Origin of the sequence: Micromonospora sp. LOL_021, assembly GCF_048060215.1 — a bacterium.
Taxonomy (GTDB): domain Bacteria; phylum Actinomycetota; class Actinomycetes; order Mycobacteriales; family Micromonosporaceae; genus Micromonospora_E.
This window is the reverse complement of record NZ_JBHMIN010000009.1, coordinates 57,672-145,722: the sequence shown is the minus strand read 5'-3', so window position 1 is coordinate 145,722 and position 88,051 is coordinate 57,672. Positions and strand designations below refer to the sequence as shown.

The 88,051-nt window shown below is 71.2% G+C and carries 74 protein-coding genes (1 of these 74 running past the window's edge); 37 read left to right on the top strand and 37 right to left on the bottom strand.

Annotation, left to right across the window (positions count from 1 at the left end):
• The first annotated feature begins 179 nt into the window (after positions 1-179).
• Positions 180-1,406, top strand: a complete 1,227-nt coding sequence (locus ACFHWT_RS09180) for a PLP-dependent aminotransferase family protein (protein WP_416594167.1) — start codon at positions 180-182, stop codon at positions 1,404-1,406.
• A 62-nt stretch (positions 1,407-1,468) separates the two neighbouring features.
• Here the strand turns inward: ACFHWT_RS09180 and ACFHWT_RS09175 are convergent, their stop codons facing one another.
• The gene (locus ACFHWT_RS09175) at positions 1,469-1,930 is read right to left on the bottom strand and encodes a nuclear transport factor 2 family protein (RefSeq protein ID WP_416594166.1); all 462 of its coding nucleotides are present in this window, start codon (positions 1,928-1,930) and stop codon (positions 1,469-1,471) included.
• A gap of 68 nt (positions 1,931-1,998) precedes the next feature.
• Between ACFHWT_RS09175 and ACFHWT_RS09170 the strand changes: the two genes are divergently transcribed.
• Positions 1,999-2,466 carry a nuclear transport factor 2 family protein gene (locus ACFHWT_RS09170; protein WP_416594165.1) on the top strand — a complete coding sequence of 156 codons (468 nt, stop codon included), beginning with the start codon at positions 1,999-2,001 and terminating at the stop codon, positions 2,464-2,466.
• 8 nt (positions 2,467-2,474) lie between these two features.
• Here ACFHWT_RS09170 and ACFHWT_RS09165 read toward each other — a convergent pair whose 3' ends face one another.
• Positions 2,475-3,500 (bottom strand): ABC transporter ATP-binding protein, encoded by a 1,026-nt coding sequence (locus tag ACFHWT_RS09165; protein WP_416594164.1) that lies wholly within the window; start codon positions 3,498-3,500, stop codon positions 2,475-2,477.
• A complete protein-coding gene (locus tag ACFHWT_RS09160; RefSeq protein ID WP_416594163.1) occupies positions 3,500-4,597 on the bottom strand; it encodes an ABC transporter ATP-binding protein in 1,098 nt (365 codons plus the stop codon). Before ACFHWT_RS09160 ends, ACFHWT_RS09165 begins: the two co-directional genes overlap by 1 nt.
• Before the next feature lie 69 nt (positions 4,598-4,666).
• On the opposite strand from ACFHWT_RS09160, the gene ACFHWT_RS09155 reads away from it, so the two are divergent.
• The 3 genes from ACFHWT_RS09155 (at position 4,667) to ACFHWT_RS09145 (ending at position 8,318) form a co-directional block, all read left to right on the top strand.
• On the top strand, positions 4,667-5,230 hold the full coding sequence (locus ACFHWT_RS09155; RefSeq protein WP_289205857.1) for a nuclear transport factor 2 family protein: 564 nt from the start codon (positions 4,667-4,669) through the stop codon (positions 5,228-5,230).
• Between the two features lie 4 nt (positions 5,231-5,234).
• Positions 5,235-5,996, top strand: a complete 762-nt coding sequence (locus tag ACFHWT_RS09150; protein WP_416594162.1) for an SDR family NAD(P)-dependent oxidoreductase — start codon at positions 5,235-5,237, stop codon at positions 5,994-5,996.
• A gap of 120 nt (positions 5,997-6,116) precedes the next feature.
• Complete coding sequence (locus ACFHWT_RS09145) at positions 6,117-8,318, top strand: putative bifunctional diguanylate cyclase/phosphodiesterase (RefSeq protein ID WP_416594161.1); 2,202 nt, start codon at positions 6,117-6,119, stop codon at positions 8,316-8,318.
• Between the two features lie 52 nt (positions 8,319-8,370).
• Here ACFHWT_RS09145 and ACFHWT_RS09140 read toward each other — a convergent pair whose 3' ends face one another.
• Genes ACFHWT_RS09140 through ACFHWT_RS09120 form a run of 5 tightly spaced genes read right to left on the bottom strand, consistent with a single transcriptional unit; the run spans position 8,371 to position 14,520 of the window.
• Positions 8,371-9,372, bottom strand: coding sequence for an ABC transporter substrate-binding protein (locus ACFHWT_RS09140; RefSeq protein WP_416594160.1), 1,002 nt, complete (start codon positions 9,370-9,372; stop codon positions 8,371-8,373).
• Between the two features lie 35 nt (positions 9,373-9,407).
• Entirely contained in the window at positions 9,408-10,160 is a 753-nt protein-coding gene (locus ACFHWT_RS09135; RefSeq protein WP_416594159.1) for an SDR family NAD(P)-dependent oxidoreductase, read from the bottom strand.
• Entirely contained in the window at positions 10,153-11,781 is a 1,629-nt protein-coding gene (locus ACFHWT_RS09130) for a phytoene desaturase family protein (RefSeq protein ID WP_416594158.1), read from the bottom strand. The genes ACFHWT_RS09135 and ACFHWT_RS09130 overlap by 8 nt, the downstream gene beginning before the upstream one ends.
• Positions 11,768-13,255: an aldehyde dehydrogenase family protein gene (locus ACFHWT_RS09125; RefSeq protein ID WP_416594157.1), complete on the bottom strand. Its 1,488-nt coding sequence runs from the start codon at positions 13,253-13,255 to the stop codon at positions 11,768-11,770. Before ACFHWT_RS09125 ends, ACFHWT_RS09130 begins: the two co-directional genes overlap by 14 nt.
• Positions 13,252-14,520, bottom strand: a complete 1,269-nt coding sequence (locus ACFHWT_RS09120) for an FAD-dependent monooxygenase (protein ID WP_416594156.1) — start codon at positions 14,518-14,520, stop codon at positions 13,252-13,254. Before ACFHWT_RS09120 ends, ACFHWT_RS09125 begins: the two co-directional genes overlap by 4 nt.
• Positions 14,521-14,708: 188 nt before the next feature.
• On the opposite strand from ACFHWT_RS09120, the gene ACFHWT_RS09115 reads away from it, so the two are divergent.
• The 11 genes from ACFHWT_RS09115 to ACFHWT_RS09065 all read left to right on the top strand — a co-directional run bounded on the left by ACFHWT_RS09115 (position 14,709) and on the right by ACFHWT_RS09065 (position 26,108).
• Positions 14,709-15,959, top strand: coding sequence for an acetyl-CoA C-acetyltransferase (locus tag ACFHWT_RS09115; RefSeq protein WP_416594172.1), 1,251 nt, complete (start codon positions 14,709-14,711; stop codon positions 15,957-15,959).
• 97 nt (positions 15,960-16,056) lie between these two features.
• Positions 16,057-16,914, top strand: coding sequence for a CoA transferase subunit A (locus ACFHWT_RS09110; RefSeq protein WP_416594155.1), 858 nt, complete (start codon positions 16,057-16,059; stop codon positions 16,912-16,914).
• Complete coding sequence (locus tag ACFHWT_RS09105) at positions 16,911-17,675, top strand: CoA-transferase subunit beta (protein WP_416594154.1); 765 nt, start codon at positions 16,911-16,913, stop codon at positions 17,673-17,675. Before ACFHWT_RS09110 ends, ACFHWT_RS09105 begins: the two co-directional genes overlap by 4 nt.
• Positions 17,672-18,790 carry an NAD(P)H-dependent flavin oxidoreductase gene (locus ACFHWT_RS09100; protein WP_416594153.1) on the top strand — a complete coding sequence of 373 codons (1,119 nt, stop codon included), beginning with the start codon at positions 17,672-17,674 and terminating at the stop codon, positions 18,788-18,790. Before ACFHWT_RS09105 ends, ACFHWT_RS09100 begins: the two co-directional genes overlap by 4 nt.
• Complete coding sequence (locus ACFHWT_RS09095; RefSeq protein WP_416594152.1) at positions 18,777-19,598, top strand: SDR family oxidoreductase; 822 nt, start codon at positions 18,777-18,779, stop codon at positions 19,596-19,598. The genes ACFHWT_RS09100 and ACFHWT_RS09095 overlap by 14 nt, the downstream gene beginning before the upstream one ends.
• A gap of 10 nt (positions 19,599-19,608) precedes the next feature.
• Positions 19,609-20,436: an enoyl-CoA hydratase family protein gene (locus ACFHWT_RS09090; RefSeq protein ID WP_416594151.1), complete on the top strand. Its 828-nt coding sequence runs from the start codon at positions 19,609-19,611 to the stop codon at positions 20,434-20,436.
• A 3-nt stretch (positions 20,437-20,439) separates the two neighbouring features.
• The gene (locus ACFHWT_RS09085; RefSeq protein ID WP_416594150.1) at positions 20,440-21,579 is read left to right on the top strand and encodes an acyl-CoA dehydrogenase family protein; all 1,140 of its coding nucleotides are present in this window, start codon (positions 20,440-20,442) and stop codon (positions 21,577-21,579) included.
• Between the two features lie 11 nt (positions 21,580-21,590).
• Positions 21,591-22,628: an acyl-CoA dehydrogenase family protein gene (locus ACFHWT_RS09080; RefSeq protein ID WP_416594149.1), complete on the top strand. Its 1,038-nt coding sequence runs from the start codon at positions 21,591-21,593 to the stop codon at positions 22,626-22,628.
• 83 nt (positions 22,629-22,711) lie between these two features.
• Positions 22,712-23,548, top strand: coding sequence for an enoyl-CoA hydratase (locus ACFHWT_RS09075; RefSeq protein WP_416594171.1), 837 nt, complete (start codon positions 22,712-22,714; stop codon positions 23,546-23,548).
• The gene (locus ACFHWT_RS09070) at positions 23,548-24,456 is read left to right on the top strand and encodes a TIGR03619 family F420-dependent LLM class oxidoreductase (RefSeq protein ID WP_416594148.1); all 909 of its coding nucleotides are present in this window, start codon (positions 23,548-23,550) and stop codon (positions 24,454-24,456) included. The genes ACFHWT_RS09075 and ACFHWT_RS09070 overlap by 1 nt, the downstream gene beginning before the upstream one ends.
• Complete coding sequence (locus ACFHWT_RS09065; RefSeq protein WP_416594147.1) at positions 24,453-26,108, top strand: class I adenylate-forming enzyme family protein; 1,656 nt, start codon at positions 24,453-24,455, stop codon at positions 26,106-26,108. Before ACFHWT_RS09070 ends, ACFHWT_RS09065 begins: the two co-directional genes overlap by 4 nt.
• Positions 26,109-26,160: 52 nt before the next feature.
• On the opposite strand, the gene ACFHWT_RS09060 is transcribed toward ACFHWT_RS09065, so the two are convergent.
• The 3 genes from ACFHWT_RS09060 to ACFHWT_RS09050 form a co-directional block, all read right to left on the bottom strand.
• Positions 26,161-26,829, bottom strand: a complete 669-nt coding sequence (locus tag ACFHWT_RS09060; protein WP_416594146.1) for a cysteine hydrolase family protein — start codon at positions 26,827-26,829, stop codon at positions 26,161-26,163.
• Between the two features lie 187 nt (positions 26,830-27,016).
• On the bottom strand, positions 27,017-30,826 hold the full coding sequence (locus ACFHWT_RS09055; RefSeq protein ID WP_416594145.1) for an endo-1,4-beta-xylanase: 3,810 nt from the start codon (positions 30,824-30,826) through the stop codon (positions 27,017-27,019).
• 131 nt (positions 30,827-30,957) lie between these two features.
• Positions 30,958-31,599 (bottom strand): M23 family metallopeptidase, encoded by a 642-nt coding sequence (locus ACFHWT_RS09050; protein ID WP_416594144.1) that lies wholly within the window; start codon positions 31,597-31,599, stop codon positions 30,958-30,960.
• 87 nt (positions 31,600-31,686) lie between these two features.
• On the opposite strand from ACFHWT_RS09050, the gene ACFHWT_RS09045 reads away from it, so the two are divergent.
• Positions 31,687-31,896, top strand: a complete 210-nt coding sequence (locus ACFHWT_RS09045; RefSeq protein ID WP_416594143.1) for a hypothetical protein — start codon at positions 31,687-31,689, stop codon at positions 31,894-31,896.
• Positions 31,897-31,922: 26 nt separating this feature from the next.
• Here the strand turns inward: ACFHWT_RS09045 and ACFHWT_RS09040 are convergent, their stop codons facing one another.
• Entirely contained in the window at positions 31,923-33,059 is a 1,137-nt protein-coding gene (locus ACFHWT_RS09040; protein ID WP_416594142.1) for a hypothetical protein, read from the bottom strand.
• A 109-nt stretch (positions 33,060-33,168) separates the two neighbouring features.
• On the opposite strand from ACFHWT_RS09040, the gene ACFHWT_RS09035 reads away from it, so the two are divergent.
• The 4 genes from ACFHWT_RS09035 to ACFHWT_RS09020 are packed head-to-tail and all read left to right on the top strand — an operon-like array spanning position 33,169 to position 38,380.
• Positions 33,169-34,386 (top strand): glycosyl transferase family 1, encoded by a 1,218-nt coding sequence (locus ACFHWT_RS09035; protein WP_416594141.1) that lies wholly within the window; start codon positions 33,169-33,171, stop codon positions 34,384-34,386.
• 42 nt (positions 34,387-34,428) lie between these two features.
• Positions 34,429-35,883, top strand: a complete 1,455-nt coding sequence (locus ACFHWT_RS09030; RefSeq protein ID WP_416594140.1) for an O-antigen ligase family protein — start codon at positions 34,429-34,431, stop codon at positions 35,881-35,883.
• Positions 35,819-36,859 (top strand): glycosyltransferase, encoded by a 1,041-nt coding sequence (locus tag ACFHWT_RS09025; protein WP_416594139.1) that lies wholly within the window; start codon positions 35,819-35,821, stop codon positions 36,857-36,859. Before ACFHWT_RS09030 ends, ACFHWT_RS09025 begins: the two co-directional genes overlap by 65 nt.
• 18 nt (positions 36,860-36,877) lie before the next feature.
• A complete protein-coding gene (locus ACFHWT_RS09020) occupies positions 36,878-38,380 on the top strand; it encodes a lipid II flippase MurJ (protein WP_416594138.1) in 1,503 nt (500 codons plus the stop codon).
• A 44-nt stretch (positions 38,381-38,424) separates the two neighbouring features.
• Here ACFHWT_RS09020 and ACFHWT_RS09015 read toward each other — a convergent pair whose 3' ends face one another.
• The 6 genes from ACFHWT_RS09015 to ACFHWT_RS08990 all read right to left on the bottom strand — a co-directional run bounded on the left by ACFHWT_RS09015 (position 38,425) and on the right by ACFHWT_RS08990 (position 49,637).
• A complete protein-coding gene (locus tag ACFHWT_RS09015; protein WP_416594137.1) occupies positions 38,425-42,405 on the bottom strand; it encodes a ThuA domain-containing protein in 3,981 nt (1,326 codons plus the stop codon).
• 58 nt (positions 42,406-42,463) lie between these two features.
• Positions 42,464-43,693 (bottom strand): multicopper oxidase domain-containing protein, encoded by a 1,230-nt coding sequence (locus ACFHWT_RS09010; RefSeq protein ID WP_416594136.1) that lies wholly within the window; start codon positions 43,691-43,693, stop codon positions 42,464-42,466.
• A gap of 74 nt (positions 43,694-43,767) precedes the next feature.
• Positions 43,768-45,741 carry an OmpL47-type beta-barrel domain-containing protein gene (locus tag ACFHWT_RS09005; protein WP_416594135.1) on the bottom strand — a complete coding sequence of 658 codons (1,974 nt, stop codon included), beginning with the start codon at positions 45,739-45,741 and terminating at the stop codon, positions 43,768-43,770.
• A gap of 577 nt (positions 45,742-46,318) precedes the next feature.
• A complete protein-coding gene (locus tag ACFHWT_RS09000) occupies positions 46,319-47,131 on the bottom strand; it encodes an iron chelate uptake ABC transporter family permease subunit (protein WP_416594134.1) in 813 nt (270 codons plus the stop codon).
• Positions 47,132-47,267: 136 nt separating this feature from the next.
• Positions 47,268-47,456 (bottom strand): hypothetical protein, encoded by a 189-nt coding sequence (locus tag ACFHWT_RS08995; RefSeq protein ID WP_416594133.1) that lies wholly within the window; start codon positions 47,454-47,456, stop codon positions 47,268-47,270.
• Between the two features lie 213 nt (positions 47,457-47,669).
• Positions 47,670-49,637: a serine hydrolase gene (locus tag ACFHWT_RS08990; protein WP_416594132.1), complete on the bottom strand. Its 1,968-nt coding sequence runs from the start codon at positions 49,635-49,637 to the stop codon at positions 47,670-47,672.
• 244 nt (positions 49,638-49,881) lie between these two features.
• Between ACFHWT_RS08990 and wecB the strand changes: the two genes are divergently transcribed.
• The 3 genes from wecB (at position 49,882) to ACFHWT_RS08975 (ending at position 52,850) form a co-directional block, all read left to right on the top strand.
• The gene (wecB, locus tag ACFHWT_RS08985; protein ID WP_416594131.1) at positions 49,882-51,006 is read left to right on the top strand and encodes a non-hydrolyzing UDP-N-acetylglucosamine 2-epimerase; all 1,125 of its coding nucleotides are present in this window, start codon (positions 49,882-49,884) and stop codon (positions 51,004-51,006) included.
• 36 nt (positions 51,007-51,042) lie between these two features.
• Complete coding sequence (locus ACFHWT_RS08980; RefSeq protein WP_416594130.1) at positions 51,043-52,269, top strand: glycosyltransferase family 4 protein; 1,227 nt, start codon at positions 51,043-51,045, stop codon at positions 52,267-52,269.
• Positions 52,270-52,343: 74 nt separating this feature from the next.
• Positions 52,344-52,850 (top strand): acyltransferase, encoded by a 507-nt coding sequence (locus tag ACFHWT_RS08975; RefSeq protein WP_416594128.1) that lies wholly within the window; start codon positions 52,344-52,346, stop codon positions 52,848-52,850.
• On the opposite strand, the gene ACFHWT_RS08970 is transcribed toward ACFHWT_RS08975, so the two are convergent.
• Positions 52,851-54,878, bottom strand: a complete 2,028-nt coding sequence (locus tag ACFHWT_RS08970; protein ID WP_416594127.1) for a hypothetical protein — start codon at positions 54,876-54,878, stop codon at positions 52,851-52,853.
• A 257-nt stretch (positions 54,879-55,135) separates the two neighbouring features.
• Between ACFHWT_RS08970 and ACFHWT_RS08965 the strand changes: the two genes are divergently transcribed.
• Genes ACFHWT_RS08965 through ACFHWT_RS08950 form a run of 4 tightly spaced genes read left to right on the top strand, consistent with a single transcriptional unit; the run spans position 55,136 to position 60,039 of the window.
• Positions 55,136-56,092: an NAD-dependent epimerase/dehydratase family protein gene (locus ACFHWT_RS08965; RefSeq protein ID WP_416594126.1), complete on the top strand. Its 957-nt coding sequence runs from the start codon at positions 55,136-55,138 to the stop codon at positions 56,090-56,092.
• On the top strand, positions 56,089-57,552 hold the full coding sequence (locus tag ACFHWT_RS08960; RefSeq protein WP_416594125.1) for a lipopolysaccharide biosynthesis protein: 1,464 nt from the start codon (positions 56,089-56,091) through the stop codon (positions 57,550-57,552). Before ACFHWT_RS08965 ends, ACFHWT_RS08960 begins: the two co-directional genes overlap by 4 nt.
• Positions 57,533-58,786: a glycosyltransferase gene (locus ACFHWT_RS08955; RefSeq protein WP_416594124.1), complete on the top strand. Its 1,254-nt coding sequence runs from the start codon at positions 57,533-57,535 to the stop codon at positions 58,784-58,786. The genes ACFHWT_RS08960 and ACFHWT_RS08955 overlap by 20 nt, the downstream gene beginning before the upstream one ends.
• Positions 58,783-60,039: a glycosyltransferase family 4 protein gene (locus tag ACFHWT_RS08950; protein ID WP_416594123.1), complete on the top strand. Its 1,257-nt coding sequence runs from the start codon at positions 58,783-58,785 to the stop codon at positions 60,037-60,039. Before ACFHWT_RS08955 ends, ACFHWT_RS08950 begins: the two co-directional genes overlap by 4 nt.
• Positions 60,040-60,042: 3 nt before the next feature.
• Here ACFHWT_RS08950 and ACFHWT_RS08945 read toward each other — a convergent pair whose 3' ends face one another.
• The 3 genes from ACFHWT_RS08945 to ACFHWT_RS08935 all read right to left on the bottom strand — a co-directional run bounded on the left by ACFHWT_RS08945 (position 60,043) and on the right by ACFHWT_RS08935 (position 63,589).
• Entirely contained in the window at positions 60,043-61,497 is a 1,455-nt protein-coding gene (locus ACFHWT_RS08945) for an O-antigen ligase family protein (protein WP_416594122.1), read from the bottom strand.
• 65 nt (positions 61,498-61,562) lie between these two features.
• A complete protein-coding gene (locus ACFHWT_RS08940; RefSeq protein WP_416594120.1) occupies positions 61,563-62,549 on the bottom strand; it encodes a dTDP-4-dehydrorhamnose reductase family protein in 987 nt (328 codons plus the stop codon).
• Positions 62,546-63,589, bottom strand: coding sequence for a polysaccharide biosynthesis protein (locus ACFHWT_RS08935; protein WP_416594119.1), 1,044 nt, complete (start codon positions 63,587-63,589; stop codon positions 62,546-62,548). The genes ACFHWT_RS08940 and ACFHWT_RS08935 overlap by 4 nt, the downstream gene beginning before the upstream one ends.
• Before the next feature lie 209 nt (positions 63,590-63,798).
• Here ACFHWT_RS08935 and ACFHWT_RS08930 point away from each other — a divergent pair, with 209 nt between their 5' ends.
• The gene (locus tag ACFHWT_RS08930; protein WP_416594118.1) at positions 63,799-65,094 is read left to right on the top strand and encodes a glycosyltransferase family 4 protein; all 1,296 of its coding nucleotides are present in this window, start codon (positions 63,799-63,801) and stop codon (positions 65,092-65,094) included.
• 79 nt (positions 65,095-65,173) lie between these two features.
• Here ACFHWT_RS08930 and ACFHWT_RS08925 read toward each other — a convergent pair whose 3' ends face one another.
• The 4 genes from ACFHWT_RS08925 to ACFHWT_RS08910 all read right to left on the bottom strand — a co-directional run bounded on the left by ACFHWT_RS08925 (position 65,174) and on the right by ACFHWT_RS08910 (position 69,219).
• Positions 65,174-66,781 (bottom strand): peptide chain release factor 3, encoded by a 1,608-nt coding sequence (locus ACFHWT_RS08925; RefSeq protein WP_416594117.1) that lies wholly within the window; start codon positions 66,779-66,781, stop codon positions 65,174-65,176.
• Positions 66,782-66,869: 88 nt separating this feature from the next.
• Positions 66,870-67,304 carry a MerR family transcriptional regulator gene (locus ACFHWT_RS08920; protein WP_416594116.1) on the bottom strand — a complete coding sequence of 145 codons (435 nt, stop codon included), beginning with the start codon at positions 67,302-67,304 and terminating at the stop codon, positions 66,870-66,872.
• 165 nt (positions 67,305-67,469) lie between these two features.
• Positions 67,470-68,327 carry a transglycosylase SLT domain-containing protein gene (locus tag ACFHWT_RS08915; protein WP_416594115.1) on the bottom strand — a complete coding sequence of 286 codons (858 nt, stop codon included), beginning with the start codon at positions 68,325-68,327 and terminating at the stop codon, positions 67,470-67,472.
• A 73-nt stretch (positions 68,328-68,400) separates the two neighbouring features.
• The gene (locus ACFHWT_RS08910; protein ID WP_416594114.1) at positions 68,401-69,219 is read right to left on the bottom strand and encodes a hypothetical protein; all 819 of its coding nucleotides are present in this window, start codon (positions 69,217-69,219) and stop codon (positions 68,401-68,403) included.
• 260 nt (positions 69,220-69,479) lie between these two features.
• Here ACFHWT_RS08910 and ACFHWT_RS08905 point away from each other — a divergent pair, with 260 nt between their 5' ends.
• Positions 69,480-70,403, top strand: a complete 924-nt coding sequence (locus ACFHWT_RS08905) for a DUF2690 domain-containing protein (protein ID WP_416594113.1) — start codon at positions 69,480-69,482, stop codon at positions 70,401-70,403.
• Here ACFHWT_RS08905 and ACFHWT_RS08900 read toward each other — a convergent pair.
• Both ACFHWT_RS08900 and ACFHWT_RS08895 read right to left on the bottom strand, forming a co-directional pair.
• Entirely contained in the window at positions 70,385-71,137 is a 753-nt protein-coding gene (locus ACFHWT_RS08900) for a spermidine synthase (RefSeq protein ID WP_416594112.1), read from the bottom strand. The two genes, ACFHWT_RS08905 and ACFHWT_RS08900, sit on opposite strands and share 19 nt — an antisense overlap.
• 186 nt (positions 71,138-71,323) lie before the next feature.
• Positions 71,324-71,587 (bottom strand): GrpB family protein, encoded by a 264-nt coding sequence (locus tag ACFHWT_RS08895; protein ID WP_416594170.1) that lies wholly within the window; start codon positions 71,585-71,587, stop codon positions 71,324-71,326.
• Positions 71,588-71,857: 270 nt separating this feature from the next.
• On the opposite strand from ACFHWT_RS08895, the gene ACFHWT_RS08890 reads away from it, so the two are divergent.
• The 6 genes from ACFHWT_RS08890 (at position 71,858) to ACFHWT_RS08865 (ending at position 79,455) form a co-directional block, all read left to right on the top strand.
• Complete coding sequence (locus ACFHWT_RS08890) at positions 71,858-74,812, top strand: family 16 glycoside hydrolase (RefSeq protein ID WP_416594111.1); 2,955 nt, start codon at positions 71,858-71,860, stop codon at positions 74,810-74,812.
• A gap of 245 nt (positions 74,813-75,057) precedes the next feature.
• On the top strand, positions 75,058-76,032 hold the full coding sequence (locus ACFHWT_RS08885) for an ABC transporter substrate-binding protein (RefSeq protein WP_416594110.1): 975 nt from the start codon (positions 75,058-75,060) through the stop codon (positions 76,030-76,032).
• Positions 76,033-76,097: 65 nt separating this feature from the next.
• Positions 76,098-76,898: an ABC transporter permease gene (locus ACFHWT_RS08880; protein ID WP_416594109.1), complete on the top strand. Its 801-nt coding sequence runs from the start codon at positions 76,098-76,100 to the stop codon at positions 76,896-76,898.
• On the top strand, positions 76,895-77,743 hold the full coding sequence (locus tag ACFHWT_RS08875) for an ABC transporter permease (protein WP_416594108.1): 849 nt from the start codon (positions 76,895-76,897) through the stop codon (positions 77,741-77,743). Before ACFHWT_RS08880 ends, ACFHWT_RS08875 begins: the two co-directional genes overlap by 4 nt.
• Complete coding sequence (locus tag ACFHWT_RS08870; protein ID WP_416594107.1) at positions 77,736-78,536, top strand: ABC transporter ATP-binding protein; 801 nt, start codon at positions 77,736-77,738, stop codon at positions 78,534-78,536. Before ACFHWT_RS08875 ends, ACFHWT_RS08870 begins: the two co-directional genes overlap by 8 nt.
• A gap of 28 nt (positions 78,537-78,564) precedes the next feature.
• Positions 78,565-79,455, top strand: coding sequence for a PaaX family transcriptional regulator C-terminal domain-containing protein (locus ACFHWT_RS08865; RefSeq protein WP_416594106.1), 891 nt, complete (start codon positions 78,565-78,567; stop codon positions 79,453-79,455).
• Here ACFHWT_RS08865 and ACFHWT_RS08860 read toward each other — a convergent pair.
• The 4 genes from ACFHWT_RS08860 to ACFHWT_RS08845 are packed head-to-tail and all read right to left on the bottom strand — an operon-like array spanning position 79,379 to position 83,261.
• Positions 79,379-80,899, bottom strand: a complete 1,521-nt coding sequence (locus ACFHWT_RS08860; protein ID WP_416594105.1) for an acyl-CoA synthetase — start codon at positions 80,897-80,899, stop codon at positions 79,379-79,381. The two genes, ACFHWT_RS08865 and ACFHWT_RS08860, sit on opposite strands and share 77 nt — an antisense overlap.
• 54 nt (positions 80,900-80,953) lie before the next feature.
• Positions 80,954-81,406 (bottom strand): MaoC family dehydratase, encoded by a 453-nt coding sequence (locus ACFHWT_RS08855; protein ID WP_416594104.1) that lies wholly within the window; start codon positions 81,404-81,406, stop codon positions 80,954-80,956.
• 19 nt (positions 81,407-81,425) lie between these two features.
• The gene (locus ACFHWT_RS08850) at positions 81,426-82,307 is read right to left on the bottom strand and encodes an amidohydrolase family protein (protein WP_416594103.1); all 882 of its coding nucleotides are present in this window, start codon (positions 82,305-82,307) and stop codon (positions 81,426-81,428) included.
• A 27-nt stretch (positions 82,308-82,334) separates the two neighbouring features.
• On the bottom strand, positions 82,335-83,261 hold the full coding sequence (locus ACFHWT_RS08845; protein WP_416594102.1) for an SDR family oxidoreductase: 927 nt from the start codon (positions 83,259-83,261) through the stop codon (positions 82,335-82,337).
• Between the two features lie 84 nt (positions 83,262-83,345).
• Between ACFHWT_RS08845 and ACFHWT_RS08840 the strand changes: the two genes are divergently transcribed.
• A complete protein-coding gene (locus ACFHWT_RS08840; protein ID WP_416594101.1) occupies positions 83,346-83,813 on the top strand; it encodes a MarR family winged helix-turn-helix transcriptional regulator in 468 nt (155 codons plus the stop codon).
• A 21-nt stretch (positions 83,814-83,834) separates the two neighbouring features.
• Here ACFHWT_RS08840 and ACFHWT_RS08835 read toward each other — a convergent pair whose 3' ends face one another.
• From ACFHWT_RS08835 to ACFHWT_RS08815, 5 genes are all read right to left on the bottom strand, one after another.
• A complete protein-coding gene (locus ACFHWT_RS08835; protein WP_416594100.1) occupies positions 83,835-84,590 on the bottom strand; it encodes an IclR family transcriptional regulator in 756 nt (251 codons plus the stop codon).
• A 31-nt stretch (positions 84,591-84,621) separates the two neighbouring features.
• Positions 84,622-85,638, bottom strand: coding sequence for a PDR/VanB family oxidoreductase (locus ACFHWT_RS08830; protein WP_416594099.1), 1,017 nt, complete (start codon positions 85,636-85,638; stop codon positions 84,622-84,624).
• Positions 85,635-85,871 carry a hypothetical protein gene (locus tag ACFHWT_RS08825; RefSeq protein ID WP_416594098.1) on the bottom strand — a complete coding sequence of 79 codons (237 nt, stop codon included), beginning with the start codon at positions 85,869-85,871 and terminating at the stop codon, positions 85,635-85,637. The genes ACFHWT_RS08830 and ACFHWT_RS08825 overlap by 4 nt, the downstream gene beginning before the upstream one ends.
• Positions 85,868-86,908 (bottom strand): Rieske 2Fe-2S domain-containing protein, encoded by a 1,041-nt coding sequence (locus tag ACFHWT_RS08820; RefSeq protein WP_416594097.1) that lies wholly within the window; start codon positions 86,906-86,908, stop codon positions 85,868-85,870. Before ACFHWT_RS08820 ends, ACFHWT_RS08825 begins: the two co-directional genes overlap by 4 nt.
• Before the next feature lie 115 nt (positions 86,909-87,023).
• Positions 87,024-88,051 carry the 3' end of a glycoside hydrolase family 3 N-terminal domain-containing protein gene (locus ACFHWT_RS08815; RefSeq protein WP_416594096.1) on the bottom strand. 1,315 nt of this gene lie beyond the right edge of the window, so only the last 1,028 of its 2,343 coding nucleotides appear in the window; its start codon lies beyond the right edge, outside the window; the stop codon is at positions 87,024-87,026.

The following is an 88,051-nucleotide window of genomic DNA, read 5'->3' as shown; positions in this document are numbered from 1 at the left end:
ACGCCGCGACCGGGCGGGCACGACATCCCATCAGCGATCAACTCTCCACACCGACCGGCAGGGGCACGATCTTCCGTCAGGACTCGACGTCCGGGAACAACGAGTGCTCACCCGCCGGCGGCTACCTATCCATCAGGAGTCTGCCGGATGGCTCACTCCCGGAACTCATTAGGAACGCGATGACCACCCGCCCCGAGTTCGCCGCCCGTACCGCCGGGATGCGTCCGTCGAAGCTGCGGGAGCTGGTCGCGGCGGCGGCCCGGCCACCCGCTGGCGACGTACCCGGGCCGGCCCTGCTGTCGCTCGGCGGCGGGCTGCCGCCGGCCGAGGCGTTCCCGGCGCGGGCGGTCGCTGCAGCGGCCGAGCGGGCACTGGCCGGCGCGGGCGGCTCCGCCCTGCAGTACTCGGCCACCGAGGGCGACCCGGACCTGCTCGACCTGGTCGGTGCCGACCTGGCCGGCCGGCTGCGGCTGCCCGACCCGACCGGGCGGCTGCTGGTCACCACCGGATCGCAACAGGCGCTCGACCTGATCGGCAAGGTGCTGCTGGACCCCGGTGACGTGGCGGTGGTCGAGTCGCCGGCCTACGTTGGGGCGCTGCGGGCGTTGGCCGGCTACCAGCCGAGAATCGTCGAGGTGCCGGTCGACGACGACGGGATGGACACCGAGCTGCTGGCCGGGCGGCTGCAGGCCGGGTTGCGGCCGAAGCTGTGCTACCTCGTGCCGAACTTCTCCAACCCGAGCGGACGCACCCTCACCGCGCGACGGCGTACCCGACTGGCGCAGCTCGCGGCCCGGTACGGCTTTCTCATCGTCGAGGACGACCCGTACGGCCAGCTGCGGTTCGCCGGAGCGGACCTGCCGCCGGTCGCCGCCGACGCCGCCGAGCAGGTGGTCTACCTCGGTAGCTTCTCCAAGCTGGTGGCACCCGGGCTGCGGGTCGGCTACCTGTGCGCGCCCCGGTGGTTGCACCGGCAGCTGGCGGTGGCCAAGCAGGCCACCGACCTGAACTCCGCCGCGTTGAGTCAACGGCTGCTCGTCGAGCTGCTGGCCGATCCGGACTGGTTCGCCGGGCACCTGGCCGGGCTGCGGGACCTGTACCGGGCCCGGGCCGAAGCCCTGACCGGGGCGGTGGCCGACCGGCTGGCCGGTCGGCTGGCAACCCCGATGCCGCACGGCGGGATGTTCGTCTGGGCCGGCGTCCAGGCCCCGGGGATCGACGCGTTGGCCCTGGCCCGCGCTGCCATGCGCCGGGCCGTCTCGGTGGTCCCCGGTAACGAGTTTTCGCTGGCCGACGCCTACCCCCGGCACCTGCGCCTGTCGTTCAGCATGCTGGATCCGGCGGGCCTGGTGGCCGCGGTCGACCGCCTCGGGGACGCATTCGACGACCTGACGGGCTCCGGGTGAGCCCGGCAACGCCGGACCCACCCGGATCCGCCTGCAACCCCGGATCTGCCTGCAACGACGGGTCAGTCGGCCGGCTGGGCGGCGGTGGTGAACCGGGGCACCGGCCAGGTGGTCGGCAAGCTGGTGCTCCAGAGCACCTGGTGCACCCGTTCACTGATCCGCCAGCCGTCGCCGGTGCGGACCAGCCGGTCGGCGTAGTGCAGCCCCCGGTGCACCACCTCGTGTCCGTCCGGCACCGGTCGGACCAGGTGGGCCACCGTGTACGAGCTGGCGACCGCCGAGTCGCCGTCGACCTCGACGGTGGCCGAGCCGACCACGTGCTGGCTGGCGGCCAGTCGGGCCAGCGGCGCCATGTGCGCGACGATGTGGCGCACCCCGCGCGGCAACCGCTTACCGGAGTACTCAGCCTGGGCGTCGTCGGTGAAGCAGCCGCCGACCGCCTCGAACTCACGCCGGTCGCAGCACTGCGCGTACCGGTTCAACAACTCGACGATGGCCGCTCGGTCATCGGCGTATCCGGGCATCATGCACACCTTTCGATTGGGTGCCGCGGTTGCGCGGCACCGTCGACTCAAGAACGGGAGATCGGGTCATGGAAACGCTGACCGCCGACCGGCTGGCCATCGCCGACGTGGTGAACCGGTACTTCATGGCGATCGACAGCCGGGACTGGGACCGGCTGCGCAGCTGCTTCACCGACGACGTGGAGGGGATCTACGAAGGGGTACGGGTGGCCGGCGGGATCGACCGGATCATGGCGTTCTTCACCGGCCAGTCGCCGGTTCGGTTCCCTCTGGAGATCGTCGACCTGCGGGCGTCGATGCATTTCATCGGCAACCACTTCGCCGAGGTGACCGGCGACCGTGCGGTGGCGCAGACCTACGCCCAGGCCCACCTGATCGACCGCCCGGCCGCCGGTCCCCGGATGCGCACCCGGGGTCTGCGCTACCTCGACGAACTGGTCCGGGTCGACGGTCGCTGGCAGATCAGCCGTCGGGAACACGTGCTGGACTGGATGCGCCGCGACGAGTTGCTCGTCGCGCCGGCCGCCGCGGACTGACCCGGCCGTCACGGCCGCGACCGGCCGGCGGTGGGTCCGTCGGCCGGCGCGTCCTGTGGGAAGTGACAGGCGACGTACTGGTCCGGGCCGGTCCGGCGCAGCCGCGGCTCGGTACGGGCGCAGACATCCGCCGCGCGCGGGCACCGGGTGCGGAATCGGCAGCCGCTGGGTGGGTCGAGCGCCGACGGCAGTTCACCACTGGTGCGGGCCGGTGCCGGGGAGCCGTCGTCCAGCTCCGGGATCGAGCGCAGCAGCAGCGCCGTGTACGGGTGCGCGGGTCGGGCGAACAGCACGTCCGGCGCGGCGACCTCGCAGATCTTGCCCAGGTACATCACCACGATCCGGTCGCTGACCCGCTTCACCACCGCCAGGTCGTGGGCGACGAACAGCAGCGTCAGGCCGTACCGCTGTTTCATCTCCTCCAGCAGATTGAGGATCTGGGCCTGCACTGAGACGTCGAGCGCGCTGACTGGTTCGTCGCAGAGCACCACGGCCGGTTCCAGCACCAGGGCGCGGGCGATGCAGACCCGCTGGCACTGCCCGCCGGACAGTTCGTGCGGTCGCCGGTCACCGACCAGCCGGGGGTCCAGCCCGACGGCGTCGAGGACCTCGTCCACCCGCTGCCGGGCGGCGGGACCGCCCTCGCGGTGCCAGATCCGCAGCCCTTCGGCGACGATGTCCCGGACGGTACGGCGGGGGTTGAGCGACGAGATCGGGTCCTGGAAGATCATCTGGAGTCGGGTGCGGGTGCGGCGCAGCCGCTCGCCGCGCAGTGCCGTCAGCTCGGTGCCGTCGAACCGGACCGATCCGCTGGTCGGTGGCGGCAGCTGCAGGATTGCCCGGCCGGTGGTGGACTTTCCGCAGCCCGACTCACCGACCAGGCCGACGGTCTCCCGGACCCGGGCGTCGAGGCTGATCCCGGAGACCGCCTGTACGACGCGCCCCCGCCCGGCCGGGAATTGTACGGTCAGGTCCTCGACCCGCAGCACCACGTCGTCGGTGTCGCGCAGGTGCGCCTTGCCGGTGCCGGCCATCAGTTCACCGCCCCGTCGAGGGTGGACCGGTCGGTGGGAACCGGTGCGAGGTCCAGTCCAGCCCCGGTCCGGCCGTCGGCGAGGTTCTCGGCGAGCGCGCGGTCGCCGGCCTCGGTGCCGACCGGATAGAAGCAGGCGTACCGGTGCCCGGGTTCGTCGACCAGTGCCGGGTCCTCCTGCTGACACCGGGGCCGCGCCTGCCGGCAGCGGGGGGCGAAGCGGCAGCCGGGCGGAGGGTGCACCAGGTCGGGGGCGCCGCCGGCGATCACCTCCAGCGGGGTGTGGCTTGGCTGGTCGATCCGAGGGGTCGAGCGCAGCAGGGCCGCCGTGTACGGGTGCCGGGTGTGCCGGAACAGCTCGGCGGTCGGACCGATCTCGGCCACCCGTCCGGCGTACATCACCATGGTCCGGTCGGTACGGCCGGACACCACGGCCAGGTCGTGACTGATCAGGATCATCGCCATCCGCAGTTCGGTGCGCAGCCGGGCGAGCAGGTCGAGGATCTCCTTCTGTACGGTCACGTCCAGCGCGGTGGTCGGCTCGTCGGCGATGAGCAGCTTGGGCGAGCAGGACAGCGCGATGCCGATCATGACGCGTTGCCGCATGCCGCCGGACAGTTCGTGCGGGTACTGCCGCAGCCGTCGGACCGGCTCGCTGATGCCGACCTCGGCGAGCAGTTCGGCGGCGCGGGCATCGGCGGCCCGTCGGCTGAGCCCGAGGTGGTGACGCATCGGCTCGGTGAGTTGCCGCCCGATGGTGCGGACCGGGTTGAGTGACGTCATCGGGTCCTGGAACACCATGGCCACCTCGGCGCCCCAGAAGTGCCGGGCGGCGGCGCCTCGTCGGTCGCGTACCTCGTGGCCCTCGAACAGGATCCGACTTTCCGCCGCGACCTGCGCCTGCCGGGGCAGGATGTTCATGACGGTGCGGACCAGCACGGACTTGCCGGAGCCGGATTCGCCGACGACGCCGAGCGCCTCGCTGGGCGCGAGGGTGAAGGAGACCCCGTCGACGGCGCGCAGCACACCGCGCGGCGTCGAGAAGCTGGTGGCGAGGTTCTCGACGGCGAGCAACGGAGCCGGTTCAGCGGATCGCACGTTGCCACCCTAACAAGCGCTTGGTACTTTGAGCGAGACCCCGTTACCTGCCTGAAACGTGGAGACCCGATGACTGACGACGAACTCGACGAACTGATCGCCGTGGTCCAACTGCCCGAGCGGACCCCGGACACGGTCGAGCAGCGGGTGGCCCTCGCCGAGGACCACCGCCGGATCGCCGACCTGGTGATGCTCTACGGCTGGCTGTGCGACCGGCGCCGGTGGGACGACCTGCTGGAGTACTACACCGAGGACTTCGAGCGGCAGCTGCGCGGCACCCTGAACGAGACCGTCAAGGGCAAGGAGAAGCTCCGCGAGCTGTACTTTCGCCCGGTGCTGCCCCGCTCCGGCGACGCCGACGGGCCGCCGTCCGCCGACGTGATCAACACCTACGAACTGCGTCACCTCATCCACCCTCCGGTGATCCGGGTCGCCGACGACGGCCGGACCGCGTCGGTCGCCGCCGTGTACAGCCTCGTCGCGACCAGCGGCGACGGCCCGCAGTTTCGCCGGGGCGAGCACGAAGGTGCCTACCTGTTCGGTATGCGACGGGAGCCCGACGTCGGCTGGCGCTTCGCCACCATGGTCGTGATCAGCGAAAACGCCCGCAACCCCCTGTTCCAGAAGGGCTGACGCGATGCCCGGGAGGTTCACCGGAAAGGTCGCTCTGGTCACCGGTGCCGGCCGGGGGATCGGCCGGGCCACCGCGCTGCGGTTCGCCGCCGAGGGCGCGACGGTCGTCGTCAACGACATCAACCCCGACGGCATCGCCGAGACCCGGGCGGCCGCCGACGACCTGCCCGGCCGGGCGGTCGCCGGTCGGGCCGACGTCACCTCGGCCGACCAGGTGGCCGACCTGGTCGCCGAGGTGGCCGGTCGGCACGGCCCGGTCGACATCCTGGTCAACAACGCCGGTGGAGCGCTGCCCGGAGCCGCCTGGGCGGCGGTGGCCGACGCGAGCCTCGAGGACTGGAGCGGTTTCCTCGCCCTGAACCTCACCTCGGCGTTCCTCTGCGCCCGGGCCGTACTGCCCGGCATGCTGGCCGCCGGACGCGGGCACATCGTCGGCATCGGCTCGATCTCCGGCACCAACGGTCAGGTCAACGGTGCGGCCTACGCCGCCGCCAAAGCCGGAATGAGCGCCCTGGTCGCCTCGATCGCCAAGGAGTACGGGTCCCGGGGCGTCTCGTCGAACGGGATCGTCGTCGGCAACGCCCCGTTTCCCAACCGGACCCCGGACCGCCAGCAGCATCTGGACCGGGCGGTGCACCTGGGCCGGGTCGGCGGGTACGACGAGTTCGCCGCGGCCATCGCCTTTCTGTGTTCGGAGGACTCGTCGTACCTGTCCGGGGCGATGATCCCGGTAGATGGCGGGTTCCACCGGTCCAACTTGTTGTGACGAACTGGTCGATAACACCGGCGGCCTGGCTGCCGCTATCCACCAAACAGTCCACCAGGGACACCAAACGCTGGAGTGTCGGCACCCCGGGCCATGATCGTAGGCCGTAGTCTGGCGGACATGTCCGCTGGACGCCGCCGGCAGTGGTCGACCGCGCTGCGCTCCTGGGTGAAGGTCGGGGCGAACCAGCCGTTGCTGCCGGTGGTGCGCCGGGCCTTCCTGGCCTTTCTGCTGGCCTGCCTGGCCACCGTTATTCCACAGTGGCTGATCTCGCCGGTGGTCGAGCCGAGCCGGTCCTGGCCGGTGCTGCCGGCCGTCGCCGTCCTGGCGGTGCTCGCCGTGCGGCTGTACCGGCGGGAACGACCGACGATCGTCCACGATCTGGCGGCCGCCGCAGCTGTGGGCGTGGTGATCTGGGGGGTCGGGGCGCTACCGGCCGGCGGGGTGCTGTTCGTCGGCACCGCGCTGCGTGCGCTCTACGGTGGGCTGCCCGCGGCGTTGCTCTCGGTCGGGTTCACCCTCGCGGCGATGACCACCGGCGTGCTCGCCGCCGGCGGCACCCTGGCCGAGGTGCAGCTCGGCCAGTACGGCCCCGGCCTGCTGCTGTCGTCGTTGGCGCTGCGCCTGGTGCTGGTCGCGGTCCGCCGGTTCGAGGCGGGCACGGCTGCCCGGTTCGAGGCGGTCGTCCGGTCGTCGCGCGACGTGATCGTGTTGACCGACCGAGACACCACGGTCAGCTACCTGAGCCCGGCGGCAGCGGACGTGTTCCGGCTCGCCGGCGGGCTGCCCGGCGACCGGCTGCTGTCCTGGATCGTCCCGCCGGACCGGCCGGCGGCCGACGCCTGGCTCGCCCGGCTGCTCGGCGACGGCGGTGCGGCGGAGACGCTGCAGTGCCAGGTCCCGGCACCGGAGGCCGAGCAGCTGGCCACGGTCGAGATCAGCGGGCAGAACCTGCTGCACGATCCGAACGTCCGCGGGCTGTTGTTCGCCGTCCGTGACGTCACCGAGCGGGTACGGCTCACCGAGCGGCTGCGCCATCAGGCGTACCACGATCCGCTGACCGGCCTGGCCAACCGGGCCCTGCTGCGGGAACGGCTGGCCACGGCGCTCGGCAGCACCACCGACGTGGCGCTGCTGCTGCTCGACATCGATTCGTTCAAGGTGGTCAACGACGCCCTCGGCCACCAGGCCGGTGACGAGCTGCTGGTCGCGGTCGCCGGCCTGCTGCGGCACCAGCTGGCGGCCACCGACCTGCTGGCTGCCCTCGGCGGCGACGAGTTCGCCGTGCTGCTGACCGCCGAGCGGGCCGCCGCCCGTGACACCGAGCGGATCGCCGACGACCTGTTGGCGGTCTTCGACCGGCCGATCGAGGTGGCCGGCCACCTGCGGCTGGTCGCTGCCCGGGTCGGCATCGCGGTCAGCGACGGCGACGCCGACACCGATCGGCTGATGCGCGAGGCCGACATCGCGCTGCAGATCGCCAAGGCCGCGCCCCGGGCCCGCCGGGTGCGGTACCGCACCGAACTGCACCAGCCGGCGGTCGACCGGATGCGCCTGCAGGTGGAGGCCCAGGACGCGCTGCCGCGGCGCGAGTTCGTCCTGCACTACCAGCCGATCCACGCCCTGTCGGACGGTGCGGTACGCGGAGCGGAAGCGCTGGTCCGGTGGCGTCACCCGCAGCGCGGCATGGTCCGGCCGGACCAGTTCATCCCGCTGGTCGAGGGCAGTGGGCTGATCGTCCCACTCGGCCGCTGGATCCTCAGCGAGGCCTGTGTGACCGGTGCCGGATGGCAGCGGCTCAGTGGCCGACCGGTGCAGATCAACGTCAATGTCAGTGTGCGCCAGTTCATGCTGGGCGACGTGGTCGCGGACGTGCTCGCCGCATTGGAACGCTCCGGGCTGCCGCCGGCCACGCTGACCCTGGAGATGACCGAGAGCGTCCTGGCCACCGAGCACGACGCGGTCGAGTCGCAGCTGTCCGCGCTGCGTCGACTCGGCGTGCGGATCGCCTTGGACGACTTCGGCACCGGATTCAGCTCCCTCGGTCACCTGCACCGCTATCCGATCGACGAGTTGAAGATCGACAAGATGTTCGTGGCCCGAATAGGCGCCGACGACCCGGCCTGCCTGCCGATGGTCCGGGCGATCCTGGCGATGAGCCGGGGGTTGCGGCTCAGCACGGTCGCCGAGGGGATCGAGAACGACGAGCAGCGGGTCGAGCTGACCGAGATGGGCTGCGAGTTCGGTCAGGGATTCGGCCTGTCCCGGCCGGTGGAGGAGCCGGCCCTGCGGGCCCTGCTGCGCCGGTCCGCCGTGCCGTGACCGGTGCTGGGCCGCGGCGCAACGGACAGCTGCCGAATTGTGCCGGACCGGATCAGACCAGGGTGTCGGCGAGCGTCTCCGGGGCGAACAGCTCCGCCGGGTCCAGCCGTCGCCGGGCCAGGCCCTGCTCGTGCGAGTAGCGCAGGAACGTCTCCAGCACCGTCCGGTTGGGTTCGACGCCGTACGGCCAGAAGTCGTCGCCCAGCAGCGCCGCCGCTTCCTCGACGGCCGGCACCACCCACGGCAGGCTGACCTTCAACGCGGTCACCTCCCGCAGTTCGGCGTAGACCCGGTCCTTGGCCTCGGTGAACGCGTCCAGCAGCGCTCGGGCCAGCCACCGGTGCCGTTGGTAGACGTCGCGGCGTAGCACCACCGTGTGCATGATCGGGAAGATGCCGGTGGCCTGCAGGTACGCCCGTTCGGCGGCGGCTGGGTCGGCGAACAGCCGATGGACCCGGTCCGGGCCGGCGGCCGGCTCGAACGACCGGGGTGCCCGGGCGGTGTACAGGGCGTCGATCGCGCCGCCGCGCAGCAGCCCGTCGAGTGTCTCGCCCGCGCCGATCGGCCGTACGTCGAACCGGTCCGGCAGGTCCAGCCGCAGCTTCTCCTGCCGGCCGGCGTGGTGCAGACCGCCGGTGCGGTAGCTGACCCCGTCCACCGCCAGCCCGTGGTGTTCGGCCAGGATGCCGCGGATCCACACGGCGGCGGTCATCTGGTACTCGGGGATGCCGACGGTGCGGCCGGCCAGCTCGGCCGGTTCGCGGACCGTCGACGACGGCGCCAGGTAGATCGAGCTGTGCCGGAACACCCGCGACGGGAAGACCGGGATCGCCACGAACGGCGGCTCGTCGGCCAACAGCGACAGCACGTACGACGACAGGGACATCTCCGCGACGTCGAACTCCTGCCAGCGCAGCATCCGGAAGAAGGTCTCCTCGGGCGGCAGCGGCAGGTAGGTCAGGTCGACGCCGGTCGGCCGTACGGCGCCCTCCCGCAGCGCCCGGGTGCGGTCGTAGTCCCAGCAGGCCAGGCTGATCGGCAGCCGGTGCGCCATGGTGCCTCCAATCCTCGCAGCGGCCTGGATTCTCCTCAGTGGAACGCCGCGCCGCCGTCGACGTTGACCGTCTGTCCGGTGATGAAGTCGCTGTCCGGCCCGGCGAGGAAGGCGACCACGCCGACCAGGTCGGCCGGCACCTGCCGCCGTTTGATCGCCTGGCCGGCGACGATCGCCGCCTCCTGCTCCGGCGTGACGGTGGCCCGTGGGATCTCGGTCCGGGTGGCGCCCGGGGTGACCGCGTTGACCCGTACCCCGGCCGGGCCCAGCTCGGTGGCCAGTGCCCGGGTCATCCCGATCAGCGCCGCCTTGGAGGTGACGTAGTGCAGGTAGTGCGGCCGGCCGATCCACACCGTGGCCGACGAGATGTTGACCACCTTGCCGTAGCCGGCCCGCCGCATCACCGGTGCCACCGCCCGGGTGCACAGGAACGGTCCGCGGACGTTGACCGCCATTACCCGGTCCCACTCGGCCGGGTCGATCTGGTCGAACGGGCGCATCGCCAGGGTGGAGAAGATCGCCGCGTTGTTGACCAGGACGTCGATCCCGCCGTACGCGTCGGTGCCGCGCCGGACCATCGCCGCCACGCTGTCCGGGTCGGCGACGTCGACCTCGACGGCGAGCGCGCCGTCGCCGATCTCGGCGGCGACGGCACCGGCCGCCTCGGTGTTGCGGTCAGCGACCACCACCCGCGCCCCGTCGGCGGCCAGCCGGTGCGCGAAGGCCCGGCCGAGCCCTTGTCCGCCGCCGGTGACGATGGCCACCCGGCCGGCCAGCCGGTCAGCCATCGCCGAGCCGGGACAGTTCGGTACGGGCGTCCATCGGCTGCCACCACGGCTCGACGCCCAGATCGCGGGCGATCACCCCGGCGGCGATGTACCCGGCGCCGCCGCTGATCGCCCCGTTGGGATGGCAGGCCGAACCGGCCAGGTAGAGGTTAGGCAGCGGGGTGCGGTAGCCGAAATGGTTGTGCAGCACCTGGTCGGCGCTGAGCGCCCCCATGAAGATGTCGCCGTGCCGCATGTTGATCAGCTCCTGCGCGTACTCGTACGCGGTGTAGGTGTACGAGCCCAGCACGGTGGCGTCGGTCAGGTTGGGCGCGTACTCCCGCCACCTGTCCATGATCGACGCGGCCATGTCGCCCTGCATCCGGCGCAGGTTCTCGTGGTCGCCGTCGGGTGCCCAGGGCACCACGTGCCAGGCGTACGCGGTGTGTTTGCCCGGCGGCGCCTGGCTCGGGTCCAGCACGCTCAGCGCCCCGGCACCGAACTGGACGTTGCTCGGCACCCGACCGTTGTCCACGTCGTCGTGCGCGGCCATCAGACTGGCGATGGTCTCCGAGCCGATGTTGTACTTCAGCGCCCCGTTCACGTGCGGATCGAAGGCCGCCGAGGTGTACGCCGGGGCCTCGTCGAGCGCCAGGTGCAGGCCGAACAACGTCCAGCCGGTGTAGTGGAACTTGTCCAGCCGGGCCAGGTAGTCGGCGGGCAGCTGGTCGCGGCCGACCAGCGTCTCCAGGGTCTGGTGCAGGTCCAGGGTGCTGGCCACGAACTGCCGGGCCCGCATCGAGCGCCCGTCGGCGAGCTCGATGCCGGTGGCCCGGCCGCCCTCGACGACGATCCGCTCGACGTGCGCCTGGTTGACGAAGTGCCCGCCGGCGGCGATGAACTCCTCCATCAGCCCGCGGGCCAGGTTCCAGCTGCCGCCGGCGCACAGCTCGTAGCCGGTGGTCAGGTCGAAGGCGCGGATCAGCGAGCCGAGCGGGCTGTGCGTGCCGAGCGTCTCGTGCAGCACGGTGCCGAACAGCGACAGCTTGAACAGGAACAGCACCTTGACCCGCTCGTCGGTGAACAGTTCCTCGACCACCTCGCCGGGCTGCCGCCGGGTCAGCTCCAGGAAGTCGCGGCCCAGTGCGGTACGGCCGAGCAGCTCGTCGCGGTCGGCCGGGCTCAGCGGCTCACTGAACCGCTCCCGCAGGAAGATCCGCTGGGTCATCTCCTCCGCCTTGGCGTTCCACTCCCGGAACGTGTCGGCGTCGGCCTTGCTGAACCGGCCGATGCTGGCCAGCGTCTCGTCGAGGTCCCGGGAGAAGACCAGCGCGCTGCCGTCGCGGTGCGGCTGGGCGAACTCGTACCGTGGGGTCAGGTAGCGCACCCGGGCGGACAGCCCCAGGTCACGGAACCACGGCGTCGAGGTGACGCTGAAGTGGTTGATCGAGTGCAGGTTGTGCTGGAAGCCGGGCAGGGTGCGTTCCTCGGTGCTCAACCCGCCGCCGTGGCGCAGCCGCCGCTCGACCAGGAGCACCCGCAGGCCGGCCCGGGCCAGGTAGGTGCCGAGGATCAGGCCGTGCTGGCCGGCCCCGATGATGATGCCGTCATAGGTGTCGGCCGGGTGGTCAGTGGTCGCCACGGTCGCCTCCTCGTGGGTCGTTCGTCGGTCCCAGGTGGACGGTGACCGACTTGGGCTGGGTGAACGAGTGCAGTTCCTCGACGCTCTCCTCGCTGCCGAGGCCGGAGTCCTTGACCCCGCCGAACGGCAGGCCGGCGAAGTGCCGGGACGCGGTGTTGATCCACACGTAGCCGGCGTCGACCGCCCGGGCCCAGCGGTGCGCCCGACCGACGTCGCCGGTCCACACGCTGGCGGTCAAGCCGTACGGCGAGTCGTTGACCAGGCGCAGCGCCTCCCGCTCGTCGTCGAACGGGGTGACGCAGAGCACCGGCCCGAAGATCTCCTCGCGGGCCAGCGGGTTGTCCGGCGGCACGTCGACGAAGACGGTCGGCTCCACGTACGCGCCGGGCCCGTCCGGCAGGCCACCGCCGGTGGCCAGGGTCAGCCCGGTGTCGCGGCCCTGCCGCAGGAAGCCGGCGATCCGGTCCCGGTGGGCGGCCGACACCATGGTGCCCATCTCGGTGGCCGGGTCCAGCGGGTCTCCGACCCGGACGGCGCGGGTGCCGGCCACCACCCGCTCGACCACCTCGTCGACGAGCGAGCGGTGCACCAGCAGCCGGGAGGTGGAGCCGCAGGACTGCCCGCCGGTCCAGTGGAAGTTCATCCCGGCGACCGCGCCGGCGCTGGCGGCGGCCACGTCGGCGTCGGCCAGGATCACCATCGGGTTCTTGCCGCCGAGCTCCAGCGACACCTGTTTGACACCGTGCGCGGCGGCGGTACGCAGCACCGCCTGGCCGGTACCGGTGCTGCCGGTGAACGCGATCCGCCGGACCAGCGGGTGACCGACCAGCGCCGGCCCGACGGTGGCGCCGTCGCCGGCCAGCACCGCCAGCACCCCGGCCGGCAGCAGTTCGGCGACGAGTTCACCGAAGCGCAGCGCGGACAGCGGCGTCTGATCGGGGGCCTTGAGCACCACCGAGTTGCCGGCCAGCAGCGGTGCCGCGACCCGGGAGGCGGCGAACATGACCGGATGGTTGTACGGCACGATCCGGGCGACCACGCCGTACGGCCGTCGGGTGGTGTAGTGCAGATGGTCGTCGCCGCCGGGCAGGGTCCGGCCGCCCAACTGGTCGGCCCAGTCGGCGAACCGGTCCAGCAGTTCGGCGGCGAGGTCGACGTCGGCGGTCATCGCCGTCACCGGGTTGCCGCCGTCGGCCGCGTCGAGGTGACCGAGTTCGGCGCGGTGCGCGCGTAGCACGTCGGCCATCGCCCGCAGTACGGCGGCCCGTTGCCGGGGCGGGGTGGCCGCCCACTGCGGCTGCGCGGCGTGCCCGGCCCGTACGGCCCGGTCGACGTCGGCGACGGTGGCGGCGGGTGTCCGGCCGAGCACCGCACCGGTGGCCGGTGACCGGGTCGGGGCCACCGCGCCGTCGCCGGCCGGGACCAGCCGACCGTCGATCAGCAGTCGCCAGTCGCGTCCGGGGTCGGGGATCATGACGCCTCGTCTCGGCTCGTCGTCGGGCTGGGGCTGGCGGCGGGCGAGGAGTCCCGCTGCGCCCGGGTGTGGCCGAAGAGCCAGTCGGTGGACCGGTAGTCGGTGGGTCCACGGTGGGCCAGCGCGTCGTCGCGCAGCGCGGCGGCGACGCCGTCGAGGTGCCAGATGTCGCCCCAGGTACGGGCGTTGCGCTGCACCCGGGCGGTGCGGGGTGCCCGTTCGCGGACGAACTCCCGAAGTGCGAGGTGGACCGGGGCGTCGGCTCCGATCGGCCCGGCGGGCAGCCGCCGGGTGACGGCGGCGGCGAGCGCGGCGGCGTCCTCCAGCGCCTGGCAGGCGCCCTGGGCCAGGTACTGCAGCATCGGATGGGCGGCGTCGCCGAGCAGGGTGACCCGGCCGCCGATCACCCAGTCGTCGATCGGTGTCCGGTCGTACATCGGCCACCGCTGGTCGGTCCGGATCGCCTGGACGGCGGTCCGCACGTGCGGGCAGGCCCGGGAGAACGCCTTCTGTAGCTCGGCCGGGTCGCCCCAGTCCGGGTCGCCCTGCCGGTACCGTTCGCTGCGGAACACCGCGACCTGGTTGTAGTAGCTGCCGCCACGCAGGGCGTACTGCACGAAGTGCATCCCGGGGCCGATGAAGGCGATCACCTCGGACAGGTCGGCGGTCCGGCTGGCCTGCTCGATCGGGATGGCGCCCCGGTAGGCGACGTAGCCGCTGCACTCCGGCTCGTCGGCGCTGACCAGGGCGCGGAACCGGGAGTGCAGGCCGTCGGCGGCGACGACTGCTCGGGCCCGGTAGCGCTGCCCGCCGGCGCAGTCGATCTCGACGGCGTCCGGGCCGGGTCGGATCGCGGTCACCTCGCGGTCGGGTTCGAGTACCGCGCCGGCCTCGGCTGCCCCGGCGAGCAGCAGGTCGAGCAGGTCACGGCGGTGCGCGACGACGTACGGGGCCAGGTAACGCTCGGTGAACGGCCCGGTGAGGTCGAGTCGGTTCAGTTCCCGGCCGGTGCGGGCGTCGGCGAGGACCAGGTGCCGGGGTGCCAGCCCGGCGGCGATCAACCGGTCGAGCAGGCCCCATTCGCGCAGCAGCCGGGTGGCGTTGGGGGCGAGCTGGATGCCGGCACCGACCTCGCCGAAGGCGGCGGCCCGTTCCAGCACCCGGACCTGCCGCCCGGCGTGGGCCAGGGCGAGAGCGGTGCCGAGCCCGCCGATGCCGCCACCGACCACGATGAACTCGTCGGTCTGCCCGTCGCTGGCCGTCAACGTGCCTCCTGGTGGGTGTGGGCCGGGCCGGTCTGCGGACGCGGGGCCGGCCGAGGTCGCCCGACGCTAACCCCGCTTCTGTCCAGAAGAATCTGCGTCGACCGGCGTTTCTGGTGAGCAGAACGACCGCCGGTTGCCGGGCTGCCGGCCACGCCGACCGTGGCGTACCAAGCGCTTGTTAGGGTACGCTGCCCGCCATGTCGCCCCGAGACTCCGCCACCCCGCAGGCCGTGATCGTCGCCGCCGCCCGCTCGCCGATCGGCCGGGCGCGCAAGGGCTCACTCGCCACGCTGCGCCCCGACGACCTCGCCGTGGACATCACCCGGGCCGCGCTGGCGCAGGTGCCCGCCCTGGACCCGGCACAGGTGCAGGACGTTCTGCTCGGGTGCGCCCAGCCGGCCGGTGAACACGGCCACAACCTGGCCCGGATGGTCGCCGTAGGGCTGGGCCTGGACGGCACCCCCGGCACCACCGTGCAGCGCTACTGCGCCTCGTCGGTGCAGACCACCCGGATGGCCTTCCACGCGATCCGCGCCGGGGAGGGCGACGTCTTCATTTCCGCCGGGGTGGAGATGGTCTCCCGGTACGACGCCGGCAAGTCGGACAATCTGCCGGGCACCCGGAACGAGCGGTACGCGGCCGCCGGTGCCCGTAGCGCGGCGCGCGCCGCTGGCGACGGTGGGCGGTGGCAGGACCCCCGGGACACCGGGGCGTTGCCGGATCCGTACATCGCGATGGGGGAGACCGCCGAGAACGTCGCGCAGCTGTACGGCGTGAGCCGGGCCGACCAGGACGAGTTCGCGGTGCGCAGCCAGAACCTGGCCGAGCGGGCGATCGCCGACGGCTTCTACGCCCGCGACATCACCCCGGTGACGTTGCCGGACGGCATCGTCGTCGACCGCGACGACGGCCCCCGTCCCGGGGTGCGGTTGGCGTCGGTGGCCGCGCTCAATCCGGTGTTCCGCCCGGACGGCACGGTCACCGCCGGGAACTGCTGCCCGCTCAACGACGGTGCCGCCGCTCTGGTGGTGATGAGCGCCGCCCGGGCCGCCAAGTTGGATGTGACTCCGCTGGCCCGGATCGTGGCAACCGGTGTCTCCGCGCTCAGTCCGGAGATCATGGGCCTCGGCCCGGTGGAGGCGACCCGGCGGGCGTTGGGGCACGCCGGCCTGACCATCGGCGACATCGACCTGGTGGAGATCAACGAGGCCTTCGCCGCCCAGGTGCTGCCCTGCGTACGGCTGCTCGGCATCGATCCCGACCGGGTGAACGTCAACGGCGGGGCGATCGCGGTGGGGCACCCGTTCGGGATGACCGGTGCCCGGATCACCACCAGTCTGATCCGGGCGCTGCGCGAACGTGACCGACAGTTCGGTCTGGTCACCATGTGCGCGGCCGGTGGTCAGGGAATGGCGATGGTGATCGAGCGGGCGAGCTGAACCCGGGCTGGCTAACCAATCAAGCGCTTGATACATTGCGGGTGCGCCGGTTCCGGCGTACCCGCACCCGTGACCAGCCAGGATCGAGTAGGTGGCGATGACCGACAAACGGATGACCGCCGAGCAGGTGGTGAGCGAGCTGCGCTCCGGCATGACCATCGGCATCGGCGGCTGGGGCTCGCGCCGCAAGCCGATGTCCCTGGTCCGGGCGATCCTGCGGTCGGACCTCGCCGACCTGACCGTCGTCACCTACGGCGGCCCCGACGCCGGCCTGCTGCTCGCCGCCGGCAAGGTCCGCCGGCTGGTGTACGGCTTCGTCTCGCTCGACTCGATTCCGCTGGAGCCACACTTCCGGGCCGCCCGCCAGGCAGGCGCCGTCGAGGCCGTCGAGTACGACGAGGGCATGCTCTACCTCGGCCTGTACGCCGCCGCCTGCCGGCTGCCGTTCCTGCCCACCCGGGTCGGACTCGGCTCCGACCTGATGCGGATCAACCCGGACCTGCGGACCGTGCGTTCGCCGTACGACGACGAGGAACTGCTCGCCGTGCCGGCGCTGCGGCTGGACGCCGCACTGGTGCACCTGCACCGCGCCGACATCCACGGCAACGCACTCTGTCTCGGGCCCGACCCGTACTTCGACGACCTGTACTGCGCGGCCGCCGACCGCGCCTACGTCTCCTGCGAACAGGTCGTGCCGACCGAGCAGCTCACCCCGGCGTCGGCGGTGCTGGTCCGCCGCCACCAGGTCCGCGGTGTGGTCCCGGCCGCACGCGGTGCCCACTTCACCTCGTGCGACCCGGACTACCCGCGCGACGAACCCTTCCAGCGGGAGTACGCCGCGGCGGCCGGCACCGAGCGGTGGGCCACGTTCCGGGACCGCTACCTCGACACCGACGAGGCCGGCTACCAGCGGGCCGTCGCCGACCGCAACGAGTGGACGGAGGTGGCCCGGTGAGCACACCGGCCGAACCGACCCGCGCCGAGGTGTGCGTGGTCGCCTGCGCCGAGGCGTGGCGCGGCGACGGGGAGATCCTGGCCAGCCCGATCGGGCTGGTGCCGACGGTCGGTGCCCGGCTGGCCCGGGCCACCTTCTCCCCGGACCTGCTGCTCACCGACGGTGAGGCCGTGCTCGGCGTCGGCACCTGGCCGGTCGGCGGATCCCCGGCACAGACCGAGGGGGCCCTGCCGTTCCGGCAGATCTTCGAGCTGATCTGGTCCGGCCGCCGGCACGTGATGATGGGACCAGGTCAGATCGACCGGTACGGCAACGTCAACATCTCGGCGATCGGCGACTTCCACCGGCCCAAGGTGGCCCTGCTCGGAGTACGGGGCGCGCCGGGCAACACGGTCAGCCATCCGTGCAGCTACTGGGTGCCCCGGCACAGCCGCCGGACCTTCGTCGAACAGGTCGACCTGGTCTGCGGCATCGGCTACGACCGGGCAGCGGCGGCCGGGCCGTCCGCGGCCCGCTTCCACCAGCTGCGCCGGGTGGTGAGCGATCTCGGGGTCTTCGACTTCACCGGACCGGACCACCGGATGCGACTGGTGTCGACGCATCCCGGCGTCACCGTCGAACAGGTCCACGAGGCGACCGGGTTCGAGCTGTGGACCGGCGGGGAGGTGCCGCAGACCCGGCTGCCGACGGCGCAGGAGCTGACCCTCATCCGTACCGTCATCGACCCGGCCGGCCACCGCGACGCGGAGCTGCGGCGATGACCGACCGCCCGGAGCGGCCGGCCGCCGGCCCGGCCCGGACCCACCCGGCGCTGCGTACCCCCATCTGCGAGCTGTTCGGGGTGCGGTACCCGGTCGTGCAGACCGGCATGGGCTTCGTCTCCGGCCCCCGGCTGGTCGCCGCCACCGCCGAGGCCGGCGGACTGGGCATCCTCGCCGGCGCCACCCTCGATCTGCCCGAGCTGGCCGCCGCGATAGGCGAGATCCGGCGGAACACGGCGCAGCCGTTCGGGGTGAACGTGCGGGCCGACGCCGCCGACGCCGCACAGCGGATCGATCTACTGATTCGGGAGAACGTGCGGGTCGCCTCGTTCGCCCTGGCCCCGAAGCCGGAGCTGATCGCCCGGCTGCGCGACGCCGGGGTACGGGTGGTGCCCTCGGTCGGTGCCCGCCGGCACGCCGAGAAGGTGGCCGCCTGGGGCGCCGACGCGGTCATCGTGCAGGGCGCCGAGGGCGGCGGCCACACCGGAGCCGTCCCGACCAGTCTGCTGCTGCCGCAGGTGGCAGACGCCGTCGACATTCCGGTGATCGGCGCCGGCGGGTTCTTCGACGGCCGAGGCCTGGTCGCCGCCCTCGCCTACGGTGCCGCCGGCGTGGCGATGGGCACCCGGTTCCTGCTCACCCGCGACAGCGCGGTCGATCCGCGGGTACTGCGGCGCTACCTGGACGCCGGGCTGGACGGCACCGTGGTCACCCGGGCGCTCGACGGCGTACCGCAGCGGGTGCTGCGCACCGAACTCATCGACCGGCTGGAACGTGCCGGGCCGGCGCGCCGGCTGGTCCGGTCGGTACGCAGCGCCGCCCGGTTCCGGCGGCTCACCGGCACCCCGTGGCGGCACCTGCTGGCCGAAGGTCGGGCGATGCGCCGCAACCGGGAACTGACCTGGGGCCAGGTGCTGCTCGCCGCGAACACCCCGATGCTGCTGCGCGCCGCGATGATCGACGGGCGCGTCGACCTCGGCGTGATGGCGACCGGACAGGTGACCGGGCTGATCGACGACCTGCCCAGCTGCGCCGAGCTGATCGACCGGATCGTCGCCGAGGCGTCGGCGGTGCTGGACGGACTGCAGGAGGGACGAGCCGATGGCGACCGTTGAACCGCCGACCGGGCGCGGCACGCCCGCCGCGCCGCGCCCGCCCGCCCCGTCCGCCGGGCAAGGCCTGCTCGCCGGGCGGACCGTGCTGGTCACCGCCGCCGCCGGCACCGGCATCGGCGCGGCGACCGCCCGGCGCTGCGCCGAGGAGGGGGCCAGGGTGGCGATCAGCGACCGGCACGAAGCGCGGCTACGGGCGATCGCCGCCGAGCTCGCCGCCGCGACCGGTGTCGAACCCCTCGCCGTGGTCTGCGACGTGACCGTCGAGTCGCAGGTGCAGGCGATGATCGACCAGGTCGTCGCCGGCTACGGCCAGCTCGACGTGCTGGTCAACAACGCCGGCCTGGGCGGCACCGCCCGGATCACCGAGATGACCGACGACCAGTGGCACCGGGTGCTGGACGTCACCCTCACCGGAACCTTCCGGTGCACCCGTGCCGCGCTGCGGCACATGATGCCGCGCGGCAGCGGCGTGATCGTCAACAACGCCTCCGTGCTCGGTTGGCGGGCCCAGCAGGGCCAGGCGCACTACGCCGCCGCCAAGGCCGGGGTGATGGCGCTGACCCGGTGCAGCGCCGTCGAGGCCGCCGAGGCGGGGGTCCGGGTGAACGCCGTCGCGCCGAGCCTCGCCATGCACGCCAACCTGGCCAAGGTCACCGACGACGCCCTGCTGGCCGCGCTGGCCGACCGGGAGGCGTTCGGCCGGCCCGCCGAACCCTGGGAGGTAGCCAACGTGATCGTCTTCCTGGCCAGCGACTACGCCTCGTACCTGGTGGGCGAGGTGCTCTCGGTCAGCAGCCAACACCCGTGAGGACCCGACCATGACATCCACAGCGGACAGTACGATGGTCGTCGCGACCACCGGCGCCGACGGAGTGACCGAGATCGTGGTCGACCGGCCACCGGTCAACGCCCTGCCGGTCGCCGGCTGGTATCGCCTCGCCGAGGCGGTCACCGCCGCCGGTGCCGACCCGGCCACCCGGGCCGTGGTGCTGCGGGCGCAGGGCCGCGGCTTCAACGCCGGGGTCGACATCAAGCAGATCCAGGCGGATCCCGGCAACGACGCGCTGATCGGCGCCAACCGGGGCTGCTTCGCGGCGTTCGCCGCCGTCTACGACTGCCCGGTGCCGGTCGTCGCCGCCGTCCACGGTTTCTGCCTCGGCGGCGGCATCGGCCTGGTCGGCAACGCCGACATCATCGTGGCCAGCGACGACGCCACGTTCGGACTGCCCGAGGTTGACCGGGGCGCGCTCGGCGCCGCCACCCACCTGTCCCGGCTGGTGCCGCAGCACCGGGCCCGGGCGATGCTCTACACCTCCGCCACCGCCACCGCCGTCGAGCTGCACGCCTACGGCTCGGTGCTGCGTGTGGTCCCGGCCGCCGACCTGCGGTCCGCCGCGGTGGAGGTCGCCCGGCAGATCGCCGCCAAGGACCCGGCGGTGATCCGGGCGGCCAAGGAGTCGCTCAACGGCATCGACCCGTGGGACGTCAAACGCAGCTACCGCTACGAGCAGGGCTTCACCTTTGAGTTGAACCTGTCCGGTGTCGCCCACCGGGTCCGCGACGGCTTCGGCGACCGGCCCGACACCGGGCCGGCGCAGCAACATGGTGACCGGTCAGGGTCGGCCGAACCGGGCCGGGAGGGCTGACCGATGGACCTACGTCCGAATCCCGTCGACGAACAGTTCCGCGCCGAGGCCCGCGACTGGCTGCGCTCCCACCGGCCGGCCCGTCCACTGCCCTCCGGCGACACCCGCGCCGGCTTCGCCGCCCACCTGGAGTGGGAGCGCACGCTGCACGACGGGGGCTGGTCGGTGGTCTCCTGGCCCCGCCGCTACGGCGGCCGGGACGCCTCGCTCTGGCAGTGGCTGATCTTCGAGGAGGAGTACGCCGCCGCTGGCGCGCCGCAGCGGGTCACCCAGAACGGCATCTTCCTGCTCGCGCCGACGCTGTTCGAGTTCGGCACCGAGGAGCAGCGGGACCGGATCCTCCCGGCGATGGCCGCCGCCGAGCAGCTGTGGTGCCAGGGCTGGTCCGAGCCGGGCGCCGGCAGCGACCTGGCCGCGTTGACCAGCCGGGCGGTCCGCGACGACGCGGCCGGCGGGTGGCGGCTGACCGGGCACAAGACGTGGACCACCCGGGGCGCGTTCTGCACGCACCTGTTCGGCCTGTTCCGTACCGACCCGCGACAGCAGCGGCACCGGGGGTTGACCTACTTCCTGGTGCCGCTGGACGCCCCCGGGGTGACCGTGCGGGGATTCGGTCGGTTCGACGGCGACGAGGGGTTCGCCGACGTCTACCTCGACGACGTGTTCGTGCCCGAGATCGACGTGATCGGCGAGGTCGGGGCCGGCTGGCGGGTGGCGATGGCCACCACCGGCTCCGAACGGGGCCTCACCCTGCGCCCGCCGGGCCGGTTCACCGCGGCCGTCGCCCGGCTGATCGAGTTGGCCGGCGACCGGCCGGACCGGCTCACCGGCCGGCTGCGCGAGCAGGTGGTACGGGCCTGGCTCGGCGCCCGCGCCTACCACCTGTTCACCCTGGCCCAGGTGACCCGGATGCTCGACGACGACCCGCCGGGCGCGGCAGCCAGCCTCAACAAGATCCACTGGTCCGAGCTGGACATCGCGCTGCACCGTACCGCCCTCGAACTGCTCGGCCCGGACGCCGAGGTCGACGCCGACTGGACCCGCGGCTTCCAGTTCTCCCTGGCCGGCCCGATCTACGCCGGCACCAACGAGATCCAACGCGGCATCGTCGCCGAGCGACTGCTCGGCCTGCCCCGACGCTGAGGAGGAGACGGATGCGGTTCGCCCTCACCGACGAGCAGGCCACGCTGCGCGACGCGGTCGACGACCTGCTCACCGCCGAATGCCCACCGGCGGTGGTCCGCGCCGGCTGGCCCGGCGGTGACCCCGCCCCGCTGGACCGGCTCTGGACCGCGCTCGCCGAGATGGGCCTGCTCGCCGCAGCGGTGCCCGAGTCCGCTGGCGGGCTCGGACTGACCGAGGTGGACCTGGTGCCGCCGCTCACCGCCGCCGGGTACGCGGCGGTGCCGCTGCCGGTGGCCGAGACCGCCGCCGTCGCCGGCCCGCTGCTGGCCGCCGCCGGCGACCCCGGCGGGCAGCTGGCCGCGCTCACCGAGGGCCGCTGCCGGATCGCCGTCGCCGGGCCGGGCGGCCTGGTCCCGTACGGGCAGCGGGCCGACCTGCTGCTGCTCCTGACCCCGCCGGACGGACCTCGACTGGTCCGGCCGGACGAGATCGCGACCACGCCGGTGCCGACCATGGACGGCAGCCGGGCCGCGCTGCGGCTCACCGGCGTCGGGCCATCGGCCGGCACCCGGCTCGACGTGCCGGCCGACCTGCTGGCGCTGACCGCCGACCGGGCCACCCTGGCCGCCGCGGCCCAGCTCGTCGGACTCGGCCGCCGGATGCTCGACCTCACCGTCGCGCACGTCGGCACCCGCCGCCAGTTCGGCGCCCCGGTCGGCAGCTTCCAGGCGGTGCAGCATCAGCTCGCCGACGCCCTGCTCGGGCTGGAACTCGCCGCCCCGGCGGTGCTCGCCGCCGGCTGGGCGGCCGCCACCGGCGCCGACAGCCGCCCGGCCGACGTCTCGGCCGGCTACCTGCTCGCCGCCGACGCCGCCGAACGGACCGCCCGCGCCGCGCTGCAGTGCCACGGCGCGATCGGCTACACGACCGAGTACGACCTGCACCTGTACGCCAAGCGGGGGTGGGCGATCGTGGCCGCAGCCGGCGGCACCGACCACCACCTCGACCGGCTCGGCACCGCGATCGGACTGCCCGCCGCCACCGCCGAGCAAGGAGGACGACCGTGACCGCCGCCGCCGCCGCGAACCCGCCACCCGCCGACGACCGTGCGGCCTCCGTCGCCGACCGTCCGGCCCACGACGACGAGGCGGTGGTCCGGTACGCCACCGACGGGCCGGTGGCGGTGGTCACCATGAACCGCCCCCGGTACGCCAACGCGCAGAACTCCGCGATGACCTACGCCCTCGACGACGCCTTCTCCCGGGCCGCCGCCGACGACGACGTACGGGTGGTGGTGCTCGCCGGTGCCGGCAAGCACTTCTCGGCGGGGCACGACATCGGCACACCCGGGCGCGACGCCGACCGCAGCTTCCCGCGCCGGGCCGGGCTGTGGTGGGACCACGTCGGCAAGGCCGGCGCGGAGAGCCGGTTCGCCCGCGAGTCCGAGGTCTACCTCGGCATGTGCCGGCGCTGGCGGGAACTGCCCAAGCCGACCATCGCCATGGTGCAGGGCGCCTGCATCGCCGGCGGTCTGATGCTCGCCTGGTGCTGTGACCTGATCGTCGCCGCTGACGACGCCCGGTTCGCCGATCCGGTCGTACGGATGGGCATTCCCGGCGTCGAGTACTTCGCCCACCCGTGGGTGATGGGACCCCGGTTCGCCAAGGAGTTTCTCTTCCTCGGCGAGCGGGTCGACTCGGACCGGGCGCTGGCCCTCGGCATGGTCAACCGGGTGGTGCCCCGGGCCGAGCTGCAGCCGTACACGATGGAGCTCGCCGGCCGGATCGCCACCATGCCCCGGCTCGGCCTGGCGCTGACCAAGAAGGCGGTCAACCAGGCCGAGGACCTGATGGGTCTGCGCGCCGGGATGGACTCGGTGTTCGGCTTGCATCACGTGGCGCACGCGCACAACGCGGAGGTCGGTGACGATCCGCTGGCCGGCCACGACGCCCGCAGCATGCGCGAGCGGACGGACGGTGCCGGCTGATGCGTTTCGACCTGCAGCTGTTCGGTCTGCCGGCCACCGAGTACGCGCCGCTCGCTGTGCACGCCGAGCGGCTCGGCTTCCACACCGTCTGGCTCGCCGACCACGTGATCACCCCGGCACAGTACGCACCGACCTACCCGTACCGGTCCTCCGGTGACCCCGGCATCCGGCCGAGCACCCCGTTGGCCGACGTGACCGTGACGCTCGGCCACCTGGCCGCCCGGACCACCCGGATCCGGCTCGGTACCGGTGTGCTGATCGCCCCGCTGCGGGATCCGTTCCACATCGCCCGCGCCTGGACCAGCCTGCAGCAGCTGTCCGCTGGCCGGGCGGTGCTCGGCGTCGGGGTCGGCTGGATGGCCGAGGAGTTCGCCGCGCTCGGCGCCGACTTCGGCACCCGGGGCGCCCGCACCGACGAAATGCTGCGGGTGCTCGACCTGCTCTGGTCCGGCCGGCCGGTCGCCCACCACGGGCGGTTCTTCGACTTTCCGACCGTGCACTTCGGTGCCGCGCCGAGACCGCCGGTGCCGGTGGTGGTCGGCGGGCACAGCCGGGCCGCGCTGCGTCGGGCGGCCCGGCACGGCGCCGGCTGGTTCGGGCCGGACGTCGACCTGGCCACCTCCGCCCGGCTGTGCGGTCGGATAACCGCGCTGCGGGAGCAGCTCGGCCGGGGCGACGACGACTTCACCCACCACGTCCGGCTCTCCGGCGAGATCAGCGTCGCCGCCGTCGAGGCGTACCGCGACGCAGGACTCGATCACCTGGTCGTCGCGCCGTTCACCCGGCTGCCACCGGCGGCCACCCGGGCGGACCGGCTGGCCGCCCTCGACTCCGTCGCCGAGCGGCTGGCGCCGCTGTGGCCCGACCCGGCACCGACCGGCCACCACCCCGCAGGAGAGAGCGCATGATCTCAGCCACCGGCCCGGCCGTCTTCGACCGGGCGACCATCGACGAGTACACCCGGGCCGGGCACTGGGACGACGACACCATCGCGTCGATGGTCGCCCGGCATGCCGCCACCCGCCCCGACGACCCGGCCTTCTTCGCCACCGACGTCAACCTGACCTGGTCGGCGTACGACACGCTGAGCACCCGGCTGGCCGGCGGCTACGCGCTGGCCGGCCTGGGGCCGGGGGAGCGAATCGCCACCCTGCTCACCAACGGCGCGCTGGTGCACGTCGCCTACCTGGCGGCGCAGAAGGCCGGCCTGGTGACGGTCGGCATCGGCCCCCGGGCCGGCGCGGCCGAGGTACGGCACCTCATCCGGCGTACCCGGGCGACCGCGTTGCTGACCCGGCCGGTGCACCGGGGCCGCGCCGCCGCCGACCTGGCCGCCGAGCTGCGCGTCGGTGAACCCCCGGCGGACCGGCTGGCGCACCTGACCGTACGGCTCACCCCGGCCGGCGAGGTCAGCCTGCTGCGCGACGGCGAGCCGCTCGCGCTGCCCGACGTGGCCACGGCGGCCGCCGCCCTCGCCTGCCGCGGCCTCGGCGCCAACGACCTGTTCTTCCTCAACTCCACGTCGGGCACGACCGGGCTGCCCAAGTGCGTGATGCAGACGATGAACACCCGCAAGTACTTCGGGCCGCTCGCGGCCGAGGCGGCCCGGTTCGGCCCGGACGAGGTGTTCGCCAGCGTGCTTCCGGCCCCGTACGGCTTCGGGCAGTGGAGCGGGCACGTGGTGCCGGCCATGTACGGCTATCCGACGGTGCTCGCCGAGGAGTTCGACGCGGAGCAGACCTGGCAGCTGATCGAACAACACCGGGTCACCGTACTCGCCGCGGTGACCAGCCAGTTCGTGATGATGCTCAACGCCGGTGGGTACGCCGGGCGAGACGTGTCGTCGCTGCGGGTGCTGTTCACCGGCGGGGAGCGGGTGCCGGCCCAGCGGGCGGCGCGGTTCGAGGAGCAGACCGGCTGCGCCGTGCTGCAGTTCTACGGGTCCAACGAGGCCGGACCGATCAGCGTGACCCGGGTCGACGACTCCCGGGAGCACCGGCTGGGCACCGCCGGCCGGGTGATCCCGCAGATGCGGGTACGGCTGTTCGACGCCGACGGCGCCGATGTGACCGCCTCCGGCGGGCCCGGGCAGTGCGCCGCCCGAGGACCGGGGCTGACCCCCGGCTACTACGACGACCCGGACGCCAACCGGCAACTGGTCAACCCGCAGGGCTGGATGCTCACCGGTGACCTGGTGCGGATCGACCCGGCCGGCTACCTGACGGTCACCGGCCGGGTGGCGGACTTCATCATCCGGGGTGGACACAACATCAGCGTGCTGGCCGTCGAGGAGGCGGTCGGCGGCTGTGGACGGGTCGCCCAGGTCGCGGTGGTGCCGGCCGCCGACGAGGTGCTCGGCGAGCGGGCCTGCGCGTACGTGGTGACCACCGACGGAGCCGAACTGACCCTCGACGAGCTGCGGGGCGAGCTGGCCGCCCGGGGCGTCTCCAAGTACGAGTGGCCGGAACGGCTGGTCACCCTGTCCGAGCTGCCGCTGAGCGCGGGCGGCAAGGCGGACAAGGCCCGGCTGCGGGCCGACGCCGCGACCCGGTTCGGCTGACGGGCCGTCACCGGCCCGGGGTGCGAGATCGACGACGGTCCGTACGGCGGGGTCAGTGGCCGGACCAGACCGCGACGACCTGATCGCTGGTGGTCCAGTCCTCCGGGGCGAGCAGGGCCCGGAACGCCGGTTCGCAGGCGGCGGTGAGCTCGGCGTTGTTGTTGGCGACGCAGTCGGCCGGCACGACGGTGAAGTAGTCCCGTTCGATCGCGTCGCGGACGGTGGACTCGACGCATCCGGTGCCGGCGACACCGGTCACCACCAGGCTGCGGATGTCCCGGCTGCGGAGCAGGTTCTCCAGTTGGGTGCCGACGAACGCGCTGCGCCGCAGCTTCTCGAACACCACGTCGCCCGGCTGCGGGGCGAGCTCGTCCACGATCTCCCAACCCCAGGTGCCCCGCATGCAGTGCAGCGGTTCGAAGCCGTGCCGCAGGTTGTCGGCGAGCCAGACCGGTGAGGCCAGGGATCCGTCGGGATGCTGCACCACCCGGCAGTAGAGCACCGCGGCGCCGGCCGCGCGGGCCGCGGCGGCGAGCCGGGCGATCGGCGCGACCACGCTCTGGAAGCCGGCCACCATCGCCGTGCCGAAGGCCTTCGCGCAGTATCCGGCGTCGTGTACGAAGTCGTTCTGCATGTCCACGACGAGCAGTGCCGTACGGGTCGGTTCGATCTTGAGGTCGAGGCGGTCGGGCAGGACGTGACCGAGGTAGCTGCGGGCCATCGGAGCTCCCGGGGATCGGCGGGCGGGTGGGCGCCCGGTGTGGGACCCCGGACACCTGTCAAGCAAGTGCTTGGTTGACCTGATGTTATGCCCGCTCCGGTCGACCGGGCAATGCCCCCGCCCGGCACCCGCCCGCCGGTGGCACCAGGGGTGCGCCGACGACCCGTCGACGCACCCCGGGCGGCGGTCACCAGGTGGCGCAGTAACCGACGCTGAACGTCCGGGCACCCGCCTTCAACGTCCGGTTCCAGTCCACACCGGTGATCCGCCAGGTCCCGTCGCCAAACGACTCCCGCTCGAAGTTCCACGCGGTGTAGATGTCGCCGGGCAGCTCGACCGCCGCCCGCCAGTCGACCGGCTGATCGGTGGCGTTGCTGGCGACGATCTCCGTGCAGTACCCGCCGCCGCTGTCCGAGTCCCACTGCGTGATCGGCTCGAACGTCACGTCGACGTTGGTACCGTCGACCAGCCGGCCGACCCCCCACCGCGCGGTCGTCTGGTAGCCGACGCCGTCGGGCTCGGCCCAGTTGCGGATCGCCGTACGGGCACCGTCGGCGGCGTCGTTGACCTGGAAGTCCAGCCCGTGAAAGGTGTCCAGACCGCCGTACTCGAGCAGACTAATCGCCGCCTCGACGGTGTAGCCCGTGTCGGTGCGTACCACCGCGCTGGTCAACCGGCCGGCCTGGAACGCCTCGTCACCGGTGCCGAACGAGACGACGTTGTCGGCGTTGATCCGGATCTGCGTGTCGTCGTAGCGGTAGGGACCGTTCTTGGCGTTGCCGGCGTCGACGTAGATCTCCACCGAGTCCTGCGTCCACGGATCGGAGCCGGTGACGTCCACCACCGGATCGGCCACCTCGGCCAGCACGTACAACGTCTGGTCCTGCCACAGGGTCCGGACGGTGGCCACCGCCCCGTCGGTGCCGGACACCTGCTTGGCGGTGGTGACCTCGGTCGCGTGCGACCAAGCCGCGTCGACCGTACCGTCGATGACCGGTGCGCTCGGCGTCCGTACCACCTCCAGGTAGGACAGCTCCTCGACCAGGGTGAGGGTGCCGACGGTGCCGGCCGTGGCCCACCCGGTCGTGGTGTCGTCGTCGGTGATCCGCACGTCGAAGGAGACGGTGCCGCCCTCGGCCGGATCGGTCAGCGGCAACTGCGCGACGACGGCGTAACCGCCGTCCCGCTCGGTCGCCACCGCCGGTACGTCCGCCGATCCGTCCCGGGCCACCGGGTACGTCTCGCCGTCGAGCACGAACTCGACCCGGTCGTCCGACGATGCGGTGGCGTCGGTCACCGAGACGTACGCGGTCAGCCGGTCGGCCGACCAACGCAGCTGGAACCCTGCCGCCTCGTCCACCTGATGCGGGGGCAGCTTGCGCCAGGCGAGGTCCGAGGTGGCCCCGGCGGACAACGCGACGTCGCCGGCGAAGACGTTCGCGGTGCGCAGCCGGGCCGGCAGCTGCGCGTCGACCGCGCCGTAGTACGCCGGTTTGGCCTGGTACCCGTCGTCGAACAGCAGCGGGGCGCCGCTGTCGGCGCGCCACGACCGGCCGTCGGTCAGCCCCCACACCGTGACGACGGCCAGCTTCTCGGTGTACGCCCGGAAGATCCGGAACGCGTCCCGCAGGAAGTAGCCCTGCTCGATCAGGTTGGCCCGGGTCACCGGGGTTCCGATGGTGACGTCGAGCTCGGTGACCGCCTGGACCACCGGCAGAGCGGCGAACCTCTCCAGCGTGGTCTCGAGGCTGCCCACCGGTGTCGACAGCGACACGTGGAACTGGTGGCCCACGCCGTCCAACGGCACCCCGCGGTCGAGCAGCCGCTCCACGAGTGCGTGGTAGCGCGCCTGCTTGCCGCTCTGCTCGGTGTTGTAGTCGTTGATGTACAGGCTGACCGGATCGGTGTCGGCCACCGCGTACACGTCGTTGAACGCCTCGTCGGCATACTGGAACGACAGGTCGATGAACTCCTCGCCGAGGATCCGGTACCACTCGCTGCGGCGCAGGCCGTCGGCGTACTCGCCGCTGTCGCTGACCACCTCGTTGACCACGTCGAACGCGTTCAGCGGGTTGGTGTCGGAGCCGAACCGGCCGTACCGGTCGCTCAGCGACTCGGCCACCGCGAAGATGTGCCCGCGCAGCCGGTCGCGCAGCACCTGCTGGTCGGCGGCGGACGAGCTCAACGGCTCGCCGTCGGCGTCCTGGAACATCCACTCGGGGGTCTGGCTGTGCCAGACCAGCACGTGCCCGTACACGCCGAGGTCGTTGGCCTGCGCGAAGTCCATCATCGCGATTGCCTGCTCGTGCGGTCGGAAGTTGCGGTCCTCGTCGTACCACGCCTCCGGCTTCATGTGGTTCTCCGGCGTGATGTTGGTGAAGTGCCGGGTCAGCAGCTCGGCGGCGGAGCCGACGGTCTCCCGGCTGTCGATCGCGACGCCGACCGGGAAGTCGGTGGTCTCGTGGATCCCGGTGAGATCCTCGACGACCGGTGGCTCGGGCACCCGCACCACGACGTCGTCGAGCAGGAAGTCGCTGGTGTTGCCGGTGACGTCCGCGCCCTGCCAACTGGTCTCGAAGTAGAGGAACGCGCTGGTGAACGTCGGCGCGGTGAAGCTCGCCGTCACCTCGGTCCACCCGTCGTCGGTGACCGTGTCGAACTGGGCGAGGGTGCTGAACGACTCGCTGCCGTCGGCGGTGGTGGCGGCGATGCTCAACCAGATCGCGTCGGTCGGCTGCCCCTCGGCGAACCGCAGCCAGCCGGACAGTTCGTAGCCGACGCCCGGCTCGAACACGGTGGTGACGTCGCGCCCGATGCCGGCGCCCTGGTTGACCCGGTCGGTGACGAGCGTCGCCGCCTCGCCGCCGTGCGCGACGTCGGTCAACTCGACCGTCGGTGCTCCCGGGCCGCCGTCGCGCGGCCCCCAACCGTCGAGGCCGTCCTCAAAGTCACTGTCGATGACGACGGTGCCCGGCGGCGGCCCGCCCGGTCCGGTGTCCGGCGCGGTGATCAGGATGTCGTCGACCAGGTACGTGGCGGTGGCGTCGGCTGCCTCCAGGTAGACCTGGTACGTGGCCGGGTCGGCGTCGGCCGGCACGGTGAACTCGCCGGTCACCGTGGTCCAGTCGTCGGCGGTGACGGTGGTGTCGCCGATCCAGTCGTAGTCCGGCTTCATGACGAACCGGAATCCGGACGACGCCGGCCCGTCCGGGGCCAGCCGGACGCGGGCCGAGAACGTGTGGGTGACGCCGGCGGTGAAGATTCCGGCCGGGCTCTGCAGCCCGTCGAACCCTTCGACACGGTCGCTGACCCGCAGCGCCCGGCCGTCCTCGGTGTCCACGACGGTCAGCGTGGGGCCACCGCTGGCCGACCAGGTGCCGGTGGTGCCGTCCTCGAAGTCGACCGCGCTCACCGTGACCACGCCGGGAGTCTCGTCGGGGCCGGTGACGAGGACGTCGTCGAGCAGGAAGGGGGTGGTCCCGGCGGCTTCGACGTACAGCGTCGCCGAGGTCAGGTCCGCCGGCATGGTGTACGCACCGCCGATCCGTACCCATTCGTCGGCGGTGGTCTCGGCCTCGTCGCCGATCCAGGTGTACGTGTCGTCGCCGCCGTCGGCCGGGGTGGCGGCGACGGTGAAGTGGACGCCGGCCGCGCCGTCGGTGCCGGCCGGTAGCTTCACCCAGGCGGTGACCGAGTATGCGGCGCCGGGCGCGAACAGGTCGGTCGCGCTGGTCGCCGGGCCCTGCCAGTCGGCGGTACGGTCGGTGACCGACAGGCTGCTCGCGCTGTCGCGGCCTTCGTCGGCGATCGCCAACGTCACGTCACCGCGGGGGCCCCACGGTGCGTACGAGCCGGACTCGAAGTCGGTGGCGAGCACCGTGGTGTCCGCTGTCGCGGACGGGGCGGTCGCGATCGTGGCCACCAGCGCGGTCGCGCAGAACGCGGCCAGAGCGGCCAGGCGCGCAGGTGGACGGAGTGGGTGGTATCTGAGGCGCATGAAGGCTCCTGCACGGACGTACGTACGTGTGGTCGGTGCCTGGTGAATCGCGCCAGCAGATCCAGACGGCGGAAATGTTAGCCGGGCGGAGCGGATACGTCGAGGGACTCTGGCTCGCACAGCGGCGTGGGTCAACAGTTGTTGCTGGTCAGCCGTACGGTGTACTCGTAGTCGTCGTGGGTGATGCCGGATGGCAGGCCGTCGAAGTAGGTCTCCACCTTCTGCCAGCCGCGCCGCTGCTCGTAGTGCAGGTGTGGAGCGCCCGAGTTGCCGGTGCTGCCGAGCAGCCCGATCTGTTCGCCGCGCGCCACCCGCTGACCCTCCCGGACCATCGGCGGTTCGAGTAGATGCAGGTACTGCGTCTCCCACCGACCGCCATGGTCGATCTTCACCCAGTAGCCGCCACCGCGCCCCCGGGGTCCGTCCGGGTTGTCCGGGTTCCGGCCGCCCACCGAGCCGTTGATCCCGGCCACGGTGACGACGCCGTCGTAGGAGGCGAGCACCGGTCGACCCCACGGTTCGCCCTCGGTCGGGAACAGGTCGACGTCGTAGTCGTCATGGCCAGGGTAGGTACCCAGCTGCCAGGTCTCGCCGCAGGCGACCGGGAGCTGGAACATCGGTCGCGGCCCGGGCTCGCGCAGCCACGGCACCACGACCAGGCCCAGCGCGACGACGGCCGGCACGGTCGCGACGGCGACGAGGATCATCAGGGTACGCAGTGTCCGGTGGCGGCGCCGGTCGGGGTGGCGGCTGGAGGGGAGCCCGGTGGTCACTCTGCGAGCATGGCAGACGCCGGCCCGGCTGGACACCACCGGCTACCGTGCCGGGCGTCGGGGACCCGAGGGCTGGAGGAACCTACGATGGGCCGCTTCGTCAAACGTCTCCTATTGTCGATGCTCGCGTCGAAGCTGAGTAGGCACGCCCGGCGGCGGGGGCACGGCTCGCCGGTCGACAGCCTGCTCCGTGAGGTCGACCACCGGCTCAACCGTCGGCACCGGGGCGGCCACTACGGCCATTACGGCAGCGGCCACCACGGCTACCACGGCCACTACCGGCGTAAGCGCTGGTGACCGCGCCGGTGCGGCGCCCCGGCTTGTCAGACCGGCGGGTCACCACCGGCGATCGCCGACCGCAGCTGAGCGCAGGCCTGGTCCGCCGTACGCGCGAGTCGCTCGCGCGCGTCGGGGCTCAACCCGCGTTCGATGGCGGTCCAGCCGACCCAGGCGGCGGCGACGTCGGGAAGCACCGGCCCGGCCACCGGGTCGGCACCGGCTTCGGCGGCGAGCGCCGGCAGGCCGAGTACGGCGAGCACCCGGCGTGGACCCAGCTGCAGCGGATGACAGGCGGCCTGCTCGACGAACTGCTCGACGAGCAGGTCGACCGCGCGGCTGGCGGTGCCGTCGGGCGGGAACCCGGCCGCCGCCTCGGAGGCCAGGAACGCCCGCTTCAGCAGCTCGATCTCCACGGTGGTCGGAAACGGATCCGGCGGGGCCGCGACATCACTGAGCGCGCGGGCCCGAGCCAGCGTCAACGCCCGCATCTTCCGGTACGCATCGGGCATCGGCCGCAGCTTGTACTCCGGATTCTCCATCAGTTCGTCCGACGTGGCGACGGCGTCCTCGAGCAGACGTCGGGCCAGCGCCGGGTCGAGCGGTTCGGTCACGAAACCGTCCTCACCTCCGTGCGTCCGGTCGAGCAGTTGCCGTAGCGAGTCAACCCGGGTGCCGAGCAGGATCTCCCGGATCCGTCCACCGCCGATCGCCTGGTCGATCACGGTGAGGATGCCGTGTTCGTCGGTGCCGCCGTAGGAGAAGCCGCAGAGCAGTACCGCCGTCTCGCCGTACGGGTCGTGCGTCCACCGGCAGCAGTCGACGTCGACCCGGCCGATGGTGCCGGCCCAGGGCGGTTCCGGCAGCCCGTGCCCGACGAGCCGGTCGGCGTTGAGCCGGGCGAGTTCCCGTTGGGTGTCGATGGTGCTCATCGCCTGGAAACCGCGTAGCGCGGCGACCGCGGTCGGGGTCCGCCGCCGGCCCAGTTCGTGAATGACCGCCGCGTCGGCCGGTACGGCGTCGGCGAGTGGCAGGCCAATCCCTTCGGCGCTCTCGTGGGCGAGCAACTGGGTCATGCTCTGCTCCACCGACCACGGGGAACTCTCTCCTTTCAGCGAGAAGCTCCACTCCAGGAAGTCCGCGCTCGCCGAGGCGCGGTCAACGCTCTCATCGCTGTCACCCATGGCGCGATTGTCGCAGTCGACGGGCCGTGGTGCGACGAAGGCCGTCCGTGGGTCGAGTACCTGTTGTTTCCGCCGATTCCTCTGCCCGGGCGGACTCGTTGGATGGACGATGCTGAGTACACCGGGCGGTGCGATAGAATCCGCGGTCAGCGTGCTGATCCTGGGTACGGCCGAATGGGATTCGGCCGTCGCCACCAACCAGCACTACGTCACCCGTGAGTTGGCGGTCGGTGCGCAGGTAACCTTCGTGGAGTCGCTCGGTCTGCGTCGGCCGACACTGCGCCCTGACGACATCGTCCGGATGGTCGGCCGCGCCCGGCGGGCCTTCGGCGCCTCGGCCGGTCCGTCGCCTCGTCAGCCGGCCAGAGCGAGGCCGGCGAACACCAGGATCGTCTCGCCGCTGGTGGTACCGGTGCACCGGGCACCGACGCGACCACTGAACCGGGCCGTCCTGCGCCGGGCGACGGCGGACTGGCTCACCGGTGACCTGCCGCGGGTGCTGTGGACGTTCACCCCGGTGACCTACGGGCTCGAAGACGCGGCGGACGTGGTCGTCTACCACTGTGTCGACCTACTGGCCAGGTTCCCCGGCGTCGACTCGGTGGCCGTGACCAACGGCGAGCGCGACCTCGCCGCCCGGCCCGGCGTGGTGGCGATCGCGACCAGTGATGCGGTACGCGAACACCTGGCCTCGTCCGGTTTCTCCCGGATTGAGCTGTTGGAGAACGTCGCGGACGGCACGGTGTTCCAGCGGGGCAGCCGGCCGGCGGCCGAGCGTCGACCGGCGGCGATCTTTTCCGGCAACCTCACCACAGCCAAGCTCGACGTCGCGCTGCTGGAGCGGGTCGCGGTCACCGTCGGCGAGCTGGGCGGTGAGCTGATCCTGGCCGGCCCGCTCGCCGCCGGCGGCGGCGGCAGTTTCACCGCCGAGCTGCGCCGGCTCGAAAAGGTGGGTGCCCGCCACATCGGTCTGCTCACCCCGTCGCAGCTCGCCGAGGTGGCCGGCAGCTGCGCGGTCGGCCTGGTCCCGTACGCGCTGAACGAGTACACCGTCGGCGTCAGCCCGTTGAAGTGCTTCGAGTATCTGTCGTCCGGCCTCGCGGTGCTCAGCACCCCGCTTCCGTCGATGCGCCGGACGGCGGAGTCGAACCCGTACGTCGTCACCGCCGGGGACGACGAATTCGCCGACCATCTGGGCCGGTTGCTGACCCCGGTCACCGACGAGGTGATCGCCGGACGGATCGACAGTGCCGGGCGGCACGGCTGGGTCGAGCGCGGTCAGCTGCTGCGTCGGTTGCTGGCCGCCCGGCTGTCCGCCGCCGGATGACCGAATTCACTGGCTCCACCGACCCCCCGATCGAGGCCCGAGATGCTGAACCGGATCGTGGTTGCTGCGGCGCGGATGCCGCAACGGATCGGCGTCATGATCGTCATGGCGCTCGCGGTACCGCAGCTGTATCTCCTGCCGGCCGGCACGATCGACGTCCCGCTGTCTACGGTCGCCGCGCTGGCGCTGGCGCCGGCCGTCGCCGCCCGGACGTGGAGCACCCCGGGTGCCCGGCTGTTGCGCAGCGCCCTGGCGTACAGCCTGCTCGTGCTGCTGCTGGCCCGGTTGGCGGCGTTCGCCTGGTCGCCGGATTCGGGGGACGGGCGGCTGCCGACCATGCTGCTGGTGCAGTTCCTGGTCACGCTGGTGCTGTTGGACAACGCGGCCCGGGAGGACCCGCGACTGCTCTACCGGGCCCACTACCTGCTGTGGCCGTTCGTCGTCGCGCAGTCCGTGCTGGTCGCGGTCTTCCAGCTCTTCCCCGATGTGGAGGACGCCTACCTCCGCTCCGTGGCGGGATACTTCGCCGGGCAGAACACCGTCAACGGGCTGTTCGACGTGAACCGGAACAACGTTCTCGACCCGGGGAAGGCCGGTGGCGTGTTCGTCAACGGCAACGTCGCCGGTCTGTTCCTCGGTGTCTGTGCGATGGCGGCGTTCGCCATCTGGTCGGTCACCCGGCAGCGGATCGTGTTGATCTGTGGGCTCGTCGCCTACCTGGGCGTCTGGTTCACCGGCTCCAAGGCGTGCCGGGTGCTCGCGGTGGTGCTGCCGCTGGCCGTGGTCGCCACGTACTACTGGCAGATCCGGATGGGGGTCCGGGCCCGCCGCCTCCTGCTGATCGCGGTGGGTGCCACGGCGGTGCTGGCGGTGCTGCTGGTGACCCTCGGCGACGGCGGCGGCTTTCTCGGCGCGGTCCGCACGGCGTTCGGCCAGCGGACCGATATCTGGGGGTACGCCGCACAGGCGTTCCGGGACGGTCCGGTGCTGGGGCTCGGCTGGGGTGGCTGGTTCGAAGGCTTCGCCGACTACGCGCGCCGCTACGGCATCTACGACGACGCTTTCCCACCGCACAACATCCTGCTGGCGGCCTGGGCCTCCACCGGCCTGCTGGGTCTTGCCGCGACCATCGGGTTCTTCGTCGTCGAATTCCGACTCGTCGCCCGGGCCGTGGCCGGTGGCACCCCGGGCAACGCGATGTTCGTGGCCTGGACGGGTGCGGCCGTCGCCTGGGTCTGCATCCAGGCGATGGGGGAGAACACCGATGTCTTCGGCGACATCCATACCATCCCGGTCCTCGCCCTGCTCCTGTGCTACCTGGTCCATCTGCTCCCGGAGGAGGTCCGACGTGTCCGGCAGACCGAGCGTCGGGATAGTGCGCCACCAGCTGTTCCAGCCGTCCGAGACGTTCATCCCGGCGCAGGCGCTGGCGATGCGCGCGTACCAGCCGCTCTTTGTCGCCCGGGATCCGGTGAAGACGACGCCGCTGGGCGCTGACGTCGTCAGTCTCTCGACCTTTGGGCGGTCGGCGACGACGTCGTACCTACTGACCCGGCGGTCCGAACATCTGGTGCGGACACTGCGGGACCGCGAGGTGCGGGTCCTGCACGCGCACTTCGGCGTCGAGGGGGTGTACGCCGTCCCCACCGCCCGGGCGCTCGGGATGCCGCTCGTGACGACCCTGCACGGCTTCGACGTGACCGTCACCAAGAGGCAACTGCTGGCATCGCGGAAGCCGTCCTGGATCAACTATGTGACCTGGCGGGACTCACTGTTCGACACCGGCGTGAAGTTCCTTTGCGTATCCGGGCACATCCAGCGGTGCGCGATCGAGTGGGGCTACCCGGCTGAGCGGACCCTGATGCTCCCGATCGGGGTGGACACCGAGGTCGTCAAACCGGTGCCGCTGCCGGAGACACCCCGGATCGTGCACGTCGCCCGGCTGGTCGAGAAGAAGGGCACCGCTGATCTGCTGCACGCCTTCGCCGTCGTGCATCGAGCGGTGCCGACGGCAGAACTCGTCATCATTGGCGACGGCCCGCTGCATGGGCAGTTGGGTGCACTCGCCACCGAGCTGGGCGTAGCGGCGACGGTGCGATTCCTCGGGGTCCGTCCGCACGCCGAGGTACTGGCCACGGTGGCGCGGTCTCGAGTGCTGTGCCTGCCGAGCGTGACGGCGGCCAACGGGGACCAGGAAGGGCTCGGCATGGCGCTGTTGGAGGCGGCCGCCACCGGTCGACCCGTCGTCGGCACGCGACACGGCGGCATCCCCGAGGCCGTCATGGATGATGTCACCGGCTACCTGGTGCCGGAGCGCGATCCCGCCGCGCTCGCTGATCGTCTGGTCGCGCTGCTCGGTGATCAGGACCTGTGCCAGCGGCTCGGGACCGGCGGACGGAAATTGGTCGAGGACCGCTTCGACCTGAGCAGACAGACCGCAAAGCTCGAGTCACTCTACGGGGAACTGGTGTGACCGGGCTGGCGAAAAGCTGTGGCTAGCACTTTTCTCCGTCTCGTACTTGGTGGTATCGCCGGGAAGCTCCTCGGCGTCGTCCGCGAGGTGCTACTGGCGGCCCTGTTCGGCGCCGGCCGGGCGGTGGGGGCGAACCGGGTCGCGCAGACCGCGACCATGGTGCCGGTCAACTTCTTCACCGCCGATGCCCTGTCGGCCGGATTCCTACCGCTCTACGTGCGGTACCGGCAGGACAGCCCGGCGCTGGCGCTGGCGCTCTACCGCGCGGGCCGGACGATCCTCGGCGGGCTTTCGATGCTGCTGGTGATCGCGTTGCTGCTGCTACGGAAGTTGTGGATCGCACTGCTCGGGCCCGGTCTCGACGCCGCCGCCGCCACGCTCGCCGTCGCGATGCTGACCATCGCGGCGTTCTCGGTGCCGTTCTACGTGCAGTACGCGCTGTACACGCTGGTTGCCCTGGCCCGCGACGACGTCAGCCTGGTCAACCTGCGCGCCTCCGTACAGAGCGTCGGCCTGATCGGCGCGACACTGCTCGCCTATCTCACCGGCGACGTGGTCCTGCTCGCCTGGGGGTTCACCGCGCCGTACGTGGTGCTCTTCCTCTGGGGGGCGTACTGGGTCCGGCGCAAGGGGTATCTGCGGGCCGACGGCGGTGACGGGTCGCTGCCGCCCACGTCGCGGGCGCAGTACGCGGTGGCGTTGACCATGTTCTGGCGTCGGCTCCGCCCGTTACTGCTGCTCCCGGTGCTGCTGCAGGGGTCGATCGCCGTCGAGCGGGCGGTGGGTTCGCTGCTCGGCATCGAGGTGGTCGCCGCGACCGAGTACTCCCGGTTCGTCGTCGACTCGTTGATGGCGTTGATCGCCGCCCCGCTCGGCCTGGCCAGCCTCGCCGCCTTCGCCAGGATGCGCGGCGACGAGGTCGTCGCGGGGCTGGAGCGGCTGATCGCCCCGGTCCTGCTGGTGACGATCCCGCTGTCCGTGGCGTTGACGGTGAACGCCCGTGGCATCACCTCGCTGCTCTACGCCCGCGGTGCGTTCGACGACCGGGCGGTGGACGTGACGTCGGTCATGCTGCTCGGCTTCTCTCTCGGCATCTGGGCGCACGTGCTCGGATACACCTTCGTGAAGGTGCTCAACGCCCGGGGCCGAAACCGGCGGGTGGCGGTGGTCAACGGGCTGGCTTTCGGCGCCGCCGCCGTGGTCAACCTCGTCATGTGGCGCTACTGGGGTCCGGTCACCATCGGTGTCGCCGCGACGGTCGCCAGCCTCGTGATGCTGGTCGGCTCGGCGTTGTCGCTGCACCTGCTGCGCCAACTGGTCCGGCTGCTGTCGCTGCTGGCCCCGGCGGTGGCGGTGGCGGCCCTCGTCGGTTGGGCACTGGCCGGTGACGGACTGCTCCACACGGCCGCCTCCTGCGCCGCGATCGGCCTGGTCTGGTCGGGCTACACGGTGCTGGTGCCGTCGTTGCGGCGGGTCGTCGTCACCGAAGTCTGGACGAAGTCCGCCGGCCGGACGACCTGACGTGCCGGGCCCGGACGATGCGTCCGGACCCGGCACGTCACCGGTCAGAGAGTCCGCAGTCGTACGTCGCGGAACTCCATCACGTCGCTGTTACCGTGGTTCTGCAGACCGATGAATCCGCTGACGAACTGGCGCAGATCGGTGGGCGGGTCACCGGCCCGGGACGACTGCTTGCCCGGCACGTTGTCGAACTCGCTGATCGTCACCCCGTTACGGATGATCGTGTAGTGCTGCCCGACCACCCGAATCTCGTAGTCGTTCCACTCGCCCTTCGGCGCGGGCAGTGCCTGGTCCAGGTTGTTGGGCTGGAAGTTGTAGATCGACCCAGTCTTCTGCGGTTCCCCGCTTGCCCCGTCGTAGAGCTGGATCTCGTGGCCGCAGAAGATTGCCACCCAGGCCTGGGAGCTGCGGGCGGAGCCGACCGTGCCGCAGCTGCCCTCCGGACGCTCGTCCACCGGCACCCGGGGATCCGGGAACCGGACGAACACCCCGCTGTTGGCCCGGGTGTCACCCGGCGAGACGTCCTTGAACCGCAGCCGCAGCGAGTAGTCGGCGAACTCCTCGTCGCCGTACCAGAGCATGCCCAGCCCGCCGGAGCTGCTGATCGACCCGTCCGGTAGCAGCCGGAACGTGCCTCCGGGGGCCTGCCGCCAGCCGGACAGCGAATGGCTGGTGCCGTCGAACAACGTCCGGTAGCCGTCGGTCCGGCCGACGGGGGAGTCGGCACCGGCGGCCCGCAGCGTCGCCGCCTCCTGCTCGTCGAGCACCTCGGCGTCGGTGAGCTGCGCCAGCACCTCATCCAGATGGCTGGTGAACGAGCCCTGGTTCGGCCACTGCCGCTCGTCGTCGATGAGATCGTTGACCGTGCACCCGGCACCGGCGTCGTGGTTCGGCACCCCGGTGTCGGTGTCCAGCAGCCAGACCGTCTCCCGGGCATCCGGCGCGTCGCAGCCGGTGTCGACCACGACGGTGTGCTCGGCCACCTCGCCGTCGGCGTAGGTCACCTTCACCGTCGCCTCGAACCGCCCGTGCTTGCGGTAGGTGTGGGTCGGGTGCGGCAGGTGCGACACCCGGTTGCCCTCACCGAAGGTCCACTCCCAGGCCACCCCGCCCACCCGGTGGCTGGAGAAGGTCACCGTACGCGGGTCGCTAGGCTCCGGGACGCGGGCCGAGGCGTACTCCGGTCCCGGGGTCGGCGCGCCGCCGTCGTAGACGATCCGGATCAGCTTCTGGTTGCCGTGCAGGGTGAAGAAGCCGCCGCCGTAGTCCAACAGGTAGAGCGCGCCGTCCGGGCCGAACTTGGCGTCCATCCAGTGCTGCAACTGGGTGCCGCCGTTGCCACCGGGAATGATCGCCCGAAGGTCCTCCGCGTAGGCGGGGGCGCCCTGGTCGGGCACCACCGCCGGGTCGACGGTGACCGCCACCCGGTTGTCCGCGTTGGACTGGTCACCGATGAACCACTTGCCGTCCCAGTACGCCGGCCAGGCCACACCGCTGTCGGTGTCGACCCGTGAGCGGTGGTACGTCGGGCCGTTCATCACGGCCTGGCCGCCACCACGCAGGTACGGCCGGGTGAAGGTCTCCTCACCGGGCTCGTAGGTCGGCAGTCCGCTGCCGTCGGTGCGGGTCGGGAAGACCGGGCCGCCGCCCTGCGGTGAGTACCAGATCATGTTGTCGCGCACCGGCGGCAGCTCCACCAGCCCGGTGTTGCGCGGCGAGGTGTTACGCGGGTTGTCGCAGTCGTACCAGCCGGTCAGTACCGACGCGTCGGTGTTGCTGCGGTCCCGGTACGGCTGGCGGTTGCCCATGCAGTACGGCCAGCCCTGGTTACCGGCGGAGGTGATGATCGTGGCGTGCTCGTATTTCGCCGGCCCGAGTTCGGGGTCCGGGTTGGTGGCGTCCGGGCCGACCCAGGCGGCGGTCAGCCAGTCGTTGACCGGGTCCCAGGCGATCCGCGACGGGTTGCGTACCCCCATCACGTAGATCTCCGGGCGGGTCTTGCCGCCGCCTTCCTCCTCGCCGGTGAACAGGTTGCCGTCCGGGATGCTGTACGTGCCGTCCGGCTCCGGCGTGATCCGCAGGATCTTGCCGTTGAGGTTGTTGGTGTTGCCGGCGGTACGGCGGGCGTCCTGGAACGACGTGCCGGCGTACTCCTGGGTCCAGTTGTTGCCGGAGTAGCCGCTGGAGCCACCGGACGAGTTGGCGTCACCGGTGCTGACGTACAGGTTGCCCGCGTCGTCGAAGGTCATCCCGCCGCCGGCGTGGCAGCAGCTGTGGATCTGGGTGTCCCAGCTGAGCAGGTCTCTCCGGGTGGCCTGGTCGATGCTGGCGTTGTCGTGGTCGTAGGTGAACCGGGACACGGTCCGCTGGCCGATCCGGTTCTCCCGGTCGATCGACTCGTGCGGCATCCAGTACACGTAGAACCAGCCGTTGTCGGTGAACGCCGGGTCCAGGGTCATGCCCAGTAGACCCTCCTCGCTTTTGACCAGCTCGCTGCCGCTGCCCCGGTTGCCCATCACCTTCAGAGTGGTGAGCAGCCTCACCTGCCGAGTCTGCGGATCCCACTGGTGGATGGTGCCGCAGCCCTTGCCGATGTCCGGGTTCGACCACTCGGGGATCGCCCCGGAGGGGCAGGCGGCGCGTCCGATGTAGAAGACCGTGCCGTCCGGCGCGATGGTCAGGCCGTGCGGTTCACCGACCTGATCCAGTTCGCCCTGCTGGTTGGTGCCGGTGAGCCGCTCGATCCGGTAGTTGGCGGCTATCGTCGCCTGGCAGTCACCGCGTACCGTGCCGGCGGTCCACTGGATCGCGCCGAGGATGTGGTCGCGGAACTGGAGGTCCCTGGCCCAGCTTGCCTCGGTGCGGCCCATTCCGGTGTAGAACGACCGGCCACCGTCGTAGTCGTGGCACCAGGCGACCGGGTGGAACGGTCCGTTGCCGCTGAGCCCTGCGTCGTAGCTGGTCTCGTCGACCTGGGCGACGACGTGCACCCGACCGACCGGGTTCGGGTCCCAGCTGATCCACTGGTCGTCGCGGGTCCAGTTCATCGGCAGGTCGCGGGTCGCCGGGTGGTTGCGGTCGGTGACGTCGACCTCTGCCTGCTGGACCTGGGTCTCCGGTGCCGCACCGGCGTCGGCACCGATCAGCCAGAGCTCGGCGAGCTGGGTCAGCGGCTCGCCGCTGTTCGCGGTGATGTCCAGCCGGTAGTGCCGGTAGGCCTCGGTGTTGTCGAACGCGAACTGCCGGGTGAGGAACCGCTGTGGGAAGCTCTGCCCGGTCCGGCGGTCCAGATCGGTCCAGTTCTCGCCGTCGTTGGACCCCTGCAGCGTCCAGTCCCGCGGGTCGCGGCCGGGGAAGTCGTTGGCCGAGGTCAGCGCGTACCGGTTGATCACGGTCGGCTCAGCCAGCTCACCGGCCAGCCAGCCGGTCGGGGAGCGGGTCAGCCACTTGGTGCCGGTGGCGCGGTCGAACGCGTGGCTGGCGGTCTCGTTCGGCGGGTTGTTGCCGCTGGCGCTCGCCTCGACCACCGTCTCCGCCGGTGGCAGGGTCGGTGCCGGCCGGGTGCCGAGCAGACCGGTGAACCATTCCGATCCGGGCTGGGCGTACGCCGCGTCGTGCACGCCGACGAAGCCGCCGCCGCCCTTGACGTACGCCTGGAACGCAGCCTCCTGCGCGTCGTCGAGGGTGACGCCGGCGGTGGAGAGGAAGACCACGCTGCGGTAGCGGGCCAGGTTGTCGGGGTTGAACACGCTCGGATCGTCGGACGAGTGCACGTAGAAGCCGTGCTCGTTGCCGAGCCGTCGGATGACGTTGGTGGCCCGTCGGACCGGATCGGCCTGTTCGGCCTCGGGGCCGTGGAAGACCAGCACGTTGACGACCCGGTTGCCCCAGGTGGGTGGCGTGGGATCGGCCTGGGCGGGGGAGACCGGCGCGGTCAGCAGACCGGCCAGCAGGGTGACGGCCGCAGCTGCGGCGGCTGATCGGTGACGCAGTCGGGGGAATCTGAAATGGCGTCTGTCGGCCATTCCTGCTCCTTACAGCGGCCGGCGCGGAGCGCGCCGGGGTGGGGGTGGCTGGGACGGGTCAGTTCTGGTGGCCGTCGTGTCCGGCACCGGCCTGGATGTCGATGGCCGGCTCGCCGCCGACGTCGACACCCGACTGGGCGAGCACCGCCCGGTGCTGGTGACCGCCGGGCGGCATCTGTCCGTTCTCGTCGAGGACGTGCAGGGTGGTGGCCATGCCCAGGTCGGAGTGGAACTGCATGTGGCAGTGCAGCATCCAGTGGCCCGGTCCGACCGAGTCGCCGGCGACGATGGTCACGCCGAACGAGTCGCCGGGACCGAGGGTCTTGTTGTCGATCACCGGGATGGAGTCGACGATCGCCTTGTTGTCGCCGGCGACCACGCCGGTGCGGGTGTCCGCCCAGGAGTGCCCGTGGACGTGCCAGGTGTGCATGTCGTCCCCGGTGCCGACCACGATGAACTCGACCCGCTCGCCGACCTTCGCGACGAAGCAGGCCGGGCCGGGCACCGGGTTGTCCAGGTCGCAGTCGTCGGTCGCGGCCCCGCGGCGCAGGTTGATCGACTGGCGGTCGCCGAAGACGGTCACGTAGGTCCGGTCCGGGCGGGGGTCGCCCTGCCGGCGTACCACCAGGCCGCCGAACAGGCCCGAGCCGATCCCCTGGGTGCCGTGCGGGCCGCCGACCACATGGTCGTGGTACCACCAGTAGCCGGCGGTGCCCGGCGACCCGGTCCGGGAGCTGCGCGGCTTCGCGTACCAGGTGTAGGTCCGCGACTCGCCCGGCCCGACATAGGACCCGCTGTGTACGGTGCCGTCGGAGTCCTGGGTGTACTTCACCCCGTGCGCGTGCAGCGAGACGCCGAGCGGGTGCTCCGGATCGGTCCGCAGCTGTCCCAGCGTTTCGGCGGTCACCTGGTTGTGCAGGGTGATCGCCAGACACTCGCCTTCGATCATCTCCATCGTCGGGCCCGGGTAGGAAGCGGTCTGCGGGGTCAGGCCGTAGCCCAGCCGGATCTGGTTGGTCACCGGGTCGCGGGGCAGCTCCACGGCGTACAGCTGCAGCTCCCGGTCGGGCGCCACGCAGCCCTCGGGCACCACGCCGTCGGCCGGCTCGACCGCCGCGACCTGGTCCGTGGCACGGTGGTTGACGGCGTACGCGGCGCCGGCGCTGGCGAAGGTGACCGCCAGGACCGCCAGGACCACCAGGGCCCGGCCCACGCCGTTGCCGAGCGGGCCGCCCGGTCTGGCCGGTTCGTCGGTCGGGCCGGTGCTCAGATCTGTCGTATCGTTCAACGTCCGTTCCTGTTCGTCGGGCCGGTCATCGCCGGTCGGGGGTGTGGTGGTGTGTCCGTCGTGGCCCCGGTCGCTCACGGCGTCAGCGGGGCGACCCGGACGTTGCGGAAGCTGACGATGTCGTCGGCGCCGTGCACCTGCAGGCCGAGGTAGCCTTCGGCGCGCTGCCGGCCGGCGCCGCCCGGGTCGTCGGCCCGGGGCGGGTCGAACACCAGGTCGGGGGTGTTGACGAATTCGTTGACCAGCTCCCCGTTACGGAAGATTGAGTAGTGCTGGCCGACCACCCGGATCTCGTAGTCGTTCCAGGTGCCCTTCGGGGTGACCCCGGCGGCGTCGACGTCGACGCCGCCGAACCCGTACACCGAACCGGTCTTGTAGCGGTCGCCGTCCGGACTGTCGAAGATCTGCACCTCGTGGCCGTACTTGATGGCCACCCATTCCGGCCGGGGCTCCTGCGGATGCTGATGCACGGCGGGGAACCGGACGAAGACGCCGCTGTTGGCCCGGGCGTCGCCCGGTGCGTCGTCGCGCCACTGCAGCTTCATCGAGAAGTCGCCGTAGGTGCGGATCGGGAACCAGAGCAGGCCGAGCCCGGCGACCGGCCGGCTGGTGATCGAGCCGTCGGCGTTGCGGGTGAAACCGCCCGCGCCGACCTGCTCCCACTGCTGGAACGACGTGCCCGACCGGTTGAGGATCGACTGGTAGCCGGTGTGCGCGTCCGACTTGCCGACTGCGGACAGTTTGGCCGTGTCGATCAGGGTGACCCGTTCGGCCTGACTGATGACACCCTGTTCGCGCAGATTCTTGACCACCGCGCGGACGTGTTGCATGAACTCGTTGTGGTTACGCCAGATCCGTTCGCTGGCGATCAGGTTGTTGATGGTGCAACCGGGACCCACCTGCCGGTTGGGCACCGCACTGTTGCGGGTGCCCAGCCAGACCGTCGGGCGGGTGTCCAGCACCGGGCACTGCGGATCGCCGCCGCCGGCGACCACGGTGAAGGTGACCGACCCGGGGTCGGAGGTGTTGCCGGCTTCGTCGGTGGCGCGGTAGCTGACCGTGTGTGTACCCGGGCTGTTCACCGTCACCGGGGCGGTGTAGTCGGTGTAGGCACCGCTGTCGATTGAGTACTCGACGCTGGCGACCCCGGAGTCGTCGTCGGTCGCGACCAGGGTGACCGTTGCGGTGTCGAGGTAGGAGCCGTCCGCGCTCTGCGCGCCGGACACGGACGAGGTCACCGTGGGTGCGGTGGTGTCCGGGTCCGGCGGCGGGGCGACGGTGAAGGTGACCGACCCGGGGTCCGAGGTGTTGCCGGCGATGTCCGTCGCCCGGTAGGCCACCGTGTGCTGGCCCGGCTCGTTGACGGTGACCGGTGCGGTGTACTCGCTGAACTCGCCGCCGTCGAGGGAGTGTTCGATGGTGTCGACACCGGACATGTCGTCGGTGGCGGTGAGGGTGACGGTGGCGGCGCCGAGGTAGGCTCCGTCGTCGTCGCGCGGCCCGGACAGCGCCGCGGTCACCTCGGGTGCGGTGGTGTCGTCGGTGCTGTCGTCGCTGACCACCAGCAGTCCGTTCATCAGACCGTGGCCGGGGATGGCGCAGAAGTACCGGTACGTCCCCGGGGTGAGTACCACGTCGACCGTCCACAGGCCGCCGTTGGCGTCGTACGGGTCGGCCAGGATGTTGACGTTCACGTCCTGGTTGTAGGTCGGGTCCCCGGTCTCGAAGGTGAGCGTGTGCTGCATGCCGCTGGTGTTGCCGGTCGCGGCACTGTTCTCGAAGACCAGTGTCGCCGGGCCGGGCTCGGCGGTGGTCGGCGCCGAGGTGTACGCGGTGACGTCGTTGCCGGCGGTCCAGGTCAGCACCTGGGCGGCCCGGTACTCGGGCGGACCGCCGTGGGTCGGGCGGGCGTTGACCGGAGCTGCGGCCAAGGTACTGGCGAGGACCATGCCGACCACGGCCGCCAGCGCGGTCAGCGACCGTCTCGGTCGGGTCGGTGCTCTGCTCGGGCGGACAGCTCCGCCGTGTTGGTCAGGGTTGACTGTCATCTGCGTACCTTTCATCACAGACCGGTCCGTTTCGGACGGACTCGGCGCATGGTCGGCCACAGGCCGGGGTGATCCGGGCGCGTGGCGACTGCACCAGTGGGGGTACGGGTGCGGCCACGCTTCACCGGCACCCGGGGTAGGCGGCCGACGCCGGGTGGGTGCGGTGGTGATACCGGGTGTGCGGGTGGTGGGGTGACGGGAAACGTCCGGGCGGGTCCGACAGGTGACGACTGTCCTGGCTGGCCAGGGATGAGTAGGGCGACGGGGGTGCAGGCGCGCGCCGCCGCGCCGATCGGATGCGTCCAGTGTTTCCGGGGGGTGCCACGGCCCCGGCGAGGTTGTCGCCGTCGGGCGGGTGCCGTGCCCGCCCGACGGCGTCCGGTCGGGGCAGCCAAACTGTTTGGTTACCTAACCGAATGCCTCGGTGATTTGGAGGCTAGCGGACTTGGGATCGAGGTGTCTACATCTTTCGGTGGTTTATTCCAGACTTTTGCCAGTGTTGACAGAAGGTGGTGGAAGGACGTGGGTGACCAGCCGTGACCACAGTGGCGGCTGAACCTGTCCGGGTCCGCCGGGATCAGGCCCGGGACCGGGCCAGCAGGTAGACGATGTACGGGGCACCGATCAGCGCCACGGCCAGTCCGGCCGGCAGTTGCGCCGGCGCGACGACGGTACGGCCCACGGTGCCGGCCAGTCCGAGCAGGACCGCACCGAGCAGCACCGCGACCGGGACGATCCGGGGCGTGTCCTCGTCGATGGCGAGCAGGTCCAGTTCCCGGCGGGCGGCCAGCGCCACCAGCAGGGCGAGCACCACCGGGACCACCTGGGTCCAGCTGCGGCCGTACGTCGTGCCGGACAGCCACGTGTAGATCTTCGGCGTGTCCCACGGATTCGACCGCACCAGCAGATAGGTCGTCAGGGCGGTCGCCGCGTACCAGACGCCGACGCCGACCAGGACCAGCCGGTCGGTGTGCAGCCCACCCCGCCAGGCCACCGAGTAGACCAGGCCGAAGGCGGCCAGCACGCCGCCGGTGGCGGCCGCGATCATCGTCGCGTTACCGCCGGTCACCACGACCACTGCGGCCAGCCCGGCGCCGCCGGTGATGCCCAGGATGCCCGGCTCGGCGAGCGGATTGCGGCAGGTCGCCTGGACCAGGGAACCGGACAGCGCGAGGGCAGCCCCGGCGGCCAGCGCCGCCGCCACCCGTGGCGCCCGTTCGTCCAGCGCGAAGCGGACCACCGGCGACCCTTCGCTGGTCAGCCAGAGCACGATGTCGCCGGTGAGCAGCCAGGTGTTGCCGGCGAGCAGCCCGAGCAGGCCGGTGCCGACGGCGGTCGCGCCGACGACCGCCAGCACCGTCCAGTACCGGCGACGCCCCTGCGGCCCCATCCGGCTCCCGGTGGTCGTCGGGTCGGGCCGCTATCGCGCACGCGGGCCAGCACGATGAGCAGGACGGCCCCGACCAGGGTGGTGGCCACCCCGGTCGGCACCTGGCCCGCCCGGTCCGCGCCGAGTAGGGCGCGGATCACCCGTCGGCCAGGATGACCGTCAGCGCGCCGACCAGACCCGCCGCCGGCACCAGTACGGCGTGCCGGTGCTCCATGGCGTGGTCGACCATCGCCTGGTCGGTGTCGGTGAACGGGCTGAACCGGCGCCGGTGCGGGTGGCACCCAAAGGCGACGACGTCGCGGACCCGCAGGTCAGACGGGTGCAAGGGTAGCCTCACCTAACGGCGACCTCGAGGACGCGGCGCCGCTGTCCGCCCGCGACTTCGCCCGCCGGGTGACCCTGCTGTCCCAGTCCCGACCAAATGTTGATCGAGGGAAAGTCGCCGGTCACCGGCCGCTCGACGTACCGGCGGTGACGCCGGATCCCCGGCCCGCCGGACGCCGCTCGGGCATCTCGCGGACCGGGGATCCGACACCGGTCAGGGCAGCGTGTTCAGCACCAGCGTGCCGATCTCGGAGCCGAGCACGCCGGCCCGATTCTCGCCGGCGACCCCGTCGGCCCGGTTCATCAGCACCGCCACCACGATCCCGTCGTCCGGGTACATCTGCAGGTACGCGGTGGAGCCGTTGGCGCCACCGGTCTTGCCGATCCGCCGGTGCCCGTCCTCGGTGCTGATCGACCACCCGTACGCGTAGCTCCACCCGGTGTCGACCCACATCGCGTCGAGCGAGTCCGGGCCGACGATCTCGCCGTCGATCAGCTTGTCGCCGAACCGGGCCAGGTCGGCGACCGAGGACTCCATCCCGCCGCCGAGGACCTTCCAGCTCACCTCGTCGCCGCCGTACTCGTCGTTGGCGCCGTCGTAGAAGGTGCTCCGCCGTACCGAGGTGTCCGACAGGTCCTCGGGCCGCAGGGTGCCCAGGTTGAACGCGCCGGTCAACTCCGACTCGGTCAGCTCCGCCACCGGGGTGCCGGTCGCGCTCTCCAACGCCGCGCCCAGGATGGTGTAGCCGTGGGTGCTGTAGTGCGGGTCGCCGACCGGGCAGACCAGGCCGGAGTCCCAGAACTCGGCCGCGGCCGCGGTGGCGTTGGCGTACCAGGTGGTGCTGAGATCGGTGTCCTCGGCCTGCCACTGCGCGACGTCGGCCGGGTCGGCGCCGTCGTCGGCCTCCGTGCCCGCGTAGTGCCGCACACAGGCCCGGTTGCTGGCCACCTGCTCCACCGTGTACGCGTGGTGAGTGGGTAGCCCGGGGATGTGATCGCGTACGTCGTCGGCCGGGTCGATCTGCCCGTCCTCTACCGCCCGCATGGTGAGCACCCCGCCGATTCCCTTGGACACCGACGCGATCCGCAGCACGTGCCCGGAGTCCAGCCACACATCGTCGTCGATGTTGGCGTGCCCGAACCCGCGCAGGTAGCTGAACTCACCGTCCTGCATCACCGCCACGGCGATGCCCGGCATGTTCAGACTGTTCGCCTCGCCCTGGACCAGATTGTCCACTGACCGGCGCAGCTTCCAGCCCGGCCGGTCGGAGTTCTGCCGCCAGACGCCGGCGTACCGGGTTCCCTTGGCGGTCTCGTACCGCTCGAAGTTGATCACCCGGTATCCCTCGTCGGCGTACCGGTGCCACCAGTTGACGTACTCCTGTCGGGTCAGATCGCTGCGTACCCACCAGCGGCGGTGGTTGGCGTTCTCCACCCAGATCCCGGCGTACCGCTGCCCGACGGTGGTGAGCGCCGAATCGACCACCAGCGACCGGTAGACGATCTGGTAGGCGTCGACCGCGTCCTGGTACTCGGTGCGGGTGATGCCGCCGAGCAGCCGCCAGTCCAGGTTCTCGGCGTTGTCCACCCAGACGAGTGCGTACCTGGTGCCGGCACCCGTCGGGTAGATGTCGACGTCGACCGGCATCCGGGTGCGTCGCTGCTCCGTGTAGTACGCGGTGAACTCCGCGGCGGTCAGGTTGTACTTCATCGACCAGCCGTAGCCCTCCAAGTTGCGCACCCAGGCGCCGGCGTAGTAGCGGGCACCGCCTTCGACGTAGGTCTCGAAGTCGACCAGCCGCATCCCGTCGTCCGCCGCCGAGACGAACAGGTCGTCGAACTCGGTCCTGGTCAGCCTGGTGCGTACCAGCCAGCCCCGTCCGTCGAGGTTGCGCTGGAAGGCGGCGCCGATGCGCCGCCCGTCGTCGGTTACGTCCACGTCCAGGTCGACGACCAGGTAGCCGGCGGCGGCGTACTCGTCGAAGCGCACCTGGAAGTCGGCCGGGGTCATGTCCCGTACCGACGCCCAGCCCACCTCGTCGGGGTCGAAGACGGTCGAGGGCAGGCCCGGGTGGGCCGCCGCTGGGGTCGTCGCCCCACCGGCGAGCGTGGCCGCCGTCGCCACGATCACCAGTGCGGTGAGTACGCGGCTCAGCGTGCCGCGTACGGATTCGGATCTCATGGTCCGCTGCTCCTCTCGATGTGCCCGACGGTTGTCGGACAACAACTGGGAGAGCGGCGGTCCGCTCCGACCAACAGGTTCTGCTGTCAGGTGGGCGACAGTACGAACGGGCCAGGGTGCCACGGTTCGGATTCGGCCGGCCCGTCACCGATGCCTCGATGTTCCGCTATGGTGTGCGGAGATTGCCCGTTTTCGTGCTGGTAGTAGGTGTACGCCCCGAGTCGGCAAATGAATGGAGCCGGTCATGACCCGCGTGATGACGGTCGTCGGCACCCGGCCGGAGATCATCCGGCTGTCCCGGGTGATGGACCGGCTGGACCGCACCGTCGACCATGTCCTGGTACACACCGGGCAGAACTGGGATCCGTTCCTCTCCGAGGTCTTCTTCACCGAGCTGCGGCTGCGCCCGCCGGACCGGTCGTTGGGGGTGGACACCACCTCGCTCGGCCGGGTGCTCGGCGGCGTGCTGGTCGGTATCGAGGCAGCACTCGACGACTGCCGGCCGGACGCCCTGCTGGTGCTCGGGGACACCAACAGCGCCATCGCCGCCCTGATGGCCCGCCGGATGCGGGTGCCGGTCTACCACATGGAGGCCGGCAACCGGTGCTTCGACCTGAACGTGCCCGAGGAGACGAACCGCCGCCTGGTCGACCACGTCTCCGACTTCAATCTGGTCTACAGCGAGCACGCCCGCCGCAACCTGATCGCCGAAGGACTGCATCCGCGCCGCATCCTGCACACCGGCTCACCGATGCGGGAGGTGCTGGAGCACTACCGGCAGGACATCGCCCGGTCCACCGTGCTCGACCAGCTCGGGCTGGCCGCCGGCGGGTACTTCGTGGTCAGCGCCCATCGTGAGGAGAACGTCGACCGGCCGGACCGGTTGCGCCGGCTGCTCGACTGTCTGCGGGCGATACGCGACGAGTGGGCGCTGCCGGTGCTGGTCTCCACCCATCCGCGTACCCGCAAACGGTTGGAGGCCCTGGCCACCGACCCAACCAGCCTCGACCGGATCACCTTCCACGAGCCGTTCGGGCTGTTCGATTACGTACGCCTGCAGTGCGCTGCCCGCTGCACGCTGTCCGACAGCGGCACGATCAGCGAGGAAGCGGCGATCCTGGGCTTTCCGGCGGTGACGCTGCGGGAGTCGATCGAACGTCCGGAGGCGTTGGACGCCGGTGGCATCATCATGACCGGGCTGGACCCGGCCGGCGCGGTCGAGGCGGTCCGGGCGACCATCGAGCAGGTCGCCTCGGCCGGGGTGCCCTGCCCGGCGGACTACCAGGTGCCCGACACTTCACGGCGGGTCGTCGACTTCATCCTGTCCACCGTGCGGCGCCACCACGAGTGGGCCGGGCTGCGTCGCTGAGTGCGGCAGCCGTACGAATCGAAGGCCGAGCCGACAGTGCGTGAAACGACGACCCGGGACCGCCCCGCCGCCGGTGGGCCGGCGACCCGGCAGAGCGCCGCCGACGTGGCGACGACCACCACTTTCCGGATCCTCGCCACCGCTGCGGTGTTCGAGCCGGGGTTCCGGGGCGGTGGCCCGATCCGGTCGCTGCGCTTCATCCTGGACACCCTGCCCGACGACCTCGACGTCACCCTGGTCACCCGGGACCGGGACCTGCACGCGACCGACCGGTACCCGGGGCTGTCCGGCGAACTGGTCCACCGCGGCGCCCGGTCCGCGGTGTTCTATCTCGACCCGGTGCGCCCTCGGCAGTGGTTGCGGCTGCTGCGGCAGATCCGGTCGCGGCCGGCCGATCTGCTGTACGTCAACAGCCTCTGGTCGGTGTTCTCGGTGGTCCCGATCCTTGCGGTGGCCCTGCGACTGCTGCGGGTACCGGCGATCATGATCGCCCCGCGCGGCGAACTGGCCCCTGCCGCGCTGGCCATCAAAGCCGGCAAGAAGCGGCTCTTCCTGGCGGTTTGGGCACCATTGCTGCGTCGGCTCGGCGTGCGGTGGCAGGCGTGCAGCCAACTGGAGGCGGATCAGATCGCGGCGGTGCTGCCCTGGGCCCGGGTGATGGTCAACGGCAACGAGTGCCCGATTCCGGACCGTCCGCCGCCACCGGTCGTGGCGCACGACGGTCCGTTGCGGCTGGTCTTCATCGGCCGGATCTCACCGATGAAGAACCTGGTCACGGCGTTGGCGGCGGTGGCTCGGGCGACCCGGTCGGTCGATTTCGACATTTTCGGGCCCGACGAGGACGAGCCGTACTGGGCGCGGTGCGAACAACTCATCGCGACGATGCCCAACCACGTCCGGGTGCGGTACCACGGCGAGCTGCCGGCCGACGAGGTGCTGTCGACCTTCGCCCGGTACGACGCATTCCTGTTCCCGACCCTGGGCGAGAACTTCGGACACGTCATCCTGGAGAGCCTGGCGGCCGGCTGTCCGGTCGTATGTTCGGACCGGACCCCGTTCAGTGAGTTGATCTCCAGCGCCGGCGGGGCGGTGGTCCGGCCGATGACGGTGTCGGCGCTTGCCGAGGTGGTAAACGAGCTGGCCGGTCGGCCGGCGGGTGAGCGGGCCGCGGCGAAGGTGACGGCGGGGCAGCGGTACCGGCTCTGGCGGCGGCAGGTGCGCGAACTCAACGTCCTCGACCACGCCCGCCACTTCTGCCGGTGACCCACCGTCACCGGTGTGGCGCCAGGCTCGTTGCACCGGGTGTGTCCAGTCGTGTTCGTACCATCGTCCGGCGGGTGCGAGACCATCTGGCGGCCAGCCGTGACCCTGAGGCGTTCGTCAGATCGTTGGGGGTCAACCTGACCGGCCGGGTGCGGTTCTACGGCGTGAACCGGGCGATGTTCGGCTCGGAGCCATGGCTGATCACGATCGGCGACAACGTCTACATCACCTCCGGGGTGCAGTTCGTCACCCATGACGGGGGCACCCTGATCCTCCGCAAGGAGCATCCCGAGCTGGACTGGACGGCTCCGATCGTCATCGGTGACGACGTCTACATCGGGATGCGGTCGATGATCCTGGCCGGGGTGACCATCGGCAACCGGTGCGTCATCGGCGCGGGTTCGGTCGTCACCCGCGACATCCCGGACAACACGGTGGCGGCGGGGGTGCCGGCCCGACCGCTGCGTACCACCGACGACTATCTGCGCCGGCTGCAGGCCAAGTCGCTGGGCATCGGGCACCTTCCGGTGGCCGCCAAGCATGCGGAGATGAAGCGGATATACGGCGTGCCGGCGCGGTGATCAGGCCCGCCGGTAGGCGATCCGCGGCGGCGGGATCTGGTGTACGTCGGCGACGGTGACCGGCCCGAGCAGACCAGCCACACCGGACATCTGGTAGCCGAACCGGTCAGCGGTCATCGCCGCCGGGCTGGTGCCGATGTTCAACGCCGTGGCACCGCCGACCTGACTGGTCCGCAGGGTGGGCGGGGTGGTGGCGGAGCCCTGCCACACGACGGCGTACCAGTGCCAGCCGGCGGGCAGCGTCACCGGTGTGATCAGCACGTACTCCCGGATCCCGGCGGTTGCCACGCCGAGCGCGCCGAAGTCGGCGATCGGCCCCTGGGACGCCGGTCGGCCGGTCGTCGGGTCGTGGGCGTACACCCCGTGCCGCAACCAGCCGCTGCCGGCCGCCGTCACCTCCACACACACCCGGTCGACCCGGGCGGCCTCGGCCAGGTACATCGGGTGCAGCAGCAGCCGCTGGAACACGCCGGTGCAGGTGGTGGTCCCGGTCGGACCGGCCAACGGCAGGAAGTAGCTGCCGATCCCGGAGGTGGCTCCGGGCAGCGGCTGCGGGCTGGCCTGATCGGGATCCGCCCGCCACATGCCGTACCCGGGGGAGACCGGCACCTGGTAGGCGATGCCGTCGGCCGGGACCCGCTCCGCGACGGCGAGGTTCGTCGGTCCGACCGGGACCAGCCGGCGGTGGAACAGCTCCGGCGCGGACATCCGGGCGGCGGCGACGGCACCCACCCGTTCGATGATCACGAAGTCACGGCTACCGTCCGAGACGACCAGCTCGGTGGCGGCCGACGGCGGTGCCAGATAGCGGCGGTACGCGGTACCGGTGACCGTCTGTCCCGGCCAGAGCTCGCGACCCCACACCAGCTGCGGGTAGTTCTTCTTCAGACTGGACGAGACGAACCAGCTCTTCGCCGTGGTGTACCGCACCCTGGTCGCCGGCTGTCCGTCGTCGACCGGCAGCAGCCCGGCGGCGATTCCCCACAGCTGGGCCCGACCGCCGCTGATCGCCCACTGAATCATGCTGGCCGCCGGCATCGTCGGGTCCCGCAGACTCGCCGGGGTGATGTCGGTGATCGCGGTGATCGTGTCGATCCGTGCCCAGGTCGACCAGTTGAGTGTCCCGGCCACCTCGACGTTCGGCATGAACTGCCGGCGGCTGCCGCCCGCCGGCACGGTCAGCGCCGAGCACTGGGTGACCCCGGTGCTCAGGATGAACCGGTCCATGGCGGTCACCCGCTGGGTGACCAGCAGGCCCCCCGGCGACCAGCGGTAGTCGTTGTCGATCCGACACATCGGCGGGATCCGGGTCATGATCGTGGCGAGCGGTGTGCCGATGTTGGCCTGGGCGGTGTCGATCATGCCCCGGTACGAGGGGATGACGTAGGACTCCCGGATCCGTAGCTGGTCACCGGTGGACCGGCCGTCGGGCAGTGGCCGGCCGTCGAGGTCGACGACCACGGTGTGGGAGTGGGTGGCCGGGCGGATCTGGACGTCCGGGGTCAACCAGGTGATCGGTACCGTGGTCCGGTTCGTCGCCCCGGCGACGTGGGTGAGCGCCGCCGCCGGCCGCACCCGCACTCCTTGGGCGACCCCGTCGACGATCGTGTACGGGTTGCCGAACAGCAGGCTGTTGCGGTTCGGCACGCCGAGCAGGGTGAAGGTCCGGATTCCGTCGGTCCACCGGGAGCCCAGGTCGGCGGTGGTCTTGCCGTGGTTGGTGACCGCGACCTGGGTGCCGATGTTGTAGCCGTGGTTGCCGCCGATGTACGACCAGCCGGTGTGGATTGGGCAGTTGTCGTCCGAGGTGTCGTGGATCCGGGTGCCCACCGCCGACATGACCGGCCAGACCTGGGCGTCGGTGGCGGTCGACGGTACGAGGGTGACCTGGGGCAGGCCCGCGTGCCACATGCCGACCATGGACTCGGGGTAGGCCAGGTTGGCCGGCATCACCAGGTCCCGGGTGCCGTCGAACCTCGACCTGATCGACATCAGGGCGTTCGACCGGTAGACCGTCAGTCCGGGCATCTCGGCACCTCCATGGCGAGCCGCGCGATCTGCTGTCACTGTGCGCCTTTTCGCAGTTCAGGACGGTTTCTCGGTCGGTGACGTGACAGCGCTGCCGGCCGTTCGGCGGGGGTGCTCGCCGCCGATCGGCGGTCCTCACGGGGGCGACACGGCTGATCTGAGGCGATATTTCCGACAAAAAGCGTTACGGACCCGTTACCCGATCCTCGGCCGGCTCGATGTACAGATGACCGGGCGGCACTGCGAGGAGTTGTCCCATGCGCGTTCTGATCACCGGCGGTGCCGGCTTCATCGGCTCCAACCTGGCCCGTGCCGCGCTGGTCGAGCCGGCGGTCAAGGAAATCACCGTCCTGGACGACCTGTCGGTCGGACTGCGCGACAACCTCACCGGGTTGGACGTCGAGGTCGTCGAGGGGTCGATCCTCGATCCGGCCGCACTGGACGCCGTGATGGCCGGCCGGGAGGCCGTGGTCCACCTGGCCGCCCTGCCCAGTGTGCCCCGGTCGCTACGCGACCCGGTGACCTCCCACCATGCGAACGCGACCGGGACTCTGCTGGTGCTGGAGGCGGCCCGTCGGCACGATGTGGCCCACCTGCTGGTCGCCTCCTCCTCGTCGGTGTACGGCATGAACCCGACACTGCCGAAGACCGAGCTGACCTGGGCCCGGCCGATGAGCCCGTACGCGGCCAGCAAGCTCGCCACCGAGGCGTACGCCCTGGCCCATCAGGCGTCGTTCGGGCTGCCGACGCTGGCGTTGCGCTTCTTCAACGTCTACGGCCCCGGGCAGCGGCACGACCATGCCTACGCCGCGGTCATCCCCCGGTTCGTCCACGCCGCCCTGCGGGGCGAGCCGGCCCTGGTGCACGGCGACGGCACCCAGTCCCGGGACTTCACCTACGTCGGTACGGTGTGCGCGGTCATCCTGGACGCGCTGCGGCGCCGGGTGCACCACCCGCACCCGGTCAACCTTGCCTTCGGTGCCCGGGCCAGCCTGCTGGATGTCCTCGACGACCTCGCCGGACTGCTCGGCCGGCGTATCGACCGCGAGCACGCGCCGCCGCGTCCCGGCGACGTCGCGCACTCCCTCGCCGACACCGCCAGGTTGCGGGCGCTCTTCCCCGGCATCAGCCCGGTCGACCGTCGGGACGGCCTGCGGGCGACCGTCGAGTGGATGGCCCGTCGGCTGGCCGTCGAGCCCGTCGCGAGTCGGTGACCGGGGCCGCCGACCGGACCGGACCGGACGGCCGTGACCGGGATCGTGACCGTGCCGTCCGGTCCGGCATCGCCGCGGCCATGGCGGCGAAGGCGACCGGCATGGCGGCCCCGCTGGTCATCACCCCGGCCTGCTTCCAATACCTCGGCGACCAGCGGTACGGGCTGTGGATGGCGGTCACCGCGCTCACCGGGATGGCCTGGTTCGCCGATCTGGGCCTGGGCAACGGACTGCTCACCCGGCTCAGCCGGCTCGGTACCGACGTTGGACAGCAGGCCAGGGAGATCTCCAGCGCGTTCGCCACCGTCGGTACGGTCGCCCTCGCCCTGCTCGGCGGCCTGTTCGTGGTCAATCCGCTGGTGCCCTGGGACCGGCTTCTCGGGGTGACCGATCCGGGCATCGCCGCCGAGGCGTCGACGGTGGTCCTGCTGTCGTTCGGGGCGTTCGCCGTCAACATTCCGCTGTCGCTGATCCAACGGATCCAGTACGCCGACGGTCAGGTCGTGCAGAGCAGCGTCTGGCAGTCGGCCGGCTCGTTGGCGGCCATGGTGGCTGTGCTGTGCGCCATCGGCGGTGGATGGGATCCGCTGGCGGTGATCGCCTGCGCGGTGCTGGCGGTGCCCGCCGTCAACCTGGTCAACTCCGTGGTCTACTTCGGCGTCCAGCAGCCGGCCAAGCGCCCCGGCCCCCGGCTGGTCGACCGGGCGACCGCGGCCGGCCTGCTCCGGCTCGGCCTGCGGTTCTTCGCGCTCACCACGATGTCGTCGATCGCCATCAACGTCGACAGCCCGCTGGTGGCGAACATCCTCGGACTCGCCGTGGCGGCGCACTACGCCGTCGTGGTGAAGCTCTTCGGCGTGCTGTCCATCTTCGTCGGCCTGGTCGGCATGACGGTCTGGCCGGTGAACGGCGCGGCGTTGGCCCGTGGCGAGGTGGCCTGGGTACGCCGGCACACCCGACGGATGGTGTTGCTCTACGGGACGGTGGTCGGGGTGGCGGGCGCGGCGCTGGTCGGCTGGGGGCACCCGTTGATCGAGTTGTGGGTCGGCGGCGTCGACCGTGCCGCGGTGCCGGTCCCGGTCCTCGCCGGACTCGCCTGCTGGTGCTTCCTGGTCGCGGTCAGCTCGCCGCTGATCCTGGTGCAGAACAGCGCCGGTCTGCTCCGGCCGCAGGCCGTCGGCTGGGCCGCGTTCCTGGTCCTGGCGACCGGCCTGAAGATCTGGGGACTGCACCAGCTCGGTCTGGTGGCCGTGCCGCTGGCGGCCTGCGTGGCGTACCTGCTCACCATCTGGCCAGCCGCGGTGATCGGCTATTGGCGGGTGGTCGACCGGGCCGACCAGGGCACCGGCCCGCCTTCCGCCGCGCCCGACCCCGCCCCGCCCGACCGGGGCGCTGGCGGTGGCACGGCGGTCCGGCCGACAGTCGACGAAAGGGGAACCGATGTCCGAGTTGGTGGTTGACCACGACGATGTCCGTGACCGTCCGGACCCGCACGGCGGTGGGGCGGCCGTCCCCCCGCCGGCCGTCCCGCCACCGGGTGCGGCCCGCCGCCGCGTCCTGCGGGTGGTGGGCGAACTGAACTTCGGCGGCACCGAGACCCGTACCGCGGAACTGCTGCCACGGCTCGTCCGTGGCGGAACGGAGATGCATCTGGTCACGCTCAGCGACCACATCGGCCCGGGGCCGCTTGCCGCGACGGTCCAGCGGTACGGTGGCTCGGTGACCGCCGTACCGCTCGGTACGCGGTTCCCGGTCCGGTTCCACCGTCTGCTGCGCCAGCTGCGGCCCGACGTGGTGCACGTCGACTGCGCCAACTTCTCCGGCGTGCTGCTCGCCCTCGCCGCGGTCGCCGGGGTGCCCGGCCGCGTCGCGCACTTCCGTGGGGACGACAACGCGCCGAGGAGCCGGCGCCGTCGGATCCTACGGTGGCTCGGCGGGCGGCTGCTGCGGACCTTCGCCACCGACGTGCTGGGCGTGTCGCCCGGCTCGCTCACCTTCGGCTTCCACCGGGCCTGGCGCGACGATCCGCGCTGCCAGGTGGTGCTCAACGGTCTCGACCTGGACCGGCTGCGTCAACCGTCCGTCGACGACCTGCGGGCGACGATCGGAGCTGGCGTCGCCGACGTCGTCTGCGTGAGCGTGGGACGGGCCTCGCCGGAGAAGCGCCGGTGGCTGCTGCCGCCGATCCTGGCCGCGCTGGGTGACCGGGGGGTGACCGCGCACGCCGTACTCGTCGGGCCTGGTGATCCTGCCGACGACGCGCGGGTGCGGGCCGCTGCGGACGCCGCCGGGGTGACCGACCGGGTGCATCTGCTCGGCCCCCGCGACGACGTGGGCGGCCTGCTCGCACAGGCCGACCTGGTCATCCACCCGTCCAGCCTGGAAGGGCTGCCCGGCGGGGTGCTGGAACCGGTCGCGCTGGGTATCGGCACGGTCGCCTGCGACCTGCCCGGCGTGCGGTTCATCGACGAGCGGCTGCCCGGCGTCGTGATCGTCGATCCCGGGGCGTCGGCGACGGACTGGGCGGAGGCGGCGCTCGTCGCGGCCGCGTACACCGCTGCGACCACCCCCTCGACCGCCGGCGAGCGCTTCGCCCACAGCGCGTTCGCGATCGACGCTGCGGCCGAAACCCACCTGGCGCTCTACCGACGGCGTCCGGCCCGCGTCCGGCCCCGAACCGAAGGAGTCCGATGACCGAGCAGACCAGGACAGTCGAGCATGGACCACGACCCGGTGACCGGCCGGCAGACCGGCGGCGTCGGCCACGACCGCTGCTGATCGGGGCATACGCGTTTCCGTACGGCGACGCCACCTCGAACCGGTTGCTGCAACTCGCCCGCTGCGCCGCCGGCGAGGGCGGGCCGACGCTGGTGGTCAACGACTGGCCTTGCGAACTGCGGTTCCCGCCGGACGGGCCACGGGCCAGCGGCGTCGAACTGATCACCTTGCGGATCAGGGGAGCCAACCACTTGAGCCGGATGTCGGCCCGCCTGGCCCGTCCGGTCCGTGTCCTGCGGGCGTTGTGGCGCCGTGGCGTCGGCCGCGGCGACGTCTCCGTGGTCCTGCTGCCGATGGCCATGATGACGCTCGGCAATTGGGCGGTGCTGCGTCTCGGGCTGCGCTGCCCGATCGTGGTCGACGCCAGTGAACGCCACGACCGGCGACAGTTCCGGCGCGGCTGGTCCGATCCCTACTTCGTACGCCACCGGTGGTCGACGTTTCTGGCGACCAGGCTCGTCGACCGGTTCACCGCGGTGTCCACCACCCTGGCCGGGCACTTCGAGCGGCGCGGCGGGGCCGTGCTGGTAGTGCCACCGCAGGTGGACTGCGACGAGTTCGCGCCGCCACGGCCGCCGTCGCTCGACGCCGGCCTGCGTCTGCTGTACGCGGGTACGCCGGGTCGCAAGGACATGCTCCACGTGATCGTCGCGGGGATCGGCCGACTGGCACCGCAGGACCAGCGGCGGGTCCGGCTGACCATCGCCGGGATCACCCGCGACGACGCGGCGAACCTGTCCGACCTGGATCCGGTGGTGCTCGATGCGGTCCACGCCGAGGTGGTGTTCCTCGGCCGGGTACCCCGGGCGACCGTGTTGGACCTGCTTGCCGAGTCGCATTTCGCCATGCTGGTGCGGCCCACCGGCGGCTATGCGGCGAACGGCTTCCCGTCCAAGGTGCCGGAGAGTCTCGCCGCAGGGTGCCCGGTGCTGCTCAACCACACGAGTGACCTGGCCGACTATGTGCGTGACGGTGTCGAAGGGCTGGTGCTCGACGGCAACGGCCCGGACGACGTCCGGCTGGCGGTGCAGCGTGCGTTGCGGCTGCGCGACGAGCAGTGGACGGCGATGAGCCAGGCGGCGCGGTCACGGGCCCGCCGTTCGTTCGACCACCGGGCCTGGTCGGAGCAGGTCAGTACGTTCGTTGTACCGGTCCAGGGCCGGGACTGACGACTACCGCAGGACCGGGGTCCGCCCCCGGCTGGGCGACCTGTCCGGTTCAGCCGACGGTGCTGGCTGCGGCGACGGGGTTGGGACATCCGCCGCCGCCCGGTGGTGTCCGGCCCGTCGCCGGGCGGGCAGGTGCAGCAGGACGGCGACCACGGCGAGCCAGAACACGTACGGGTAGGTCTGCCCGGTACCGAACATCGCCGATTCGGTGACCTGGATCAGCAGGCCGGTGACGATGAGCCAGACCAGACCCGAGTTCGCCCGGTGTACCGGAGCCCGGACGGCGGCCCACCCGGCGGCGAGCACGGTGAGCAGCAGCGGCACCGCGGCCACCAGGCCGAGCTCCAGCATCATCTGCAGGTAGCTGTTGTGCACCAGCCCGACGTTGAAGCCGCGCAGTTCGTCGTAGCTGGCCAGCTCGTAGAGATGGTTGCGCGACGCGTACCCGTAGCCGAGTGCCGGATGGTTCTCCCACCACAGGTCGACCGTCATGTGCCACAGCCGGATCCGGCCGTTGGACAGGTCGCTCTGGGTGAACCGGCTGACGAACTGCTGCATCCAGGACGCGGCGAAGACGGACGGCAACAGACCGGACAGGTACCCGGCCAGCAGGGCCGCGGTCGCGCCGACGGCGACCCGGGTCAGGGTACCGATCCCATGCCGTAGCACCACCCAGAGCGCGCCGACGAGCACGGCGACCAGTCCGGTGCGGGACTGGGACAACACGAGAGCGCCGGCCGCCGGCACGATGCCGAGCAGTTCGGCACGTCGCCCGGTCTCCCGGTAGACGGCCCAGCCGAGCGGCACGGCCAACGCGCAGACCATCCCGAGCATGTTGGGATTGCTGAACAGCCCCTGGAACCGAGAACTGCCGGACAACGCGGTGGTCAGCGTGCCGTCGGTCGCTCCGTAGCCGATGCTGACCACGACGGACACGGCCAGCACCAGGTAGACCACCCGCAGGTCGGCCATCATGACCGCCCGGTCCGGCCACCGCCGTTGAGCCAACAGGTGGACCAGCCCGGCCAGCAGCAGCAGGGCCAGGCCGCGCTGGAAGGACTCAAACGGAGCGATCGACCAGACCGCGCTGAGCGTGGCGAGACCGCCGAGTACCCAGAGCGAGCCGATGAGGACACCGGCCCACGGTTTCGTCGGCACGGCAGCGGCGGGTCGGCGGCTGCACAGCGCCCAGACGACCAGGCCGCCGACGGCCACGTACCGCGGGTAGAAGCTGGCGTCGGCCAGTTCCTCGACATCGGACGACGCGCCGACCAGCAGCGCCATCGTCAGCGCCAACAGCCACCGCCAGCCGTCCATCTGGGATGCGCAGATCAGCATGACGAGCAGCGCGACGGCGGCCGAGGCGACCAGCGGGTTCCGTACCGCAAGGATGGTCGTGACCCCAAGCAGGGCTGCCGCGCCGACCAGTACGGTCAGCCGGCTCATTCGGTCTACCACGTGTCGTCCTTCGGCTTGCGGTCGGCCGGGGTCACCCCGAGCGGTCTGTCTGTCGGTCCGGCGCGTCAGACCATGAGGCGCTGCCGGTCCGCCTCGGTCACGGCACCGGCCCAGCGGGCCCGGGCGGCGTGCATCGACCGGACCATGTCCGGCCAGGAGGGCGGACGGTAGCCGGTGGCGTCGGCCAGCCGGTCGGCGCGCATCGACCGGTCACAGACGAACCCGTCGTCCGGCACGATGTCACCCGGCCACCGGTACACCTCGGCGATCAACCGGAGCAGCTCGTACTTCGCGATCGGCTCGGCGGCCAGGTGGTACAGGCCGGTGAGATCGGTCCGGGGCAGCACCACGGTCCGCAGCAGCCGAGCGAACTCGATGGTCGTCACGCCGGTGTAGATCGCCCCGGTCCAGCCCCGGACGCCGCCGGGGCGGGACAGGAACCAGTCCACCAGCGACCGGTTGCTGGTCAGCTCGTGACCGATGATCGAGGTACGTAGCGTGAGCGTTCCCTCGCCGGTGACCTCGCCCAGCAGCTTGGACCGTCCGTAGAGGTCCGGTGGGTCGGGCAGGTCGTCCTCGACGTAGCCGCCCCGGCGTCCGGAGAAGACGCAGTCGGTGCTGACGTGGATCAGCCGGCTGCCGAACTGACCGCAGGTCTGCGCCAGCAGGTGGGGGAAGAGAGCGTTCAGGGTGACGGTGTGCGTGGCGTCCTGCACGTCGGGGCGTTGCTTGATCACCCCGACACAGTTGACGACCACGTCCGGCCGGAGTTCGTCGACGATCCGGTGTACCTGGTCGAACCGGGTGGCGTCGATGTCGCCGGTGATCCGGTCGACCAGTGGCGCCGGGAAGTGGTGTGCGCGGTCGGCCAGGTCGCGGGCGGTGCCGTGGACGTCGAGCGCCGGGTCGGCGCTGAGCTCCCGCAACAGGGCGTGGCCGAGCATTCCGGTGGCACCGGTGATGAGGACCCGCCCTCGAGCGGCAACCGGTCCGTCGGTCCGCCGCCGCGGCACCCGCTCCAGGTGCCCGCCACCGCCGGCCGGGGCGCTCATGCCGCGCCGACCGGGGGCGCGGCGGCATCGAGGTGCGCCCGCACCTCCGGCAGGGTGAGCAGCAGCGACTCGACCTCCGGCACGGTCAGCCGCCGGGCATTGTGCGAGTTGAAGTCGGTGAGCCCGCCGCTGTCGACGTCGCCCTCGTCGACGTAGAGGGCGTAGTTGAGATCGCGGCTGTCCACCGGGACCCGGAGGAACTCGCCCAGATCTTCGGCGTGGGACAGTTCCTCGCGGCTGGCCAACGTCTCGTACATCTTTTCGCCGTGCCGGATGCCGAGCACGTCGAACTTGGCCGGTACGCCGAACAGGTTGCACAATGCGGTGGCCAGGTCGCCGATGGTGCAGGCGTCGGCTTTGCGGATGAAGACGTCGCCCTGTCGGCCGTGGTGGAACGCGTGTTCCACCAAGTCGACCGACTGGGCCAGCGACATCAGGAACCGGGTCATCGACGGCTCGGTGACGGTCGGCAGGCTGCCGTGGCGGATCTGGTCGATGAACAGCGGGATGACCGAGCCGCGCGAGTACATGACGTTGCCGTACCGCACGCAGCAGACGCGGGTCCGGGCCGTCAGGTTGTCCCGGGCGTGTGCCTGTGCAACCTTCTCCATCAGACCCTTGGTCATGCCCATCGCGTTGACCGGATAGACGGCCTTGTCGGTGCTCAGCAGTACCAGCGCCTCGACCCCGACCCGTTCACACGCGTCCACCAGGTGGGCGCTGCCGAGTACGTTGGTCCGGACCGCCTCGAGTGGGAAGAACTCGCACGACGGCACCTGCTTGAGTGCGGCGGCGTGGAAGACGAAGTCCATGCCCCGTACGGCTTTGAGCACACTGTCGTAGTCCCGGATGTCGCCGACGTAGTAGCGGACGCGCTCGTCGGCGAGCCGGTGCCGCATGGCATCCTGTTTGGACTCGTCGCGGCTGAAGACCCGGACCTCATCGGCGCCGGCGTCCAGCAACCGGGAAACCATCGTCTGGCCGAAGGACCCGGTACCACCGGTGATCAGGAAGCGTCGGTCCGATAGCGAGGAAACCACATCTGCCCCTGTCTTGCTTCTCCCATCGGGCCACCCCGGGGGGACGGTGGATGTCGTCGCACGTGACGATATAGCCACATAACCGGCGTAGAGGTCATTTCCGGCAAGGTGAGGAAGGCTCGGATGCCCCGGCGGGCCGCGATCGCGGACCGAGTCATTATTAACGCAAAAAGGGCAAAACATTTCGTAGTGCTTGGTAGGTGTATTGCATGCTGATCGGTCTGCTCACCCAGTGGTTCGATCCCGAGCCTGGGCCGGCCGCGCTGCCCGGCCGGCTCGCTCACGCCCTCGCCCGACGGGGACACGAGGTACGGGTGGTCACCGGCTTCCCGAACTATCCGACCGGCCGGCTCGCACCCGGCTACCGGATGGCGCGCCGGCTCGACGAGATGGACGGCGACGTGCGGATCCGTCGGGTGGCGCTCTATCCCAGCCATGACCGGTCCGCCGCAAGGCGACTGATCAACTACGGCTCGTTCGCCGGTTCGGCGCTGATCTCCGGCGCCGACGCGTTGCGCGGACTCGACGCACTCTGGGTCGGCAACTCGCCGATCTCGGTGGCGATTCCGATGTGGTACGCCCGGTACGTGCACCGGGTACCGGTCCTGCTGCACGTCCTGGACATCTGGCCGGACAGCGCGGTGGCCAGCGGATTCCTCGGCAGCGGTCCATCGTCACGGACTCTCGCGCGGGGGATGGCCGGTTGGTGTGAGGCGATGTACCGCAGCGCGGAGCGGGTGGCCTACGTCTCGCCGGGCGCGGGCGGGCTGCTCGCCGGGCGGGGCGTACCGCCGGAGAAGCTGGTTCACATTCCGATGTGGGCCGACGAGGCGACGCCGGTCCGCCGTCCCGATCTGCGCGCCGAGCTCGGGATCCGTCCCGATCAGGTGGTGCTGTCGTACGCCGGGGCGCTCGGTGAGGCACAGGGCCTCGACCCACTGATCGACGCGTGCGTCCGGGTCGACGATCCGAGGCTGGTCTGCCTCATCGCCGGGTCGGGCACCACCGAGGACCGGCTGCGTGCCCGGGCGGCGCGGGCAGGTGCCACCAACGTCCGGTTTCTCGGCCGGCTGCCCCGCGACCGGATGCCCGCACTGTTGGCCGCCGGCGACGTGCACTACGTGAGCCTGCGCCCCGGTGGAATGTCGGCGTACACGATGCCCAGCAAGGTGCAGGCGATCCTCGCCGCCGGTCGGGCGCTGCTCGTCGCGGCCGAGGGCGACGCCGCAACGGTCGCCCGGGACAGTGGCGCCGGCTTCGTCGCCCGGGCGGGGGACCAGGACTCGATCGGAACCGCCCTGCGCGAAGTGTGCGACCTGGGCCGCGAGAAGCTCGAGCTGCTCGGGCAGGCTGGCCGGTCCTACTACGACAAGGAGTTTTCGGTCGCGGTCGGTGCCGAACGGATCGAGCAGGCGCTGCGGGCGACGGTGGAAGGCCGCCGGACGCGGCCGCGACGACGGTCGGGCCTGGGCCGAGCGGGAGTGGACCGACCAGCGGCCGAGTAGCGTCGCCGGGCTGCGTGGACCGGGCACGGGCTGAGCAGCGGTCCGCGGCTCGGCCTGCCACCTGACGCGACGCGGGAGGTCAGCCCTCGGCGTCGGCGAGCAACGGCTCCAGCACCAGGTCGGGGTCGCGGTTGCGGACGGTGGACAGCCGCCACTTGTCGGGGAACAGGGCGAGCAGTTCGCCGTCGCGCACCCGGGTCATCACCTCGACCCCGGGGGCCGCGTTCAACCCGGCTACGCTCGCCGCGTCCGTGCGCCGAGCCAGGGTGTATGGCAGGTGGTCGATCGCGGTCGGTACCCCGAACTCGGCGGCCAGCCGGTGGGTGGCGACCTCGAACTGCATTGGCCCGACCGCGGCGAGCACCGGGGACTGCTCGCCCCGGCGGTCCGATCGCAGTACCTGGACCACGCCTTCGCCGTCGAGTTGTTCGATGCCGCGGCGGAACCGTTTGAACTTCGACGCGTCGGTGGCCCGGATCGCGACGAAGTGTTCGGGGGCGAACGAGGGTAGCGGCGGGAACGTCACCGCCGGCCCGGGCGCGTAGAGGCTGTCGCCGATGCTCAGCGCGGTGGCGTTGACCAGGCCGACCACGTCGCCCGGGTACGCCTCGTCAATGGTGTCCCGGTCGCGGCCGAAGACCTGCTGGGCGTACTTGGTGGCGAACGGGCGGCCGGTGCCGGCGTGGGTGACGACCATGCCGCGTTCGAACCGGCCGGAGCAGACCCGCACGAACGCCACCTGGTCGCGGTGGGCCGGGTTCATGTTCGCCTGGGTCTTGAAGACGAATCCGGCGAACGGTGCGTCCAGTTCGCGGGGGGCGCCGGTGCTGTCCGGTCGGGCCGTCGGCGCGGGGGCGGTGTCCACCAGCACGTCGAGGAGTTGGCGTACGCCGGCGTTGGTGACCGCGGCGCCGAACAGCACGGGTGTGGTGGTCGCGGCGACGAACGCGGCCCGGTCGTGTTCGGCGCCGGTGGCGGCGAGCAGGTCCAGCTCCTCCACCGCCCGGGTCCAGTCGGCGCCGTACCGTCGGGTGGCCTCGGCGGCGGTGAGGGTCTCCTCGATGACGGCGGTCGCCCCGCCCGGCGTGCGAGTGAACGCGACCATGCCGCCGCTGCGCCGGTCGGCCACCCCATGGAACTGCCCCGCGACACCGACCGGCCAGGTCAGTGGGGTGCAGCGCAGCCCGATCCGTTGCTCGATCTCGTCGAGCAGTTCGAGCGGCTCCAGCCCGGGGCGGTCCCACTTGTTGATGAAGGTGATCACCGGCACCCGGCGGTGGCGGCACACCTCGAACAGTTTCAGCGTCTGCGGCTCCAGCCCTTTGGCGGCGTCGAGCAGCATCACCGCGCAGTCGACCGCGGTCAGCACCCGGTAGGTGTCCTCGGAGAAGTCCGCGTGCCCGGGCGTGTCGAGCAGGTTCACCACCGTGTCGCGGTAGGTGAACTGCAGCGCCGCCGAGGTGATCGAGATGCCGCGCTGCTGCTCCAGGGCCATCCAGTCGGAGACCACGCCACGGCGGTCGCCCTTGCCGTGCACGGCGCCGGCGGAGTTGATCGCCCGGGCGTGCAACGCTAGGGCCTCGGTGATGGTGGACTTGCCGGCGTCCGGGTGGGAGATCACCGCAAAGGTACGCCGCCGGGCCGCCTCCGTGGTGACCTGTTGTACGGTTTCCACTGCTCCTGACACCCGAGGTCCTCCTCTCGCCGCCCGCTGCGTAGCACCAGGCCGACGACCAAACTCTAACGTAAGAGGCGATTTGCCGGTCGGTGGCGGGTCAGCCGGCAACCGCGCGACGGCCTGCCCCGGTCGGCACGTCGTCCAGGTGGAGGGACAGGTCGTCGGCGAATTCCCTGATCATGCGCAGCTGGGTCGCCAGCACGGCTTCGCGGGCACGGGCGATCGCCTGGAACTCCCGCAGCTTCGTCTGCAGAGTCACCCGCTCGGTCCGTCCAAGGGACTCTCCGGCAGCGGCCAGCCGGTCGAGGATCTCAAGCAGCTCACGGATCTGGTCGAGGGTGAGTTCCACCGGCTTCATCCGCTTGACCACCAGGAGCCGGTCGACGTCGGCCTGGGTGTAGAGCCGGAAACCGCCCTGGCTGCGGGCGGACGGCACGACGATGCCGACCTCCTCGTAGTAGCGGATCGTCCGCAGGCTCAACCCGGTGCGTTCCGCCACCTCACCGATCTGCATCAGCTCACGGGAACCCATGTCCGCAGGCCCGCCTCCTCTGCCACTGCCGTGCGTGATCCGGTAAGGCTATCCTGCCTGGCGTCGCCCGTTCCGGCGTCTCCACAGCAGCCGGCCGTGTTGTCCCGTGCCGCCAGCGGCACGGGACAACACGGCCGGGTCACCGGTGCCGTCCGACGTGACGGATCAGCAGGACGGGACCATGCTCTTGACGTCGTAGGTCGTGTTGATCCAGGTATCCGCGGCGAATCCGATGGCACCGGTGGCCGGATCGGTGATCCGGTCCCACGTCGATGACGGCCAGTACCCGCCGCCGACGTACCCACCGAAGGTGTAGCAGGAGATGTTCACCGTACTGCCGTAGTAGGTGTACCCGGTCACGGCGTACGAGGTGCCCGGACCGGCCCGGACGTTGAGCCACGGGCTGGCCAGGATCGTCCCGGTCACGCCGCCCGGCGTGCCGCCGCCACCGAGCCGGTCCACCGCCGCCTGCGCGGCGGACAGGTGGTTGGCGTACACGCCGCTGTTGTAGGTCGACCACGGCTGCCAGTTGCTGCCGCCGCTGGAGATGTTGTACGCGGCGTTCGCGTTGCACTGGGCGTCGTAGGCGCAGGTGTCGGTCACGGTCGGGTGGTAGCAGTTGTTGATCTGCCAGAGCCCGCGGTCCAGTGATCCGTTCGGGCATCCATAGGTGGGGCCGTTGCTGCCGACCGCCGACGGGTTGCACGAGGACTCCGCCATGGCCACCGCGACCGCAGTGACCAGCGGGCTGCCCCGAAACCCGGCGGCGTACCCTACCTGGGCGCACAGGTCGATACCGACGGCGTTGACGCTGACGGCGTCCGGTGCCGGCGTGGCGGCCGGCTCGCCGACGCTGGCCGGGACGGCACCGTCGACGGCGCCGCTGTCCGGTGCGGCGCTGGCCGTGCCCGGCACCGCGAAAGCGACCGTGCCGACGACGCAAAGCAGGGCGAGGCCGAGCCCCAGCCGATGACGGCGCCTGCGGCCCGCGGTGGAGGCAGGTGGGAGACGATCGGGATCCATCACGTTCCTTCCTGGTAGCGACGAGCGGTGACTGAGTTCCGACGGGTGAACCGGCGGTCGGGTGAAGCGGTGGTCAACGTCCCGGCCACTCCGGGTCCGCGTACGACCAGCCGAGGTACGGCGCGCCGGGCCAACTGAGCGAGACCTGCCGGATGGTGGGGGCGGTGGTGATGTAACTGCCGTTGCCTTCGGAGAGCATCACGTGACCGGCGTAGCCGTTGATCTGCGCTCCGGCGAAGAAGACCAGGGCGCCGGGCGGCGGCGTGCCGGTGGTGTGGATGAGGCCGCGCTGGGACAGCGCGTTGTAGTGGACCAGCGCGGTGGCGTACCCGCTGGCGGCAAGTCCGTACGCGTGCCCGACGAAGTTGTCGCACCAGCCGTCCCACGGATGGTTGGTGTCGCCGAGGTCGCCGTTGGTGTGCGTGTGTCCGAGGACCGACCGGGCCCAGGCGAGGGCACGCTGCTCCCGGGTGCCGGTCGGTGGGGGGGTGCCGGAGCCGCACTCCGGCTCGCCCGGCAGGTACTGGTTGAAGCCGGGCGTGGTGGTGTAGTAGTCGCTGATCCAGCCGTTCACCGGTGCGCTGATCTGGTGCCAGACGTTGTTGCCGTAGATGTTGCGGCCACGTACCGCGCATTCGGCGGTGAAGTACGTGCCGTCGGCGAGGACGGCGACCGCCGGCGCGGAGGCGTCGTGCGGGTTGGTCCGCACGATCAGCCCGGCACCACCGGTGCCGGTCACCCGGTAGCCGGTGATCCCGGCGATCGCCGGAGCGGCGGCTCCGACCAGCACCATCACCAGTGCGGCGAGGGACGCCAGGCCGCCCCGCAGGAGCCGGGGGAGGGTTCTGGACGCCGGTCGGCGGGCGGGTTCGGTTTGCTTGCGGTGGTGCACGCGGTCCTCCTGTCGTAGAGCGGACTGCCCGTCCACCCGGTACCGCGTCCATGCCGGACGACGTCGCGGGCGGCTCGTCGTCCGGGTACGCCGGCCGGTCCGGATCCGGATGCGTACGTGGTCCAGTACGGACTGTGAGACGCTGTTCACTGGCGTCTATCCAACGGGCAGCTGCGTCGAGGCTGATACTGGCGTGGGCCTGCTCGTAAAGCACTGGCTTGACCGCTGTTGACACCAGGTTTACGCGTTCAGGAGAGGCCATGACGAATCAAAACGGACACGCCGGCACTCGTGGTTCCGCCGCCGGCCCGCTCGGTGCCTTCGTCGCCGATCTCGAACAGCTTCGACGCGACGCCGGGCAGCCCTCGTTGCGCAAGATGGCGGAGAGGGCCCACTACTCGCACACCGCGCTGTCCAGTGTGCTGTCCGGGAGCCGGCTGCCCTCGCTGGAGCTGACATTGGCGTTCGTCCGTGCCTGCGACGGCGACGAGGACGCCTGGCGGCAGCGGTGGAGCCAGGTCGACGCACTCGTCAACGGTGCCGTGCCACCGGCCGACCGGCCCGCCGTACGGGAGCCGCAGGTCTCCCGCCGCGCGCTGGCGGCGACCGGGGGGATCGCGGCCGTCGTCGCCGCGGTGATCCTGGTGCCGGCGTCGGTACTCGACCGGCTCGGCGGGGCGGCGCAGGAACCCGTGGCGACCTCAGCCGCCGTGTCACCGGCGGCGGACGGCGCGGACCCGCAGCAGGAACAGTGCCACCTCGACGCGGTGAGCACGCACACCGTGCAGGTTCTCGACCGCGATCCGGCCCAGCCGCCCTACGGCAGCCTCACCCTGCGCTACTCCCAGCGATGCCAGGCGGCCTGGCCGCTGTTCGTCTCCACCGAGCGGGTGCCGACCGGGGTCACCATCCGGCTGTCCATCCGCCGCCCGTCCGACAGGGCCGTCAGCCGGTTCGACTATCCCTATCTGGTGCCGAGTCAGGTGTACAGCGTGTACGGCAACGTCCTGCGGACCACCGCGGGGTGCGTCGAGGTCGCCGTCGAGATCAGCAGCGCGGACGACCGCGCCGCGTTGGCCACCGCGGCGACCCCGTGCGCCCGTCCCGACCCGGACGGTACGCCGACTGCCCTGCAGGTCCGCGACCTGCACGTTCCGGTGGCGGTTCAGCCGACCGCCGGCTGACCCGAGTCGCCCGGCGGCTGTGCCTGGGTCCGCGCCAAGTAGACGGTGTTGGCCGAGTCGCTGCCGAGCAGTGGGTTGCGGAACGTGACCACTTCAGTGCGGACCTGCGGGAACACCCGTCCGAGCGCTTCGGTGAACCCGGCTTCCGGCGGATCGTCGGACCACAGCGCGAACACGCCGCCGGGCCGCAGGTGGCCAGCCAGGTGCCGCAGACCCTCCGGCTGGTAGAAGGCGGCGTGTGACGGGTGCAGGACATGCCCGGGGGAGTGGTCGATGTCGACGAGGACGGCGTCGAACCGTCGTCCAGGTGCGGCCGGGTCGGGGCCGGCCGCCGCGGTCAGGGCGAAGAAGTCCCCGGCCACCAACCGGCACCGGGGATCCGCGACCAGCGCCTCTCCACCCGGCACCAGACCATGCCGGTGCCACCGGATGACGTCGGCCAGCGCTTCGACGACGATCAACGACCGGACCCGTTGGTCCCGCAGTACGGCGTGGGCGGTGTAGCCGAGGCCGAGCCCACCGACGACGACGTCGAGGTCCTCGTCGGCCAGGTCCGCCAGGGCGAGCCGCGCCAGCTCGACCTCGGCGACGGTGAACAGGCTCGACATCAGGTACTCGTCGCCCAGTTTGACCTCGTACACGTCTCGGTCGACGACCGGGTCCCGCCGCCGCCGCAGGCTGATCTCGCCCATCGGGGTCCGCCGCCAGTCAAGTTCCTCGAAACGTGCGGCCATCTGCACTCCTTCTTGGTGGGCGCAGGTCGGCCCGGGCCGACTCTACCGTCTCGTGAGGGTGTGCCGGCGGACGATGCTGTCCGCCGATCGTATCGACCTGCAGGGCTCGGCTGGAACATCCCGGCCGCCCGGAACAGCCGGTCATAGATCTCCCGAATTACCTGTTGCTCGCGCCGTTGTAGCTCGTCACGTTGCCGCCTCCGGGCACCGCCGCCCGTTTCGCGTCCGCGTAGCGCGCGGTCGTCGGGGTGCGCACGCAGCCAGTTCGCGGAACATCCGGTGTCGGATGACCTCCGGGCAGTTTTGGCCCAGAACGTGCAGGTTGACAACCCAGGGGTCGGTCAACTTCCGGCACCGGTGTTCGTGAAAGGACGGTTCCCGGACGGTGAGGACGTATCCGAGACTTTCGAGCGTGGGCAGGTAGGCGTCCTCGTCGCTCGCAGTCCCGATGGCGATTGATCTCCTCGAAGCTGGACGCCCACCGTACGACAGCGGGCCTCCGCGGATCTTTCGCTTGAGATGAGCAAAAGTTCGACATCATCGCTCAGAAGATCTTGCTACTTCAGCGAATGTGACTCATGATGTGCCGCAGCCGTGCTTCGAGATCATCTCGTCCACCGGGCAGGCACCCCCTCGGCGATGGTTGCGACCGCGGCGTTCATCAGCACTCTCGAAGGGGGAGGAATGTCTCCACGCCCGCCAAGAACACGTGGCCCGGCCATGTTCGTTATCACCGCCATGCTCGCCTCGCTGACCGCTGTCGGTGCGTCACCGGCCGTCGCCCAGGTCGCCGACCTGCCGCCGCAGGAGCCGGGCGTCACCCTGCGTACGTACGACGTCGGTGTGCCGCTGACCGAGATCTGCACCCTCAAGCCCGGACAGACCCCGAACGTCGACAAGTTGATGCCGGTCATCGACTGGTCCGCTGCGGACGACTTCGGGCAGGAGGACAACTTCGTCACGCACGCCCTCGCCAACCTGCACGTCGACACCGCGGGGACGTACACGTTCCGGCTGGTCAGCGACGACGGCTCTCGTCTCTATATCGACGACGCGGTGGTGGTCGACCACGACGGACTGCACGGGGCGACCCCGATGGACGGCGCGGTGACCTTGACCGAGGGTTACCACGCGTTGCGGGTCGAGTACTTCGAGGCCGGCGGTGGGCAGGAGCTCACCCTGTCCTGGCAGCCGCCGGGCGCCGAGGAGTTCGCCGTCGTGCCCAACTCCGTACTGAGCACCGACGCCGGCGTGGTCCGGGTGACCGCGCCCGGCCGCAAGGCGTGCCAGGGTGTCACCGACACCCCCGGCGACGGGCTTCCGCTGGACGCGGTGCACCCCGACTACACCCTGACCGACCTGCGGCCGGACGGGTTCGAGCCGCAGGTCTCGGGCATGGACTGGACCGAGGACGGTCGACTGGTCATCGCCACCTGGGGCGGCAGTGAGGAGCTCCTCGGCGAGGTCTACATCGTCGAGAACGTCACCGGGACGACCAGCGCCGAGCAGGTCACGTACAAGAAGGTCGCCAGTGGCCTGCGGGAGCCGATGGGCCTGGCGGTGGTCGACGGCACCATCTACGTCTCGCAGAAACACGAGCTGACCGAGCTGCGCGACACCGACGGTGACGAGGTCGCCGACGAGTACCGGACGGTGGCCAGTTGGCCGTACGGAGGCAACTTTCACGAGTTCGCCTTCGGCCTGCTCTACCGGGGTGGCCACTTCTACCTCAACCTCTCGGTGGCGATCGACTACGGCGGCGCCACCACCGACCCGCAGCCGATCGGCAACCGGGGCACCAGCATCAAGGTGAACCGGCGCACCGGCGAGGTCAGCTACATCGCCGGTGGTCTGCGCACCCCGAACGGCATCGGTTGGGGCCGGGACAAGGAGCTCTTCGTCACCGACAACCAGGGTGGCTGGCTGCCCGCCTCCAAGCTGGTGCACATCGAGCAGGACCGGTTCTTCAACCACTACACCAACCCGGACGGGCCGTTCGACGCCAACCCGGTGAGCCAGCCGGCGCTCTGGTTGCCGCAGAACGAGATCGCCAACTCGCCGAGCACCCCGGTGCGGATCAAGAAGGGCCCGTACCGGGATCAGTTCCTGATCGGCGACGTCACCTACGGCGGCCTGCAGCGCGCGTACCTCGAGGAGGTGCACGGCGAGTACCAGGGCGCGGTGTTCCGGCACACCCAGGGGCTGGAGGCCGGCGTCAACGAAGTCTCGATCGGCCCGGACGGGGCGATCTACGTGGGTGGGCTCGGTGCCGACGGCAACTGGGGCCAGGCCGGCAAGCTGCGGTACGGGCTGCAGAAGCTGACCCCGAACGGCAACCGGACGTTCGACATGAAGTCGATGAGCGCCACCCCGAACGGCTTCAAGATCGAATACACCCGGCCGCTGTCCACCGAGACGATCCAGGACATCGCCGGTCGTTACCAGATCAAGCAGTGGCGCTACGCGCCGACCCCCACGTACGGCGGACCGAAGGTCGACGAGGAGACGCTGACCGTCCGCGAGGTCATCGTCTCCAACGACCGTCGGACGGTCCGGGTGATGGTCGACGGCCTGCAGCAGGGCCGGGTGGTGCACCTGCGCTCGCCGCGTTCGTTCACCGCCTCCAACGGCGAGGAGCTGTGGAGCACCGAGGCCTGGTACACGCTCAACGCCATCCCGGGGGCGCAGCCGGACCGAATCTTCTACGAGGCCGAGGAGGGCTACCAGCAGGGCAGTGCCCGGTACGACACCGAGCACGCCGGCCACTCGGGCGTCGGCTTCGTGGCCGGGTTCGGCGAGTTGAACGCCGCCAACACCGTGCACGTCGAGGTCAAGCGCAACGGCGAGTACGAGGTGGGGCTGCGTTACAGCAACGGCCCGAACCCGTTCCAGGGCGACAAGACAGTCAGCATCTACGTGAACGGCGAGAAGGTACGGCAGACCGTCCTGCCGACCACCGTCACCTGGAAGGAGTGGGCCACCAAGACGGAACTGCTCACCCTGCGTCGGGGCATCAACGCGATCCAGTACCGGGTGGACGCGACCGACACCGGTCACGTCAACCTGGATCTGATCACCGTCCGTAAGCCGGGTGAACGGATCGTGTTGTTCGACGGCGGCAACCTGTCGGAGTGGCAGCACACCGACGGGCGCTCGGCGAGCTGGCCGCTGGTCGGTGACGGGGCGATGGAGGTCTGCTGCGGCGATCTGCGCACCCGGCAGGCGTTCGGCGACTTCCGGCTGCACGTCGAGTTCAAAGTGCCGCAACTGCCGCCGGAGGTCACCGGGCAGAACCGCGGTAACAGCGGCGTCTACCTGCAGGAGCGCTACGAGATCCAGATTCTCGACTCGTACGGGGACCCGACCCTGGACAACAACGAGGCGGGTGCCATCTACCTGCAGAAGCCGCCGGACGTCAACGCCGCGAGGCCGCCGGAGACGTGGCAGACGTACGACATCACCTACCGTGCGGCCCGCTACGACAGCGCCGGTGAGAAGACCTCCGACGCCCGGGTCACCCTGGTCTGGAACGGTGTGACCGTGCACGACGACGTCGCCATCACCGGCCCGACCGGTGGCAACATTCCCGAGGGGCCGGCGACCGGGTCGATCCGGTTGCAGGACCACCAGAACGCTGTGCAGTACCGCAACATCTGGGTCGAGCCGCTGAGCTGACCCGGGGCGACGGCCGCGCCGGACCGGAATCGCCGGTCCGGCGCGGCCGCGTAGCGCGACCGCCAGGCAGCGATATTCAACTTTTCCGTGACGGTCGTCAGATTTTGTTGACATCTAGCGGCCTCGTGGTCGAGCATGGCCACCACGGCAGGGTGACTCCGCTCACATTGATACGTATCTGCGCGGGGTGGGCCTACTGCCGGGATTGACGCACCCCACGACCTCCGTCCCGGAAGGCCTCGTCAGTGAAGAAGACACTTACCTTCGGGCTGATCGCCACCATGGCGTTCGCCCTTACCGCCTGCACCGACTCGGACTCGACCTCGACCGACGACCAGACGGACGGCGAGCTGCGTCAAATCCGGGTCGCGGCGCTGCCGATCACGGAAACCGCCGCGCTGTGGGGCGGCATCGAAGCCGGCATCTTCGCCGAGCGGGGGATCGAGGTCGAGGTGCTGCCCGCGCAGGGTGGCGCCCAGGCGATCCCCGCCCTGATCAACGGGGACATCGACTTCGCCATCGGCCAGCCGTTCGGCCCGTTCCGCGCCGATGTGCAGGACCTCGGCGTCGTGCTCATCGGCAACTACGCCTCCTCGTACGCGGAGGGCGACGACATCAACGCCGTGGTGGCGTCCGCGGCGTCCGGCATCACCCGTCCCGCCGAGCTCGCCGGGCGTCGGGTCGCGGTGAACAGCCTCGGCGCGGCCGGCGACGTGACGATCATGGCGGCGGTGGAGCAGGACGGGGGTGACCCGACGACGATCGAGTTCGTCGAGGTCGCCTTCCCCGACGTCCCGGCCCAGCTCGAAGCCGGCAACATCGAGGCGGCGTGGGTGCCGGAGCCGTTCGTCACCCAGCTGCGCGACCGCGGCGACGCCGTCGTCGTCGAGCCCTACCAGGCGGTCATCCCCGGGCTGGCGACCCTGACCACGATCACTCTCGCGGACAGCCTCGAGTCCGACGCTGAGCTGATCGGCGACTTCTCGGCGGCGATGCAGGAGACGCTCGAGTGGGCGCAGGACCCTGCCAACGAGGCGGACGTCCGGCAGGCGATCAAGGACAACCTCGAGCTCCCCGAGGCGGTCGCCGATTCGGTCCGGCTGCCGGAGTTCGGCTGGGACCTGGACCGGGCGAGCCTGGAGACGCTCGCGTCGCTCGCCGGCGAGTACGGCGTACTGGACGAGCAGCCGGACTTCGACCGCCTCATCCAGCAGCAGTAGCCGTACGGTCCCACCCGCTCCGGCACCCACCGCGAGCGGGCGGGACCGCCCACCACGGGAGCGACATGCACGTGTTGTCCATCCGGCGTCCCCGTTCGCCGCGCAAGGTTCTGCTGGGCGGCGTCGGCCTGCTCGGGTTCCTCCTCGTCTGGCAGCTGGTCCCGACCCTGGGACTGGTCAATTCGCAGTACCTGCCGTACGTCACCGATGTGCTCGTCCGGCTGGTCGAGGAGTTCCGGGACCTCGCCTTCTGGCGTCGGCTCGGGCTCACCATGACGTCGTGGGGGATCGGCCTGTCGGTGGCGACGGCCGCGGCGGTCGCGTTGGGCGCGGTCGTCGGGCTGGTGCCCTTCCTGCGCCGCGCCACCCACACGATGGTCGAATTCCTGCGCCCGATCCCGTCGGTCGCCCTCATCCCGCTCGCCGTCCTGATGTTCGGCATCCAGATGCGGGCCGCCCTCGTCATCATCATCTACGCGTCGTTCTGGCAGGTGTTCGTTCAGATGATCTACGGCGTCGCCGACGTCGACGCGGTCGCCCGGGACACCGCTCGCAGCTTCGACCTGACCCGTCGGGAACGTCTGTGGTACCTCGTCCTGCCGACCGCGCTGCCGTACCTCATGACCGGCGTCCGGCTGGCCGCCGCGGTCGCGCTCATCCTCGCCATCACCGCCGAGATGGTGATCGGCAACCCGGGCCTGGGCCAACTGATCGAACTGTCCCGGTCCGCCGGTGACGCCACCGGGCTGTACGCCTTCGTCGTGGTCACCGGGCTGCTCGGGCTCGGCGTCAACCTGGTCTTCCGGTACATCGAGCGCCGATCGTTGTCGTGGCACCAGTCGGTACGAGGGGAGCAGGTCCAGTGAGCACCCGGACCGTCCCGATGACCGCCCGGACCGTCCCGGGCACCGGCCGACCGGGTAGGCGTCGTGGCGTCGGGCGCCGTGTCGTCGGCGGGTTCCTCTACTCGCTCGGTCTGCCGTTCCTGCTGCTGGTGCTCTGGGGCGTGCTGTCCACCTCGTCGACGAACAGGTTCTTCCCCGGACCGGTCGCGATCGCCGAATCCTTCATCGACACCTGGGTCGGCGCGGCGTTCGTCGAGGACGTGCTGCCGAGCCTGTACCGGCTCGCCCTGGGGATCCTCGCCTCGATCGTGCTCGGTGTCGCCGCCGGCACCCTCATCGGTCTGTTCGGCTGGCTGCGTGAGCTGCTCGAACCACTGCTGGAGTTCTTCCGGGCCATCCCGCCGCCAGTGCTGATCCCCGTCGTTATGCTGCTGCTCGGGATCACCGACACCATGAAGGTGGTGGTGATCGTCTCCGGCGCACTGTGGCCCGTCCTGCTGAACACGATCGACGGGGTCCGGGCGATCGACAGCGTCATGTCGGAGACCGCGGAGTCGTTCCAGGTCACCTGGTGGGAGCGGCTCTGGTTCCTGGTACTGCCCGCGGCGAGCCCACGCATCATGGCCGGCGTGCGGCAGAGCCTGTCGGTGGCGCTCATCCTGATGGTCATCTCGGAGATGTTCGCCTCGTCCGCTGGTCTCGGGTACCGGATCGCCTACTTCCAACGGAACTACCTCATCGCCGAGATGTGGAGCGGCATCCTGCTGCTCGGTCTCGTCGGTGTCCTGCTCGCCGTGACGTTCGGCGTCGTGGAGCGGCGGGTGCTGCGCTGGTACCACGGAATCAGGGAGGTCAACCGTGCCTGACCGCGATGTCCTGCTGCAGGTGGAGCACCTGCGCAAGGTCTACGAATCGGCCACCGGCGACGTCGAAGCGATCGGTGACATCAGTTTCACCATGGACGCCGGTGAGCTGCTCTGCGTCGTGGGGCCGTCGGGTTGTGGCAAGACGACCCTGCTGAAGTGTCTCGCCGGTCTGCTACGGCCGACGAGCGGCCGGGTCGAGATGCACGGGGCCCCGGTGACCGGCCCGAGCCCGGCGATGGCCGTGGTCTTCCAGGAGTACGGCCGCAGCCTCTATCCATGGCTGACGGTCCGCGGCAATGTCGAGTTGCCGTTGCGCCACAAGCGGCTGTCCAGCGCGGCACGGGGGAAGCTGGTCGCCGACGCCCTCGAAGCGGTGGGCCTGGGTCACGCCGCCCGTAGCCATCCGTGGCAACTGTCCGGTGGGATGCAGCAGCGGGTGGCGATCGCGCGCGCCGTCGCGTACCAACCGGAGGTGCTGATCATGGACGAGCCGTTCGCCGCAGTGGACGCCCAGACCCGGGCCGACCTGGAGGATCTCGTACGTGAGCTGCACACCTCGCGCAACATGTCGATCGTCTTCGTCACCCACGACATCGACGAGTCGATCTACCTGGGTGAACGGGTGCTCGTGCTGTCCAGCTCGCCCACCTGGGTGCAGGAGGATCTGACCGTCGACCTCCCATCGGGCCGCGACCAGATCAATACCCGGGCGCTGCCCCGCTTCACCCAGTTGCGGACGCACGTGTACGACCAGATCCAACGGGCCAAACGGGGGCAGGCCGTGGCGCCATGATCGTACCGTCGATCGATCCGTCCGGGGGATGACCGTGCGCAGCCGTCAGCCGAAGCAGTTGCTGCTCGCCTTTTTCGGTGAGTACGTCGTCGACGACGATCCAGGTCCGATCCGGGCCAGCGCGTTGATCGGGGTGCTCGAAGGAGCCGGCGTCGCCGCCCCGGCGACCCGGGCCACCCTGGACCGGCTCGTACACAGCGGCATCCTCGCGCGGAGCAGAAGCGGTCGGGAGATCTCCTTCGCCCTGACCGGACACGGCTCAGCGGTCCTGCGCGAGGCGACGGACCGGGTCCGCGGCCCGCACCCGTTCGATCCGCAGGGCACCGGATGGACGCTGGTCACCTTCACCATCCCGGAGGGCCAGCGGACGTTCCGTCACCGGCTACGGTCGACCCTCACCTGGGAGGGCTTCGCGCCACTGCGCGACGGGTTGTGGCTGGCGCCCGGCGAGGTCGACCTCGCCGGCTCCCTGGAACCGCTGCGCCAGGACCTGCCGCCGAACACGGTGATCGCCTTCCACGCGCGGGAGTTCACGGATTTCCCGATCGCCGACAGCGTCCGGTCGGCGTGGGACATCGAGGCGATCCGGCGCGAGCACCTGGCGTTCATCGAGGTCTGGGACGACCCGGGTGCGGTGACGCAGGCGCCGAGTGCCCTGACGGTGCGGACGATGCTCGTCGCGGACTGGCTCGCGTTGCTGCGTGTCGACCCGCGGCTACCCCGCGAGTTCATGCCCGACGACTGGCCGGCGACGAAATCGACGCAGGTGTACCGGCAGGTGCACGAGCGGCTGGCCGCCGAGTCCGACGCGGAGTTCGCCGCGCTCGCCACCCGCTCCGGGCCTAGCCGCCGAACCGGGCCCGCAGGTCGGCCTTCCGCACCTTCCCCGACGCGGTCCGGGGCAGCTCGGTCACGATGACGACGTTCTTGGGCAGCTTGTAGCGGGCGACCTTGCCGTCCAGGTGGTCGCGTACCATGTCGAGGTTGACGACGGTGCCTTCCCGGACCGTCATGATCGCCCACGGCACCTCGCCCCACTGCGGGTCGGGCACCCCGATGACCGCGACCCCGGTCACCCCGTCCAGTTCACCGAGCAGGAGTTCGATCTCGGGCGGGTAGATGTTTTCGCCGCCGGAGATGATCATGTCCTTGAGCCGGCCGACGATGTAGAGGTAGCCGTCGGCGTCCAGGTAGCCGAGGTCGCCGCTGCGGAACCAACCGTCCGCGGTGAACGACCGGGCCGTCTCCTCGGGCAACCCGTGATAGCCGGCGAAGACGTTCGGGCCGGTGATCTCGATCTCGCCGACGGTGCCCGCCGTAGCCGGCTCACCACGTTCGTCGGTGACCCGGACATCGGTGAAGAAGTGGGGCAGGCCGACGCTGCCCTGCTTCGCCCGGGTCATCGCCGCTGACAGCGCGGTGGCGCCCGGTGACGTCTCGGTCATCCCGTACCCCTGTGAGAAGGACAGGCCGCGTTCCTCGTAGGCGTTGAGAATGCGGGTCGGGACGGCCGACCCGCCACAGGTGAGCTTGGTCAGGGTCGACAGGTCGGTCGACGGCCACTGCGGGTGGTCGGCCATCATCTGGTAGGTGGTCGGCACCCCACTGAGCATGGTCACCCGGTGCCGCTCGATCTGGGCGAGCGCCCGCCCCGGTTCGAACCGTTTCTCCAGCACCAGGGTGGCGCCCTTGAGCACGACCGGTAGCGCGCCCATGCCCAGCGACGCGACGTGGAACAGCGGCGAGATCATCAGCGCGACGTCGGTGGACACGACATCGTAGTCGACGATGGTATTGATCGCAACCCAGGTCAGGTTGCCGTGGGTCAGCACCGCGCCCTTGGCCCGGCCGGTCGTGCCCGAGGTGTAGATGATCGCGGCGGGGTCGTCCGGGGTGACGTCTGCGGCGTCGCCCGGTGCGGCGTCGCCCGGCAACGAGTCGAGGCCGGGACGCTGCGCGGTGCCGGCCCCGGTGACGACGACGTGCCGGGTCGGTACGGTGCCGACGACCGAGGCCAGCCGGGGCGCGAACTCGGGATCGTGCAGCAGCACCGCGGCACCGCTGTCGGTGAGGACGTGAGCGAACTCGGGTGGCGCGAGCCGGGTGTTGACGGGTACGAACACGGCACCCAGTTGGGCGGTGCCGAACATCGTCTCAAGGAACTCGGGACTGTTCTCGCCGAGGTAGGCGACGGAGTCCCCCTTGCCGATGCCGAGGTTTCGCAGTACTGCGGCGATCCGGTCCGCCCCGTCGGCGAACTGCCGGTAGGTGATGGCCGGCTGTTCGCCGTACACGAGGGCGATCCGGTCCGGTGCGGTCCGGCGGCGCCTGGACAGCCAGGTGCCGATTCCGTGCTGATGCATCGGCGGCCTCCTGGTGTGGGGGAGCGGACTACTGGTGGGAGCGGACGGCGGGGCTCAGGCGTAAAAGCGGTACAGGCCCCGGGCGACGACCGCGGGTTTGGCCCCACCCTCGATCTCGATCGTCTGGTCGACAGTGAGCTGGTACCCGCCGGTGACCTGGGTGACCTCGGCGATGACGGCCCGCATCCGTACCCGTGACCCGACCACCACCGGCGCGGGGAAACGCACCTTGTCAAGACCGTAGTTCACCTTCGTCGACACGCCCGTCACGTCGAGCAGTTCCGTCCAGAACGGAACGGCGAGGGAGAGAGTCAGGAAGCCGTGGGCGATCGGTGCGCCGAAAGGCCCCGCCTTCGCCCGCTCAGGGTCGACGTGGATCCACTGGTGGTCGTCGGTGGCGTCGGCGAACAGGTTCACCTGGTCCTGGGTGACCGTCCGGTAGGCGGTGTATCCGAGGTCGGTGCCGGTGAGTTCACCGAGCCGCTGGAACTCGACAGTCGTCGTCACGGGATTCCTCTCGTCCTCGTCATTCGGTCAGGCGCAGCAGCCGGGCGGCGTTGTCCTTCAGGATGCCGGGGAGCACGTCGGGTTTGAGGTCGATGTTCGCGGCGTCCCGGAGCCACCGGTCGGGGGTGAGCAGCGGATAGTCGGTGCCGAACAGCACCCGGCGCTTCAGGACCGAGTTGGCGTGGCGCACCAGCTCCGCCGGAAAGTACTTCGGGCTCCACCCGGACAGGTCGATCCAGGTGTTGGGTTTGTGCGTCGCGACCGACAGCGCCTCGTCCTGCCAGGGCACCGACGGGTGCGCCATGATGATCTGCAGATCCGGGAACTCGGCGGCCACCGCGTCGAGCAGGATCGGGTTGGACAGCCCGAGCCGCAGGCCGTATCCACCGGGCAGGCCGGCGCCGATGCCGGTCTGCCCGGTGTGGAACAACGCCGGTACGCCCGCCTTCTCGATGAGGCTCCACAGCGGCGCGTACTCGTCCTGGCTCGGATCGAAACCCTGCACGGTCGGGTGGAACTTGAAACCGCGTACCCCCTCGTCCTCAACGAGACGGGCGGCGAGCTCGAGGGCGGCGTCGCCGGCGCGCGGATCGACCGAGCCGAACGGGATGAGCACGTCCGCGTGGTCGGCGGCGGCCCGGGCGATCTCGATGCTGGACAGCGGTCGATGGGCCAGCTGGGTGCCGGCGTCGACGGTGAAGACCACCGCGGCCATCTGGCGCTCCCGGTAGTACTGCGCCACGGCCTCGACGGCCGGCCGTGGGCCGTCGGTCCGGAAGTACTTCGACGCCGCCTCGACGAGCGGTTCGGGCAGCGAGGCGTGGCCGTGGCCGTCCACCTCGATGTGCACGTGCACGTCGATCGCGGTGATCGCGGCAAGGTCGATCGCGGGTTGGTACATGCTCGCTACCCTCCGTCCGGCCGCAGGTCAGGAGGCGTCGGTCCGGAACTCCTCGGGGAGCTCCGGGAAGCGTTCGCCGACGCCCTGCAGCGCGTCGGCGAACTGCGTCGGCCACGCGGCGGTCAGCGCGTCGTAGGACCAGCCACCTTCGTGGTACGCGGTCAGCGCGGCCTCCGGGTGGGTCCAGATCTGGATGCGGTCGCCACCCACCCCGATGACCTGGCCGGTCACGCCGCCAGCGGCGTCGGAGCCGAGGAAGGCGATGAGTCCGGCCACGTCGTCGGCGGTACCGAAGCCGAGATCGTGCCGGAAGAACTTGGGCATCGGCTCGCCTTGGTCGGCGGCCCGCACCGCGGCGGCGAAGTAGGGGACGGTGGCGGTCATCGCGGTCGCGGCCACCGGCACGACCGCGTTGACGGTGATGCCGGCCCGCTTGAGTTCCAGCGCCCAGGTCCGCACCATGCCGACGATGCCGGCCTTGGCCGCGGCGTAGTTGGTCTGCCCGAAGTTGCCGCGCTGGCCGGTCGGGGAGCCGATGCAGATGATGCGCCCGCCCTCGCCGGCCTGCCGCAGGTGCCGGACGGTCTCCCGGACGGTGGTGAAGGTGCCGCGCAGGTGCACGTTGACGACGGTGTCGAAGTCCTCGTCGCTCATCTTCCACAGCACGGTGTCCCGCAGGATTCCCGCGTTGGTGACCAGAATGTCGAGTCGACCGAAGTGCTCGACCGCGGTGGCGACGAGGGCCTCGGCGGTCTCGGTGGGACCGACCGGTGCGACCAGCGCGACGGCGTGTCCGCCGGCCGCCTCGATCGCCGAGACTGCCTGGTTCGCGGCGTCGGCATCGACGTCGTTGACCACCACTGCGGCACCCTGTCGGGCCAGCTGCTGGGCGTAGGCCAGGCCGAGACCCTTGCCGGAACCGGTGACGATGGCGACTTTGCCGTCCAGGGACATCGGGAACTCCTTCGCGTCGCACCCGATCGAATCACGAACCGTTGAGGAAGTCAATTATTGTCGAAGCTTGCTACCATGGTCGCCATGACCGCGAGCGAGAAGCCCCGGCCGGCGGGAACCGCCGGCCTACGGCACAGTCTTCTCGGCGAAGACCTCAGCTTCCTGCTCGCCCGAGCCAACGCCCTCAGCCTGACGGCGGCGAACTCGGCCCTCGCCGTACACGGTCTGAAGGCCCGATCCTTCTCCGTCCTCGCGCTGGCCGTCCACGACACCCGCCCTACCCAGCGGGAGCTGGCCGAGTTCCTCCGTCTCGACCCGAGTCAGGTGGTCGCTCTCATCGACGACCTGGAGAAGCGTCACCTGGTCGAGCGGCGCACCGACCCCGCCGACCGGCGGGCCAACGTCCTGGTCGCCACCGACGCCGGCCGGGCGCTCTTCACCCGGGCCCAGGAGTCCGCGCGGGCGGCCGAGGCCGACCTGCTGGCCGGCGTCACCCCCGAGGACCGGCAGTGGCTGGCGCGGATCCTGCGGCTGGTGGCGTTTCCCGACTGACCGCGGCCGGGTCCGTCGCGGCTACCGGGCATTAGGCCCGGCGACCGCCCGGGAGATCGCCCGTCCCGCCGCCTGTACCAGTGGTGCCAGGGCCACCGGGTCGGCCCGGTCGTAGGCCACTACCAGCGAGATCGCCGCGAGTACCCCCTCGGGCCCGGTGATCGGCGCGGCGACCGACAGGGCGTCCATCGTCACCTGCCGGTCGCTCACCGCGTAACCGGCCCGCCGCACCTCGGCGAGTTGCCGGCGCAACGCTGCCGGGTCGGTGATGGTCCGTTCGGTGTACCGCTCCAGCGGAGCGTCGAGCACCTGCTCCTGCACCGGCACCGGCGCGTGCGCGAGCAGCACCAGCCCGACCCCGGTGGCGTGCAGGGCGAAGCGGCCGCCGACGCGGGTCAGCACCGGCACCGCGTGTCGGCCGGCGATCCGTTCGACGAAGACGAGCTCCAGGTCCTGGCGTACGGCGAGCTGGACGTTCTCCCGGGTCACCTCGTACAGGTCCTCCATCACCGGCAGGGCGAGCTCCCGCAGACCCAGTCCACGTGGCGCGAGTGAGCCCACCTCCCACAGCCGCAGCCCGATCCGGTAACGGCCGTCCGCGCCGCGTTCCAGCGCGCCCCAGTCGACCAGCTCCGCGACCCGCCGGTGCGCGGTGGGTACCGGCAGTCCGGCCCGTCTGGCCAGCTCGCTCAGCGTCAGCGCCGGGTCGGCCGGGCTGAACGCGGCGAGCAGCGCCAGCACCTTGCTGGTGACCGACCGGCCGGGCTGCGTCCCCATCCCGCCATCATCGCCGTCGGCCGGTCACAGCTCACAGCTCCAGTACGAGTCGGGGGGTACGCGACCGGGAGACACAGATCAGCATCGTGTCACCGGCGGCCCGTTCCTCCTCGGTGAGCAGACTGTCGCGGTGCTCGGGCACCCCGGCCAGCACCGTGGCCTCGCAGGTGCCGCAGGTGCCCTCGCGGCACGAGGAGAGCACCGCGACACCTGCCTGCTCCACCGCCGCCAGGATCGACGTCCCGGGCGGCACGGACACCGTTCGACCGGACAGCGCCAATTCCACCTCGACCTCGCCGTCGGTGCCCGGCCCGTCGCGGTCGTCTGCCCGGTCGCCGTCATGCCGGTCGACGCCGCCGTCGTGGTCGACGATGGCGCCGCCCGACGGCGTGAACCGCTCCACCCGCAGGCTGCCCGCCGGCCACGCCCGGCACCGCTGCCCCACCGCTGCGATCAGCGCCTCCGGCCCGCAGCAGTAGACCAGCCCGTCACCCGGGGCGTCGAGCAGTTCGGCCAGGTCGAGCAGGCCCGCCTCGTCCTGTGGGCACAGGCGTACCCGGTCGCCGTAGCGCTGCCGCAACTCGTCGGCGAACGCCATCGTGGCGCGGCTGCGCCCGCCGTACACCAGTCGCCAGTCGGCTCCGGCGGCGTCGGCGGCGGCGACCATCGGCCGGATCGGGGTGATGCCGATGCCGCCGGCGATGAACAGGTACCGCTCCGCCGTGACCAGCGGGAAGTTGTTCCGCGGCCCGCGGACCAGCACCTGCGTGCCGGGGAGGAGCCGCTCGTGGACGTGCCGGGAGCCGCCCCGTCCGCCGGGTTCGAGCTGCACCGCGAGCTGCAGCGTGGCGCGGTCGCCCGGCTGACCGCAGAGCGAGTACGGGCGGGTAATACCCGGATTCAGCACCAGGTCGACGTGCGCGCCGGGGGACCAGCCGGGCAGCTCACCACCGGTCGGGTGGCACAGGGTCAGCACGACGACGCCGGCCGCCACCTGCTCCCGGCCGGCGACCACCAGCTGCGTCGTGGTCGGACTGTCAGCGCTCATGCCGGCACCGAGGTACGACGGGCGGCACCCGCCGGGGCGCGCCGCGCCGCCGGCACCGCCGGCGGCGCGAGGTGGTCACGCGGGTGGTCGAGCAGCCACTGCCACAACTCCACCGGATCGTCGGCGGTCCGTTCGGCACCGCAGTGGCAGGTGCCCTGCAGGGTGTCGGTGCCGGGCAGCCAGTGGATCCGGTACAGCCGGTCGCCGGTGGGCAGGCCGTCGGAGACGGTCACCGGGACGCCCCTACCGTCGGTGCCCCGATCATCCGTTCGATGAGACGGCGGGCGGCGAGGCCGCCGGTGTCGATGTTGATGCTCAGCTCCTGGTACCGCTCCGGTTCGGCGGCGATCACCTGCTCTAGGGCGTTCAGCGCGGTGACGTCCTGCATGACCACCGTGTGGTTGCTCTGGTACAGGTACTCACTGACCGACTCGTCGTCGATGGCGAAGTCCCGCGCCACCGCCCAGAAGTCGTAGGTGGTGTGCTCGGTCGACGGGGTGATCGCATAGACGATCTCGGCGTGGAACGCGGCACTGTCCGGGCCGTCAGCCGGTGGGTACAGCCCCTGCGGGGCGATCCGGCTGTGCAGCAGGTAGAGACACGGCGGGTGGTACTCGATGTCCTGCCACCGGGTGATCCGGCCCTGGATGCCGGTCGACCGGGCGTAGAAGGGCGGGCACTCCGCGTCGTCCATGTGCCGACTGACGTGGACGACGCCCTTCTCCTCGTCCACCGTCGTGGTGATCGGCGTGTTCGCCACCTCGGGTGTGCCGATGTAGCCGCCGTGCAGGTAGGTCTCGTGGGACAGGTCCATCAGGTTGTCAACCAGCAGGCCGTACCGCGCGTTGAGCGGTGCCATACCGCGCACCACCGTGTATCCGGGGTCGTCCAGCCACGGCGCGCGGGGGATCGTCGCCGGGTCGGGCTCGGCGTCGCCGATCCACACCCACACCAGGGTGTCCTGTTCGACCACGGGGTACCCGGCGACCCGCGCGGTGCGGGGGATGCGCTGCTGGCCCGGCACGAAGACACAGCTGCCGGTCTCGTCATAGGTGAAGCCGTGGTAGCCGCAGACGATCCGGTCGCCGTCTAGGCGGCTCTGCGAGAGCGGGAAGCGCCGGTGCACACACCGGTCGGCGAGCGCCACCGCCGTGCCGGCGGTGGTGCGGTACAGCACCAACGGCTCACCCAGGACGGTGCGGGCGAGCAGCTCCCGTCCGACCTCGTTACTGTACGCGGCCACGTACCACTGATTGCGGGCGAACGGCATGTGACTGACCTCCCTGGCTCACGACGGCGGTACGGTCGTATGGTCCTGGTGGCTCAACCCACCCGGGACCCCCGCTTTCACCCAGTGGAAGCTCAGCTCGCCGACAGATGGATGGTCAGCGCACCTCGGAGGCCGTCCACCGGGGCGACGCGTTGGTGACCGGCACGGTCGGCCCGACCAGGTCGGTCCGCCCCTGCGCCAGCCGCTGCGCGCTGGTGCCCACCCAGATCTCGACCTCGCCGGGCTCGACCACCCGGGTCAGGGTGCGGTCGGCGAACGCCAGCCGGGCGGTGGGCACGGTCAGCTCGACCGTGACCGTCCGACCCGGTTCGAGATGGACCCTGCGGTAGCCGAGCAGCTGCGCCACCGGCCGGGTCACCGAGGCCACCACGTCGTGGCCGTAGAGCTGGACCACCTCGTCGCCGGCGACCGCCCCGGTGTTCGTCACCTGTACCGTCACCACCAGCGCCCCGTCGGTGGGCGCGGTCGCCGGCACGGTCAGCTCCGAGTAGGCGAACGTGGTGTAGGACAGCCCGTGGCCGAACACCGCCGGTGGGGTGACCGACAGGTTGGTCACCTCGTTGCCCTCACCGAGCGCCGGGTGCAGGTACGAGTACGGCTGCGCCCCCGCCGACCGGGGCAGGCTGACCGGCAGCCGGCCGGACGGGTTGACCCGCCCGGAGAGCACCCCGGCGACCGCCGCCGCGCCCTCCTCCCCGGGGAAGAACGCCTGCACCACCGCGGCGCACCGGTCCAGTGCCCAACCGATCGCGTACGGCCGCCCGGTGAGCAGCACCAGGACCACCGGGGTGCCGGTGGCCAGCACGGCCTCGACCAGGTCGCGCTGCACCCCGGGCAGTTCCAGGTCGTCGGTGTCGCAGCCCTCGCCGACCGTACCGCGCCCGAACAGCCCGGCCCGGTCCCCGACGACCAGTACGGCGACGTCGGCGGCGGCAGCTGCGTCGACGGCCGGCGCGAAGCCGGACCGGTCGGCGTCGTCGACGTCGCAGCCGTGCGCCCAGCTGACCAGCTCGGCGCCGAACTCGGCCCGCATCGCGTCGAGAACCGTCGGCACCTCGATCCCGGCCGCCACCCCGGGATGCTGCGGCAGCACGTGATTGACGAACGAGTAGCACCCGAACA

Bases quoted from the DNA above. Each gene is read 5' to 3' on its own strand.
- ACFHWT_RS09005 (WP_416594135.1), bottom strand. From the start codon at position 45,741: ATGACAGTCAACCCTGACCAACACGGCGGAGCTGTCCGCCCGAGCAGA.
- ACFHWT_RS08950 (WP_416594123.1), top strand. From the start codon at position 58,783: ATGACCGAGCAGACCAGGACAGTCGAGCATGGACCACGACCCGGTGAC.
- ACFHWT_RS08940 (WP_416594120.1), bottom strand. From the start codon at position 62,549: ATGAGCGCCCCGGCCGGCGGTGGCGGGCACCTGGAGCGGGTGCCGCGG.
- ACFHWT_RS09015 (WP_416594137.1), bottom strand. From the start codon at position 42,405: ATGGCCGACAGACGCCATTTCAGATTCCCCCGACTGCGTCACCGATCA.
- ACFHWT_RS09030 (WP_416594140.1), top strand. From the start codon at position 34,429: ATGCTGAACCGGATCGTGGTTGCTGCGGCGCGGATGCCGCAACGGATC.
- ACFHWT_RS09150 (WP_416594162.1), top strand. From the start codon at position 5,235: ATGCCCGGGAGGTTCACCGGAAAGGTCGCTCTGGTCACCGGTGCCGGC.
- ACFHWT_RS08835 (WP_416594100.1), bottom strand. From the start codon at position 84,590: ATGGGGACGCAGCCCGGCCGGTCGGTCACCAGCAAGGTGCTGGCGCTG.
- ACFHWT_RS09095 (WP_416594152.1), top strand. From the start codon at position 18,777: ATGGCGACCGTTGAACCGCCGACCGGGCGCGGCACGCCCGCCGCGCCG.
- ACFHWT_RS09080 (WP_416594149.1), top strand. From the start codon at position 21,591: ATGCGGTTCGCCCTCACCGACGAGCAGGCCACGCTGCGCGACGCGGTC.
- ACFHWT_RS08965 (WP_416594126.1), top strand. From the start codon at position 55,136: ATGCGCGTTCTGATCACCGGCGGTGCCGGCTTCATCGGCTCCAACCTG.
- ACFHWT_RS09145 (WP_416594161.1), top strand. From the start codon at position 6,117: ATGTCCGCTGGACGCCGCCGGCAGTGGTCGACCGCGCTGCGCTCCTGG.
- ACFHWT_RS08900 (WP_416594112.1), bottom strand. From the start codon at position 71,137: ATGGCCGCACGTTTCGAGGAACTTGACTGGCGGCGGACCCCGATGGGC.
- ACFHWT_RS09165 (WP_416594164.1), bottom strand. From the start codon at position 3,500: ATGGCCGGCACCGGCAAGGCGCACCTGCGCGACACCGACGACGTGGTG.
- ACFHWT_RS08990 (WP_416594132.1), bottom strand. From the start codon at position 49,637: ATGAGATCCGAATCCGTACGCGGCACGCTGAGCCGCGTACTCACCGCA.
- ACFHWT_RS08890 (WP_416594111.1), top strand. From the start codon at position 71,858: ATGTTCGTTATCACCGCCATGCTCGCCTCGCTGACCGCTGTCGGTGCG.
- ACFHWT_RS08880 (WP_416594109.1), top strand. From the start codon at position 76,098: ATGCACGTGTTGTCCATCCGGCGTCCCCGTTCGCCGCGCAAGGTTCTG.
- ACFHWT_RS09135 (WP_416594159.1), bottom strand. From the start codon at position 10,160: ATGGCTGACCGGCTGGCCGGCCGGGTGGCCATCGTCACCGGCGGCGGA.
- ACFHWT_RS09060 (WP_416594146.1), bottom strand. From the start codon at position 26,829: ATGGCCCGCAGCTACCTCGGTCACGTCCTGCCCGACCGCCTCGACCTC.
- ACFHWT_RS09085 (WP_416594150.1), top strand. From the start codon at position 20,440: ATGGACCTACGTCCGAATCCCGTCGACGAACAGTTCCGCGCCGAGGCC.
- ACFHWT_RS09110 (WP_416594155.1), top strand. From the start codon at position 16,057: ATGACCGACAAACGGATGACCGCCGAGCAGGTGGTGAGCGAGCTGCGC.
- ACFHWT_RS09170 (WP_416594165.1), top strand. From the start codon at position 1,999: ATGGAAACGCTGACCGCCGACCGGCTGGCCATCGCCGACGTGGTGAAC.
- ACFHWT_RS09065 (WP_416594147.1), top strand. From the start codon at position 24,453: ATGATCTCAGCCACCGGCCCGGCCGTCTTCGACCGGGCGACCATCGAC.
- ACFHWT_RS08915 (WP_416594115.1), bottom strand. From the start codon at position 68,327: ATGGATCCCGATCGTCTCCCACCTGCCTCCACCGCGGGCCGCAGGCGC.
- ACFHWT_RS08860 (WP_416594105.1), bottom strand. From the start codon at position 80,899: ATGCATCAGCACGGAATCGGCACCTGGCTGTCCAGGCGCCGCCGGACC.
- ACFHWT_RS09000 (WP_416594134.1), bottom strand. From the start codon at position 47,131: ATGGGGCCGCAGGGGCGTCGCCGGTACTGGACGGTGCTGGCGGTCGTC.
- ACFHWT_RS09140 (WP_416594160.1), bottom strand. From the start codon at position 9,372: ATGGCGCACCGGCTGCCGATCAGCCTGGCCTGCTGGGACTACGACCGC.
- ACFHWT_RS08850 (WP_416594103.1), bottom strand. From the start codon at position 82,307: ATGTACCAACCCGCGATCGACCTTGCCGCGATCACCGCGATCGACGTG.
- ACFHWT_RS08955 (WP_416594124.1), top strand. From the start codon at position 57,533: ATGTCCGAGTTGGTGGTTGACCACGACGATGTCCGTGACCGTCCGGAC.
- ACFHWT_RS09090 (WP_416594151.1), top strand. From the start codon at position 19,609: ATGACATCCACAGCGGACAGTACGATGGTCGTCGCGACCACCGGCGCC.
- ACFHWT_RS08920 (WP_416594116.1), bottom strand. From the start codon at position 67,304: ATGGGTTCCCGTGAGCTGATGCAGATCGGTGAGGTGGCGGAACGCACC.
- wecB (WP_416594131.1), top strand. From the start codon at position 49,882: ATGACCCGCGTGATGACGGTCGTCGGCACCCGGCCGGAGATCATCCGG.
- ACFHWT_RS09045 (WP_416594143.1), top strand. From the start codon at position 31,687: ATGGGCCGCTTCGTCAAACGTCTCCTATTGTCGATGCTCGCGTCGAAG.
- ACFHWT_RS08930 (WP_416594118.1), top strand. From the start codon at position 63,799: ATGCTGATCGGTCTGCTCACCCAGTGGTTCGATCCCGAGCCTGGGCCG.
- ACFHWT_RS09070 (WP_416594148.1), top strand. From the start codon at position 23,548: ATGCGTTTCGACCTGCAGCTGTTCGGTCTGCCGGCCACCGAGTACGCG.
- ACFHWT_RS09025 (WP_416594139.1), top strand. From the start codon at position 35,819: ATGCGCGCGTACCAGCCGCTCTTTGTCGCCCGGGATCCGGTGAAGACG.
- ACFHWT_RS09040 (WP_416594142.1), bottom strand. From the start codon at position 33,059: ATGGGTGACAGCGATGAGAGCGTTGACCGCGCCTCGGCGAGCGCGGAC.
- ACFHWT_RS09100 (WP_416594153.1), top strand. From the start codon at position 17,672: ATGACCGACCGCCCGGAGCGGCCGGCCGCCGGCCCGGCCCGGACCCAC.
- ACFHWT_RS09175 (WP_416594166.1), bottom strand. From the start codon at position 1,930: ATGCCCGGATACGCCGATGACCGAGCGGCCATCGTCGAGTTGTTGAAC.
- ACFHWT_RS08905 (WP_416594113.1), top strand. From the start codon at position 69,480: ATGACGAATCAAAACGGACACGCCGGCACTCGTGGTTCCGCCGCCGGC.
- ACFHWT_RS09155 (WP_289205857.1), top strand. From the start codon at position 4,667: ATGACTGACGACGAACTCGACGAACTGATCGCCGTGGTCCAACTGCCC.
- ACFHWT_RS09180 (WP_416594167.1), top strand. From the start codon at position 180: ATGACCACCCGCCCCGAGTTCGCCGCCCGTACCGCCGGGATGCGTCCG.
- ACFHWT_RS08840 (WP_416594101.1), top strand. From the start codon at position 83,346: ATGACCGCGAGCGAGAAGCCCCGGCCGGCGGGAACCGCCGGCCTACGG.
- ACFHWT_RS08865 (WP_416594106.1), top strand. From the start codon at position 78,565: ATGACCGTGCGCAGCCGTCAGCCGAAGCAGTTGCTGCTCGCCTTTTTC.
- ACFHWT_RS08970 (WP_416594127.1), bottom strand. From the start codon at position 54,878: ATGCCCGGACTGACGGTCTACCGGTCGAACGCCCTGATGTCGATCAGG.
- ACFHWT_RS09035 (WP_416594141.1), top strand. From the start codon at position 33,169: ATGCTGAGTACACCGGGCGGTGCGATAGAATCCGCGGTCAGCGTGCTG.
- ACFHWT_RS08830 (WP_416594099.1), bottom strand. From the start codon at position 85,638: ATGAGCGCTGACAGTCCGACCACGACGCAGCTGGTGGTCGCCGGCCGG.
- ACFHWT_RS09125 (WP_416594157.1), bottom strand. From the start codon at position 13,255: ATGATCCCCGACCCCGGACGCGACTGGCGACTGCTGATCGACGGTCGG.
- ACFHWT_RS08820 (WP_416594097.1), bottom strand. From the start codon at position 86,908: ATGCCGTTCGCCCGCAATCAGTGGTACGTGGCCGCGTACAGTAACGAG.
- ACFHWT_RS08845 (WP_416594102.1), bottom strand. From the start codon at position 83,261: ATGTCCCTGGACGGCAAAGTCGCCATCGTCACCGGTTCCGGCAAGGGT.
- ACFHWT_RS09055 (WP_416594145.1), bottom strand. From the start codon at position 30,826: ATGCGCCTCAGATACCACCCACTCCGTCCACCTGCGCGCCTGGCCGCT.